Annotated in this window: 106 protein-coding genes and 1 tRNA gene (2 of these 107 running past the window's edge); 57 read left to right on the top strand and 50 right to left on the bottom strand. The window is 57.8% G+C overall.

The annotated features are described in order from the left end of the window. Positions 1-283 carry the 5' portion of a DUF2059 domain-containing protein gene (locus tag ACWFTY_RS00795; RefSeq protein WP_447525506.1) on the bottom strand. It extends 407 nt beyond the left edge of the window, so the window shows 283 of its 690 coding nt (coding positions 1-283); its start codon is at positions 281-283; the stop codon falls past the left edge of the window. 19 nt (positions 284-302) lie between these two features. Next, positions 303-1757: an NAD(P)-dependent oxidoreductase gene (locus ACWFTY_RS00790; protein WP_447525505.1), complete on the bottom strand. Its 1455-nt coding sequence runs from the start codon at positions 1755-1757 to the stop codon at positions 303-305. A gap of 268 nt (positions 1758-2025) precedes the next feature. On the opposite strand from ACWFTY_RS00790, the gene ACWFTY_RS00785 reads away from it, so the two are divergent. Then, positions 2026-2820: an undecaprenyl-diphosphate phosphatase gene (locus ACWFTY_RS00785; protein ID WP_447525504.1), complete on the top strand. Its 795-nt coding sequence runs from the start codon at positions 2026-2028 to the stop codon at positions 2818-2820. A 22-nt stretch (positions 2821-2842) separates the two neighbouring features. On the opposite strand, the gene ACWFTY_RS00780 is transcribed toward ACWFTY_RS00785, so the two are convergent. Continuing rightward, positions 2843-3784: a complex I NDUFA9 subunit family protein gene (locus tag ACWFTY_RS00780; RefSeq protein ID WP_447525503.1), complete on the bottom strand. Its 942-nt coding sequence runs from the start codon at positions 3782-3784 to the stop codon at positions 2843-2845. 240 nt (positions 3785-4024) lie between these two features. Between ACWFTY_RS00780 and ACWFTY_RS00775 the strand changes: the two genes are divergently transcribed. The 4 genes from ACWFTY_RS00775 (at position 4025) to ACWFTY_RS00760 (ending at position 10468) form a co-directional block, all read left to right on the top strand. Next, positions 4025-4111: transfer RNA gene (locus ACWFTY_RS00775), tRNA-Leu, on the top strand. Positions 4112-4650: 539 nt separating this feature from the next. Beyond that, on the top strand, positions 4651-5847 hold the full coding sequence (locus ACWFTY_RS00770) for an efflux RND transporter periplasmic adaptor subunit (protein ID WP_447525502.1): 1197 nt from the start codon (positions 4651-4653) through the stop codon (positions 5845-5847). A 2-nt stretch (positions 5848-5849) separates the two neighbouring features. After that, a complete protein-coding gene (locus ACWFTY_RS00765) occupies positions 5850-9026 on the top strand; it encodes an efflux RND transporter permease subunit (RefSeq protein WP_447525501.1) in 3177 nt (1058 codons plus the stop codon). Continuing rightward, positions 9023-10468, top strand: a complete 1446-nt coding sequence (locus tag ACWFTY_RS00760; protein WP_447525500.1) for an efflux transporter outer membrane subunit — start codon at positions 9023-9025, stop codon at positions 10466-10468. The genes ACWFTY_RS00765 and ACWFTY_RS00760 overlap by 4 nt, the downstream gene beginning before the upstream one ends. 35 nt (positions 10469-10503) lie before the next feature. Here ACWFTY_RS00760 and ACWFTY_RS00755 read toward each other — a convergent pair whose 3' ends face one another. Then, entirely contained in the window at positions 10504-10956 is a 453-nt protein-coding gene (locus ACWFTY_RS00755; protein ID WP_447525499.1) for a hypothetical protein, read from the bottom strand. A gap of 2 nt (positions 10957-10958) precedes the next feature. On the opposite strand from ACWFTY_RS00755, the gene ACWFTY_RS00750 reads away from it, so the two are divergent. Next, positions 10959-11606 carry a response regulator gene (locus tag ACWFTY_RS00750; RefSeq protein ID WP_447525498.1) on the top strand — a complete coding sequence of 216 codons (648 nt, stop codon included), beginning with the start codon at positions 10959-10961 and terminating at the stop codon, positions 11604-11606. A gap of 74 nt (positions 11607-11680) precedes the next feature. Here the strand turns inward: ACWFTY_RS00750 and ACWFTY_RS00745 are convergent, their stop codons facing one another. Genes ACWFTY_RS00745 through ACWFTY_RS00735 form a run of 3 tightly spaced genes read right to left on the bottom strand, consistent with a single transcriptional unit; the run spans position 11681 to position 14613 of the window. After that, a complete protein-coding gene (locus tag ACWFTY_RS00745) occupies positions 11681-12502 on the bottom strand; it encodes an SAM-dependent methyltransferase (RefSeq protein WP_447525497.1) in 822 nt (273 codons plus the stop codon). A 3-nt stretch (positions 12503-12505) separates the two neighbouring features. Next, complete coding sequence (locus tag ACWFTY_RS00740; RefSeq protein WP_447525496.1) at positions 12506-13816, bottom strand: NAD(P)-binding protein; 1311 nt, start codon at positions 13814-13816, stop codon at positions 12506-12508. Further along, positions 13816-14613 (bottom strand): thioesterase family protein, encoded by a 798-nt coding sequence (locus ACWFTY_RS00735; RefSeq protein ID WP_447525495.1) that lies wholly within the window; start codon positions 14611-14613, stop codon positions 13816-13818. Before ACWFTY_RS00735 ends, ACWFTY_RS00740 begins: the two co-directional genes overlap by 1 nt. 123 nt (positions 14614-14736) lie before the next feature. On the opposite strand from ACWFTY_RS00735, the gene ACWFTY_RS00730 reads away from it, so the two are divergent. Beyond that, positions 14737-15036, top strand: coding sequence for an integration host factor subunit alpha (locus ACWFTY_RS00730; RefSeq protein WP_100093482.1), 300 nt, complete (start codon positions 14737-14739; stop codon positions 15034-15036). A gap of 28 nt (positions 15037-15064) precedes the next feature. Beyond that, positions 15065-15451: a MerR family transcriptional regulator gene (locus ACWFTY_RS00725; protein WP_447525494.1), complete on the top strand. Its 387-nt coding sequence runs from the start codon at positions 15065-15067 to the stop codon at positions 15449-15451. A gap of 27 nt (positions 15452-15478) precedes the next feature. Here ACWFTY_RS00725 and ACWFTY_RS00720 read toward each other — a convergent pair whose 3' ends face one another. From ACWFTY_RS00720 to ACWFTY_RS00710, 3 genes are read right to left on the bottom strand one after another with little or no spacing between them, the layout of a single operon-like run. Continuing rightward, positions 15479-16021, bottom strand: coding sequence for a SixA phosphatase family protein (locus ACWFTY_RS00720; protein WP_447525493.1), 543 nt, complete (start codon positions 16019-16021; stop codon positions 15479-15481). Then, positions 16018-18753 (bottom strand): ATP-dependent DNA helicase, encoded by a 2736-nt coding sequence (locus ACWFTY_RS00715; RefSeq protein ID WP_447525492.1) that lies wholly within the window; start codon positions 18751-18753, stop codon positions 16018-16020. The genes ACWFTY_RS00720 and ACWFTY_RS00715 overlap by 4 nt, the downstream gene beginning before the upstream one ends. Continuing rightward, the gene (locus ACWFTY_RS00710) at positions 18754-19323 is read right to left on the bottom strand and encodes an NnrU family protein (protein WP_447525491.1); all 570 of its coding nucleotides are present in this window, start codon (positions 19321-19323) and stop codon (positions 18754-18756) included. It abuts the gene before it with no gap. Between the two features lie 86 nt (positions 19324-19409). Between ACWFTY_RS00710 and ACWFTY_RS00705 the strand changes: the two genes are divergently transcribed. From ACWFTY_RS00705 to ACWFTY_RS00695, 3 genes are read left to right on the top strand one after another with little or no spacing between them, the layout of a single operon-like run. After that, positions 19410-20993 (top strand): lysine--tRNA ligase, encoded by a 1584-nt coding sequence (locus ACWFTY_RS00705; protein WP_447525490.1) that lies wholly within the window; start codon positions 19410-19412, stop codon positions 20991-20993. Continuing rightward, on the top strand, positions 20993-21472 hold the full coding sequence (locus tag ACWFTY_RS00700; RefSeq protein ID WP_447525489.1) for an asparaginase domain-containing protein: 480 nt from the start codon (positions 20993-20995) through the stop codon (positions 21470-21472). Before ACWFTY_RS00705 ends, ACWFTY_RS00700 begins: the two co-directional genes overlap by 1 nt. A 41-nt stretch (positions 21473-21513) precedes the next feature. Continuing rightward, on the top strand, positions 21514-22056 hold the full coding sequence (locus ACWFTY_RS00695; RefSeq protein ID WP_447525488.1) for a DUF1003 domain-containing protein: 543 nt from the start codon (positions 21514-21516) through the stop codon (positions 22054-22056). Here ACWFTY_RS00695 and ACWFTY_RS00690 read toward each other — a convergent pair. The 11 genes from ACWFTY_RS00690 to aroQ all read right to left on the bottom strand — a co-directional run bounded on the left by ACWFTY_RS00690 (position 22028) and on the right by aroQ (position 35995). Next, positions 22028-22828: a YeeE/YedE thiosulfate transporter family protein gene (locus ACWFTY_RS00690; RefSeq protein WP_447525487.1), complete on the bottom strand. Its 801-nt coding sequence runs from the start codon at positions 22826-22828 to the stop codon at positions 22028-22030. The genes ACWFTY_RS00695 and ACWFTY_RS00690 overlap by 29 nt on opposite strands. A 179-nt stretch (positions 22829-23007) precedes the next feature. After that, positions 23008-24069 (bottom strand): fatty acid desaturase family protein, encoded by a 1062-nt coding sequence (locus ACWFTY_RS00685; protein ID WP_447525486.1) that lies wholly within the window; start codon positions 24067-24069, stop codon positions 23008-23010. Positions 24070-24364: 295 nt separating this feature from the next. Next, entirely contained in the window at positions 24365-25522 is a 1158-nt protein-coding gene (argE, locus tag ACWFTY_RS00680) for an acetylornithine deacetylase (RefSeq protein WP_447525485.1), read from the bottom strand. Positions 25523-25956: 434 nt separating this feature from the next. After that, positions 25957-27789: a DUF885 domain-containing protein gene (locus tag ACWFTY_RS00675; protein ID WP_447525484.1), complete on the bottom strand. Its 1833-nt coding sequence runs from the start codon at positions 27787-27789 to the stop codon at positions 25957-25959. Between the two features lie 133 nt (positions 27790-27922). Further along, positions 27923-28561, bottom strand: coding sequence for a prolyl hydroxylase family protein (locus ACWFTY_RS00670; RefSeq protein ID WP_447525483.1), 639 nt, complete (start codon positions 28559-28561; stop codon positions 27923-27925). Positions 28562-28624: 63 nt separating this feature from the next. Then, positions 28625-29905 (bottom strand): amidohydrolase family protein, encoded by a 1281-nt coding sequence (locus ACWFTY_RS00665; protein WP_447525482.1) that lies wholly within the window; start codon positions 29903-29905, stop codon positions 28625-28627. Positions 29906-30045: 140 nt separating this feature from the next. Beyond that, positions 30046-32253 (bottom strand): EAL domain-containing protein, encoded by a 2208-nt coding sequence (locus ACWFTY_RS00660; RefSeq protein WP_447525481.1) that lies wholly within the window; start codon positions 32251-32253, stop codon positions 30046-30048. A gap of 217 nt (positions 32254-32470) precedes the next feature. Further along, positions 32471-33409 carry an RcnB family protein gene (locus ACWFTY_RS00655; RefSeq protein WP_447525480.1) on the bottom strand — a complete coding sequence of 313 codons (939 nt, stop codon included), beginning with the start codon at positions 33407-33409 and terminating at the stop codon, positions 32471-32473. A 291-nt stretch (positions 33410-33700) separates the two neighbouring features. Continuing rightward, positions 33701-35056 carry an acetyl-CoA carboxylase biotin carboxylase subunit gene (gene accC / locus ACWFTY_RS00650; RefSeq protein ID WP_447525479.1) on the bottom strand — a complete coding sequence of 452 codons (1356 nt, stop codon included), beginning with the start codon at positions 35054-35056 and terminating at the stop codon, positions 33701-33703. Positions 35057-35066: 10 nt separating this feature from the next. Continuing rightward, a complete protein-coding gene (gene accB / locus ACWFTY_RS00645; RefSeq protein ID WP_447525478.1) occupies positions 35067-35537 on the bottom strand; it encodes an acetyl-CoA carboxylase biotin carboxyl carrier protein in 471 nt (156 codons plus the stop codon). Between the two features lie 20 nt (positions 35538-35557). Continuing rightward, a complete protein-coding gene (gene aroQ / locus ACWFTY_RS00640; RefSeq protein WP_447525477.1) occupies positions 35558-35995 on the bottom strand; it encodes a type II 3-dehydroquinate dehydratase in 438 nt (145 codons plus the stop codon). Between the two features lie 84 nt (positions 35996-36079). Between aroQ and thiS the strand changes: the two genes are divergently transcribed. From thiS to ACWFTY_RS00605, 7 genes are all read left to right on the top strand, one after another. Continuing rightward, positions 36080-37075 (top strand): sulfur carrier protein ThiS, encoded by a 996-nt coding sequence (gene thiS, locus ACWFTY_RS00635; RefSeq protein WP_447525476.1) that lies wholly within the window; start codon positions 36080-36082, stop codon positions 37073-37075. 322 nt (positions 37076-37397) lie between these two features. Then, positions 37398-37751, top strand: a complete 354-nt coding sequence (locus tag ACWFTY_RS00630; RefSeq protein ID WP_447525475.1) for a UrcA family protein — start codon at positions 37398-37400, stop codon at positions 37749-37751. Between the two features lie 374 nt (positions 37752-38125). Beyond that, positions 38126-38476, top strand: a complete 351-nt coding sequence (gene sciP / locus ACWFTY_RS00625; protein ID WP_447525474.1) for a CtrA inhibitor SciP — start codon at positions 38126-38128, stop codon at positions 38474-38476. Positions 38477-38492: 16 nt separating this feature from the next. Further along, positions 38493-39623, top strand: a complete 1131-nt coding sequence (locus ACWFTY_RS00620; RefSeq protein WP_447525473.1) for an EAL domain-containing protein — start codon at positions 38493-38495, stop codon at positions 39621-39623. 167 nt (positions 39624-39790) lie between these two features. Next, positions 39791-41332, top strand: a complete 1542-nt coding sequence (locus ACWFTY_RS00615; RefSeq protein ID WP_447525472.1) for a WS/DGAT/MGAT family O-acyltransferase — start codon at positions 39791-39793, stop codon at positions 41330-41332. 75 nt (positions 41333-41407) lie between these two features. Further along, positions 41408-42322, top strand: coding sequence for an SDR family NAD(P)-dependent oxidoreductase (locus ACWFTY_RS00610; protein ID WP_447525471.1), 915 nt, complete (start codon positions 41408-41410; stop codon positions 42320-42322). 25 nt (positions 42323-42347) lie between these two features. Then, on the top strand, positions 42348-42806 hold the full coding sequence (locus ACWFTY_RS00605) for a MaoC family dehydratase (protein ID WP_447525470.1): 459 nt from the start codon (positions 42348-42350) through the stop codon (positions 42804-42806). An 81-nt stretch (positions 42807-42887) separates the two neighbouring features. Here ACWFTY_RS00605 and ACWFTY_RS00600 read toward each other — a convergent pair whose 3' ends face one another. Continuing rightward, positions 42888-43922: a rod shape-determining protein gene (locus ACWFTY_RS00600; RefSeq protein ID WP_447525469.1), complete on the bottom strand. Its 1035-nt coding sequence runs from the start codon at positions 43920-43922 to the stop codon at positions 42888-42890. A 272-nt stretch (positions 43923-44194) separates the two neighbouring features. Between ACWFTY_RS00600 and ACWFTY_RS00595 the strand changes: the two genes are divergently transcribed. The 5 genes from ACWFTY_RS00595 (at position 44195) to ACWFTY_RS00575 (ending at position 47143) form a co-directional block, all read left to right on the top strand. After that, on the top strand, positions 44195-44770 hold the full coding sequence (locus ACWFTY_RS00595; RefSeq protein WP_447525468.1) for a hypothetical protein: 576 nt from the start codon (positions 44195-44197) through the stop codon (positions 44768-44770). Then, positions 44767-45270, top strand: a complete 504-nt coding sequence (locus tag ACWFTY_RS00590) for an RNA polymerase sigma factor (RefSeq protein ID WP_447525467.1) — start codon at positions 44767-44769, stop codon at positions 45268-45270. The genes ACWFTY_RS00595 and ACWFTY_RS00590 overlap by 4 nt, the downstream gene beginning before the upstream one ends. Continuing rightward, positions 45267-45833 (top strand): hypothetical protein, encoded by a 567-nt coding sequence (locus ACWFTY_RS00585; RefSeq protein WP_447525466.1) that lies wholly within the window; start codon positions 45267-45269, stop codon positions 45831-45833. Before ACWFTY_RS00590 ends, ACWFTY_RS00585 begins: the two co-directional genes overlap by 4 nt. Before the next feature lie 41 nt (positions 45834-45874). Further along, the gene (locus ACWFTY_RS00580; RefSeq protein ID WP_447525465.1) at positions 45875-46051 is read left to right on the top strand and encodes a hypothetical protein; all 177 of its coding nucleotides are present in this window, start codon (positions 45875-45877) and stop codon (positions 46049-46051) included. A 273-nt stretch (positions 46052-46324) separates the two neighbouring features. Further along, on the top strand, positions 46325-47143 hold the full coding sequence (locus tag ACWFTY_RS00575; protein WP_447525464.1) for a universal stress protein: 819 nt from the start codon (positions 46325-46327) through the stop codon (positions 47141-47143). A 9-nt stretch (positions 47144-47152) separates the two neighbouring features. Here the strand turns inward: ACWFTY_RS00575 and ACWFTY_RS00570 are convergent, their stop codons facing one another. The 3 genes from ACWFTY_RS00570 to ACWFTY_RS00560 all read right to left on the bottom strand — a co-directional run bounded on the left by ACWFTY_RS00570 (position 47153) and on the right by ACWFTY_RS00560 (position 51248). After that, on the bottom strand, positions 47153-47968 hold the full coding sequence (locus ACWFTY_RS00570) for a DUF2189 domain-containing protein (RefSeq protein ID WP_447525463.1): 816 nt from the start codon (positions 47966-47968) through the stop codon (positions 47153-47155). Positions 47969-48078: 110 nt separating this feature from the next. Next, positions 48079-48843, bottom strand: coding sequence for an SDR family NAD(P)-dependent oxidoreductase (locus ACWFTY_RS00565; protein ID WP_447525462.1), 765 nt, complete (start codon positions 48841-48843; stop codon positions 48079-48081). Between the two features lie 176 nt (positions 48844-49019). Then, entirely contained in the window at positions 49020-51248 is a 2229-nt protein-coding gene (locus ACWFTY_RS00560; protein ID WP_447525461.1) for a molybdopterin-containing oxidoreductase family protein, read from the bottom strand. Between the two features lie 147 nt (positions 51249-51395). On the opposite strand from ACWFTY_RS00560, the gene ACWFTY_RS00555 reads away from it, so the two are divergent. From ACWFTY_RS00555 to ACWFTY_RS00535, 5 genes are all read left to right on the top strand, one after another. Beyond that, positions 51396-52610: an acyl-CoA dehydrogenase family protein gene (locus ACWFTY_RS00555; protein ID WP_447525460.1), complete on the top strand. Its 1215-nt coding sequence runs from the start codon at positions 51396-51398 to the stop codon at positions 52608-52610. Between the two features lie 121 nt (positions 52611-52731). Continuing rightward, complete coding sequence (locus tag ACWFTY_RS00550; protein ID WP_447525459.1) at positions 52732-53856, top strand: acyl-CoA dehydrogenase family protein; 1125 nt, start codon at positions 52732-52734, stop codon at positions 53854-53856. A gap of 127 nt (positions 53857-53983) precedes the next feature. Next, complete coding sequence (locus ACWFTY_RS00545) at positions 53984-54742, top strand: crotonase/enoyl-CoA hydratase family protein (RefSeq protein WP_447525458.1); 759 nt, start codon at positions 53984-53986, stop codon at positions 54740-54742. A gap of 8 nt (positions 54743-54750) precedes the next feature. Next, positions 54751-55728 (top strand): alpha/beta fold hydrolase, encoded by a 978-nt coding sequence (locus tag ACWFTY_RS00540; RefSeq protein ID WP_447525457.1) that lies wholly within the window; start codon positions 54751-54753, stop codon positions 55726-55728. 151 nt (positions 55729-55879) lie between these two features. Continuing rightward, the gene (locus ACWFTY_RS00535) at positions 55880-56329 is read left to right on the top strand and encodes an RcnB family protein (RefSeq protein WP_447525456.1); all 450 of its coding nucleotides are present in this window, start codon (positions 55880-55882) and stop codon (positions 56327-56329) included. A gap of 123 nt (positions 56330-56452) precedes the next feature. On the opposite strand, the gene ACWFTY_RS00530 is transcribed toward ACWFTY_RS00535, so the two are convergent. The 6 genes from ACWFTY_RS00530 to ACWFTY_RS00505 all read right to left on the bottom strand — a co-directional run bounded on the left by ACWFTY_RS00530 (position 56453) and on the right by ACWFTY_RS00505 (position 63549). Further along, positions 56453-57133: a PspA/IM30 family protein gene (locus ACWFTY_RS00530; RefSeq protein ID WP_447525455.1), complete on the bottom strand. Its 681-nt coding sequence runs from the start codon at positions 57131-57133 to the stop codon at positions 56453-56455. Between the two features lie 81 nt (positions 57134-57214). Beyond that, on the bottom strand, positions 57215-58192 hold the full coding sequence (locus ACWFTY_RS00525) for an NAD(P)H-dependent flavin oxidoreductase (protein ID WP_447525454.1): 978 nt from the start codon (positions 58190-58192) through the stop codon (positions 57215-57217). A gap of 70 nt (positions 58193-58262) precedes the next feature. Continuing rightward, the gene (locus ACWFTY_RS00520; protein WP_447525453.1) at positions 58263-59291 is read right to left on the bottom strand and encodes an acyl-CoA dehydrogenase family protein; all 1029 of its coding nucleotides are present in this window, start codon (positions 59289-59291) and stop codon (positions 58263-58265) included. A 118-nt stretch (positions 59292-59409) separates the two neighbouring features. After that, a complete protein-coding gene (locus tag ACWFTY_RS00515) occupies positions 59410-60564 on the bottom strand; it encodes an acyl-CoA dehydrogenase family protein (RefSeq protein ID WP_447525452.1) in 1155 nt (384 codons plus the stop codon). Positions 60565-60671: 107 nt separating this feature from the next. After that, positions 60672-62633: an alkyl/aryl-sulfatase gene (locus tag ACWFTY_RS00510; RefSeq protein ID WP_447525451.1), complete on the bottom strand. Its 1962-nt coding sequence runs from the start codon at positions 62631-62633 to the stop codon at positions 60672-60674. Positions 62634-62751: 118 nt separating this feature from the next. Beyond that, complete coding sequence (locus ACWFTY_RS00505) at positions 62752-63549, bottom strand: enoyl-CoA hydratase-related protein (protein ID WP_447525450.1); 798 nt, start codon at positions 63547-63549, stop codon at positions 62752-62754. 103 nt (positions 63550-63652) lie between these two features. Between ACWFTY_RS00505 and gspH the strand changes: the two genes are divergently transcribed. The 12 genes from gspH (at position 63653) to ACWFTY_RS00445 (ending at position 74682) form a co-directional block, all read left to right on the top strand. Then, positions 63653-64132 (top strand): type II secretion system minor pseudopilin GspH, encoded by a 480-nt coding sequence (gene gspH / locus ACWFTY_RS00500; protein WP_447525449.1) that lies wholly within the window; start codon positions 63653-63655, stop codon positions 64130-64132. After that, entirely contained in the window at positions 64129-64542 is a 414-nt protein-coding gene (gene gspI / locus ACWFTY_RS00495; RefSeq protein WP_447525448.1) for a type II secretion system minor pseudopilin GspI, read from the top strand. Before gspH ends, gspI begins: the two co-directional genes overlap by 4 nt. Positions 64543-64632: 90 nt before the next feature. Beyond that, complete coding sequence (locus ACWFTY_RS00490; protein ID WP_447525447.1) at positions 64633-65382, top strand: 6-phosphogluconolactonase; 750 nt, start codon at positions 64633-64635, stop codon at positions 65380-65382. Positions 65383-65475: 93 nt separating this feature from the next. After that, on the top strand, positions 65476-67044 hold the full coding sequence (locus ACWFTY_RS00485) for an acyl-CoA synthetase (protein WP_447525446.1): 1569 nt from the start codon (positions 65476-65478) through the stop codon (positions 67042-67044). Beyond that, the gene (locus ACWFTY_RS00480; RefSeq protein ID WP_447525445.1) at positions 67044-68342 is read left to right on the top strand and encodes a cytochrome P450; all 1299 of its coding nucleotides are present in this window, start codon (positions 67044-67046) and stop codon (positions 68340-68342) included. Before ACWFTY_RS00485 ends, ACWFTY_RS00480 begins: the two co-directional genes overlap by 1 nt. 75 nt (positions 68343-68417) lie before the next feature. Then, positions 68418-69848 (top strand): aldehyde dehydrogenase family protein, encoded by a 1431-nt coding sequence (locus ACWFTY_RS00475; RefSeq protein WP_447525444.1) that lies wholly within the window; start codon positions 68418-68420, stop codon positions 69846-69848. Between the two features lie 133 nt (positions 69849-69981). Beyond that, positions 69982-71154 carry an acetyl-CoA C-acetyltransferase gene (locus ACWFTY_RS00470; RefSeq protein WP_447525443.1) on the top strand — a complete coding sequence of 391 codons (1173 nt, stop codon included), beginning with the start codon at positions 69982-69984 and terminating at the stop codon, positions 71152-71154. 62 nt (positions 71155-71216) lie between these two features. Then, positions 71217-71999 carry an SDR family NAD(P)-dependent oxidoreductase gene (locus ACWFTY_RS00465; protein WP_447525442.1) on the top strand — a complete coding sequence of 261 codons (783 nt, stop codon included), beginning with the start codon at positions 71217-71219 and terminating at the stop codon, positions 71997-71999. A gap of 62 nt (positions 72000-72061) precedes the next feature. Continuing rightward, entirely contained in the window at positions 72062-72934 is an 873-nt protein-coding gene (locus ACWFTY_RS00460; protein ID WP_447525441.1) for a crotonase/enoyl-CoA hydratase family protein, read from the top strand. A 36-nt stretch (positions 72935-72970) separates the two neighbouring features. After that, on the top strand, positions 72971-73600 hold the full coding sequence (locus ACWFTY_RS00455; protein ID WP_447525440.1) for a TetR family transcriptional regulator: 630 nt from the start codon (positions 72971-72973) through the stop codon (positions 73598-73600). Positions 73601-73626: 26 nt separating this feature from the next. Further along, positions 73627-73968 (top strand): hypothetical protein, encoded by a 342-nt coding sequence (locus ACWFTY_RS00450; protein ID WP_447525439.1) that lies wholly within the window; start codon positions 73627-73629, stop codon positions 73966-73968. Positions 73969-73983: 15 nt separating this feature from the next. Beyond that, positions 73984-74682 (top strand): hypothetical protein, encoded by a 699-nt coding sequence (locus ACWFTY_RS00445; protein WP_447525438.1) that lies wholly within the window; start codon positions 73984-73986, stop codon positions 74680-74682. 6 nt (positions 74683-74688) lie between these two features. On the opposite strand, the gene yghU is transcribed toward ACWFTY_RS00445, so the two are convergent. The 5 genes from yghU to ACWFTY_RS00420 form a co-directional block, all read right to left on the bottom strand. Next, on the bottom strand, positions 74689-75579 hold the full coding sequence (yghU, locus tag ACWFTY_RS00440; protein ID WP_447525437.1) for a glutathione-dependent disulfide-bond oxidoreductase: 891 nt from the start codon (positions 75577-75579) through the stop codon (positions 74689-74691). A 115-nt stretch (positions 75580-75694) separates the two neighbouring features. Continuing rightward, positions 75695-76009 carry a DUF1330 domain-containing protein gene (locus ACWFTY_RS00435; protein ID WP_447525436.1) on the bottom strand — a complete coding sequence of 105 codons (315 nt, stop codon included), beginning with the start codon at positions 76007-76009 and terminating at the stop codon, positions 75695-75697. Between the two features lie 10 nt (positions 76010-76019). After that, on the bottom strand, positions 76020-77216 hold the full coding sequence (locus tag ACWFTY_RS00430) for an acyl-CoA dehydrogenase family protein (RefSeq protein ID WP_447525435.1): 1197 nt from the start codon (positions 77214-77216) through the stop codon (positions 76020-76022). A gap of 43 nt (positions 77217-77259) precedes the next feature. Then, a complete protein-coding gene (locus ACWFTY_RS00425; protein ID WP_447525434.1) occupies positions 77260-78372 on the bottom strand; it encodes an acyl-CoA dehydrogenase family protein in 1113 nt (370 codons plus the stop codon). Between the two features lie 29 nt (positions 78373-78401). Further along, on the bottom strand, positions 78402-79613 hold the full coding sequence (locus ACWFTY_RS00420) for a CaiB/BaiF CoA transferase family protein (RefSeq protein ID WP_447525433.1): 1212 nt from the start codon (positions 79611-79613) through the stop codon (positions 78402-78404). A 92-nt stretch (positions 79614-79705) separates the two neighbouring features. Between ACWFTY_RS00420 and ACWFTY_RS00415 the strand changes: the two genes are divergently transcribed. After that, positions 79706-81229, top strand: coding sequence for a hypothetical protein (locus ACWFTY_RS00415; RefSeq protein ID WP_447525432.1), 1524 nt, complete (start codon positions 79706-79708; stop codon positions 81227-81229). On the opposite strand, the gene ACWFTY_RS00410 is transcribed toward ACWFTY_RS00415, so the two are convergent. Then, positions 81219-82253: a PLP-dependent cysteine synthase family protein gene (locus ACWFTY_RS00410; protein ID WP_447525431.1), complete on the bottom strand. Its 1035-nt coding sequence runs from the start codon at positions 82251-82253 to the stop codon at positions 81219-81221. The two genes, ACWFTY_RS00415 and ACWFTY_RS00410, sit on opposite strands and share 11 nt — an antisense overlap. 107 nt (positions 82254-82360) lie before the next feature. On the opposite strand from ACWFTY_RS00410, the gene ACWFTY_RS00405 reads away from it, so the two are divergent. Continuing rightward, complete coding sequence (locus ACWFTY_RS00405) at positions 82361-82831, top strand: Lrp/AsnC family transcriptional regulator (protein WP_447525430.1); 471 nt, start codon at positions 82361-82363, stop codon at positions 82829-82831. A gap of 198 nt (positions 82832-83029) precedes the next feature. Then, positions 83030-84037: an SEL1-like repeat protein gene (locus tag ACWFTY_RS00400; protein ID WP_447525429.1), complete on the top strand. Its 1008-nt coding sequence runs from the start codon at positions 83030-83032 to the stop codon at positions 84035-84037. A gap of 161 nt (positions 84038-84198) precedes the next feature. Here ACWFTY_RS00400 and ACWFTY_RS00395 read toward each other — a convergent pair whose 3' ends face one another. From ACWFTY_RS00395 to hppD, 3 genes are all read right to left on the bottom strand, one after another. Next, complete coding sequence (locus ACWFTY_RS00395; protein ID WP_447525428.1) at positions 84199-85209, bottom strand: fumarylacetoacetate hydrolase family protein; 1011 nt, start codon at positions 85207-85209, stop codon at positions 84199-84201. Between the two features lie 128 nt (positions 85210-85337). Further along, complete coding sequence (locus tag ACWFTY_RS00390) at positions 85338-85886, bottom strand: VOC family protein (RefSeq protein ID WP_447525427.1); 549 nt, start codon at positions 85884-85886, stop codon at positions 85338-85340. Further along, entirely contained in the window at positions 85886-86986 is a 1101-nt protein-coding gene (gene hppD, locus ACWFTY_RS00385) for a 4-hydroxyphenylpyruvate dioxygenase (RefSeq protein WP_447525426.1), read from the bottom strand. The genes ACWFTY_RS00390 and hppD overlap by 1 nt, the downstream gene beginning before the upstream one ends. Positions 86987-87129: 143 nt before the next feature. Between hppD and ACWFTY_RS00380 the strand changes: the two genes are divergently transcribed. Both ACWFTY_RS00380 and ACWFTY_RS00375 read left to right on the top strand, forming a co-directional pair. Then, positions 87130-88389 (top strand): ACS family MFS transporter, encoded by a 1260-nt coding sequence (locus tag ACWFTY_RS00380; protein ID WP_447525425.1) that lies wholly within the window; start codon positions 87130-87132, stop codon positions 88387-88389. A 179-nt stretch (positions 88390-88568) separates the two neighbouring features. Then, on the top strand, positions 88569-90485 hold the full coding sequence (locus tag ACWFTY_RS00375) for a putative bifunctional diguanylate cyclase/phosphodiesterase (protein ID WP_447525424.1): 1917 nt from the start codon (positions 88569-88571) through the stop codon (positions 90483-90485). Between the two features lie 35 nt (positions 90486-90520). On the opposite strand, the gene ACWFTY_RS00370 is transcribed toward ACWFTY_RS00375, so the two are convergent. From ACWFTY_RS00370 to ACWFTY_RS00360, 3 genes are read right to left on the bottom strand one after another with little or no spacing between them, the layout of a single operon-like run. Beyond that, positions 90521-94213, bottom strand: a complete 3693-nt coding sequence (locus tag ACWFTY_RS00370) for an error-prone DNA polymerase (RefSeq protein WP_447525423.1) — start codon at positions 94211-94213, stop codon at positions 90521-90523. Next, positions 94213-95718: a Y-family DNA polymerase gene (locus ACWFTY_RS00365; RefSeq protein ID WP_447526925.1), complete on the bottom strand. Its 1506-nt coding sequence runs from the start codon at positions 95716-95718 to the stop codon at positions 94213-94215. The genes ACWFTY_RS00370 and ACWFTY_RS00365 overlap by 1 nt, the downstream gene beginning before the upstream one ends. Next, positions 95657-96586, bottom strand: coding sequence for an ImuA family protein (locus ACWFTY_RS00360; protein WP_447525422.1), 930 nt, complete (start codon positions 96584-96586; stop codon positions 95657-95659). The genes ACWFTY_RS00365 and ACWFTY_RS00360 overlap by 62 nt, the downstream gene beginning before the upstream one ends. Positions 96587-96723: 137 nt before the next feature. On the opposite strand from ACWFTY_RS00360, the gene ACWFTY_RS00355 reads away from it, so the two are divergent. Further along, positions 96724-97515: a class I SAM-dependent methyltransferase gene (locus ACWFTY_RS00355; protein WP_447525421.1), complete on the top strand. Its 792-nt coding sequence runs from the start codon at positions 96724-96726 to the stop codon at positions 97513-97515. Between the two features lie 122 nt (positions 97516-97637). Continuing rightward, positions 97638-98414 (top strand): ion transporter, encoded by a 777-nt coding sequence (locus tag ACWFTY_RS00350; RefSeq protein WP_447525420.1) that lies wholly within the window; start codon positions 97638-97640, stop codon positions 98412-98414. Between the two features lie 61 nt (positions 98415-98475). Here ACWFTY_RS00350 and ACWFTY_RS00345 read toward each other — a convergent pair whose 3' ends face one another. Further along, the gene (locus tag ACWFTY_RS00345) at positions 98476-98601 is read right to left on the bottom strand and encodes a hypothetical protein (protein ID WP_447525419.1); all 126 of its coding nucleotides are present in this window, start codon (positions 98599-98601) and stop codon (positions 98476-98478) included. A 32-nt stretch (positions 98602-98633) separates the two neighbouring features. Further along, entirely contained in the window at positions 98634-99128 is a 495-nt protein-coding gene (locus ACWFTY_RS00340; protein WP_447525418.1) for a Dps family protein, read from the bottom strand. A 249-nt stretch (positions 99129-99377) separates the two neighbouring features. Here ACWFTY_RS00340 and ACWFTY_RS00335 point away from each other — a divergent pair, with 249 nt between their 5' ends. Both ACWFTY_RS00335 and ACWFTY_RS00330 read left to right on the top strand, forming a co-directional pair. Continuing rightward, complete coding sequence (locus ACWFTY_RS00335) at positions 99378-99944, top strand: type 1 glutamine amidotransferase domain-containing protein (RefSeq protein WP_447525417.1); 567 nt, start codon at positions 99378-99380, stop codon at positions 99942-99944. A gap of 189 nt (positions 99945-100133) precedes the next feature. Beyond that, positions 100134-100655, top strand: coding sequence for a hypothetical protein (locus ACWFTY_RS00330; RefSeq protein WP_447525416.1), 522 nt, complete (start codon positions 100134-100136; stop codon positions 100653-100655). A 51-nt stretch (positions 100656-100706) separates the two neighbouring features. Here the strand turns inward: ACWFTY_RS00330 and ribH are convergent, their stop codons facing one another. Both ribH and ribB read right to left on the bottom strand, forming a co-directional pair. After that, positions 100707-101129 (bottom strand): 6,7-dimethyl-8-ribityllumazine synthase, encoded by a 423-nt coding sequence (gene ribH / locus ACWFTY_RS00325; RefSeq protein ID WP_447526924.1) that lies wholly within the window; start codon positions 101127-101129, stop codon positions 100707-100709. 94 nt (positions 101130-101223) lie between these two features. After that, positions 101224-102528: a 3,4-dihydroxy-2-butanone-4-phosphate synthase gene (gene ribB / locus ACWFTY_RS00320; RefSeq protein WP_447525415.1), complete on the bottom strand. Its 1305-nt coding sequence runs from the start codon at positions 102526-102528 to the stop codon at positions 101224-101226. 654 nt (positions 102529-103182) lie between these two features. On the opposite strand from ribB, the gene ACWFTY_RS00315 reads away from it, so the two are divergent. Both ACWFTY_RS00315 and ACWFTY_RS00310 read left to right on the top strand, forming a co-directional pair. Next, on the top strand, positions 103183-104184 hold the full coding sequence (locus ACWFTY_RS00315) for a ligase-associated DNA damage response exonuclease (RefSeq protein ID WP_447525414.1): 1002 nt from the start codon (positions 103183-103185) through the stop codon (positions 104182-104184). Beyond that, the gene (locus ACWFTY_RS00310) at positions 104184-105755 is read left to right on the top strand and encodes a cisplatin damage response ATP-dependent DNA ligase (RefSeq protein WP_447525413.1); all 1572 of its coding nucleotides are present in this window, start codon (positions 104184-104186) and stop codon (positions 105753-105755) included. Before ACWFTY_RS00315 ends, ACWFTY_RS00310 begins: the two co-directional genes overlap by 1 nt. Positions 105756-105786: 31 nt before the next feature. Here ACWFTY_RS00310 and ACWFTY_RS00305 read toward each other — a convergent pair whose 3' ends face one another. Together ACWFTY_RS00305 and ACWFTY_RS00300 are read right to left on the bottom strand one after the other, a co-directional pair. Then, complete coding sequence (locus ACWFTY_RS00305) at positions 105787-106335, bottom strand: cytochrome b (RefSeq protein WP_447525412.1); 549 nt, start codon at positions 106333-106335, stop codon at positions 105787-105789. A gap of 282 nt (positions 106336-106617) precedes the next feature. Next, complete coding sequence (locus tag ACWFTY_RS00300; protein ID WP_447525411.1) at positions 106618-107490, bottom strand: alpha/beta fold hydrolase; 873 nt, start codon at positions 107488-107490, stop codon at positions 106618-106620. A gap of 179 nt (positions 107491-107669) precedes the next feature. Between ACWFTY_RS00300 and ACWFTY_RS00295 the strand changes: the two genes are divergently transcribed. From ACWFTY_RS00295 to ACWFTY_RS00270, 6 genes are all read left to right on the top strand, one after another. Continuing rightward, positions 107670-107999 (top strand): ArsR/SmtB family transcription factor, encoded by a 330-nt coding sequence (locus ACWFTY_RS00295; RefSeq protein WP_447525410.1) that lies wholly within the window; start codon positions 107670-107672, stop codon positions 107997-107999. Beyond that, the gene (locus tag ACWFTY_RS00290) at positions 107996-108451 is read left to right on the top strand and encodes an ArsI/CadI family heavy metal resistance metalloenzyme (RefSeq protein ID WP_447525409.1); all 456 of its coding nucleotides are present in this window, start codon (positions 107996-107998) and stop codon (positions 108449-108451) included. Before ACWFTY_RS00295 ends, ACWFTY_RS00290 begins: the two co-directional genes overlap by 4 nt. Next, the gene (locus tag ACWFTY_RS00285) at positions 108448-108954 is read left to right on the top strand and encodes an arsenate reductase ArsC (protein ID WP_447525408.1); all 507 of its coding nucleotides are present in this window, start codon (positions 108448-108450) and stop codon (positions 108952-108954) included. Before ACWFTY_RS00290 ends, ACWFTY_RS00285 begins: the two co-directional genes overlap by 4 nt. Before the next feature lie 3 nt (positions 108955-108957). Further along, positions 108958-110025 (top strand): ACR3 family arsenite efflux transporter, encoded by a 1068-nt coding sequence (gene arsB / locus ACWFTY_RS00280; protein ID WP_447525407.1) that lies wholly within the window; start codon positions 108958-108960, stop codon positions 110023-110025. Between the two features lie 230 nt (positions 110026-110255). After that, complete coding sequence (locus ACWFTY_RS00275; RefSeq protein ID WP_447525406.1) at positions 110256-110651, top strand: hypothetical protein; 396 nt, start codon at positions 110256-110258, stop codon at positions 110649-110651. 3 nt (positions 110652-110654) lie between these two features. Next, positions 110655-111524, top strand: coding sequence for a FecR domain-containing protein (locus ACWFTY_RS00270; protein WP_447525405.1), 870 nt, complete (start codon positions 110655-110657; stop codon positions 111522-111524). A 21-nt stretch (positions 111525-111545) separates the two neighbouring features. On the opposite strand, the gene ACWFTY_RS00265 is transcribed toward ACWFTY_RS00270, so the two are convergent. Then, a protein-coding gene (locus tag ACWFTY_RS00265; RefSeq protein ID WP_447525404.1) for a CHASE2 domain-containing protein crosses the window boundary here: on the bottom strand, positions 111546-113604 show its 3' portion. Its footprint extends 209 nt past the window's final position; only the last 2059 of its 2268 coding nucleotides appear in the window; its start codon lies beyond the right edge, outside the window; its stop codon occupies positions 111546-111548.

The raw sequence follows: 113604 nt of genomic DNA, 5'->3' as shown, positions 1-113604 counted from the left end.
CCGCATCGTCAACGCCATAGCCTTTCATGGTCTCTGCCATCGGACGTTCGAAACTCTGGCTGATGATGCTGTCCATCATCTGATCCATCGTGCCCTTCATCATCCGCTCATAGGTGCCGAGCGGGAACAGATAGTCGATCGTGACCTCGGCAGCGGCGAGGCGGGCGGGATCGACAGCGACTTGTTCAATGTCGCTTGCTGTGCTGGTTGTATCTTGCGCCGCTGCGGGAACGCTCGCGACAAGCGCCAGAGTGGCCGCAAATGTTGAAAATAATAGCTTCATGATAATGCTCCGTTTGCGGCTATGCCGCAACCTTTTCGGCCAATTTCTTCTCCCGCAAAAAGCGGTGCATATGTTCGGTCACATCGCGACCATCGCGGATGCCCCAGACGACCAGGCTGGCGCCGCGGACAATGTCACCGGCGGCGAACACGCCGTCCAGATTGGTCATCATCGACTTGTGATCGACGCGCAGCGTGCCCCAGCGGGTGACCGACAGGTCCGGCGAACCAAACAGGCCGGGCAAGTCCTCCGCATCAAAACCGAGCGCCTTGATCACCAGATCGGCGTCGATGGTGAAATCGCTATCCGGCTCGACTTCGGGGGAACGACGACCGCTGGCATCGGGCGCGCCGAGCCGCATTCTGGTCGTTCTGACCGCCGTTACATGATCCGTGCCCTCGATTGCTTTCGGGGCAGACAACCAGACAAATTCGACGCCTTCTTCCTCGGCATTGCGCACTTCATTCTGCGAACCGGGCATATTGGCGCGGTCGCGGCGATAGAGGCATTTGACCGATTTCGCGCCTTGCCGGATGGATGTCCGCACGCAATCCATCGCGGTGTCACCGCCGCCGATGACGACGACATTCCTGCCCTCGGCGTTGAATCGGCCATTTTCAAAATCGGGGACATCGTCGCCGAAACTCTTGCGGTTGGAAGCGATCAGGAAATCGAGCGCTTCCTCGACGCCCGGTGCGCCGACGCCCGGCATCTGGATTTCGCGGGCCTTGTAGACGCCGGTCGCGATCAGGATCGCGTCGTGCTTGTCGCGCAATTCTTCCAGTGTCGCATCTCTGCCGACCTCGAAACTTTCGTGGAACTGGATGCCGCCATCCTTCAGCCGCTGGACCCGCCGCATGATCACATGCTTTTCCAGCTTGAAACCCGGTATGCCGTAGGTCAGCAATCCGCCGGCGCGGTCGTGGCGGTCATAGACATGCACGTCGTAACCGGCGACGCGCAGATATTCGGCGGCGGTCAGGCCGGCAGGTCCGGCACCGATGATGCCGACCGACTGGCCTTGCGGGCGACCCGGCTGCAGCGGTTCTACCCAGCCTTCTTCCCAGGCGGTGTCGGTGATATATTTCTCCACCGCGCCAATGGTGACCGCGCCATGGCCGGAAAATTCGATCACGCAATTGCCTTCGCACAACCGGTCCTGCGGACAGATGCGGCCACAGATTTCCGGCATGGTCGAGGTCAGGTTCGACATTTCATAGGCTTCGCGCAAACGGCCTTCGGCGGTCAGGCGGAGCCAGTCGGGGATATGATTGTGCAGGGGACAGTGGACCGAACAGTAAGGCACACCGCATTGCGAGCAACGCGCAGCCTGTTCGGCGGCTTTATCTGTCGCGTACCGGTCTGCAATTTCCTGAAAGTCTTCCGCACGCAGATCGGGGTCGCGTTTTTCGGGATAGGCCTGGCCCTCCTCGACAAATTTCAGCATTTCCAATTTCTGCGGGCTTTTTGCCATGCCGGATACTCGTTTTCCTAATATGTGATGGTTACCAACGACCCTGCCGGGCGGGTATGGCCAGCTAAATAACCAAAAAACCGGCGGGAGTCACGTGAAATCTCCGATATAGGTCAGTAATAATGTCCTATTAGTGATTTCTAAATGCAGTAGGCTCCGCCAGATTGTCGTTGTAGCAAGAACTAGTAATTTATCGGACCTATATTTTCCTCACGACAACCACAAATTGAAAAGCTATTGAGCGCAAAACCATATTACGGGCTGTCCAATGACCTTCATTCAAATGCTGCTCCTCGCTATTGTGCAGGGCGTTACCGAATTTCTCCCGATATCCTCATCCGGTCATCTGATCCTGTTGCCGGTATTCACCGGCTATGCCGACCAGGGCCCGATGATCGACATTGCCGTGCATGTCGGTTCGCTGCTCGCGATCATCACCTATTTTTTCAGGGATGTCTGGTCGCTGGGTAAAGGCGGTCTCGCCACGATCGGAATCGGCCAGGCGCCAGCCGAAAAGCGGTTGTTCTGGTGGATCATCATCGGCACGATTCCCGCCGTCATTGTTGGTCTGTTCCTGAAGACCGGCGGCTATCTTGACGGATTCCGCAGCACGACTTTGGTCGCCGTCAACCTGATCGTCTACGGCATCCTGCTCGGCATCGCCGACCGTTTCGGGCGGCAGGTCAAATCCTTCGAAGACCTGACGCTGAAAGACGGTATCATTGTCGGCCTGGCCCAGGCGATGGCGCTGATCCCCGGCACCAGCCGTTCCGGCGTGACCATGACCGCGGCCCGCTTCCTCGGCTATACACGGGTAGAGGCGGCGCGCTTTTCCTTCCTGCTGTCGATACCGGCGGTGGCCGGTGCCGGCGTGCTGATCATTCCCGATCTGATGGGCGCGAGCAGTGCATTGCTAAAGGAAGCGCTGATCACCGGCGTGCTCACCTTTGTCGCCGCGCTGGCGACGATGACCTTCCTGATGCGCTTTTTGCGCAAGGCATCGATGATGGTATTTGTCGTCTACCGCGTCGCGATGGGCATCGCGCTGCTGGCGCTTTTCTAGTCCTGCCTCTGTCTGGCCGCGCCTAGATTGCCTTGGCACGCGCGCCAAAGCGGCCGTGGGCGGTATATTTTTCCATCCAGCCGCTGGCGACCGCTGCGAGCGGGGTCGGCGCTACGCCGAACGAGTCCAGTCCCTTGGCGCCCGGTGCAACGACATTGTCTTTCTGCAGCATCTTATACTGGTCCGATGTTATCGGCGAGGCGGGCAGCATCGCCAATATGCGGGCGCCAATATCCGGCACATCAATGAAGGTCCGTTCGCGCCCGGTCATCTTTGCAATCCGCCGGTTGAGATCGCCCATGCTGATCACTTCCGGCCCGCCCAGCTCATAGGTCTGTCCGGCATAAAGTTCCGGGTGGCTCAGCGCCTCCGCCGCAACATCGGCAACATCGCCGACAAATACCGGCTGGAATTTGGTCGCGCTGCCGATTACCGGCACCACTGGCAACATCGCAATCATCGCGGCAAAGCGATTGATGAACTGGTCTTCCCGGCCAAAGACAATCGAGGGCCGGATGATGATCGCATCGGGAAAGGCTTTCAGAACCGCCTGTTCGCCCTCGCCTTTGCTCCGGCCATAGCGCGATGGGGAGGCGCTGTCCGCGCCGATCGCCGAGAGGTGCAGCAAAGTGCGGCAGCCCGCCTTGCTGGCAGCCTCCGCAACATTGCGCGCGCCCTCGACATGGACCGCTTCGAAATTGCCGTTCAATATGCCAACAAGATTGATCACCCCGTCGCAGCCTTGAACCGCGCGGGCAACGCTATCCGCCTTGGTCACGTCCGCGCTGACAAATTGTGTCTGCCCGAGATTGCCGAGCGGCTTGATATGCATGGCATTCTTGATGTTACGCTCGGCAATGCGCAGCCGCGCACCGCGCTCGAGCAGCGCCTGCGCCACATAGCGGCCCAGAAAACCGCCTCCGCCAAATATGCAAATCAATTGTCCGTCGAGATCCATGTCCATCTTCCACTCGTGCCTAGGTTTCTATCTTGCCTCTGCCTCAGCCGGGCGGGTGAAGCAACATCCGATTCCCTGCACAGTCTAGCATAATTCAGGCTCTGTCGCTGCGGGTTCGCCATATGCCGCTGACTGCCGACCCGTGATGAGGCGATTTAGCCGATATGAATCATTGACAGCAGAGCCACCAAGCGGCTAATCGCCCGCCTCTGTCAGGTGGTATCGAGACGATTACCGCCTGCATGGGCCCAGATGGCGGAATTGGTAGACGCGCATGCTTCAGGTGCATGTATTCGCAAGGATGTGGAGGTTCGAGTCCTCTTCTGGGCACCATTAGACAGTTTCTCCATTACCGCTATTGGTTCCAAAAACCCCGTAAAAATGCTAAATATGGCGATCAGCTGATTGCGCTTGTTCGCGCGCGTTGACTGACAATCATAATCTTCTGAGGGCCTTTCTGCATATTTTCGCAGTTTTCTGCGGGATCGGAAATTCAATGGCTCTGACTGATACCGCAATCCGACCCGTCTGAGGACAGGAGAGCGGGCATTGTCGACTATATTATGTCCCTGCAATCCTATAGCTGATGCCCCGAGATGGCTCTCACGGTCGAAGAAATAGGGGCGTTCAGACCTTCTGCTAGACCGCTCAGGAAGGCAGATGGGCAAGGACTTTACCCCCTCCCGCCGGCGCTCCGGCAGGGCAGTATCCGCGGCACCGGTTGCCGCAGCAAAGATTTTGCCACAGCGGACAAATTATATCTATGTTGCGTTGCAGCATAGATAAAGTTACCTGACCGGCTAGAAAAGACCCCTATCATATAACAGTTCACTGGATCTCCTCCCGCCATGATTCCTGCAAGCCATGACAAAATGCCCTTCTCTATGAAATCCGTCATCGGGCTGATGTCGTTGCTTCTGGTCGTCGCTTGTGGCGAGCCAGCGCCTCAGGCGCCAGCGCCTAAAACTGTCTCGGTAGCTGTCCCGCTGCAGCGGGAGGTTGTGGACTGGGACGAGTTTATCGGCCGGTTTGAAGCCATGCAGGATGTCGAAATCATGCCGCAGGTCTCCGGTACGATCGAGCGCATCGCGTTTCGCGAAGGTGTCGAGGTGCAGAAGGGGCAATTGCTGTTCGTGATAGACCAGCGGACTTTCCGCAATGCGGTTGCGCAGGCGCAGGCGCAAATCAACCAGAATGAAGCGAGTGTGGCCAATGCCCGCACGGAAATGGAGCGGGCGCGGGAGCTGCTTGCCTTCGAGGCGGTGAGTAAGGAAGAATATGAACAAAAACAGGCGGCCTATCGCACCGCGGTTGCCGCGCGCAGTGGTGCTGCCGCGCAGCTGAAGGAAGCAAAATTGCAGCTTTCCTATACGATGGTCCGTTCGCCGATAACCGGCCGGATTTCCGACAAGCGGGTTGCGCTGGGCGATACAGTAGTCGCCGGCCAGACGCTTCTGACCCGGGTCGGAACCGTCAATCCGATATATTTCAGCTTTGAAGGCGCGGAAAGTTTCTATCTGAAATATATCCGGCAGGATCAACGCGGTGAGCGCCGCTCTTCGCGCTATGCGCAGAACCCGGTTGAAATTCAGCTCGCGGATGACAGCGGCTACCAGTGGCGCGGTCGTATGACCTTTGTCGATAATGCCATCGATCCGGATTCAGGGACAATCCGGGCGCATGCCGAAGTGCAAAATCCGGACGGGTTTCTGGTCCCGGGAATGTTCGGACGAGCCCGTTTGCTCGGCTCCGGGACCTATGAGGCCCTGCTTGTGCCCGATGAATCGATTGTCGCCGACCAGACCCGCAAACTGCTCTACGTTATCGGGAAAGACGGCAAGGTTGCGCAGCGCGTCGTCGAGACCGGGCCGCTGGTCGAAGGCTTGCGCGTGATCCGGGACGGCATCGCGCCGACCGAGAGAATCGTGCTCGACGGGCTGGCCGGATTGCGACCGGGAACCGAGGTAAAAGCCAAGCTTATCGAAATGAAGCCACGGTCTGAAAATACAGCCCCGGTATCGATCCCGGCAAAAGCACCACCGCCAACCGATGCCAAGCCGGTGGCATAATAATGAAATTCTCCCATTTTTTTATCGATCGGCCGATCTTTGCCGCGGTGCTGTCGATCCTGATCGTGATCTTCGGTATCGTTGCCTATCCAAGCCTGCCGGTCGCGCAATATCCGGAAATCGCGCCACCGACGGTCATCGTTAGCGCTACTTTTCCGGGCGCGACTTCGGAAACCCTCGCTGAAACGGTCGCCGCTCCGCTGGAAGAATCGATCAACGGAGTAGAGGACATGATCTATATGTCGTCCTCTTCCACCGGTGACGGCAATGTGTCGATCACCGTGACCTTTGCGCAAGGGGTGGATGTCGATCAGGCACAGGTTCTCGTCCAGAACAGGGTTTCAACCGCTGAACCGCGGCTCCCGACCGAAGTCCGCCAAATCGGTGTGACGGTACTCAAGAACTCGCCGGACATATTGTTGGTATCAACCTTCTATTCCAGCGATGGATCGCTGACGCAGCAATATGTTTCCAACTATGTCAAATTGCAGGTCATTGACCGTCTGTTGCGCATTCCCGGTGTCGGCGGGGTCCGGCAATTCGGCGGGCGTGATTATAATATGCGTGTGTGGATCGACCCTGACCGGGCCGCAGCCCGCAATCTGACCGTTGACGAGATTACCAGCTCCGTCGGCGCGCAAAATGCCCAGGTATCGGCCGGTTCGATAGGCCAGCCACCGTTTAACGAAGGCGGCACCGCTTTCCAGCTGAACATTCAGACCGAAGGACGGCTTACCACCCCGGAGCAATTCGGCGCGATCATCGTCAAACGCGATGACGAAGGCCGTCTTACCCGGCTGCGCGACGTCGCACGGATCGAGCTGGGAGCCCAGGATTACAGCATCAATGCCTATCTGAAAGGCCAGCCGACGACTGCTGTCGGGATTACCCAGTTGCCGGGGTCCAATGCGCTGGCAACCGCAGAAGCGGTCAAAGCGGAACTGGCGCGGGTATCCGATAGCTTCCCTCCGGGCATGGCCTATGAAATTCCGTATAATCCGACGGAATATATCGAAGCTTCCATCGAAGCGGTGCAAAGTACATTGATCGAGGCAATCATTCTGGTGGCCATCGTCGTTCTGCTGTTCCTGCAAAGCTGGAGAGCGGCGATCATTCCGATCATCGCAATTCCGGTATCGCTGATCGGGTCGCTGGCGATGCTGGCCGCCTTCGGCTTTTCTCTCAACAATCTGTCGCTTTTCGGCATGGTCCTGGCGATCGGCATCGTAGTGGATGACGCGATTGTCGTGGTCGAGAATGTCGAGCGTCTGATGGACGAACAGGGCCTGAGCCCGCTGGCCGCCGCGCACGAAACCATGCGTGAAGTGTCGGGCGCGCTGATTGCCATCGCACTGGTTCTCGCCGGCGTTTTCATTCCCACCGCATTTATTCCGGGTCTTTCCGGTCAGTTTTATCAGCAATTTGCGCTGACAATCGTAAGCGCAACGATCATTTCCGCATTTGTCTCCCTGACATTGTCTCCTGCTATTGCGGCGCTGCTGTTGAAGCCGAAGCAAGACACCGACGTGCGGGACGGATGGCGCGGCTACCCCGCTCGTTTTGCCAGAGGATTTAATAGCGGATTTGACAAATTATCGGAACGCTATGGCCGGCTGACCGGACGCGCTGTCCGTATGCTGCTGATCGTTTCGGTAGTGTATGCCTTGCTGATTGGCATGACGGCCTGGCGTTTTACCGAAACACCCACCGGATTCATTCCGGCTCAGGATCAGGGCTATCTGATTGGTATCGTCCAAATGCCGCCCGGCGCTTCGTTGCAGCGCACCGATGAAATTCTCTCCGAGGCGCAAAAAATTGCGCTGGAGAACACGGCCGTCAAGGCGACTATCGCGATGGCCGGGCTGGACGGAGCAACCTTCAGTGTGGCTCCCAATGCCGCAACCATGTTCATTCCCTTGAAAGACCATGATCAGCGCGCCGATTCAGACACTATTGCCAATGAATTGCGCGGCGTCCTGTCATCAATCACCGCCGGCAATATACTGATCGTTCCGCCGCCACCGGTGCGAGGCATTGGAACCGGTGGTGGCTGGAAAATGATTGTCGAAGATCGCAGCGGCGCTGGACTGAAAGCGCTGCAGGACGTCACCATGAAAATGATGGCGGCGGCCAATGCGGAAGAAGGATTATCCTCTGCCTTCACCACATTCAACACCAACACCCCCCGGCTGTTTGCCGATATTGACCGGGAAAGGGCGGAGCAAATGGGCGTGCCGGTCGAGAATATATTCTCGACTTTGGGCACCTATCTTGGTTCGACCTATATCAACGATTTCAATTATCTTGGCCGTACTTTTCGCGTGACGGCCCAGGCCGATGCCGCCCACCGCGACCAGATCAGCGATGTCGGCAGGCTGAAAACCCGGTCTGCCGCGGGCAATATGGTGCCGCTCGATGCAGTCATGACGCTGAAGAATGACAGCGGCGCTTACCGGGTTGTGCGTTACAATCTTTATCCATCGGCAGAATTGCAGGGTGATACCGTCAGCGGATTCTCCAGCGGGCAATCGCTCGAAACGATGGAAAGACTGGCGACTGAAATTATGCCGCAGGGCTTTAACTACGAGTGGACGGAACTGGCCTTCCAGCAACAGCAGGCGGGCAATACGGCCACGCTGATATTCGGCCTGGCCGTTATCTTCATTTTCCTGCTGCTGGCGGCGCAATATGAAAGTCTTGTTCTCCCGCTTGCGGTCATTCTGATCGTCCCGATGTGTCTGCTGGCAGCCATCCTGGGCATCAATTTAATGGGACTGGACAATAATATACTGACCCAGATCGGGCTGGTTGTCTTGATCGGTCTGGCTGCCAAAAATGCCATCCTGATTGTGGAATTTGCGAAACAGAATGAAGATGCGGGAATGGAATTGCTGGAAGCGGCCCGCAAGGCGGCAGCGCAACGTTTGCGGCCGATCTTGATGACCTCCTTTGCATTCATTCTCGGGGTGCTGCCATTGGTTGTCGGCTCAGGACCAGGAGCGGAAATGCGCCAGGCTTTGGGTGTGGCGGTATTTTTCGGCATGATTGGCGTAACGATTTTCGGCCTGTTGTTCACGCCCAGCTTTTACGTCATCGCCCGCAAGCTGGGTGACAGGTTATCACGCACAAAGGCTGATCCCGACCGGCAATCCAAATCCGCCACGGAGATCGCAGAGTGATAAGAAAAATTGGCATAGCGCTTTCGATTGCCGGCTTGTCTGCCTGCACAGTCGGGCCGGATTACCGGCCGCCGGCGGCGTTGTCAGATGGCTCTGCCACGCTGATCGAAACCGGAAATAGTCCCGATATTACCGTCGCCGAACTGCCGGAGAAATGGTGGCGGTTATTTGATGACCCCGTGCTCGACAGACTGGTCGACAAAGCTCTGCGCAACAATATCGACTTGCGCATCGCGGCTGCCAATTTGCAGAGATCGCGCGCCTTGCTCGCGGAAACCGGTGCAGGACGCCTGCCAGTGACGACGGGCAGCTCGTCGGCGACGCGCAACCGGACGGCTGCCTCCAGCACTTCGGCGGGCAGTTCGGGGCCGGTGACATATGACTATTTCTCGGTCGGCTTCGATGCTTCTTATGAAGTCGATCTGTTCGGCGGTGTCAGCCGGTCGATCGAGGCTGCCCGATCCGATTCGCAGACCGCAGAGGCCGCGCTCGATGCTGCCCGTGTTGCGATCGCCGCCGAAACCGCGCGGACCTATATGCTGGTCTGCTCTTTCGCGGTTCAGGCGCGGGTTGCCAGAGAAACGGCGGAGCTGCAGGAAAAAACCCAGGATCTTACGCAGCGGCTGCTGCAGGGCGGTCGCGCCAATCGCCGGGACGTTGACAGCGCCACCTTGCTGCTGGAACAGACACGCGCGCAAATACCCGCATTCGAGGCGGAGCGCCGCGCATCCTTATACGCGCTTGCCGTATTGACCGGTGATCCTCCAGCCCAGGCCGACAGTGAGGCCGCTGCCTGCGACGCCTTGCCAAAGACCAGTACGGCAATTCCGGTCGGCGACGGCCGTACATTGCTTGCCCGCCGTCCTGATATCCGGGCGGCAGAACGGCAACTGGCCGGTGATGTCGCTCGTATCGGCGTGGCGACCGCGCAGCTTTACCCCTCGATCAGCTTGCTGGGCGGCATATCGCTTGGTGCGAACGGGACAGGTGATTTGGGCAAGTCCGATTCCATTGGCTATTCCATCGGACCGCTGATCAGCTGGAATTTCCCGTTCAACAACGCCGCCCGTGCAAAGGTGCGACAATCCGAAGCCGTTGCTGACGGAGCGCTGGCCGAGTTTGACAAGGTCATTCTGACCGCGCTTCAGGAAACCGAACAGGCCCTGGCCCGCCTGGACGGGGCAATCGCCCGCGAACGCTCGCTCGACAAGGCTGTGGCGGCGAGCGAAAGCGCCGCCCATATCTCCCGCTTGCGCTATGATTATGGCGCGGACAATCTGTTCCAGCTCCTGGATTCTGAAAAGGACAGGGCATCCGCGCGCGCCGCAGCGGCCGCGGCCGGTGCAGACCGTCTTGCCGCTCAAATCAGTCTGTTCAAAGCGCTGGGTGGAGGATGGCAAAATGCGCCGGACATTCAGGTGAAGCAGGTTGCAAGGGATTAGCGGCAGAAACTTAACGGTTGATATCACCGGATTCTTCATTCGATCTCCCGGTAAATAGCATTGCAAATCTCGTCTGCAGAAGCCCCGATCCGCTGGAACCATCCGACTTCGGGTCTGATAATGCCTGATACTTTTATCCCTGCTGCGGAAAAGCTGAACATCATCAACGAGATTGGCGAGTGGGTGCTGATCGAGGCAATCAAGCGCATAGCAAAATGGTCGGAGGACGGCATTCCGATCAAGATTTCCATCAATGTATCGCCAAAATCCTGCCCAAAAATCGCATCAGTCCGAGAAAGCTGGTCGCCAGTATCGGGGCTTTTGATGACAAAATCGATCAGGAAACGACCGACAAGGGCGCAGACAAGTCTCCTTCGATTTTGACCACAGGAATTGAAAGCAGGCCTTGATGATGCAGAATAAACATCCAGTCGAACCAGCCGTTGTAAAAATCCTTGTCGACGACGACGTGGAAGCGAACCGCGCACTTTTGTGCCGCCGGCTGGGCAAGGCGGGCTTTGTCGCCGCTGCCGTCGACAGCGGTATGGCGGCGCTTCGATCCATTGAGGAAGCAATACGCGATATCGTCTTGCTGGATTATATGATGCCGATGATGGACGGCGTCGAGGTGCTAAAACAGCTGCGCGATATGGATGCAACCAAATCGCTGCCGGTCATCATGGTCACCGCCCGTACGGAAGGGGAAGCGGTCGTCGAGGCTTTGTCGGCCGGAGCGGATGACTATGTCACCAAGCCGATCGATTTCGAAGTGCTCTGCGCGCGGATGGCATCGCAATTGAGCAAGAAGCGGGATGCAGTCGAAATTCGGCGAACCAATAATGTTCTCGACGAGCGCGTGATTATCCGCAGCATGGCGCTGGCCGATATCCAAAACGAGCTGCAGGACGAGATTGCCAGGCGGCGCAGTCTGGAAGAGAAGCTGGCCGGTTTGACAGATAGCGGCCTGCATGTTGTCGGCCCAGATGATCATTCCGACCTGGCCGGAATTTTGACCGAGATAGATGGCCTGGTTTCAAGCATCTTCACGGTTGCTTCCGAAGGCCGGCAAGTCAATCTCGCGACCCTGCTAAATCTCAAGGAAAAAGTATCAGAGGCGCTCCGCAATGTCGGCGCGTAGTTGAACAATCGGCCTATGGGCGAGCCAAGGGTGGGTCTGAAAAAGGCGCTGCAATATTGCCTGTAACGATCCGCTCATCTGCCGGTTTTTGTGGCGCTGATCAGGCAATAGCGCAAAATAGACCGGCGATGGGCCCATTGGAGAAACCGACCGGTCACTGCATATTTGAGCGGTCCTGACCCCCCAAGCTTTCCGCTTCCCCGAAATGTCCGGATGAAGCGTGCGAAGCCAGGCATGACATGCTCGCTGATATCGACGATCCGGACTTCTCCGAAACCGGCTTCCTGTAACTGGCTGAGATACAGGTCGCGGCGCACGATATTGGCCTCTGCGATATGCGAGCGTTTCAGCATCCAGCGCAGCAGCCGATGCGTGAAGGAACCTGTCCGGTGCTGATCCGATAACATGAAGTCGGTCAGCGCGAGCCGGCCGGCCGGCGCGAGATTCTTGTGCGCCAGCGCAATAAACGCCACCCGATCGGGAAAATGATAGGCGCAATCCAGCGCCAAGACATGGCTGGGCTTGTTCCTATCGAGCGTGGCACGCCAGACTTCGGGATCGTTGATATCACCCTGTACGATAGCCGTCGCGGCCGCCGAAAATCCGGCTTTTGCCAGCTTAGTCCTGGCATAGGCGGTCTGAATGCGGGACAGGTTTGCGCCTCGGACCCGAGCGACCCGAAAATGCTCCAGCCAGAGCAGCAACTGGTCGCCGCAACCGAAGCCGGCATCGAAAACCACCGACTGGCGGTCCAGCCCGGCCTGTTCTCCCAGCAACAGTGCGATCGCGCGGCAAGCGTCCGAATATTCCGTCTCGCTTTGCCAATATCCGAGATTGCCCCAGGACTGGCCTTCGCGATTGAGCGCCAGTTCTGCGAGATCGTGAAATTCGGCCATCGCTCAGGCTGCCGCCGGAGCGCTGGCTTTCCACGGTATGGCAGCGCCCAGATGTTCCGCCACCAAAACCGAAGAATCGACTGCAGCTTCGAGCAGGGGAATTCTTTCCGCCATATAGGAGCCGCATAGCCATAGTCTGTTGGCGGGCTGATCCTGGCTTTCGCGCAGTGCGATGACGGCCTTGCGGCTGTCCCGGGTCACCGTTGGTCGGGTGAAATTAACTCTGGCCAGTTCGCGATTGGGGGCGATTCTGCGCATCGGGTTCCAGGTCTGGAAAATGGTTTCCTGACCGGACAGGCGGGCAATCGCCTTGGTCAGATCAACCGATACTTCGGCGCGGCTGGAATCACGCGGGACATGATAGCTGACCGGGGACAGACCCTTTGTTGGTGCCGGCAGGATTTCCTGATCGGTGTGCACGCTCATGGTCGATCGTTCGAACGGGATGCGATTGAGCAAAGCCTGGCGGTCGTCAAATCCGGATAGCATCGCTGCGGCTTGATGGGCCTGGGCGGCGATCACGACCTGGTCAAAATGCTGAACCGCGCCTGCTTGCGTTACCACCCGAAGCTGCTGCCCGTCCGGTTCAATCACAGCGACGGGACTGTTCGTTCGCAACTCGACATCGACCAGCATACGCGGTACGATATCATCGACGCCCTTTGCCGCGCTCATGATCCCTATTTTGTGCACGCCGCATGTGAGATATTCGAGCATAAGATCGGCCGGATAATCGCGCACCGCCTGGTAGTCGCAGGTGCAGGTCACCGACATCATCGGTAGCAGGACAGTATCGATAAATTCGCGGCCCGCTCCGGACTGCTGCAAATATTCGCCGAAGGAGATGTCGGCCAGATCGGTTCGGGCGATATCCCGTTTCGCCCGGGAAAAAAACCGTTTGCTCTGCAGACCGATGGCCCAGGCCGCAGGGCTCAGCCAGTTGCGCCCCTTCAAATGGGAAAATCGCGCCATGCCAAAACGGACGTTTCCATAGTGCAGGATGACATGGCCCGCCTCGTCGGAAAATATGCCGCTATGGTCGCTGGTCAGTATCTCGACGCCGATATGGTCGTAAAGCGCCAGCAGATTGTCATAATAGCCGTGGCAGAATATCCGCAGCGGGATGTCGATCCGGCGGGTGATGCCGTTGCTGACATAATCAACGCTATGCGCGCCCAGGCCGGCCCGCGCCTGGCTTTCAAAAACTGTGACCTGATACTTGTCTTTCAGCAAATAGGCGGCAGACAGACCGGCAATACCTGTGCCGATAACGGCGAGACTGGGTTTGGTTCGCTGGTCCGCACTCAATCCCATCAGGCGTAATAAGCCACGCTTTGCATCGCGGTCGCCATCAGTTCGCGGCGGCTGTTCCAGATGCTCATATATTGGCTGCTCGCGCCATGATCGGCATGGTGGGTGTGAGAATCGATCAGCCACCAGCCATCTTGCGTCGTTAGCGCTTCGGCAATGATATTGACCTGCCAGTTCATCGAACTGACCATCGCATTCTTGTCGAGCAAACCCATGACCGAGGGCGGCAGGCTGTCGCACATGCAGAGTATTTCCGCGACGGGATCGAGACCGGCGCGCTGTTTCAGCCGCATCCAGCGGGTCAGACGGTTGGTCTTGGTGCTGGTGTCGATCCGCTTGCCGACATATTCCATATTGGAGGTGAAAAACTGCGGGGGGCCGCTGTGCAGGTCCTCGCCGTCAGGAAGCGCCGGGAAATCGGGCTCGACAATATCGGACGTCTTCACTTCGGTCGGACGGGGCGCTGCGAAGATAAAATTGCAGTGCAGTCCAAGACCCTTGTCGCCAAAAATCTCCGATTGCACGAAAGCGGTGCTCTTGCCGCGGCGCAGCATGGCGGTCTCCGCGGTCAATGTCCCGAATAGCGGTCCGGTGAAGGCAATTTGCGCCGAGCGGAGCGGCGGCAGGTCAGCTTCGATATGGCTGGCGGCCTGATAGGCAAGCGCGCCGGAGAGGCCGCCAAAGGCGGTGCGTCCCTGGGTCCAGCTTTGCGGCAAAGCGACCGGATGGTCGGGGCCACCGGGTCCGCATTGATCAAGCAGTTCGGAAAGGGCGACGGTCTGGGTTTGTTTATCGGTCATCTTTTCCGCTTATCGGGCTAATCGGCTGAAATCCACTGGTAAGTTTGCTGCCGACATTTACATAAGCGGCTATTTGATTTATAGCTTTGGTGAATTTTCAATCTCTTAGTGAAAGCTATTGTGATGAGCTATACCAACACCCTGACCCGCGCCGATCTTGCCGATACCATGAATCGGCAGGTTGGCCTCTCTCGTGCCGATAGCGCAGTCATGGTGGAGTCGATATTGGACCATATGATCGAGGCGCTGGTCGATGGCGAGAATGTCAAGATTTCGGGGTTCGGAACCTTCGTATTGCGCGACAAGGGAGAGCGCACCGGTCGCAATCCCAAGACGGGCGTCGAAGTGCCGATCGCGCCGCGCCGGGTCTTGACCTTCCGCGCCAGCCAAACGATGCGTGACAGGATAATCGCCGCAGGTTAATGGACCCGGCGAACCGGGGGAGTAGAGTATGACCAAGGAACAAGGCGCTTTCCGCACGATCGGTGAACTGTCCAAAGAACTGGGCATCAAGCCCCATATATTGCGCTACTGGGAAGACCAGTTTGCGATACTGACCCCTCTTAAGCGGGCTGGTTCGCGGCGCCATTATCGCCCCGAAGATGTCGAGATTGTCAAAACGATCAACCGTCTGCTCAACGAAGAAGGCTATACAATCAAGGGCGCCCGCAAATTTCTGACCTCGCGGCGCAGGGGGCCTGAAATGTTCGAGGATGCGCCGCAAATGGCCGCCGCTGTACTGCCGCTGGCGATAAATACGCATGAAGATAACGGCCTGATTCTGGCGGAACTGAAATCGATCCGCAACCAGATGTCGCACGCGCTTAACCAAGCTTAGTCCTTTGGTGGGCCCTGAAAACCGCGCTTAGTCGTAATTTGGTCCCAGTTCCGGATCGAGGTCTCGCGGCCGGGTGAACCGGTCGAGCGTGCCGCATTTTTCGGTAATGTCGGCCCAGCTATCGATGGCGAGCGTCATTTCGGCCAGTGTGGCCGTCGGATATTTTGTTTCCACCTCGTCGCGGGCCGGCGAGGTTCCGTCATCGGGGACCAGATCGAAAATCAGGTCTTCCAGTCCCGGATTGTGACCGACCATCAGGACATGGTCTGCATCGGCACTGGCGCCGCGCAATACATCGAGCAGAGTGGCGGAAGAGGCGAGATAGATTTTGCGATCCCATGTCGGCTCCATTGCCTGACCACTGGCTTCCTCGACATTTTCCAGTGTCTCGATCACCCGCACGGCGGGCGAGGCGAGAATCTGATCGAAGGTCAGTCCGTTGCGCTGGATGAAACGGCCCATCACCGCAGCAGCGCGTTTACCCTTCTTGTTGAGCGGGCGGTCGAAATCGCGGTCAACCGGATCGTCCCAGCTGGATTTGGCATGGCGCAGGAGTGTGAGTTTTTTCATTGCCGATTGTCATGCATCAAACTTGTTTCAGTTGGAAGACCGGATTGCGGCATTTCCGATTTTGCCTTGCGGATCGCGGCCAGCGCCTGTTCCAGCGGCATGCGTTCGACCGGCGTTCCTTCGGGAAAGGCGCTGAGCAGGCGCGAGGGGAAAGCGGAGGACAGGATGACAAAATGACCGTGGTCATCAGCGCGGCGGATAATCCGGCCAAAGGCCTGTGCCAGTCGTGCGCGAATGATCCGGTCGTCATAGGCGGTGCCGCCACCGGCCAGCCGCCGGGCGCGATGAAGAATATTCGGGCGCGGCCAGGGCACCGACTCCATCACCACCAGCCGCAGACTCTGGCCAGGCACATCGACCCCGTCGCGCAGGGCATCGGTGCCGAGCAGGCTGGCTTTGGGGTCGTCGCGAAAAATATCGACCAAAGTGCCGGTATCGATCGGGTCGACATGCTGGGCGTAGATCGGCAATCCGCTTTGCGCCATCCGGTCGGCGATGCGGGCATAGACCGTGCGCAGACGCCTGATCGCGGTAAACAGGCCGAGCGTGCCGCCGCCCGATGCTTCGATCAACTGGGCATAGGCACCGGCCAGCCCCGCCATATCGCCGCGCTTCACGTCGGTGACGATGATGACCTTGGCCTGGTTGGGATAATCAAACGGACTGGCGACTTCGAATTCCTGGGGAGCATGGGCAAGATGTACCGCGCCGCTGCGTGCCCGCGCGGTCTCCCAGCCACCGCCACCTTTCAATGTCGCGGAGGTAATCATCACGCCATGGGCCGGTTTGGTCACGACTTCGGTGACCGGGATGGTCGGATCGAGCCAGTGCCGGCAGATGCCGACATCATATTCCCGGCCTTCATAGCGGTCAATCATCAGCCAGTCGACGAAATCGGGATCGGCCGGACCACCAATTCGCGACAGTAAAGAAAGCCAGCCCGACAAGGTATCGCGGCGCCAGCCCAGGCTCGACAAGGCGCCTTCCATCCGTGCCCGCGCTGGCGCGTCCATCCAGTCGGGACCTTCCTCGATCAGATGCTCGATCCGCTGGCCCAGTCGCACCAGAGGTTTCAGCAGGGCATCCATCGCGGTTGCGGCATTGGCGACGGCATCGATCATCGGCCCTTCGACATCGGTCAGTTCGGTTTCCAGCCCATAGCCGGCATCGGCGCTCTGGCTTTCATCGCGCGCGAAAACCATCGCGCGCACTTCGTGGAGCAACGCCTCGATCGGGCCAGAGGGTTCGCCTTCGCCGATCCGCTGGAGCCAGCCATCGCCGGGCAGCGCTTCGGCGGCATGGCGGGCGCTTTCAATCGCGCGGCCGCCTTCTTCGTCATAGGATGCGAGATCGGCGAGGCGCGCGGCGAGTCCGCGACGGCGGCCCCGGTTTTTCGTTTCCGGTCCGATCACCCAGCGTCTTATCTCGATCGTTTCCTGCCCCGACAGTCGCGCGGCAAACATCGAATCGGCGGCATCGAACAGATGATGGCCTTCGTCAAAGATCAGCCTCGTCGGCGGGTTCTGTTGTTCGCGTCCGCGGGCAGCGTTGACCATCACCAGCGCGTGATTGGCGATGACGATATCGGCCTGCTGGCTGGCGCGCGCGGCTTTCTCGATGAAGCATTTGCGATAATGCGGGCAGCCGGCATAGACGCATTCACCGCGCCGGTCGGTCAGCGCCGTGGCGCCATTGCGGCGGAACAGGGTGGTCAGCCATCCGGGCAGATCGCCGCCGACCATATCGCCATCCTTGCTATAGGCCGCCCAACGCGCGACCAGATGGGCAAGGATCGCCGCTCTTCCCGCAAAACCGCCCTGCAGTGCGTCTTCGAGATTGAGCAGGCAGAGATAATTTTCCCGTCCCTTGCGGACGACGACTTTCTTGCGGAATGTTTCTTCGTCCGGATAGATACGGCGAGTTTCCCGGTCGAGCTGGCGCTGCAGCGCCTTGGTGAAGGTTGAAATCCACACCGCACCGCCGGCTTGCCGCGACCACAGAGATGCGGGCGCCAGATAGCCGAGTGTCTTGCCAATCCCGGTGCCGGCTTCCGCCAGCAGCATATTGGGTGCGCCCTTGATTTTGCGCGGATTGAAAATCTGGGTCACCGCGGCAGCATAGTTTTTCTGGCCCTGACGTTCTTCCGAACCTTCGCCGGTCAGAGCGTCGAGTGTGGCCAGCGTCTCCTGCTTGTCCACGGTGATTGATCTGGGAGCAGGGCGCGGCGCCTCTTCCTCCCATTCGTCCAGTTTGGAGAATAGCCAGCGTTCAGCCTGCGCGGGTTTTTCAAGCTGTTTCCCCACTTCCTGGGCCCAGGGCCAGCGCAGCCGGTAGAGAGCCTGCGCGCTGCTCCATGCGCCCTCGCGTTCTTTCCAATAAGGTGCTTTCAATCCTTCCAGCAACAGAGTCGCTGCTTGCCGGTAGAGAGCGGCTATATCGGCCTCCTGATCCGGCGGGGTCAGGCCGAGTGTTTTGGCAAGGCCAGCCGGCGTCGGGACGATGAACTGCGCCGGATGGATGAAGGCGAACAACTCCAGCAGATCGAGGCCGGACAGATCGGGATAGCCGAGCCTTTGTCCCAAAAGCGGAGCGTTGAGCAGGATATGCGGCGTTTCCGCGACCCGGCCAATCGCTTCGCCCTTGCCAATCGCACGGGTTTCGCCGTCGACCGAGCAAATCCAGATGCCGCTATGGCTGGCATGCAGCGCGGGATAGGGGAGTGGCGCGACCATTTAGCCGCCGACGACCGGTACGCCAGCGAACCACGGATGCAGAAACATCAGAATCGCATATAATATCACCGCAATCGCTACGCTCAACAGTTCGCGGCCAGCACTCGCGATCTTGACCGGCTTCACCCAGGCGCCCTCGTTGCGAGAGACGGTAACAATCGAGATCAGCGCCCACAGGCCGAGTCCGCCGAAAAGCACCAGTGACTTGTTGTCGCCATTGGCCAGCAGATGACCGGCCGCCCAGATCAGGACGCCGGTCAGCATCGGATGACGAATCCATTGCCGTATCCGTGACGCGCCTTGCGCCGCGCCGATCAGCAGTATCGCCACGAACATCAGCGCCATATTCGCGTGGCGGCCCCATGTTGGCGGGTCATAGACAAATTCTGCGTTGGTCGAGCGCCAGCCGAAAATCATCAAGGCCAGCGCAACCAGCAGCAACAGGGCAACCAGCCCCTTATGCGGCCCTTCTCCGATAGCACCCTGGATTGAGGCGCGCAGTCCCGGCGTCACCGACTTCATCAAATGTACCAGGCTCCACAGCAGAACCCCCGTGATCAGCATTTCCATGTTCAATCTCCCGCTTTTGTTGCGTTCTACCTTGCCATATAGGCTAAGGCTACTATTTGCGCAGCATTGACTGAGAAGGACAAATTGTGACCGATTATCGTGAAGCAGCAGAGAATTCCAAAGCGTGGCCTTTCGAGGAAGCCCGCAAGCTGCTCAAACGCTATCGCGGCGAGCGCGGAGCGCCTGCGCCAAAGCCGGGTGGCGAACCGATGCTGTTCGAAACCGGCTATGGTCCCTCGGGCCTGCCGCACATCGGCACATTCAACGAAGTGTTGCGCACCACGATGGTCCGCCATGCCTATGAAACGCTGACCGGCAATCCGACCCGACTGATCGCTTTCAGTGACGATATGGACGGTTTTCGCAAGGTGCCGACCAATGTCCCCAATCAGGATATGCTGGCCGAACATCTGCACAAGCCGCTGACGCAAGTCCCGGATCCGTTTGAAAAATTCGAGAGTTTCGCCGCGCATAATAATGCGATGCTGCGGGATTTTCTCGATCAATTCGGCTTTGATTACGAATTCATCTCCTCGACCGAGCAATATCAGAGCGGTGCGTTTGACGAGACGCTGAAGCTCGTTCTCGCCCGCAACCAGCAGATACTGGACATCATGCTGCCGACCCTGGGCAAGGAGCGGCAGGCGACTTATTCGCCTATATTGCCGATCAGTCCGAAAACCGGTCACGTGTTGCAGGTGCCTGTCGAGATCGTTGATGCCGAAGCCGGGACCGTCCGCTTTGAAGACGATGGCGAGATGATCGAGCATAATATCCTCTCCGGCGGCGCCAAACTGCAGTGGAAAGTCGACTGGGCGATGCGCTGGACTGCGCTCGGTGTCGACTATGAAATGTACGGCAAGGATCTCACCGACAGCGGCGTGCAGTCGGGCAAGATCGCCAAGGTGCTGGGGGCGCGCAAGCCCGAGGGGCTGATCTACGAAATGTTCCTCGACGAAAAGGGCGAGAAGATTTCCAAGTCGAAGGGCAATGGCCTCAGCCTCGACGACTGGCTGCGCTATGGCTCCGAGAACAGCCTGGCCTTTTATATCTTCCGCGAACCGAAATCAGCCAAGCAGTTGCATATGGGCGTCATTCCCAAGGCGGTCGACGAATATTTCCAGTCTCGCGCCTTATGGCATGAGCAGACACCGGAAAAGCGGCTCGGCAACGCGGTCCATCATGTCCACAATGGCGATGTGCCGACGGACACGATCCCGGTTACTTTCGGGCTGCTGCTCAACCTTGTTGGTGTGATGGGCGATGCGGATCGCGAACAGATCTGGGGCTATTTGCGGCAATATGCGCCGGACGCGACATCGGAGAAATATCCGGATCTCGACGAATTGATCGGCAACGCGATGGCTTATCACAAGGATTTCATCGCTCCGACTTTGCAGCGACGCAAACCGGAAGGCGTCGAAGTGGCGGCGCTGGAACGACTTGACAGTGAACTGGGCGCATTGCCCGACGATGCGGCGGCTGAGGATATCCAGACGATCATCTATACCATCGGCAAAGAAGGCGGGTTTGAAAATCTCCGCGACTGGTTCAAGGCTCTGTACGAGACGTTGCTCGGTTCTTCGCAGGGCCCGCGCATGGGTAGCTTCATAGCCCTTTATGGCGTGGAGAATACCCGCAAGCTGATTGGTCAGGCGCTGGCTTTGTAATGATCGACATTTTCACCACTGGCGGCACGATCGACAAGGTCTATTTCGATGCGCTGTCCGAATATCAGATTGGCGCGACAGCGCTGCCCGATATGCTGCAGGAGAATAACGTCTTTGTCGCGCACCGGGTGACTCAGCTGATGCGCAAGGACAGCCTCGAGCTGACTGATGCAGACCGGGCGGCGATCCATGACGCGGTTGCGGCCAGCGATGCCGACAAGATACTCGTGACTCATGGTACCGATACGATGGTCGAAACGGCGCGCGTGCTTTCCGATATTGCCGGCAAGACGATAGTGCTGACCGGCGCGATGCAACCGGCGTCGCTTCGGATCAGCGATGCCCAGTTCAACGTCGGCTTTGCCCTCGCCGCGACCCAGACCTTGCCCCACGGCGTCTATATCGCGATGAACGGCGAGGTTTTCGATCCGGCAAAAACGCACAAGGATCGCTCTGCGCACAGGTTCGTCAGTGAATAGGATCATTTTCGGCATTTAGTTACGGCAACGGGGAGTTTGAGATGGCAAAGCGTACGGTCGAACAACTCAGCGAGCAATTGCTCAATAAGCCGCTGGCGGAACTATCCCCGGAAGAACGGGGCGTGCTGGAAGCGATTGTGTCACGCGAGATTGTCGCCGACGATGCCGGCATATTGGCGGACGAGCAGACCAGCTTCGGTGAACGTCTGTCGGATCGTGTTGCTGCCGTTGGCGGTTCCTGGGGTTTCATCATCGCCTTTGCCATTGTGTTGTTCGGTTGGATGCTGTTGAATTCGAAGATATTGGGCCGTTTCGATGCGGCCTTCGATCCCTATCCCTTCATCTTCCTCAATCTGATGCTGTCGACGCTGGCCGCGATTCAGGCGCCGATCATCATGATGAGTCAGAACCGGGCCTCCAACAAAGACCGGATCGCAGCTGCGCATGATTATGAAGTCAATCTGCGCGCTGAACTGGACATCATCCGCCTGCACGAGAAAGTCGACCTGCTGATGCTGGAGAAGATCACCAGCCTTCAATCCGATCTCAACGAGATCAAGGCGGCGGTGAAATCGGGCGGTTGAACATTCTCCCGATCAGCATCACGACCGCGATCGTTGCAATCATCGTCAGATAGGCGACTAGCCCGTATAAGGTCAGGCCGGGGATCGTCCACATCAGCAGGACATCGTTTCCACCCGGCACTGCACTGGCACCAATGCCCATCAGGAAGCCGCCAGCCAGATTAGCCAATGCCAGTTTCCAGCCGCCCCATTCCGGTTTGAAACGGTCCTTGAGCCAGTTCGAGAGAATCGCGCCGGCGAAGAGCGCGATAACGGCTAGCTCGACGGTCTTGCCGGCCGAGAGGCCCTGGCCTTGCAGGAAACCGTTGAGCAGGGCGGTGTAAGCCCATTCGGGACGGGTGCCATAGATGGTTGCTGCGCAGATACCGATGACGATAAGCGCCAAAAAGGCTTTGTTCCTTCTGACCAGCACCAGCCACAGACTGACCATCGCTATCATAGCGAAAATCGCCAATGCAATTTGTTTGGCCCGGCTCTCCTCGATCGTTGTGCGTGGTAGAAACTCCGTCGGGCCAAGCAGTTCGAGACTGAACTTTCCCGCCAGCGACAAGGCGAGACACAATCCGACGAAGGTCAGTATATAGCCGAACTTGCCGGTCCCGATCTGGCCGACGCTTCCGACAAAGCAGCCGCGATTGATGATAGCACCCAAGCCCATCAGCGCCGCACCGACAAATATTTTGCCGCTTAGCGGAATGTCGAGTGGCAAATGGGCCTGGCCGGTCCATTCCACCAGCACGATCAGTACGATCGCCGCTGACGAGAAGACCAAACAGCCAATCCGTCTTGCCCTGGTTAATCCAGCGACCGGTTGCCGCGACCGTGCAGGTCGCTGCCCGGCCAAGGGCGAATCCCAGAATGAAAGCCAGCGCAATGATATAATTTGAGACCACTATCCTGTTTACCCCATCAGTGCGTTTTCACAACGCCGCAAAAGCGGGATGGACAGGCCTAGGCCGGAACCGGCCGCGTCACAGTCCGCAACACTTCGCCATAGCTGTTCGCAATCGTCATCCGCGGACCATAGCCCTTGGCGATCAGCAGATCATGCGCCTTGGACAGATTATAGCAGGGCACACCCATGAACAGATGATGCTCGCTATGATAATTGACCCAGTAAGGCGCCAGCGTCATCCGCATCAGCATATTGGCCATGGTTGTCCGCGCGTGGCTGAAGGGATCGTCGCCGCCAGTGGTGGTGCAGGCATGTTCGGCGATATTGCGGATGCGCAGGATCAGCTGGAACGTGGTCGCCAGCGCGACCAGCCAGATCAGGAAGGGAATGATGCCCAGTGTCGCTAGGCTGACCAGCAGCACGACAAGCTGGATCAGCAGGAAGCGTCCGACGGTCCGTGTTGTTCGTTTCGCGCCTTCGAGATCAACCACCGGAGCGGCCACGCCGGCAGCGCCATTGCGGTTAAGCGGGGTGCCCGCCGATGTGTCGCGCTTGGCCGATGGGGTGGTGTCGCTTGCACCTGACAGCATGGCCTTCAGGCCTTTCCAGGCCACCGCGAACTGGTTGCTGCGCTGCTTGAAGAAGGTCTGTCCGGTCAGGTCGCGGATGACCTTGCGTTTCATGCTGGCCGGTGTGGTCGGGAAAGCCGCTGACAGGCCGAGATCGGGGTCTTCGCTCTGCTGGGTGTAGCGGTGATGGGTCAGATGATAGGCGCGATAGCTGTGCAGATCGCTGCCGGTCGCCGAGCCGGTCAGCCACTGGCCGGCGAAATTGTTGATCTTGCGCTTCGGGTGGAGCAGACCGTGGGCGCCTTCGTGCATTAGGATCGACAGGCCCAATTGCCTCCCGCCGACCAGCAAGATGGCGAAGGGGGTCGCAATCAGACCGGCGAGCCAGTGCCATTGCCACAATAAAGCTGTGCCGCCGGTGACCAGCGCCACCATCAGCCAGGCATGGAGAGTTAGCCAAAGGCCGTGCCAACGCGAAACGCTGGTCAGCGCCTTCCACTCGTCGCGAGCGAAAATCTCATTGGGTTTGGCAGCCTTTACTGCGGGCATGATACGATCCTTCTTTCCCCCAATATAGCTGTTTTCTGCGGATTTTACAAATGTTGGCGATGCCGTAGCGTTATCCCGGCGTGGCGGCATTCCCGTTCGTACTGAGCCTGTCGAAGGGCGAGTGCACGCAGCAGGACAGGCTTTTCCTGGTGGAAATCCTCTCCGGCACGGGGAGGGGGGCCATGCGCAGCGTGATGGAGGGGGCTCCCGTCTGAACGCAGCGCCTCGGCCAGAACCCCTCCGTCAGCTGTTCCGGCTGCCACCTTCCCGTAAGCGGGGAGGATTTGTTGCTCTATCAGGCCAGTGCCTCGGCCAACCTCTCCATGAAATCCGCGCCCCGTTCAAACTGCTCGACCGCCAAATATTCGTTCGGCTGGTGCGCCTGTTCGATCGAACCGGGACCGCAGATCACGGTGGCAAAGCCGGCCTGCTGGAATTGTCCGGCCTCGGCGGCATAAGAGACCACGCCGGACGGACCATTGTCGCCGGTCAGGCGGCGGACAAAGGCTTCGGCTTCCGCCGAACCGGCCGGTGTCATCGGTGGCGCGTTGGACAGACGGGTGACGGTGACGCCCGCTTCGGGAAAGGCTCCGCGCATTTCACCATCGAGCGCAGCGACCTTGGCCTTGAACGGTGCGAGTATGGCCTCCGGATCGACACTCGGCGGGCAGCGCAGGTCGAAGACAAAGTGCGCGCGCCGAGCGAGGATATTGGGCGCAGTGCCGCCCTGCATCTTGCCGATGGTCAGCGTCGCATGCGGCGGGATGAATGGAGAGGCAGGGTCCGCATTCTCCCAGAGCCCGCGCGCCAGTTCGGCCAGATCGTGCATCAGCTCGACCGCGACCATATTGGCGGACAGGCCGAGATGCGTGAGGCTGGAGTGCGCTTCGTGACCCAGCACTTCGACCTCGTGCACCGTGATGCCCTTGTGTCCGGTAATAACCTTCATCATCGTCGGCTCGCCGATAATCGCCAGCGCCGGTTTCGGCAGTTTTGCCGCCATTTCCTCGATCATCGCCGGCGCACCGAGGCAGCCGATTTCCTCGTCATAGCTGAAGGCCAGATGCACCGGCTTCGCACCCGTTTTGAACAGGGGCACAGCGGCCAGTGCCAGCGCGATAAAACCCTTCATGTCGCAGGTCCCGCGCCCGTGGAGCAGACCGTCCCGTTCGGTCACCGTCCACGGATTGCTTTGCCAGTCCTGCCCGTCGACCGGCACGACATCGCTATGTCCGGAGAGAATGATCCCGCCTTCGACCGCTGGCCCAACGCTCGCATAGAGATTGGCCTTGGAGGCATCTTCATTGACAACGCGGGTTGATGAGACGCCGTGCTGATCCAGATAATCCTCGACCCACGCGATCAGCTGCAAATTGCTGTTCCGCGACGTGGTGTCGAAAGCGATGAGCCTGGCGAGAATATCACGGGCGGCAGTGGCGAGATTGTCTGTCATAAAACATCCGCTGTACAGAAGATCAGGGTCACACGGGTCACACCCCCTAAAGGAGAAAAAGATTTGGGCGCGAAAGGCGCCGAAAATCGAGGGTTTTGTCGGGAGATTCGGGGTTGTCCATAGAGGGGTGATTATCACAAATATCGTGATGTAGGACAGGGAATTTTATCTAACCCCTCCTCTTTAGAGGAGGGGTTGGGGTGGTGTGGTGCGACGGCATCGCTCGCTATGACGGAAAGCAGTCCCCTTCTCCCGTGCGGGAGAAGGATACGACGCCTTATCGTTTTAGCGATTAGGCAAAGTTGGATGAGGGGGTTCTGTCGTTAATGGAGCACGCAACACTAAGATCGCACACCCTCATCCAGCTGCGACTAAGCAGCACGCTGCCAAGTCTGCGCGTCCTTCTCCCGCACGGGGGAAGGTGCAGCAAAAACCTACGCCTGTGACTTGATCCAGTCGCGGATTTTGCTTTCCAGCACGGTCATCGGCAGTGCGCCGGTGTTGAGCACCTGATCGTGGAATTCGCGCGGGTCGAACTTGTCGCCGAGCGCGTCCTGGGCTTCTTTCTTCAGACGCTGGATGGTCAGCGCGCCGATCTTGTAGGCCAAGGCTTGCGAGGGAATCGCGATATAGCGTTCGACTTCGGCAGTGGCGTCGGTTTCGCCCATGCTGCTGTTGTCGAGCATATATTTGATCGCCTTTTCGCGGCTCCAGCCCTTGCTGTGCAGACCGGTGTCGACGACCAGACGCATCGCGCGGAGCATCTCGTCGTCGAGATGGCCGAAGCGCTGATAGGGATCATTATACAGACCCATCGGGAAGCCGAGCTTCTCGGAATAGAGCGCCCAGCCTTCGACGAAGGCGGTGTTGCCGCCAAAGCGCATGAAGTTCGGCAGCTCGGTATTCTCCTGGGCCAGCGAAATCTGGAAGTGATGGCCTGGCGCGCCTTCGTGCAGATAGAGCGTGGTGATGCCCGAGGTGTTGCGCGACGGCAGGTCATAGGCGTTAAAATAGAAGACACCGGGACGGGAGCCGTCGGGCGTGCCGCTCTGGTAGGAACCGCCGGCCTGGAATTTCTCCACCGATTCGTCATAGGGGCGAATTTCCAGCGGTGATTTCGGCAGGACCTTGAACTGTTCGCCGATTTTCGCGTCGACCTTCTTGCCCATGTCATAATAGGCCTGGGTCAGCGCTTCGCGGCTTTCCGGGTGGAATTGATCGTCGGTGCGCAGGAATTCGAAAAATTCGGAGAGCGTACCGTCAAAGCCGACCTCGGCCTTGATCGCTTCCATTTCGGTCTTGATCCGCGTGACTTCGCTGAGGCCGAGATTGTGGATATAATCGGCCTTGAGCGGCAGGGTTGTGGTGTTTTCGATCATGTTTTCATAAAGAAGCGCGCCGCCCTTCATCTGTGACAGGCCGACTTCGTTGCGGGCAACGGGTAGATATTCATTCTTCAGGAAATCATGCATGCGCTGATAGCTTGCGAAAATATCGTTGGTGGCCGCGGCATATTCCTTGGTCAGCCGCTTTTTGTCGGCGTCGCTGAAATCATCAGGAAAATTCCTGGTTGGTGCCATGAACGGGCTGTCTTCGAGGCCCAGACCGATCTGGGTGGCAAGCTGTTCGATCACATTGGTGATGGTCAGCTTGGTTTCGACCACACCGCTTTCCATGCCTTCGCGGAAACGGCCGATCGAGCGGTCGCCGATGATGATGAACTGCTTGTGGCGTTTCAGATTGTCTTCGTAGTTTTTGACCGTCTTGAACGGCGCCGCGCCCTTGCCGGAAGCAAAGTCGGGATAGAATGTGTGGAAGCCGCTGAAATGATTGACCGGGCGAACCACGGTCAGGGCCATGATTTCATCGGAATAGCCCTTGAGCGCCTGCTCCTTGTCGCGCTTGAACACGTCATAGGCGATTTTATCGGTGGCGCTCAGCTTGCTGCGGTCCAGTTTCATCAGGGCCGCCAGTTCGGCCGCCTCGGCTGCTTTCTCTTTCGCGAAATATTCGTCGCTGATATAATCGCCAAGCTGGTCGGCATAACTTTCATCACCGCGGAACAGCGCGCCGATCGGATTGCGCTTCAGGCTTTCCGCGTCGCTCTTGGCGAACAGGGCCTTCATCTTCTGGCCCTCGGTCATCTTTGCTTCTTCGTGATGCTCCATTGCTGCTGCGCTGGTCGCGGCAAGCGGCTGGGCGATCGCGAGGCTGCCGGTCGCGAGCAGGCTGGTGCCGAGAAGAAGGGCGAGCGATTTCTTGATCATTTCATGTTCCTATTCAAAAACTGTTATGGCCAGCTAACACGCTAAAGTATCACCCGCAACGACTTCGCTTGATCCTGGATGTCGTTGGTCGAAACCGGTCGGCGGTTGATCGGAGAACAAGCCCTTCCCAAGGTCAGGCCTTGCGCCACTGGTTGAGCCGGAACCATTTGGTGATGATATATTTGGTGCCCTCCTCGACCGGCGTTCCGGCGTGCAGCGTGTTGATATTGGGCGTCCCGTCGAGCTTCATATTGTTCCAGATCAGCAGCATGCCGCGGCGCGGCTCGACCTCATATTCAAGCTGCGGGAAAGCGGTCGCTCCACCCTTTTCCGGCTCGTTGAGATAGGCCATTGCGGTCCAGCTGCGCTGGCCGCCATTGGGGCCTTCATATTGCCAATAGGACTCGCTCTGGTGGAAATAGTCGTGATGATCCTTGAACTGCTGGCCCGGCTGGTAGCGCTGGCCCTGGAGGATCTCGCTATGCGTTTGCGGCAGACCCATCAGGTCGCAGATCGACTTGTCGATGCGCCGGATATCGGGGTCGGCGGGATTGACATTGCAGCTGTAGCTGGTGCGATAGCCCTCGCGCTCGGTGCCCTTGTAGAGCGTCGAAGGCTGGCTGTCGCTGTCGATCATCCCGATCAGCAGGTCGCAGTCGGCGTCGCTGAGAAAATTCTGGTGCACGTAGAGCTGTACATGCGGGCTTTCCAGCCACTGCACCCGAGGATGGGCATTCAACGTGTCGGTGACGCGCCGGCCGACCTCGGCCATCCGCCGCGGGCTGGCATATGTTTCTGTCTGCTTTTTTGAAAAGACCCTGGCCATGGTCGCAGCCTAGTCGATGACGCGGCCGCGGACCATCACCCAGTCAACCTTTTCCAGCGCGCGGACATCGTCCAGCGGATTGCCGTCGAAGGCTATCAGGTCGGCGGAATAGCCGACCGCGATCCGGCCGATCTCATTTTCCATATTCAGCGTTTTCGCGGCGATCGTGGTGGCAGTGGCGACGGCTTCGCGCGGTGTCAGGCCGGCGTCGACCATCAGCTGCAGTTCCTCGGCATTGCGGCCATGATTATAGACGCCGGCATCGGTGCCAAAGCCGATCGGGACGCCCAGTTTCTTCGCCAGAGTCACTGCCTTGCCGACTCGGCCCATGGTCATGCGGATCTTCTCCTCGACCACCGGCGTATAAATGCCCTTGCCGAGCCGTTCGCTGACGCCCTTGAACGCCATCAGCGTCGGCACCAGCACGCTGCCATTGGCCTTCATCGCCTTGAGTGCGGCCTCGTCGGCAAAGGTACCATGGTCGATGGTGTCGATGCCGGCTCGCGCCGCTGCCTCGATGCCGCGCGCGCCATGGGCATGGGCCATGACTTTCAGGCCGAGCGAATGGGCGGTGTCGGCGATGGACTGCATTTCCTCGCTGGTAAATTGCGCATCCAGCCCGCGTCCCTGCTGCGACAATACGCCGCCGGTGGCGGTGATCTTGATAATATCGGAGCCGGCCCGCGAAGCCTTGCGGACCTTGGCTGCGCATTCGACCGCGCCGGTGCAGCTATAGCCGCTGGTCAGCAGGTCGTTCACATCCTCGGTAAAGCCCGACACATCGCCATGGCCACCGACGATCGCCAGTGGGGGGCCGGCGGCGATGATCCGCGGGCCGGCTATGATGCCCTCGGCGGTGCCGCGGCGCAGCGAGAAGGCGCTATATTGCGAAGAGCCCGCTTCGCGCACGGTGGTGAAACCGGCTTTCGCCGTGATCAGAGCATTTTTGGCACCGACAACCACGCCCCATTCGGCCGGCTCGGTCGTTTCTTTCCAGAAATCGCCACCCGGATCACCGGTGAGATGGACGTGAAGATCGATCATGCCGGGCATCACGGTCTTGTCGGAAAGGTCGATGACTTGTGTTACAGCGCTGGCCGCAGGAGGCGTTCCGCGGTGGATTTCGGCAATCTTGCCATCGCGGACAATTATGGTCGCGGGCCCGCTCGGTGATGAAGCAGCGTCGGTCAGCAAATTGCCGACGCGAATGATCTGGTCCTGCGCGCTGGCCGATCCGGGCAGCACTGCCATTGCCAGAGTTGATATCATCAGGCTGAGCGTGCGTATCATCCGGTTTCTCCTGTCAATTCTGGACACTTCTGCTTGGTGGCGAGCGATGTTGCAACAGGAAATGAAGCTGCGTTGGCCGGAAGTTACGCTCTGGCCCCCTTCCGTGTATCCCGACGGTCAGGGCGATGGTCCTGTGCCGATCAGAAACCTCCAATTGCCACTTGCATGAATTCGGGCTTTCCGGACAGGGAGGAAGCGTCCACGGTCAGAGGATAATTTCCCGGTGGCAAGGCTGCGAGCGGCATGCCAGCAGCGCACAGATCATAAGGCGAGACGCGGTGGCGCGTGCACAAGCCGCCTGCACCGTCGCTAACCAACGGTGTTTCAAACTCTGTAGCCACGGTCGACTCATCGGACCGTGTCACGGTAGAAACAACCAATTGTCCTTCGCCGAGATCGAGTACCAGCTTCGTACCCAATGGCACGCCGAGCAATCCTTCAAACATAGCTCCGGACTGAGAGAGATCGCGCATGACCACTTCATATCGATGATCTTCATGAATGGCGCCGATCCTCCGGAACACCGTGCGCCTGTCAGGCCGGTATAATTCCGGCCCGTCGGGTTCAATCCGGAATTCTCCGCTACCCAGTTTGTCTTCTATTTCCTGCGGCTTGAGGGCCTTGGAATAAATCCATCCCTGAATATAGCGCGCTCCCTGGGAACAAACGAGGCCGAACTGGTCAAAGGCTTCGACACCTTCAACGGTGGTCTCCATTCCCAGCGCTTCGGACAGTCCGATAATGGCAGCGATGATCTTGGCGCTGTTCTTGTCCTTTTGCGTGCAGGAATCGACAAAACTCTTGTCGACCTTGATCTTGTCAAATGGCGCCGAGCGAAGATAGCTAAGCGAAGAATAGCCGGTACCGAAATCGTCCAGCGCCAGTCGCACGCCCAGTTGCTTCAGGATTTTGAAGGTGGTGTCGATGGTATCGCTGTCTCCCATGAAGACACTTTCCGTCAGTTCGAGTTCAAGCCGTTTCGGGTCGAGACCGCTTGTCGCAAGAGCATTCATGACGATTTCGGGGAAGCCGCTATTGGCAAATTGAACGGCCGATACATTGACCGCGACCCAGACGGATTTTGGCCAAAGCAGCGCATCCTGACAGGCACGGCGGAGCGCCCATTCACCCAGTTGGTTGATCAGATTCAACTCTTCGGCGATCGGTATGAAGACGGCTGGACTAACCTCTCCCCATTCCGGATGGACCCATCGCATCAGCGCTTCAAATCCGACCACCATATGATCGTCCGTGCGAACCACCGGCTGATAGTGAAGTTCGACCTGGTCATTGACGAGCGCATCGCGCAAGTCTTCGACCAGAATGCGCCTCTCTTCTTCGTCATTCTTCAGTTCGGCGGAAAAGAAACGGAACTGTCCACGGCCCGAATTTTTGGCGGCGTACAAGGCGAGATCAGAGCTGCGGACCAGGCCATCTTTCTCGATGCCGTCATAGGGCGCAATGGCGATGCCAATCGAGGTGCCGATTGTCGCGATTTTTTCGTCTATCGGATAGGGCTGGGAAATGATCTTCACGATTTTATCGGCTATCTCTCCAAGCTTCCCGCGATCGTCCAGATCGGGCAGGATGATCTGAAATTCGTCCCCGCCCAAGCGACCGATTTCACCGCTTTCGCCGATAATAGAGCGCAATCGTTTGGCAACCTGCTTGAGCAGTTCATCACCTGCAGGATGCCCCATTGTGTCATTGACCTGCTTGAAGCGGTCCAGATCGAGCATCATGATCGCGCAACTGCGGTTGGCGGCTTTGAAAGCGCCGAGCAGGCCGTTGAGCCGGTTATCCATGCGGTGGCGGTTGGCAAGCCCGGTCAGTGAATCAAATTCAGCCATGCGCGAATCTTCCAGCTTGCGCTGATATTCGAGACTCACATCCTTGGCATTGCCGCGATAGCCCTGGAACACCCCTTCATCATCATATTTCGGATGCCCGGAAAGCATCCACCATGTCGGACGATCTCTTTCGCCGAGCGTTCCGGGGATCCGGTGGACTACCAGATCATTGATTTTGCTGCGCTTGCTAAGATGGAATTTGAACGGACGGTCGGATTTTTCATCCGGATTGTCGGGATCGTTTTTAAACAGGGAAACCAAGGGAATTCCGAGCAATTCATCGAGCGGTCTATGCAAATTTTTTGCTGCTTTTTCCGACAAATATATCAGGTTACCCTGTGCGTCCGTTGCCCACAGCCAGTTTATTCCCGCTTGCTCGAAATCATCCAGTATTTCAAGCCGCCGGGCAGAGGCATCAGGCTTGCAGCCAAGATCGGATTCCGGCTCCAATTCTTTGGCCGACTCATTCGACAATACCCGGAAGAAATTTTTTATCACATTTGACCCTGCTAATATCTCCCGTCTCGATGGCGCAAAAGGATTAATTTGACCTCAAGAAACGCGCGCAAGGGGGTAAAAATCCGAGCATGGACGAAAAGTACCGATTTTTGCGTCTAAAGCGCAAGGCCGAGCAGGACGAGTGGTGTCTGCGGGTCTAGCACCAGAAAGCCCGCTGCCTTTTCGGGCAGCGGGTGTTCCAGTCGATAAATCTGTCTTACCAGAAGAAGTCGTAGATCACGTCGATGACTTCGCCGCTATAGGTATCGACCAGCAGGACATCGTCATAATAGCGGATCCAGCGGGTGCCGGCATAAGCGGTCGGGAGACGATAGCGCCAGGGGTCGTTGATCCAGTAGCGCGATCCGTAAAAGGACGTGCCCAGAAATACGCCGATGTTCCAGCGCCGGTAGCTATGCGAGCGATAGGGCGAATAATACCGGCCCAGCCGGTAATAGCTGCGGTTGGCCTGGCGATAGCGCTGCCAGTCATAGCGCCGGTCCTGCCGCCAGCTGCGGTTCCAGTTGCGATTGTTGCGGTTATAATTGCGGTTGTTTGTGGCCTGGCGGTTATCCCGGTAGCGCCGGTCGATCTTGCCATCCCGGTTACGGTCTACCCGCCGGTCGACGCGGTTGTTGTTATTGCGATCATAGCGCCGGTCGATCTGGCCGTCGCGATTGCGATCATAGCGCCTGTCGACCCGGCCGTCGCGGTTCGTGTCGCCGCGTCGCGCAGCGCGTTGCTGCGCCGTGCGCCGGTTCTGGGTTTCTGGCCGGCTGGCAGCGCGCTGCCGGTCGGCCCGCCGCTCCCGCTGGGTTGCGAGATTAACGTTGCGATCGGCAGAGCGTTCGGTGCGGGTCGCTCTCTGGGTTTCGCGGGCTTGCCGGCTAATCGTCGCCTCTCCGCGATTGTCTCGCGCTTGTGACCGTCGCTGTCCTCGGTCGCCCGTCCGGTTGGTCTGGCGATTGGTTCGATTGGCGCGGCGTTCGCTGCGGCCTTCGCGCTGCAGGGCGACTGCGCCGGTCAGGTCGACCTTGGTCAATCCGGGGGCCAGTCCGGGCGCACTATTGAGACTGGGTGCAATCTCGGCGGCGGATGCCGCGGCGGGCGTCAACATCGTGGCCGCCATCAGGCCTGTGACTATAAATATACGCATGGCTTACTCCTGTTGCTGGCGACTCCATTTGCCGCATCTGTGCAACAGGTGATAGTTTATTAACCCTGTCGGAGTCCTGAACTGACTTGTTATGTTCAGGAAAGGTGGAAGTTATCTGAACATTTATGTTCATCTAACTTCCACCCCGGACTTGATCCGGGGTCCATCACGGGCCCTATGAGCGATTTGTTTTTCTGATCGGCTTGCTGACGTACGAGCGGTGCGAACCAACGCTACCGCGTTTGATGGAAGTTCAGGAGATGGACCCCCGCCTGCGCGGGGGCACTTGGCCTAATCCTTCAGATTATCCTTCTCCAGCCACTCTTCCAGCCATTTGATCGTATATTCGCCCGACTGGAATTCCTTGTCATGGACCAGTTTCTGGTGGAGCGGAATGGTGGTCTGGACGCCTTCGATGACAAATTCGTCCAGCGCGCGGGCCAGCCGCATCATGCAACCGTCGCGGGTGCGGCCATAGACAATCAGCTTGGCGATCATGCTGTCATAATAAGGCGGGATCGAATAGCCGGCATAGAGACCGCTATCGACGCGGACATGCATGCCGCCGGGCGCATGGTAGCTGGTGACCTTGCCGGGCGAGGGGGCCCATGTCTTCGGATTTTCGGCGTTGATCCGGCATTCAATAGCGTGGCCGCTAAATACCAGATCCTCCTGTTTGACCGAAAGATCACGACCGTCGGCGATGCGGATCTGTTCACGGACCAGATCAACCCCGGTAATCATCTCGGTGACCGGATGCTCGACCTGCAGGCGGGTGTTCATTTCGATGAAATAGAATTCGTTGTTTTCGTAGAGAAATTCGATGGTGCCGGCGCCGCGATATTGCATGCCCTTCATCGCGTCGACGCAGACCTTGCCCATTTTCTCGCGCTGCTCGGCGCTGATCACCGGAGAAGGCGCTTCTTCGAGCACTTTCTGGTGACGGCGCTGCAGCGAACAATCCCGCTCGCCGAGGTGAATGGCGTTGCCACGGCCATCGCCGAACACCTGAAACTCGATATGGCGCGGATCGCCGAGATATTTTTCGATATAGACGGTGGCGTCACCAAAAGCGGCTTTGGCTTCGGTACCAGCCTGTTTCATCTGGGTTTCGAGTTCGGCTTCGCTGTTGACCACTTTCATGCCGCGTCCACCGCCGCCGGAAGAGGCTTTGATGATCACCGGATAGCCGACTTGCTTCGCGACCTGCTTGGCTTCCGCGATCTCGCTGACGGCGCCATCCGAACCGGGGACCAAGGGAATGCCCAGATCGCCGGCTGTTTTCTTGGCGGCAACCTTGTCGCCCATGATTTTGATATGTTCCGGCTTGGGGCCGATCCACTTGATGCCGTGCGCTTCGACGACTTCGGCGAAATGCGCGTTTTCCGAAAGAAAGCCATAGCCGGGATGGATCGCATCGGCGCCGCTGATTTCGGCGGCGGAGATAATCGCCGGGATCGACAGATAGCTGTCGGCTGCCGGTGGCGGCCCGATGCAGACCGCTTGATCGGCGAGCCGCACATGCATGGCGTCGGCGTCCGCGGTGCTGTGGACGGCGACAGTTTCGATGCCAAGTTCTTTGGCCGCGCGCAGAATCCGGAGAGCGATTTCTCCGCGATTGGCAATCAGGATTTTTTCAATGGTCACGCTGCGGGCCTCAAGCGATCACAACGAGAGGCTGGTCGAATTCTATCGGCTGGCCATTTTCGACCAGGATCGCCTTGACCGTACCGGCTGTTTCGGAGGTGATCGGGTTCATAACCTTCATCGCTTCGACGATCAGCAAAGTATCGCCCACCGCAACTTTGTCACCGACAGAGATGAAATTGGCGGCGCCCGGTTCGGCTGCGAGATAGGCGGTGCCGACCATCGGCGATTTTTGCGCACCGGCGTGATCATCGACCGGAGCGGCTTCTGGAGCCGGAGCAGCTGCTGCGGGGGCAGGGGCTGGTGCGGAAGCGACAGGCGCGGATATATAGGTTCCACCGCCGCGCGCGACCTTGATCTTGCGGTCGCCATCCTCGACTTCAATCTCGGTCAGGCCGGCTTTTTCGAGTATCGCGGCGAGATCGCGGACCAGTTTGATGTCGACATTCATGCCTTCACCCGTTTCTTTCTTTGCAGACATATTTCGTCCTTATAACGTCGTTAAAATTTGCTGGCAGCGTCCAGCGCCAATAGATAGCCGAAAGCACCAAAGCCGCAAATGCTCCCTTTTGCAACCGGTGCAATGAAACTCTTGTGGCGATATTCCTCGCGTGCGGCGGGATTTGAAATATGCACTTCGATAACCGGCGTGTTGATCGCCTTGATCGCGTCGAACAGCGCAAGCGATGTATGGGTCAGTGCGCCGGCGTTGAGGATCACCGCATGTGCGTCTTCCGCGGAGGCTTCGTGCAACCAGTCGATCAGATGGCCCTCATGGTTGCTCTGCCGAATGTCGACATCGAAGCCGAGCGTCTGCGCATGGTCTTCAATCTGTCCTGCAATTTCGTCGAGCGTTTCCGAACCGTAAATTTCGGGTTCGCGCATGCCGAGCAGGTTGAGATTGGGCCCGTTCAATACAAAGATGGTCTTGGCCGCCAAGATATTGGTCCTTCCCAAAGGCTTTTGGTTGCGACTGGAGCGACCTCTTTATATGGCTCGTTTTTGAAAAGCGAGATCAAAGACATGAAAGTTACCGAAATGGCTGAAATTCAGATCAAGTTGAATGGCGATGAGCACAAGATTGCTGCTGGCGGCTCGATCGCCGATCTGGTGCGTTCGCTTGATCTCGATCCGGCGAAGGTGGCGGTCGAGCGCAATCGTCTGATCGAGACGCGATCGACGCTGGAAGATGTCATGGTCGAGCAGGGCGACGAACTGGAAATCGTGCATTTCGTCGGCGGCGGTTCCGGTGACGACAGCTGGACGGTGGCGGAACGGACGTTCAACTCCCGGCTGATCGTCGGCACCGGCAAATATAAGGACTTTGCCGAAAACGCAGCTGCAGTAGAAGCCTCCGGTGCCGAGATTGTCACCGTGGCTGTCCGCCGCGTCAATGTCATGGACCGTAACCAGCCGGTGCTGATGGACTTTATTGATCCGAAGAAAATTACCTATCTGCCGAACACCGCCGGCTGTTTTAATGCCGAAGACGCGATCCGCACCTTGCGGCTGGCGCGTGAAGCCGGCGGCTGGGATCTGGTCAAGCTGGAGGTGCTCGGCGAGGCGAAGACATTATATCCCAACATGCGCGAAACGCTCGAGGCGACCGAAGTGCTGGCCAAGGAAGGTTTCAAGCCGATGGTCTATTGCGTCGACGATCCGATCGGGGCGAAGCAGCTGGAAGATGCGGGCGCGGTGGCGATCATGCCGCTCGGCGCGCCGATTGGTTCAGGGCTCGGTATCCAGAATCGGGTGACGATCCGGCTGATCGTTGAAGGCGCCAATGTGCCGGTGCTGGTGGATGCAGGTGTCGGGACTGCCAGCGATGCGGCGGTTGCAATGGAACTGGGCTGTGACGGCGTGCTGATGAATACGGCGATTGCCGAAGCAAAAGAACCGATCCGGATGGCGCGGGCAATGCGTCTCGCGGTCGAGGCCGGGCGCGAAGCCTATCTGGCTGGCCGGATGGGCCGAAGAATGTATGCCGACCCGTCGAGTCCACTCTCCGGACTGATTTAGTGTCTTAATACAGCACGATTCGGTGTCATCTGTAACCATTTGATTCGTAACAGAAGTTACCTGTCGGTACATTTGTCGATCAGCGATTGTCGTTGGTCGAAGCCGTCTGCCGTTTGCCGATCAAAATGGCGGTTTATCGAACGCGGGATGCTCGCCCGCCCTTGCTCAGCTACCTAGGAATGCGAGGCGGGAGCATAACCCTAAGTCTCTCCAGACAGCCCTTCCCCGGCACGATGGATATACCGCTCCCGACCTCACCCCCAACGGGCTGCGCCGGCCCCTTTTTCCGGCAACGCCCTAAAAAATTTTGAGGAGTGAGAAAATGTCGAATATTATCTTTACCAAGTCCCTTTGTGCCGCTGCCGCAATCGCCGTTACCGCAACAGGCTTTGCCGCCAGCGCCAATGCTCAGGGACGGATCGCCCGGACCGCCACGGTCGAATATGCCGATCTGGATCTGACCAGCCAAGATGGTCAATCGACCTTGCAGGGTCGTCTGAGGGGCGCTGTTCGCGAGGTTTGCGGTAGCGTTGACTCGAAAAATCTGACCGATGTGCTGGATCATGGCGCCTGCATGGCAGAGGCCAAGAACTCGGCCCAGCGTGCCAGCGTGACGCTTATGGCTGCGGCAAAATCGGGCAAGCCTGTCAAAACCGCGATGGTGATCAGCAACTAAAGCAGGATTCCAAGAGCCGCGAATCCCCAACAAGCGGCCACAATTTGGCCAAACCAGCCTTCAAAAGCTCCGGTGTCCCTTACACCGGGGCTTCTTTTATGGGTGAGGCTTTCTTTACTTATTAAACAAATGAAATGCATTTCATGTATTTATTGTAAAGTAATACTTAGATTGTGTAAATTAATTGAATATAATAAGCCAATAAACGCAAATATAAATGTGCTGCGCAAGTATTTCTAACGTATTAACCATATATCATAACCTTATGGCAATGTTTTTCCGCCCATATGTAAATGATTGTAACACAAGGTGCTGGTCAAATAGCGCCTTTGTGGGATGAATCAGCGGGGTCGCCGCATCGTCTGGGAGGTACTATGGAAATTGATCGGCAGAGGAAACCGGAGAAAGTAATCGGTCCTTTCGGTGAAGCCCTTAGCCTTAATGATTTGCCGAAAAGCAAAACGACCAGATGGGTGATGAGGCGAAAAGCCGAAGTGGTTGCCGCCGTGACCGGCGGTTTGCTCACTCTTGAAGAAGCGTGCGATCGCTATGATCTGTCACTCGAAGAATTTCTCTCTTGGCAGGAATCCATCGACAAGTCCGGTCTACCGGGGCTGCGGATCAGCTATCTTTCCAAATATCGTACAGAAGGCCGGGCCAAGCAGGAACAGCTCGAGCAGACAGGGTCGCAATCACCTCGAGATCCGATAACGGATCTTTACTAACTGAAAGACCCAAATCATGTCCAACAAGCGAGTCCTCGTCATTGACGAAGAGAGCGCGTTTACGCGTTTTTTGCAGGATGACCTCGAGCAGCGAGAAATATCCGTAGCCTGTATCTATTCTCCCGGAGATGAGAACGGTGCAACAGCCTTTGCTCCCAATGTCATCGTCGCCGACAAAAAAATGCTCTCCCAGAGCAATGCCAGCCTGTTGCGCAAATTGCCGCTCGTTTTGATGACCGGAACAGACTCGCAATGGGACCACGGCAGCGAAGCATCGATAACGGCGGCCAATTCCCAAATCGTTGCGACAATACCGAAACCGTTCGAACCCAATATGCTGGCCGAACTGATCGATCGATATGCGGAAGACAGCCAGAAGATCAATCTGGATTCGGAATATATCGAAGCGCTGATTGCCAGCGACAGATTGCTCGACAATCTTGTCGTGGAATTCCAGTCCAAACATGCTTTGGATGATGGACGCATCGTCGGCTATGAAGCCTTGTCGCGTCTGAAAACGAGGCGTGCGATCAGCCCGGCGACGATTTTTTCCGCCGCGACGGAAATTTCTCTCGAGATAGATGCAACAATGAATGTCATCGATCAGGTGATGAAACTGGCAAGCTCGCTACGCCGATCCCGGAAAATCATCCCTGTCTCCTTCAACTGCAGCGCGATATTGCTCACCCAGTCCGATTTCGTCGATGCGCTTTTTGCCCAATTGCACAAGTCGCCGAATCTGGGCGGGTCGGTGATCATGGAAATCACCGAGGAGAATCGGGTTGCCAATATCAAGGTCGTTTCCGAAATCTGCCAGATGCTGTCCCAATATGGGCTGAGGGTATCGATAGACGATTATGGGACCGGTCACAGCAATCTCGACCGGATCGCCGAAATCCCCTTTGCCGAATTGAAACTGGACAAGGAAATTTTCTGGGCCTTTTGCAACGACCGCGTGCCGATCACGGTTCTGGGCTCGATCATTGATTTTTGCCATATGCGCGGGGCTTCGACGGTGGTCGAAGGCATTGAAACGTCTTTTCATCTTGAAAAAGCGCGGCTGCTTGGCGCCGATCAGGGGCAGGGCTTCTATTGGGGGCGCGCGGTTCCGCCGCAATATCTGGTCAAGGACTGGAGCGGCTTTTGATCGCCGGGTCCCGCGATGGCTAAAGTACTGGCATGATGTTTCCGGTGTTCTGTGGCAGGTCTCTCCGGACGGTCCGGGCCGCCTAAATCGGCATCGATTTACAGATTCGCATATCAAACATATTTGCACTATGCTGGCTGTCATCTGAGCGGCTTTAAGGAATTACAATGAAACAGCTAAGCGCACTGGATGCGATGTTTGCCTATACTGAAACCGCGAACACGCCGATGCATATCGGACAGTTGCTGATCTATGATCCCTCGACAGCCCCCGGCGGCAAAGTCGGTTTCAAGGATATATTGCGCTATATCGAAGGGCGTCTCGATGGCGCGCGGATATTCCGGCAGAAGCTGGTGCGGGTGCCGCTCGATCTCGATCATCCCTACTGGGTCGATGATGCCAATTTCGATCTCGAATTTCACGTCCGCCATATCGCTTTGCCCAAGCCCGGCGATTGGCGGCAATTGTGCATCCAGGCGGCGCGCATCTACGCCCGGCCGATGGACATGAACAAGCCGCTCTGGGAATATACGGTTATCGAGGGCCTCGATAACGTCGAGGGCGTGCCGAAGGGCAGCTTCGCCGTCTTGCACAAGATGCACCATGCCGCGATCGACGGCCAGTCAGGGCTGCAGATGACTCTGGCGCTGCACGATCTCGATGCCGAGATGAAACCGCGCACATTTGACATGCAGTTCGAGCCGGAGAAAGATCCGAACCCGATCGCTCTGCTGGCCAAGGCGCAGTTCAACAATATTGCCAATCCAGTGCGCGGGCTGCAGAATCTGCAAAAACTGATCCCGATGCCGAAACGGCTGTTCGACGTGCAGCGCGAATTTCGTCAGCGCGATGATGCGAAAGGCTCTATTCCCAAGACACGCTTCAACAAGAAGCTGAGCCCGCACCGGGTTTTTGACGGGCGGGAATTTGCCCTGTCCGACATCAAGAAAATCCGCGAGGCCTATCCCGGCGCGACGGTGAATGACGTGATGATCGCGGTGGTCAGCGGTTCGATGCGCGGCTATCTGGAAGCCAAGGATGACCTTCCTGACAAGACACTGAAAATCGGCGCGCCGGTTTCGGTGCGGACGGATGACGACAAGGATAGCGCCGGCAATCAGGTCACAATGATGCAGGTCGGCGTCGGTACCCATCTTGCCGATGCGGGTGACCGGCTGAAATTTATTATGGAAGAAACCCGCCGTTCGAAGGCGATGACCCAGGCAATGGGCGCCAAGACGCTGATGGAATTGTCCGGCGCAATGCCGGCAGGGCTGACCGCAGCCGGGACCAAGATGATGGTCCGCGCCGGTCTGGTCGAGCGGCTCAATCCGGCGGTGAATACGGTGGTCACCAACGTACCGGGGCCGATGGTGCCGATGTATTTTGCCGGTGCCGAACTGGTCAAAAGCTTCGGCATGGGAATTCTCGCCGAAGGACAGGGGCTTTTCCATGTCGTGACCAGCTATAATGGCAATGTCATCCTGACCTTTCTGGCGGATCGCAATATCATGCCCGATCCCGATTTCTATGCGACCTGTATCGCGCGCAGCTTTGCCGACCTGATGGCGGCAGCGGAAAAGCAGGCGGCATCGGACTCGAAGCAGGCCAAGGCCAAGAAATCCAAGCAGCCGAAAAAGCCGAAAAAGCGCGTTTCCTCTTCTGCCGCTACGGCAGGCAGGGCCCGGACGAAAACGACTGCAAAATAGCGGCCTTGCCGCTTGACTCGCCGGGGCTGATTGCGCATCGGTTTCGTTAATCATTCAATTAAAGAAGGACTCGCCATGAGCACTGTAGAATTTAACGACCGCGTCGCCATTGTCACCGGCGCCGGCGCCGGTCTGGGCCGCGAACATGCCAAGGAACTGGCGCGCCGCGGCGTGAAAGTTGTCGTCAACGATTTCGGCGGCGCGCGTGACGGTACCGGTGGTTCCGCTACCGTGGCCGAACAGGTTGTAGCAGAAATCGAAGCCGAAGGCGGCGAAGCCATGGCAGCCGGCTGCAGCGTCACCGATATGCCAGCGGTGGAAAAGATGGTCGCCGATGCGATTGCCAAATGGGGTCATGTCGACATTCTCGTCAACAACGCCGGCGTGCTGCGCGACAAGAGCTTCCACAAAATGACCATGGAAGATTTCAAGTTCGTCATGGACGTTCATGTCAACGGCAGCGCGAACTGCACCAAGGCGGTCTGGGATCACATGCGCGAACGTCAATATGGCCGTATCGTTATGACCACGTCCTCGACCGGCCTTTATGGCAATTTCGGTCAGGTCAATTATGGCGCAGCGAAACTCGCTCTGGTCGGCATGATGAACAGTCTGCACCAGGAAGGCGCCGGCAAGGGCATTCACACCAACTGCATCTCGCCCGTAGCCGCTACCCGCATGACCGAAGATATCATGCCCGAAGCAGCGTTGGCGGCTCTGGTGCCTGAAGCGGTGACCCCTGCTGTTGTCTATCTTTGCAGCGACGGCGCGCCATCGAAAACCATCCTGACGGCTGGTGCTGGCGGCTATGCTGCTGCTAAAATCTTCGAAACAGAAGGTATCTGGTTGCCGGTTGAAGACCGCAGTGCTGAATCCATTGCCGCCAATATCGACCAGATTCTGGACGAAACCGGTATGCAGGAATATGCCAATGGTGGCGGCCAGGGCGGCAAATTCTTCCGCCGGATGCAGGAAGTCATGAAGGGCTAAAAGACCCGCGAACAGGAGAAATAACATGCCAACGATCAAAGCAAGCGAACTTGAATCCTGGAAGGGCAAGGAAGTCGGTGTATCCGACTGGGTCCTGGTTGATCAGGACCGGATCAACAAATTCGCCGATTGCACCGAGGACCATCAGTTCATCCACATCGACGAGGAAAAAGCCAAGGCCACACCCTTTGGCGGCACCATCGCGCATGGCCTGCTGACGCTCTCGCTGCTGCCGAAACTGTCCTACGGCACGACGCTGGGCCTCGAAGGCACGGTCATGGGAATCAATTACGGCTTCGACAAAGTGCGCTTCCTCAACCCGGTTCGTGCCGGATCAAAAGTTCGCGCACGCCACACATTGGTTGATGCGGTTGAAAAGCAGCCGGGCCGCTGGTTGCTGACTTACAATGTTGTTGTCGAGATTGACGGCATTGAAACGCCGGCGCTGATCGCGACATCGCTGGTGATGATCGTGGTCGGCTAGGCCAACCGAACAATATAAGCGAAAAGGGCTCCGGACTGGTTCCGGGGCCCTTTTTCATGGGCGTGTTCCGTTCCGCCGGTGTCAGGCAGGGATCAGCACGCTATGCAGAAGCGGATCTTCCATCGCCCGGCCCGCACCATTGGCGACACAGGTCAGCGGGTCATCGGCGATCGTGACCGCCAGTCCGGTTTTCTCGGAGATAAATTCGTCAATCCGTCCCAATAATGCGCCGCCGCCGGTCAGGACAATGCCCTGTTCCATGATATCCGCCGCCAGTTCCGGCTTGCTATGCTCGAGTGCGTTGAGCACGGATTCGGCGATCTGGCCGACGGGTTCGGCGATAGCCTGGGCAATTTCGGCCTCGGAGACGGCAATTTTTTTCGGCATGCCGCTGACCAGGTCGCGGCCCTTGATATGCATGATCCGTCCCTCGCCGTCCGGGCTCATCGCGCTGGCGATGCCATGCTTGACCAGCTCCGTGGTGGATTCACCGATCGCCAGATTATGTTTGCGGCGGATATGGGAAGAGATGGCATCATCAATCTTGTCGCCGCCCATCCGTCCCGATGTGCTGTACGCCAGACCCTGCAAGGACAATATTGCGACCTCGGTCGTGCCGCCGCCAATATCGACCACCATCGCGCCAACCGGTTCGGTCACCGCGAGCCCGGCGCCAATCGCCGCGGCCATTGGTTCTTCGATGAAATATATGCCGGATGCACCGGCGTTTGAGGCCGCGTCGCGAAGCGCGCGAAGCTGCACATTGGTGGAGCCGGACGGGATGCAGACCACAATATCGAACCGCCGGAATATCCCGGTCTTCTTGCTGTGCACTTTGTGGATGAGATGATTGATCATCTGCTCCGCGACATCAAGATCAGCAATCACGCCGTCCTTGAGCGGCCGAATGACTTTGATATTGGCCGGCGTCTTGCCCATCATCAGCTTGGCATCGCTGCCGACTGCGCGAACCTTGGTCACGCCGTCATTGGTCTCGAGTGCAACCACGGACGGTTCGTCGAGCACGATGCCGCGATCCCGCGCATAGATAAGCGTATTGGCCGTGCCGAGATCGATCGCCAGGTCATGTGACCGGAGCTTGAAAAAATTTTTCATAAAATTGGAAATACTTCAACTAGAGCGGCCATATTGCCAATGTCATCCAGGCCATTGCATCTGGCGGAATATTATCGGTGACAGCGCGCCAATGAACTTGTGCTGTATAGTCATTCAACGCCAGCGGTCTGCCCATTCGTCAAATAGGTGCATAATTCAGTCGAACCGTTATGCCGCCAGCCGCTATGCGGAGCAGGAAATTTTCTTTGTAATGTTTTTGCGCGGCTGGCGACTGTCCCAATATCTACATTTTAAACAAGGATAGTTTGGCAATGATACGGATCATCTCAATTTACGCAGGCCTGTTTGTCGCGCTGACCTATGGCGATTATTGGACGACGGATTTCGCAATCACCAATGGACTGGCGGAGGAATTTAATCCGGCCGTGCGTGATGGCGCCACAGCCTATAAGGCCATGAATATGATATGGATCAATATTGCCTTTCTGCTCGGTACGTCCGGGATGCTATATTGGGCTATGAACAACAAAAGCCGGGTATCGGGTCACTATCTGAACCACCCGCTTCGCGCCTCGTTCAACTGGTTTTATCTGAACCCGTTTAGCGACAAAAATGTCGCAAAATCACCGCTCCACCTGCTGGCCTTCCCGCTTTGCTGCCTCTTCGCCAAGGCCTTTGCGATCACGAGCAATGCTTTGGGCATAATTTATGGCAGCGGCCTTGCCGAACCGCTTGTCGCGCTATTGAATCCCTATCTCGGCGGCACAATTCTGTATGTCGCGGTCACCGGCATAATCATCACGCCGTTCTGGATCTTGAGCCTTTACATAGCGGCTTCCGCTGTAAGAGGGAGCCATGACTTCAGAGCGGCAGCAGCTGTCATTTGAACCAAAAACGGGACTCCGAGCTTGTTGCGCTACTGAACGAATATGCTTCGTTTATCAGGAATAGTCTGCGGACTTATGAGCGGGATCAGTCCCGGCAGGAGGAATTATATCAGGAAGTAGCGATCGCCCTCTGGCGGGCGTTGCCGACTTTCCGCGGCGAGGCTTCGCACCGAACTTTGATCGCAAGAATAACCCATAATATCGGGGTGAGCCATATCCGCCGGAAGATGAGCAGACCGACGACCGACCTGCTGGAAGATATCCACATCAGCGATCACGATTCGCCTGAAAAAGAGGCGCAGCATCGGGATCAAAAGCGCGCATTGCTACGTGCGATTGGTGACTTGCCGCTAGGGCTGCAGCAATGCGTGACGCTGCACCTCGAAGATTTCAGCAATCGGGAAATTGGTGAAATCCTGGGCTTGTCCGAAGGTGCGGTTGCCGTGCGCCTGACCCGAGCACGCTCTGGCCTGTCAAAACTTATGGAGCAACAAAAATGACCATCGACATGGACGATCTCAAAACCGTCTGGCAGGAGGATGTTCAAAATGCTCCGGACCCGACGTCTATCGATGCTCTGGTAAAGCAAACCAGACGCCGCAACCGCATGACATGGTTGACGGTCGGCCTGGAGCTTCTGATGCTGTCCGGATTGCTCGCGATATTGGCATATTTGATCCTCACAGCGGATGACTGGCTGGTGGGCAGCCTTTGGAGCCTGAGTGCACTGGTTCTGATTGGCGTGCAAATATGGATGCTGAGGGCGCGCGACGGCCTCTGGCGTATCTCGGCAATACAGCCCATCCAGCATGCAAGATTTTGTGTTGCGCAGGCTGAGCTGAATTTGAGATTTGCAAAATTTTCCAGGATCGCAGCGCCTGTCGGGTTGATCGCCGGATATGGGGCCATGTCCTTCCACGGCGGGGCGGTTGTCACCGATATATTGCAGCTTGGGATCACTGCATTGGCGGTGGCAGCTTGCCTGCTTTTCTGTCATTTTTGGATTGGCCGACGGCAAGCAGAATTAGGTGCGGCCCGGGCTATCGAGCGAGAACTGGGTTAGCCAACACCGGTTTTTCATGTGCTACGAAGCATTCTGGATGGGTGCCAGGACCTATTCCGCTGCGACGCCGGATTAGAGATTCTGGCGTCTTCTCCCATTATCTGGAGAATAATCTGCCGTTCGGCGGCGTTAACCAGAGCGTCATGGGCAGCTATCACGGCCATTTCGGGTTCAAGGCTTTCTCCCACGAACGCGCTATATATATGCATCAGGGCTGATAGTGATGTCATGACGATCGGTGAGTGCGATCGGGCGGGCGTGAAAACAATGTCTGCTACTATGCTCCAAAAAAAGCAGCAGCATTTTCTATCGGAAATGCTGCTGCTTTTTTGATCGTCGGCTGTTAGCTTCAATACCGATTTTGATCTTATCCGTACAGATACTGATGTCGATCGGCTGAAGATCAGCTATTGTCATCGATCAACGGCTATACTCCATCGGCTTAGACGATGTTGATGGTCAGAGATTTGAACTTACAGGAGCTACATTCCATGCCCGTACCGACGAAAATTCTGGTTGCCACCGATCTGACAGCCAGGGCCGACCGGCCGTTCGCACGGGCGAAATTGCTCGCCGACATCTGGAATGCGGCGCGTACCCTGTTATTTGTGAGCAGCCCCAAGACAGAGGTTGATATTGCAAAAGTCGAGACGCTTCTGCTGCGCAACTATGGCGCTGATGCCGAAGGCTGCAATCTCGCGATAAATTACGGCAAGCCACCCCAGGTGATCGCCGAAACGGCGGAGCAGCTGGACAGTGACCTGATCATTGTCGGTGCCGCGCGGCATAATAATATTTCCGATTTTTTCCTCGGTACGGCGGTGGATCATCTGGTTCATCATGCTGAGGCTCCCGTGCTGATCGTGAAAGAGCGCCCGCGTGCCAACTATGGCCGGATCCTGGTAGCGACCGATTTTTCCGATTTTTCCGCCCATGCTCTTCGCACCGCGCTCGACTTTTTTCCCGACGCGAAAATCGAGCTCGTGCACGCTTATCATGTTGCTTACGAAGCCTGGCTGAAATCCGACGGCGTTGCGGATGAAATGCTGTCCGATGCGGACAAGGAATTGCAGGATTTCATGACCGGCCTGAACCTGTCGGAGAATGATGCGTCTCGGGTCACCGCCCATCTCGTCGAAGGCAATCTTCACCAGTCGGTGCATAATATGCTCGATAGCGGCGACTTTGATCTGCTGGTGCTGGGAACCCACGGTCGCGGTGGTTTTATCATGGCAACCATCGGCAGCCGCGCCAGCGAAATGATGGGCTGGTCCCCGGTCGATGTGCTGATGGTCAGAAAATCTGTCTAGGTCCCGACCCTAGACCAGCACTTGCTCACCAGCTTGCTGATGCTGTGCGCCGGACTCGCCGGTCAAGCGGCGATACAGGTGCCATGTTGCGTGGCCGAGCACCGGCAGCACGACGAGCAGCCCCAGGAAAAGCGGAAGCATGGCGACAAATAGCGTAACCGCAATCAATATCGCCCAGATCAGCAAGACAGATTTGTTCGATCGCACAGATGCGAGGCTGACAATGATCGCGGTAATAAAGTCTACGTTGCGATCGACCAGCATCGGCAGGCTGATGACCGTGATTGCATAAAAGGCCAGCGCCATCAGCGCGCCGACGATACCGCCGACCAGCAACATCATCAGCCCTGCGCTGGTGGCCAGCAGCGCGATAAATTCTGATCCGATGCCGGATTCTGCCAGAAAAATAGCGAATATGCCGTGCGCAACCATCAGCCAGAAGCCGAATGCGACGAACAGGATAACGCCCATGCTCAATATCTGCTCGTCGCCGCGCCCGCGCAATGCCCCGAGGATCGCGCGCCAGCTCATCGGTAGGCCGGCTTCGCGGCGGCGGCTCACTTCATATAGGCCGACGGCAACAAAAGGTGCGAGTAGCGGGAATCCGGCAGCGGCCGGGACCAGCCACGCGACTTCACCCCGGACGAACAGGGCAAAATAGATAAACATGCCCGCGCTCACGTAGATGGCTGCAAAAAATAGCCCGAAGGCCGGATAGGCCCTGAAATCACCCCAACCCGCTGCCAATGCGTCGCGAAGGTCGCTGACTTTGAGATCGCTGGCGACCGCTACCGGCGCGATCTGTGCCTGTTCACCTGTGCTCATGACATCTCCTCCCCATGGAAATATTCGGGGAGAATGCAGCAAATCCTTCGCGACATCAAGTTTCGGCAGGATAATGGTCTCTTCGCTTCAACAAATATCCTGCAAAATGCTCAGGGCTTACCGGCGATCCTGATGCACTGGCCCGTCACCCATTCCGAAGCGGGGGCACAGAGATAGAGCGTCAGCGCACCGATGTCCTGCGGCGTTCCCAGTCGTCCGGCCGGCAGGCCCAGTGTGTCCTCAAAGCCGATAAAATCCTCATCCTTCATATTCAGTGCCTTCTTGACCGTGTCGGTCGGGACGAAGCCGGGCAGAATGGCGTTGACGCGGGTCTTGGGGCCGAGTTCGTAGGCTAGCGTTTTGGTGAGCATCAGCACGCCAGCCTTGGCGGCGCTATAATGGCCGCTGCCGGGGAACGGCTCCTCTGCCGCGAGCGAGCTGGTGTTGACGATCCGGCTGCCCTCGCCAAAATGCTTGTAGGCGGCGCGAACGCCGTGAAAGACCGACGTGAGATTGGTCGCCAGCGTTTTGTCCCACTCGGCTTCATCCAGTTCGGTGAGCGGCGCGGACACCAGAGAACCGCCGGCATTGTTAACCCAGATGTCCAGCCTGCCAAATTCATCAACCGCCCGCTGGGCGAGCGCATCCATATCCTCAGCGCTGGTGACATCGGTAGCATGGGCAATCGCGCGGCCGCTGCTGTTGCTGGCGTTAATCTCGTCGGCGACCCGGCTGATCTCGTCCATGCTGCGCGAGGCGCAGACGATATTGCAGCCGGCATCGGCGAGCGTTTTGGCCATGCCTTCGCCAATGCCCCGGCCGGCGCCGGTGATCACGGCGACTTCGCCGGTGAGATCGAAAAGTGGATTGGTCATATTGGGTCTCCGGGATATTTCCTCTCCCATAGGGAGAGGCAAGTGAAACTTGCCAGCTCGTCTGGCTAGTGGAACTCGGTGAGGGGTTTTACCTTGACGGGGATAACCCCCCACCGATTGCGACTAAGCCCGTCGGCTAAGTCTTTGTTGCCTCTCCCTATGGGAGAGGATGAAAATTACTCCGCCGGTTCCAGTTCCACCTGCTTCGCTCTTACCCGAATGGGAATGGCGCTCATCAGCGGAATGCCGGTGCGCTTGTCAAAGTCGCGGTCGTTATAGGACAGCCGCCCGGTGTTGCCGCCGGCGCCGAGCGGATCTTCCTTCTCGTCGGGATTCGTGCCCCAGCTATGCGGTGTGGAAACGCAACCTGCGCGCACCGTCTTGTCGGCCTTGGCAACGCAGCTGATGAAGGCGCGTGCCGATTCCAGTTCGACCGGCTGATCCTCGGATAGTCCCAATGCTTCCATATCGGCTGGATTCATGAAGGCGGGGTGGTGCGGCACGCGTTTGCGCTGCACCGGATCCTCGTGCCAATTGCTGTTGTGGATCGCGGTCATTCGCCGACCAATCATCCGGAACGGGAAGTCGCCATCCTCGACCGGTTCCCCCAGCTTGGCGGCATATTCCGCCAATTCTTCCATCATCGCGCTGTTGCCGACTGAAAGCTTGCCTTCCCAGCCAGCGGGCTTGGGTTGCACGAGCAGCGCCTGCGCTTGGACGATCTTGCCCTTTTGCACCTCTTCGTCCTCGTATAGCGCGGCGATATCCGCCGGACAGCCGTTGAGCGATGCGCTCCATGCGCTGATTGGATCGGGCGTTTCACCGGGCGGAAAGGCGGTAGCTTTATCGTCCCGCTCATCGGGGTGAGCGAGCAGCGCCCAGGACTTGACCTTGATCGTCTTGTCCATTTCCGACGCCAGTGCGTGGATAAACTGATATTCCTCGCACAGATCGGAACCTTCCGGGGAGTCCATGATCGGCAGGCTGGCCTGCGCGTAATTATTTTCAAAGCCCCAGCCGGCACCAAAGCCGCCATAGATTTCCGGCGCGGCGCTATTGCCGTGCACTTCATAATGCAGCTTGGGCGCGATCACATAATCGGCCAGCTCAGCGGTTTTCGACATGCGCGGATCGATACAGACCAGCAGATCGAGCGCTTTCATCGCCTCGAAGGTCTTCAACTGATCGGGCCAGGCGAGCATCGGATTGCCGCCGAGAACGATCAGCGCTTTCACCTGCTTGTCGCCGGGGGTCAGTATCTCGTCGGGCAGAGCCGAGGTCGGCATGCCGGAAATGCTCTGCTCAAGATCGCGGCTGTGCAATTTGCGTCCGAAACCCCATGCCGGCATCGGGCCGGGAGTGGCGGCGATCGGTGGCGCAGGCTTGGTGAACACGCCGGTCCGCCGGTTCAGGTCGCCTTCGCGCAGCCAGTGACCCATGATCGAGGTCAGCGCGAGGTTGAGATATTCTGTGATATTGCCGCCGCCCGACATGTTGGTGCCGGTGCCACCGCTGATGCTGGCCTTTTTCCAACTGCCGTACATCCGCGCCGCGCGCACGATCTCCTCTGCCGCCACGCCCGCACGGTCGGCGGCTGGTCCGGCGTCGAACGGTTGCACGGCTTTTTTGAGGGCCTCGAAACCTTCGACATCGCCAGCGACGAAATCCTTGTCGTACAATTCTTCGTTGATCACCACCTTGGCAATCGCGCCGAGCAGGATCGGATCCTGGCCGGGGCGGCACTGGAGATGGATATCGGCCTGCTTTGCGCTGTCGGTGACGCGCGGGTCGATCACGATCAGCTGCATACCGCGCTTCTTCGCGTCGTGCAGCTTTTTCGCCGGGTTCATGCCCAGGCCGCCGTTCATCGACACCACGGGATTGGTCCCGATCAGCATCAGCCCGTCCCAGTCACCGACCCGCGGTGCACCGGCCAGCCACGGCCCGATCAGGGCGCGGGCAATGCCCTTGCCCGGCTGGTCGATGGTGACGCTGTCATAGACCGAAGTCGAGCCGATCGATTCCATCAGCGCCAGCATGAAGGCATGGGCGTTGACATTATTATAGCCGAAGGTGCCAACATAGGAGGCGACCGCATCGGGGCCATGTTCATCGACGATCCGCTCGAGCCGCGCGGCAATATCGCGGGCGGCATCGCGCCAGTGCACCGCCTGCTTCTCTCCGTGCTTCATACCGGTATAGCTGGTCAGCAGCCGCGTATCGAAACTGTGGTAATTGGCAAGCTGCCGGCCCTTGATGCAGCTATAGCCTTCGAATTCCGGATTATCTTTGTCACCATGGGTCTTGACCGGCACGCCGTCCTCGAAATCGACAATGAGTCCGCAATGGGCGTGGCAGGCCCGGCACATGACATGTTTCTGTCCGGTAAAAGTTTCGCTGACCATATTTCTCTCCACAGTCGAATTTAGCAGTGTCCGGCCATTGCTTTTTGCAATTTAATCGTTCAATTAACCTGCCAGTGATTAAAGCAATATCGTAGGCATTAGGACCGAACCACTGGCCCTATTGATAAGAAATCTGGAGCAGGACCCATGGCCGACAAACCAAGCGCAGCGGAATTAAAGGAATATGGCGAACAGGCGGATGCCTGGTTCAAGGAAAATACGGTGCGCGATCCCGGCTTCATGCTGCCGCTCACCTTCATGGAAGTCTCGACTGATCAGCAGTTCGATTTTCTCCGCGACTGGCAGCGCAAAGTCTATGAAGCGGGCTATCTCGGTGCCAGCTGGCCGGAGGAATATGGCGGCGGCGGTCTGCACAGCGAATTTCAGCGCACCGCGACCCGGATGATGAAGAAGCATGATGCACCTATCATGCTCAACGCGATCGGCAACGGCTGGGCCGGCCCGCTGATTCTCGATCTCGGGAGCGAAGAGCAGAAGCAGAAATATATCAAGCCGATGCTGAGCGCAGAGGATATCTGGTGTCAGGGCTTTTCCGAACCGGAAAATGGATCGGATCTGGGCAACGCGCAGCTGAAGGCTGTGAAAGACGGGGACGATTATGTCCTGAACGGTTCGAAAATATGGACCTCGCTCGGCGACCGCGCGAAATATATGATCCTGCTCGCACGCACTGATTTTGATGCGCCTAACAAATATGCAGGCCTCAGCTTCTTCCTCAATCCGATGAAGATCGACGGCATCACCACCAGCCGGATCAAGAAGCTGACTGGCGAATATGGCTTCGTCCAGACCTTCTTTACCGATGCCCGTATTTCCGGAGACTGCCTGTTCGGTGGCGAAGGCAATGGCTGGTCGATGGCGATGAAGACGCTGGAATATGAGCGCGGCACCAAGGTCAAACCGGTCGGCGGTTTCTTCGTCAAGGAACTGGACGTCATGGAGATTGTCGAGCTGGCGAAAAATTCGGTTCGCAACGGCAAGCCCCTGCTCGACGATCCGGTGATGCGCGACAAGATGACGCAATATATGATCGATATCCAGGCGCTGAATCTGAACAACACCCGCCGCCGGATGCCGCAATTGATGCAGGACAAGCCGATGGGACTGCCGTTGATGAACAAACTGGCGCGCACCGAACTGATCCGCGAGCTCACCGAATTCTCGCTGGCGTTTCAGGGCACCAAGGCCGGCTATTATGTTGGCGATGAAAATGCAGTCGACGACGGCTATTGGCATCGCAGCTATCTCAACAGTTTCTCGGCCACGATTGGCGGGGGGACTTCGGAGATTCAGCGCAATATCGTCGCGGAGCATGCTCTGGGATTGCCGAAGACGAGATAGAATTTGGAGCCTGGCACGCCGTTCGTCCTAAGCCTGTCGAAGGACATTTTTCGACGAGAGCTGTGGTTCGACAGGCTCACCACGAACGGTCTAGTGGCTAATTTGGGAATTGAGGAAATATATGGATAATCTAGGCACAATCGGGACAACCGAAGAGCAGATTGAACTGATGGATGTGGCGACCAATTTCTGCCGCGACAAAAGTCCGGTAGACAAGGTCCGGGCGCTGATCGATGACGAACTTGGCTATGATCCCGGCATCTGGAAAGAAATTGGTGAACTGGGTTGGCTCGCGATCGCGATACCGGAAGCGCATGACGGGGTTGGCCTGTCGATGGCCGAAGTCGTGCCGATTGCCGAGCAAATGGGCCGCAATCTGATGAGTACGCCCTTTGGTTCGACGACCCTCGCGGCGCAGACCCTGCTTGCCGGTGGCAGCGAAGCGCAGCAGGCCGCATGGCTGCCGAAAATCGCGGCAGGCGCTGTGGCAACGCTCGCACTGCGCGAAGACAATGGCGACTGGGACCTGTCCAATATCGAAGCGACCGGTGTTGAGAGTGGTGGCACAGTGATCCTGTCCGGTAAGAAGCAGCTGGTCCTCTGGGCCGATAGCGCGGAACTGATCATCGCTTCGGTGATGATCGACGGCGCGGTCCGCTTTGCCCTGATCGAGCGCGCTGCATTGTCCCACAAGGCTTTGCGCCGCGAGACGGTGATCGACGAAACCGCACGCAGCTATGAAATCACGCTGGACGGCGTGACCGTGTCGTCTGATGCCCTGTTCGATGCAGGCCGGACCCGCGAGACGCTGGAGAAAATCGAGCTGGCCGCGGGCCTGATCCATGCGGCAGAAATGACCGGCGGGGCGCAGTCGGTAATCGACTATACGCTGGAATATCTCAAGACCCGCAAGCAGTTCGGCAAGATTATCGGCAGCTATCAGGCGCTTAAACACCCGACCGTCAATAACTATGTCGAATATGAAAAAGCGCGGACGCATCTCTATAGCGCGGCCCATAGCTGGGGCGAGCAGGGACGCGGCGAGGTTGCCGTGCGGATGGCAGCGGCCCAGTCCCATTCGAGCTATTCCACGTCTGCTGACCGGGCTATCCAGTTCCACGGCGGCTTTGGTTTTACCCATGACTGCGATGCGCAATTGCACCGGAGAAAAGCGATTTTGTCAGGTGCCTTGATCGGCGACGCGGCTTACCAACGGTCGAAACTGGCTAACCTGTTATTTGACTGAACATAGCCCGCGCAGCGGGATGAGAAGGAAATTTAGGCTCGCACAAAGATACAAAGTCACCAAGCCAATAGCACATCATTCTTAGTGCCTTCGTGTGTTCGTGCGAGATAATTTAAGGAGAAATAAAATGTCTGAAGTACTCACCGATATTCAGGACGGTTTCATCATCGTCACCATCAACCGGCCCGACGCCAAAAATGCGATGACCAAGGCCGCAGCCGAAGGCATTCGCGCGGCGATGGAGCAGCTCGACAATGACAACAGCCTCAACGCCGGTATCCTCACCGGCGCGGGTGGAACCTTCTGCTCCGGAATGGATCTGAAAGGCTTTTTGCGCGGCGAGACGCCATCGGTCAAAGGCTATGGCTTTGGCGGGATTACCGAGAAAGGCCCGGAAAAACCGCTGATCGCGGCGGTCGAGGGCTATGCGCTCGCCGGTGGTTTGGAACTGGCGCTGGCTTGCGACCTGTGCGTTGCCAACGTCAACGCGAAATTCGGCATTCCGGAAGCCAAGCGCAGTCTGGTTGCAGCGGCTGGCGGCGTTATCAAGCTGCAGCAGCTTGTCGGCAAACGGATAGCCATGGAATGGGCGCTGACCGGTGATTTCGTTACCGCCCATCGTGCCTATGAAGTCGGCTTCGTCAACCGCCTCACCGAAGGCGCCGCGATTGATGCGGCGATCGAACTGGCGACGACGGTAGCGGCCAACGGCCCGCTAGCGCTGAAGGCGACCAAGAAGATCATCAACGAAAGCTATGACTGGTCGAGTGAAGAAGCCTGGAAGAAGCAAGCTGAAATTACCGGCTCTGTCTTCACCTCAGCAGACGCGCGCGAAGGCTCAATGGCCTTTGCCGAGAAGCGCAAGCCAAATTGGCAGGGAAAGTAAGCAGTCAAATGGATAATGAGAAAACCAACGGCAGCCCGGACATCGTGGATATCTGGGCTGCCGATTGTCAGGTGCCGCAATGGTTCACCGAGGCTATGGCAGTGCCGCGCGAAGAAGCCTTTGTCGAAGTGGACGGAAGCAAAGTCCATTATTTCCGCTGGGGCAAGCGCGGCAAGCCGCCGCTGCTGATGACTCACGGCTTTCTGGCCCACGCTCGCTGCTTTGCCTTTATCGCGCCGTTTCTGGCGGAACATTATGATATTGTCGCTTATGATCTTGCCGGGATGGGCGAGAGTGAAATTCCTGCCGATTGCGATGGTGACCAGCGCGCCACAGCGATGGTTGGCGTGGCGGACGCGCTTGATCTGTTTTCCGGCCCGGTGAAGCCGAAGATTATCGCGCACAGCTTTGGGTCTGGCGTTGCCCTCACCGCCATGGAAATGGCGGGAGAGCGCTTTGGCGGTCTGATCATCTGCGATCTGATGATGATGCGGCCGGAGAAGCTGGCCGCCCATTTTAACGCCGGCGGTGGTCCGCCAGGTTCCGGCCGGTCGGACCGACCGAATAAAGTCTATCCCAATTACGAAAGCGCCCGTGGCCGTTTTGTCCTGTCGCCGCCGCAACCGGTGCAGGAACCGTTTCTGCTGGAATATATGGCCTATCATTCCTTGCGCCCAGTGCAGGACGGCGAGCAACAGGGCTGGTCGTGGAAATTTGATCCGATGGTGTTCCACCGCAATGAAAATGATATGGCGAAATGGGCGCACACGCCCCAACGCATCGTCGATTTGCCGCATCGGCTGGCGATCGTCTATGGCGAGAACAGCAAGCTTTTCGATGATGACAGTGCGGCCTATCTGCGCGAGTTGGGCGGTGATCATCTACCGATGATCGCAATACCCGAAGCAGAACATCATCTTATGCTCGATCAGCCACTGGCTTTGGTAACGGCGTTGCGGTCGGTATTGGCGCTCTGGCCCGAATAATGGCCCGCTAGCTGATTGCCAGATGAACCAAATCGGGTTTCTGCGACAATCTAGTACAAAATAGCTGGAATCTGACAAATGCCTGCGACAGCTTTCCCCTATTTCTGTTTGTGACGCCGCAGTTGGCGCCGGATAGAAAAAGGAATTGAATATGAAAAAGTTTCTGATGGCTTTGGCAGTGACGACAATGGCAGTGTCACCGGTCGTTACCGCGCAGGCTGAGGCCGCTCCGCGCAATACGGTCGAGAAATCAAATCACAAGACGGTCCAGAAAACGACCCAAAGGTCGAACAAAAAGACCGCATCAAACAAGCAGAACAAGCGCGTTGTCACCAGGACTGTCACGGTACAACGGGCATCTCCGGCACGCTACACCAGAACTTCGGTTGCCGTGAAGCAGAACCATAGAAACTGGGCCAAAGGCCAGCGTTTCGACCGGCGCTATGCGACCAATTACCGGGTGATCAACAATCCGCGTGATTACCGCCTCTCCAACGCGCCGCGTGGCTATCAATGGGTCCGGTCCGGCAATGATGCCGTCCTGATCGGCTTGACCAGCGGTATTATCGGAGCGGTCATCGGCAACGCGATTTCTCGCTGAACCGAATGATCAACCATTGAACAAAAGCCCCCGGAAGCAATTCCGGGGGCTTTTCTGTGCCTATAGGAGACCGGTATAAATGAAGCGTCTCCGGTCTGGAAATACCGGAAGCCGTTGGCCGGTCTATTTGCTTTTGTCGCCTTTGCCGCTTTTGGCTTTCATCGCTTCTTTCATCGCAGCCAGACGCTCTTCGACTTCGGAATGCCGCTGCATTTTTCCGATTTCTGCGGCATGTTTTGAAGTGCCATTAACACCCCCAGCCATTTCCATGGTCCGGTCAAAGGTCGCTTCGGCACGTTCCACTCTCCGGTCGACGCTTCGGTCGGATTCGGACTTGCCATCGCTGGCGGCGCTATTCTCGCTCATCATCTTTTCAAACGCGGCGAGTTCATCTTCCATGACGGCTTTGCGGGCGGTGAGTTCTTCCAGCAAAATATCGAGGCGGCTGGCATCTGTCTTGGCAGATGCTTCCAGATTCTTGAAATGCTTGACCTTAGCTTCAAATTCCATCTGCTGCATGATCGCGGCTTCGGCCAGATCCTCGCGGCCTTTTTCCAGAGTGAACTGGACTTTCCCCAACCATTCTTCGGCGCGCTGTGCCGATAATTTCTGCTGGCCGACGGCCTGGCTCTGACGATCTATAGTATCCTCATGTTCGCTGCGGACCTTGTCCATCGCCCGGTCAACCTCGCGAATGGCTTCCCGCATCAGGCTGGTGCCGCTGGCCCGTTCTGCCTGATCGAGTGCCGATTCAATCCCCGCCGAAACAACGCGTTTTGCCCGCATGTAAAATGGTTCTGCCATGTTTCGGATGCTCCAGCTTCAGTTAAAGACCCAGAGGTAAATGAAATTGGCCAATAGTCAATCAACAGCAAAACGGATGTTTTAGCCCGCCATGAACCCTTTGAGCCGCTGATTGATGATCTGGTCCGCTTCGGCCATGATCCGGTCGATCAGTTCCTGACAGGTCGGGATATCGTTGATCAGGCCGGCAACCATACCGCAGCTCCATGCGCCGGCATCCATCGTGCCTTCTTTCATGATTTTCGGATAGACGCCTGCGACTTGCTCGATAACGTCGGAAAATTGCAGGTCGGCGCCTTTTTCCTTCTCGATTTCGAGCAGCCGTTCGACTGCGGAATTGTTCAGCACGCGTTCGGTGTTGCGCAGGGGACGCATGACAAGACGGGTATCCAGTTCGCTGGCGGCGACAATCGCGTCTTTCACATTCTGGTGCACCGGTGCTTCCTTGGTGGCGATGAAACGGGTGCCCATGTTCATGCCTTCTGCGCCCATGGCGAGGGAGGCGACAAGGCTGCGGCCATCGGCCTGACCGCCGGAGGATACGAACGGAATATCCAGTTCGTCGGCTGCGCGGGGCAGCAGGATCATGTTCGGAATATCATCCTCGCCAGGGTGGCCACCGCATTCAAAGCCATCGACAGACACCGCGTCACAGCCGATGCTCTGGGCTTTCAGCGCGTGGCGTACGGCGGTGCATTTGTGGATCACCTTGATGCCGGCGCCGTGCAGCGCGGGAAGCACCTGCACCGGATTGTTGCCAGCGGTTTCGACGACCTTGACGCCGCCTTCGATAATCGCCTTGACCATGCCTTCATAGTCGGGGGAGTTGACCACCGGAAGAAAGGTCAGATTCACGCCGAATGGCTTGTCGGTCATCTCGCGGCATTTGGCGATTTCATCGGCGAGGGCCGCAGCAGAAGGCTGGGTCAAAGCGGTAATGATGCCAAGCCCGCCAGCATTGGACACAGCGGCGGCCAGTTCCGCAAATCCCACATAATGCATGCCGCCCTGGATGATCGGATGTTCGATGCCGAAAAGCTCAGTGATGCGTGTTTTCATGGGATGTGCTCCTGTCATTGGAAGGATTGGAAGCATGTCTGCTCCATCCGGGATTCATTTAATCGGACGATTAACTAGCAATCCATTTGCCCGTTGTCACGCCTTTCCAGATTTGATCGGGTGACGTTAGGGCAAGCTCCTCACCCAGTTGCTTCGACCAGTGAAATTCGTTACCAAGCGCATCGCGCCAAGCCCAGAGTCGCCTGGTATAATGGTGCAGATCATATTCCTGCGTATAGCCCATCGCGCCATGGACCTGATGGAAAGGCACGGTGACGGCTTCGACGCTATGGCCGATCTGGACTTTTGCAATCACCGCTTCGTGCCAGGCCTGTTCCGGATCATCGGTATGGCGAGCAATCGCGCTGGCAGCCTGTGTGGCGGCCATGGTCGCGGCGGCGCATTCGGATGCGGCCACGGCCAGTTGCTGCTGGATCGCCTGGAATTTCGACAGGGGCCGGCCGAATTGTTCGCGTTGGGTGACATATTCGATCGAAAGATTGAGTGCCGTCTCCATCGCAGCTGCCATTTGCACGGCGCGGACCGTCAGGATCAGTGCTTCCACCGCCCGGCGGGAAAGATCGGTCTTGGCTGACTGTTCCACGACATGACCGGAGAATATGAACTGCGTCATACCGTCTGGCGACAGCGATTCTTCCGGCGAGCGAACAGCTTCCCGGTTATCGAACAGCGAAATTTCGTGATGCGCCTCGTCGAACAGGACAATCTTGTCGGCGTGCATGCCAAAGGGAATGTCGGCGCTGGGCGTGTGGCCGCTAAGCGCGAAACTGGCGCTGCCGTCGGCGGGGGCCAGTCCGGCCCGGTCGAGCATCCAGTTGGCGATCAGCGTCTCGGCGAAAGGCACTGGCGATGCCGCCTGCGCCGAAGCCCAGATCGCACCGAATGTCTCGTCATAATCCGCGCCAAAGCCGCCATTGGCTTCGCTGACCCACGCCAGCGGCAGGCCATTTTCGGTCAGCGCGTCCCACAGTGCCTGCGGATATTTCCCGGCTTCGGCTTCGTGCGGGACTTCCCGTGCGCACAGGTCGGTGTAAATCTTTGTGGCCGTTTCGGCGACCATGCCTTCGGTGTTGATCATGATAAAAGGGCGCCTTGAATAGAGCCGTTCGCACTGAGCTTGTCGAAGTGCGGCTGTTGCCGGTGGTGGTGCTTCGACAGGCTCAGGACGAACGATATGATATGCATGATGTCTGACATCAGCGTAATCCCAATTGCCGTGCGGTGATCCCGCGCATCACTTCGGTGGTCCCGCCGCGCAAGGTATTGGGCGGAGAGCGGAGGACGCCGATATTCATGATCCGCCGCATGTCCGGGCTCCAGTCCTCGGCGGGCAAATCGGTGAGCATTGCGCGAACCTGCTGGGTCAGGTCATTTTCCAGCCGGTTGCCGAGATCCTTGACCAGCGCCGCCTCGGTCTCGGGCGACACGCCCTGGCTGAGCAGATTGGCAATGCCCCAGGACATGCCTTTCAGCGTGCGCAGGCTGGCAATCAGTTTGCCGAGACGGGCATGGCTGTCCGAGCCCATTTTGCCGCCAAGTTGGTATAGCGCGGTTTCCAGCGTGATATAGCTGGACAGGAAGCGTTCCGGACCGGACCGTTCCATCGCCAGTTCGCCTGTCACCTGTTGCCAGCCGCCGCCTTCTTCGCCGAGCAGACAATCGTCCGGTACGACGACATCCTCGAAATAGACTTCGTTGAAATGGGCGTCGCCGGACAGGTCGACGATCGGTTTGACGGTGACACCGGGCAGGCTGAGGTCAATCATGATCTGCGACAGGCCGACGTGGCGGTTGCGGCCGTCGGCGGGCGAGGTGCGTAGCAGGGCGACCATATAATGCGATATCTGGGCGCCGGAGGACCAGATTTTCTGGCCGTTGATCTTCCAGCCGTCGGCGACCTTTTCGGCCTTGGTTTTGACATTGGCGAGATCGGACCCGGCCCCGGGTTCACTCAGGCCGATGGCGAAATAGCATTCGCCGGCGGCGATGCGGGGCAATATGTCCAGCTTCTGCTCTTCGGTGCCATGGGCCAGCAACATCGGCGCATGTTGTCGGTCAGCAATCCAGTGAGCCCCGACTGGCGCGCCGGACCGCAAGGTTTCTTCGGTGACAATATAGCGTTCTAGTGCGCTCTTGTCGTGGCCGCCATATTGGCTCGACCAGGTCAGGCCGATCCAGCCGCGTTTGCCCATTTTCTTCGAGAATTCCGGATCGGCAGAGGCCATCCAGCATTCGGGTTCGGGCTGGAAATTGCCTGCTTCGCGCTCTTCTTTCAGAAACGCCTGCAATTCGCCGCGCAACTCTTCCAGAGCCGGATCGGGCTGGACGACGGGGAAGTTAAATCGTTGCATGTCTTCGGCCTCTGTTGCTGTCTCCGTTCGTGCTGAGCTTGTCGAAGCATCTTGGCAAGCGTCCTTCGACAGGCTCAGGACAAACGGGTTTGGGTTGCCCTCGTCTTTTACGGTGTGACAATATCAAACTGCTGTTCCACTTCGTCAAGCGCGCCGAACATGGCGGCCATCAAGGCGGCATTGCCGCTGACGAGCATTTCCCTGTTCTGGATCAGTTCCATCGCATTGGCCTCGCGCATAAGCAATTTTGTGAACAGGGCGCGGCTGATCGTGATCTGGGTATCCGATCCATCGGCAGTGGCAGCATAATCTTCCTTGCGCGGGAACATCACGCTTTTGCCGAGATCGATGCTGACCGCCTCTTTCCGGTCGGGGAACCAGAAGCGGACGATGCCGCCATCGCCTTGCATCTTGGCCGGATTGAAGCGGGTGGCCATGGCGTCGAACAGGTCGACCGCCGGGATGCCGCTGAGGACCTTGGCATTGGCCGTGCTGATCGAGTTCTTGACGATATTGCCTTCGCGAAGCTCCTTGGCGCCGACCAGATAGATATTCCGCCACGTACCCGCTTCGGCCTGGAAACCTAGTTGCTCGTAGGTGGAGGCCAGCCATTTCTTGGCTGCTTCATCGGCTGGATCGGCGAAGACCAGATGGTTGAACACGGTCGCGGCCCAGCGATAGTCACCGGCTTCGAAAGCTTTCTCGCCAACAGTCAGTGCCTTTTTCGCGCCGCCCATAGCCGCGACATATTTTTTCGAGGCTTCGACCGGCGGCAGTTCGTGATAATGGGCCGGAACTGCGTCCCACCAGCCGAAATAGCGTTGATAGACCGCTTTGCTATTATGGTTGAGCGTTCCGTAATAATCGCGCACGCCAAAGTCGGTCTTGGCGAAGTCCGGCTCGCCAATATTTTCGGCAATCTCGTGCATGGTCGCACCCTGATTGGCCTGCCGCATCGTCTGGTCGTGAACATAACGATAGATGCCGCGCTGGTTCTTCAGGGCAGTCTGCACATTGTCGCTGCCCCAAGTCGGCCAGTGATGCGAAGCCAGCATGACATCCGATTTTGTACCATATCTGGCGAGCATGGCGTCGATAACCTTGCTCCATTTCAGCGTATCGCGCACCAGTGCACCGCGCGGCGTCAGGACATTATGAAAGGTTCGGGTGGCAACTTCGGCGGTGTGCAGCGCATTAAACTGGGGCAGGTAGAACACCAGCTCGGCTGGCGCTTCGGTTTCGCCGGCATCCATGAAGTCGAAGCTGATGCCGTCGACCGTCAAGGTCTCGCCATCCTTGCTGATCGATCTGGTCGGTGGCACCAAGGCGACATTGCCGCTCGATAATTTCTGGCCGAGTCCGCCGCCGACATGGCCGCTTTTGCCAACCGGCAGGGCGGTACCGAATTGAAACTGCACCCGCCGGTTCATCGCGGTTCCGGCAATCACGCTTTCGCCGATCGACTCCGCCAGAAATTCATGCGGTGCGATGACCTGTATCTTGCCCGACTGGATGTCTTCAGGCGAAGCGATACCGGACACGCCGCCGAAATGGTCGCCATGGCTATGGGTGAAGATGACTGCAACGACCGGCCGGTCGCCCAGCGTCTTGTTGGCGAGCGCGAGGCCGGCTTTCGACGGTGCCGCGGTGGTCAGTGGATCGATGATGATCCAGCCGGTCTTGCCGGCGATTAATGTCATTTGCGCCAGATCATAGCCGCGAATCTGGTAGATGCCGGGCACGACCTCGAACAGACCATGGATGCTGTTCAGCTTGCCCTGCCGCCAGAGCGAGGGATTGACCGTATCGGGCGCATCCCCCTGCATGAAATCGAACTGGCGCGAATCCCAGGCGACGGAACCGTCCTCGTTGAGGATCTTGTCCCCGGCAATCTTGGCGAGGAAGCCGCGATTGGCGTTTTCGAAATCCGTCTGGTCGGCAATCGGGAGCTCTGCCGCGACTTCGGCATTGGCGGCTCTGGTCGCTTCGGTCGCGATGCCTTGCGGAGGAGCCGCCATTATTGGTGCAGCCGATAGCAAGGCTATCGTCAAAATAGCGGTCTTGTTCATATTTTCTCTCCTTCTGGTACCCCTGCGCAGGCAGGGGTCCATCTCCCGAAACTTCCTATAGGCACGACTGGGAGATAGACTCCCGCTTTCGCGGGAGAATAATCTCTCTTGTCTGCAATCACGCCCCCTTGAACACGGGCTTTCTTTTCTCGAGTATCGCATCAATCGCTTCGCGGTGATCATCCAGTTGCTGCAACACGCCCTGGAAAAGGGCTGCCTGATCGAGATTTTCCTTCAGCGTTACGCTCTGCGCGGTGCGGACCAGTTCCTTGGTCTTGCGAATTGCCAGCGGTGGCAGGCCGACGACCATTTCGGCCAGTTCATAGGCCCGCTCCAGCAACTTGTCGTTCGCTACCACTTCCGACACCAAGCCATAGTCCAGCGCCTTGGCGGCGTTGATGAATTCGCCGGTGAACAGCATCTGGTTGGCCTTCGCCTGTCCGATGATCCGCGGCAACAGCCAGGCGCCGCCGTCGCCCGGAATTATCCCGACGCGCAGAAAGCTCTCGGCGAAAATCGCGTCTTCGCCGGCGATGCGAATGTCGCACATGGTGGTGAGGTCATTGCCCGCGCCGATCGCATGGCCGTTGACTGCAGCGATCACCGGAACGGAAATTTGCGAGAAAGCCAGTGGAATGCGCTGGATGCCGGTCTTGTACCAATTCTCGATTTCCAGCGGCGTCATATTCTGCTCGGCGGTCATCGCCTTGATCTCGTGCAGATTGCCGCCGGAGGAGAAGCTCTTGCCGTTGGCGGCGAGCACAACGCAGCTGACCCCTGCATCCTCGTCGGCCTTATTGATCGCGTCAACGAGGGCCTCGCACAAATCTTTCGACAGCGCGTTGCGCGTTTCCGGCTTGTTCAGCGTGATTGTAACGATGCGGTCATTTTTCTCGTAGAGGACGACGTCAGTCATTGAATATTTCCTTGCCCTGCGTTTCTTTTCTTATGCCGCTGTCATTGCAGGGGTTCATGGATTCTGCAAGACTCGCTCCGCTCAACTCGCTAAATGAACGATAATGATCCGACAGAAAACCCCAATTGCCAGCCAGAATAGCGCTGGTTTCACGCTGGTGGAATTGATGGTCGTGCTGCTGATCATCGGACTGATGGCCTCGGTCGTCGTCTTTTCATTTCCCAGTGGGAGCAGTGCTCTCGAAGAAGATGCCCAGCGCTTTGCCGCGCGCACGGCGGCGTTGCGCGACAATGCTATATTGCAGTCGCGGCCGATGGCGGTGCAGGTCACGCCCTCCGGCTATAGTTTTCTCGAACGTCGCAAGGGCAGCTGGTCGGTGATCGAGGACAAACCGTTTGTGTCGACCAACTGGTCCAGCGGCGTCAGCGCGGCCACCGGCGAGACCGGACCGATGATGATCAGTTTTGAAAGCACGGGGCTGCCCAGCGAGCAGGCTGAGCTTGTCTTGCAGGGCGATGAGCAAAGCCGCCGCGTCCTGATCGCTCCGATGGGCGATGTAAAACTGGCAGGGGCGGCGCCATGAAAATCATGAAAAAATCTGGCGAGCGCGGCTTCACTCTGATCGAAATGCTGGTTGCCCTGTCGGTGTTCAGTCTTGCAGCTCTCGCCCTGATCCGGCTGCAGGCTTTTACCACGCATAATGCGGCCGAACTGGAACTGCGCGTGGTCGCGCAGTCGGTGGTGCGTAACCGGGCGGTCGAGATACTGACAGATCCGCGCCCGCCATCGCTCGGCCAGCAGAGCGGTTCGGTCGAAAATGGCGGCTGGCAATGGCAATGGGCGCAGGATGCCAAGCTGACCGAAGACCAGAGCTTCATCCAGGTCGACATCAGCGCGCGCGAAGCAGGCAGCGGTGCGCCGGCTTCGCTCACCATATTGCGGCCATCGGGGTTGTTGCTCGAGGAGCCGCTGGCCGCGCCACCTGCAAACTAGCCAAGCATCGGGAAAATTCTCATGTTTGACCTTTGTTTCGACCGGAACACGGGTTAGAAGCGCGAGAAAATCAGGCTGACGGACAGAAAAATGAGCAAACTCGAAGATGCATTAGAAGATTTCGACATGGATGATATTCCGGAAGAGGAAGAGTCCATGCTGGAATGGTGGGATTTTGATGACCGCGACGAGATGGTCGAGGCGGTCGCCGGTGATATCCAGTTCATCATCGAGAGCGCTCTCGACGCGCGCGGTGATGCGCTTCTGGCGCTGCCCGCCAGCGAGGAAGCCATGCCGATACTCGAGGCCCTGGCGGAAAAGCCGATCAAATGGAAATATGTCACGATCATCCCGACCGATGATTTGCTGGTGCCGCTCGATGATCCGCGCAGCCATGCGAAGAAGCTGGCGAGTCTGTTTCTGACTCGCGGCGCACGGGTGCTGCCATTGGCGCCGGATCATGAGGACTATCATATGGCTGGTGCGGCTGCCGATGCGCGGCTGCGGGACACGAAATGGCCTGCGGATCTGGTCTGGCTTGGCATGGGTGACGGCGGCAGCACCGCCGGGATCATGGAAAGCGCGGATATGGAAGAGGCGCTTGACGGCCCGCCGGAAAAACTGGTGGTTGGCTTGCTCCCCGATGATGGTGACACGCCGCTTGTCACGCTTACCAAGGCAGCGATTTGTGAAGCGCGCACCGTGATAGTCCTGCTCAAGGGCGCCGCCAACCAGACCGTGCTCGAATCCGAAATCGAACAAGGCGCGACCAGCATGGCGCCGATCGGCCGGGTGTTTGCCGATCTGGCCGTCCCGGTGGATATTTATGTAGAGAATTAAGGGTTATCATTGTTTTCTATCGTCAGCCGGTGTGACTATCGATTGATTTAACTGCACGATTAAACCATGGTGTTGCAATTGCGAATCGGCATAATGTCTGATCGGTCAATTGGAGAGCGCCAACCTATGCATCCCTATCTGCACGCCCAGGAAAATCCCGACAAGCCGGCCGTCATCATGGCCGGGTCCGGCGAAGTCATCACTTATGGTGAACTCGACAAGCGCTCCAACCAGATAGCCCAGTTTTATCGGTCCCGCGGTCTGCAGATCGGCGATACGGTAGCGATCTGCATGGAAAACCATCCGCAATTCTTCCCCGTGACATGGGGCTCGCAGCGCTCCGGCCTGATCCAGGTCGCCATTTCCAGCCGCCTGACCGCCGATGAGGTCAGCTATATTCTGAAGGATTCCGGCGCGAAGATGCTGATCGGTTCGAAGCAGATGCTGCCGGTTCTCGATCAGGTAAAAGCTCTCAACCCCGAAATAAGCCAGCTGGTGTTCGGTGCCGAAGACGATCGGAACATGGAGGCGGCGCTCGAATCAATGCCCGTCACAGCGATCGCCGACGAGCGCGCCGGCATCGACATGCTCTATTCGTCAGGGACCACCGGCACGCCCAAGGGTATAAGGCTGCCGCTGCCGGAGGATGAAAATATTGCCGGGCGCAACGCCCTTGGCGCGCTGGCCGAGATGATTTTCGGCCTGCACAAGGATTGCGTCTATCTGTCTCCCGCGCCGCTCTATCATGCGGCTCCGTTGCGCTGGAACCTTGCGGTGCAGGCGATGGGTGGCACAAGTGTTGTCATGGAAAAATTCGATCCGGAACAGGCTTTGCGGCTGATTGAAAAATATCGCTGCGATGCCGGGCAGTTTGTCCCGACCCATTTTGTCCGGATGCTGAAATTGCCGGAGGAAATTCGCGCCAAATATGATGTGTCCTCGATCAAGAGCGCGATTCATGCTGCTGCCCCGGTACCGGTTCCGATCAAGGAAGCGATGATCAAATGGTGGGGGCCGGTACTCAACGAATATTATGCCGGCACCGAAGGCAACGGCTTTGTCTTCTGCAACAGCGAAGGCTGGCTGGCGCATAAGGGGTCGGTCGGACAGCCGATCAATTGCGTGGTCCATATTTGCGACGAACATGGTGAGGAAGTACCGATCGGCGAAGAAGGCCAGATCTATTTCGAAGGCGGTGCAAAGTTTGAATATCATAATGATCCGGAGAAAACCGAAGGCGCAACCCATGCCCGTGGCTGGACCTCGCTCGGTGATGTCGGAAAGCTTGACGAGGACGGCTTTCTCTATCTGACCGATCGCAAGAGTTTCATGATCATTTCGGGTGGCGTGAATATCTACCCTCAGGAAATCGAAAATCTGCTGGTCAGCCATCATAAGGTTGCGGATGCCGCCGTCATCGGTGCGCCGGACGAGGATATGGGCGAGCGAGTCGTCGCCATCGTGCAGCCGATGGATATGGCAGACGCAGGAGAGGAACTTGCTCAGGAGCTTGAAGCCTATCTCCGGCAGTCGCTCTCCGGCGTTAAAATTCCGCGGCAGATCGACTTCCGTCCTGAACTGCCGCGCCATGCTACCGGCAAGCTTTACAAGCGTCTGTTGCGGGACGAATATTGGAGCAAGCAGCAAAGCGGGACAGTCTGATGGCAACGCAAGCAGAAGCCATTTTGACCGGCGCGGATGCGCAGGCGATTATCGATCCCGCCAATTATGTCGACTGGGATGGATTGCTCGACCGGTTTGACAAGCTCCGTAACGAAACACCCGTTGTGCGCGTGGTCAATGACGAGATCCACGATCCCTTCTGGCTGGTCACAAGCTATGATGATGTCATGCGGATCAGCAAGGATAACAAGCTGTTCCTCAACAGTCCGCGCAGCACCACGTTCAGCGACAAGAACAGTGGCGCTTTTGTCAAATCGATCACCGGCGGCGATCCCAATCTGGTCCGTTCGCTGGTCGCTCTCGATGCGCCCACCCACCCGAAATATCGTCGGCTGACGCAAGACTGGTTCATGCCGAAAAATCTCGGCAAGATGGAAGACGAGATTAGAGCGCTCGCCAAAGCCACGGTCGACCGGCTGGTCGACGCAGGCGGCGAGGCGGATTTTGTGCCTTTGGTGTCTGCGCCTTATCCGCTCCACGTGGTGATGCAGATTTTGGGCGTACCGGAAGCGGACGAGCAGCGGATGCTGTTCCTAACCCAGCAGATGTTCGGCGGGCAGGATGAAGATCTCAACAAATCCGGCATGGCAAATATGACGCCGGAGCAGATCATGCAGCTGGTGGTCGGTGCTGTCGCCGACTTCGAAGCTTATTTTGCCAAGCTTACAGCAGAAAAACGCGCGAATCCCACCGACGATGTGGCAAGCGTGATCGCGAACGCAAAAGTCGACGGCGAGCATCTCAGCGACCGCGATATGGCGGGCTATTATATCATCCTGGCCGCCGCCGGTCATGACACGACCTCGGCCTCGACTGCCGGGGCGATGATGGCGCTGGCTCAGGATCCCGAACAATTCGCCCGTCTGAAAGCCGACCGCGATCTGTTGCCCGGGATTGTCGAGGAAGCGATCCGCTGGACGACTCCGGTACAGCATTTCATGCGCACCGCTGCCGAAGATACCGAACTGGGCGGACAGAAGATCGCCAAGGATGACTGGTTGATGATCAGCTATATCGCCGCCAATCACGACGAAAGCGTGTTTCCCGATCCGCGCAAATTTGACGCGAGCCGCTCACCGAACCGCCATATAGCGTTCGGGGCGGGATCGCATCAATGCCTCGGGCTGCACATGGCAAGGATGGAAATGAAGATTTTGTTCAACGAGCTGCTCGACCGGATCGATACGCTCGAACTGGCCGGCGAACCGGTGCGCGCCAAATCGACTTTTGTCGGCGGGCTCAAGACCCTGCCGATACGCTATAGTCTATCAAAATGAATGACGCGTGCGGCCTTGTAATGCAGTATAAGTGACTCAAATAGAACGGAACGGCAGACCCCAAAGGAGAGCGAGATGGTTACCCAATATAAGAATTTGATCAACGGCGAGATGGTAGGCACGACGGACATGCTTGACGTCGTCAATCCGGCCAATGAAGAAGTGATCGGCCAAGTGCCCGCCTGCGGCGAAGCCGAACTCAATCAGGCGGTCGCCGCAGCCCGCGCTGCATTCAAGACGTGGTCGAAGAAGCCGATCGACGAACGCCGCAAGGTGGTTCAGGCGATTGCTGCCGTGATCAACGAAAATAATGATGAATTGTTCCGTTTGCTGACGGCTGAGCAGGGCAAGCCGCACGCACAGGCGCAGGGCGAAATCATGGGCGCTGCCTATATGGCGGGTTCGCAGGCGACGCTGGATCTGGAAGACGAGATTAACGAGGATAGCGACGAGCGTCTGAGCCGCACCCGCCGCGTGCCGGTTGGTGTCGTTGCCGGTATCGTGCCTTGGAACTTCCCGGTGATGATGGCGGTGCAGAAAATCGCCCCGGCTCTGTTGTCCGGTTGCACGATCGTGCTGAAACCTTCGCCGTTCACGCCATTGACCACTTTGCGCCTTGCTGAACTGATCAAGGATGTCGCCCCTCCGGGTGTCGTCAATATCATCACTGGTGAAGATAGTCTGGGGCCGTTGATGACCTCGCACCCCGACATCGACAAGATCACCTTCACCGGATCGACCGCGACCGGCAAGAAGATCATGGAAGGCGCATCCAAGGATCTCAAGCGGATCACGCTGGAACTGGGCGGCAATGACGCCTCGATCGTTCTGCCCGACGCCAATGTCGAAAAGGTTGCCGAGCAATTGTTCTGGTCGAGCTTCACCAATGCTGGCCAAATCTGTGTCGCTGCGAAACGTATCTATATCCACGAAGATATTTATGACGAGCTGAGCGCGGCAATTGCGGAATTCGCCAAGAATGTGAAAGTCGGCGACGGCGCGCAACAGGGCACTGCGGTTGGTCCGATCCAGAACAAGAAGCAATATGAGCGGGTGCTGGAACTAATCCAGGACGCCAAGGATAATGACTATAAATTCCTTGTTGGCGGAGATGCACAGGACGACAGTATCCCCGGCTATTATGTCCCGATCACGATCCTCGACAACCCGCCGGAAAATGCGCGGATTGTTGCCGAAGAGCAATTCGGTCCGGTCATGCCGCTGATGAAATTCAGCACCACGGAAGAAGCCATCGCCCGCGCCAATGACAGTGAATATGGTCTGGCCGGTGCGGTCTGGACAGCCAATCCCGATGAAGGCGTTCGTGTTGCCGAGCAGCTTGAAACCGGTACCGTCTGGGTCAATGAATTCCTACACCTTTCTCCGTTCGCGCCATTTGGCGGACATAAGCAGTCCGGCTTCGGCGCCGAATATGGCAAGGAAGGCCTGCTCGAATTCACCTATCCGCAGGTAATCACGGTGAAGAAAGACAATGTGCCTGCCTGATCGGGCGGACATGGATTCGAAAAAGCCGATTATCACTATTGTGATGATCGGCTTTTTCATTTGACGGTAGCGCTGGTGCGGTTTAACCGTTCAGTTAAATTCTCGACTCTCAACCAATCAAAGGAATAAGATTATGGCAGAAGCCTATATTGTTGACGCGGTTCGTACCGCTGGTGGCCGTCGCGGCGGTCGTTTGGCCGGTGTTCACCCTGTAGATCTGGGCGCTGCCACGCTTAATGCCATTGCCGACCGCAATGATTTTGATACCAGTGCTATCGAAGACGTGATCACCGGCTGCGTCATGCAGGGCGGCGAGCAGAGTGGCGATGTTGGCCGCAACGCGGTTCTCGCATCCAACCTGCCCGACAGCATTCCTTCGGTTTCGATCGATCGCCAGTGCGGCTCTTCGCAACAGGCCATTCAATTTGCGGCACAGGGCGTTATGTCCGGTACCCAGGATATGGTTCTGGCGCACGGCATCGAAAGCATGACCCGCGTACCAATGGGTTCGACCTTTAAATTGTTCAAGGACGCCGGCCTTGGAACCAATATGTCGGAAGGGCTTCAGGCAGCCTATCCTGGCATTCAGTTCAGCCAGTTCATGGGCGCTGAAATGATGGTCAAGAAGCACGGCTTCACCCGTGATGATCTTGATCAGTTCGCTCTGGAAAGCCACCACAAGGCGATCAAGGCCGTCGAATCCGGTGCTTTTGATAAAGAAATCATCGCGATCGAGATCGAAACCGCTGAAGGCAAAGAACAGCATAAGGTCGACGAAGGCATTCGCTTCGACGCTACCAAGGAAAGCATCGGCGCTGTGAAGCTGCTGCAGGAAGGCGGCGCAATCACTGCTGCCAATGCCAGCCAGATTTGCGACGGATCGAGCGCGGTTCTGGTCTGTTCCGAACAGGCGCTGAAAGACCATGGCCTGACCCCGCGCGCCCGGATCGTGAATATGACCGTAACCGCCGGTGACCCGGTGATCATGCTCGAAGAACCACTGTTCGCGACCGATCGCGCTCTGCAGCGCGCCGGCATGAACATTGGCGATATCGATCTTTACGAAGTAAACGAAGCCTTCGCTCCTGTTCCGCTCGCATGGCTCAAGCATGTCGGTGCGGATCGCAGCAAGCTCAACGTCAACGGCGGCGCAATCGCTCTGGGCCACCCGCTCGGCGCATCGGGCAGCAAATTGATGGCAACCTTGCTCAATGCTATGGAAGCTCGCGGATCGAAATATGGTCTGCAAACGATGTGCGAAGGCGGTGGCCAAGCGAACGTCACGATCATCGAGCGCCTCGGTTAATGGATATTATCGTCATCCTGAACCGGGTTCAGGATGACGACCGATAGAAGAAAGAGAAGATTATGGAACTCAATAGCAACACTTCAGCCGTCATTACCGGTGGCGCTTCCGGCCTCGGCGCGGCTACCGCCCGCCGTCTTGCTGCCAAAGGCGTCAAGGTCGCCTTGTTCGACCTCAATGAAGAAAAAGGCGAAGCGCTGGCGGCCGAACTCGGCGGCGTTTTCTGCAAGGTCAACGTCACCGAAGACGACAGTGTCGACGCCGGCTTTGAAAAAGCACGCGCCGCCAACGGTCAGGAACGCATTCTTGTAAACTGCGCTGGTATCGGCAACGCGATCAAGACCGTCAGCCGCTCCAAGGAAGACGGATCGATCAAGCATTTTCCGATGGATGCCTTCAATTTTGTCATTCAGGTGAACCTGGTCGGCACCTTCCGCTGCATCGCCAAATCGGCGGCCGGCATGCTGACGCTTGATCCGCTCGCCGACGGCGATCGTGGAGCAATGGTCAATACCGCATCGGTGGCAGCCGAAGACGGCCAGATCGGCCAGGCAGCCTATTCCGCGTCCAAGGGCGGCGTTGTCGGCATGACCTTGCCGATCGCGCGCGACCTTTCCCGCGAAGGCATTCGCCTCAACACCATATTGCCCGGCATATTCGATACCCCGCTGCTCGCCGGTGCGCCGCAAAATGTGCGCGATGCGCTTGGTGCCATGGTGCCGCATCCGCCGCGGCTGGGTCAGCCGGATGAATATGCCGCGCTCGCCATGTGCATGATCGAGACGCAATATTTCAACGGCGAGGATGTCCGTCTCGATGGCGCCATCCGGATGGCACCGCGCTAGACTGAGAAAATAAGGGGGCTGCGAGAAACTCGCGGCCCTTTTTGTATCTGATGGAGAAGTTCATGACCGACTATACGCAGATCCTCTATGACGTCGCCGACAATATCGCGACGATCACGATCAACCGGCCGGAAAAGATGAACGCCTTCACCGGAACGATGATCAGGGAAATGACCGACGCCTTCGATCGGATCGACGCCGATGACGACGTGCGGGCGGTGGTGGTTACCGGAGCCGGCGACCGCGCCTTTTGTGCCGGTGCCGATCTGACTCCGGAAGATGGCAAGAAACCTTTTGCCAGCGAAGAGCCGGTAGAGGATTATTCCGATCCCCGCGTCCGCGACGGCGGCGGCCTGCTGATCCTGCGTATCTATCAGTGCCTGAAACCGGTGATCGGTGCCATTAACGGCGTTGCCGTCGGCGTCGGCGCGACCATGTTGTTACCGATGGATATGCGGCTAGCCAGCGAGACCGCGCGCTTCGGCTTTGTCTTCGCCCGGCGCGGGATTGCGCCCGATGGGGCGGCCAGCTGGTTCCTGCCCAATCTGGTCGGGCGAGCACAGGCGCTGGAATGGTGCCTGACCGGTCGCGTTTTTGACGCCGAAGAAGCGCTTAAGGGCGGTCTTGTCCGGTCGCTGCATAAACCGGAAGACCTGCTGCCTGCCGCTTATGCATTGGCGCGCGAGATTGTCGACAATACGGCGCCTGTATCGATCGCCGTCACCCGGCAGATGCTGTGGCAATTGCCCGCCGCCGAACACCCGATGGAAGCGCATAAAGTCGACAGCCGGATCATCTATAACCGGGCGAAATCAGCCGACGCAAAAGAGGGTATCACAAGCTTTCTGGAGAAGCGCAGTCCCAACTATCCGGATAAAGTGTCGAGCGACTTGCCAGACAGCTTTCCATGGTGGGAAGAACCTGTTTATAAGTGACAGATTAGTGACATAGTGCGTCAAAGGGGAAGACGAATGCCAGCCGATAAAATGGGGGCCAAGGAGAGTGAAGCAGGGGCGCGGGACAAGCTGATCGAAACCGCGAGCCAGATCATGCGCAAAGGCGACACGATCGATATCTCCTTCAGCGAACTATCTGTTCTGTCCGGTCTCAACAGCGCGTTGGTCAAATATTATTTCGGTAACAAGGATGGCCTGCTCGAGGCGATTCTCGAGCGTGATATGGATAATATCCTGGTCCAGGTCGGCTTGCTGATCAAAAAGGACTGGCCGCCGGAAGACAAGCTGCGCCACCATATCGGCGCGGTGATCGATACCTATTATGAATTTCCGTATCTCAACCGCTTGACCATGCGGTTGATCCGGGAACTGCCACCAGAAGGTGCGCGCAAAATTGCCGACAAATATCTGAAACCGCTTTCCGGAGCCTATAAGATATTTATTGGCGAAGGCATCAAGTCGGGTGTGTTCCGTGATGTTGATCCCGATCTCTTTTATTCTGCCGTCACTGGCGCGGCCGATCGTTTCTTTACCGGCAAGCTGGTCTGGAAATATTGCTATGGCCGCGAAGATTTCGACGAGCGGATGCGCGACGCTTATCGCGAGCAGACGGTCGATTTGATCATGGCGGGGATATTGAAGTAATAATCACTCGAACGGGGGACGATCGCATGACCAAGGCTGTTGGACTATTCGGACTGGCTTTATCACTCGCGATCGCTTCGCCGGCGCTCGCCCATGGCAGCAAAGCGGCGGAATCCGACGGGCACGGTCCGGTGATGAGCCCGGATCAAATCTATAAAGCGTTCGGCTGGGATTTTGACAAGGCCGGGATCAAGACCGAGAAAGTGGCCGAAGGCCTCTATGTCCTGTTCGGGCTGGGCGGCAATATCGCGGTTTCGGTCGGCAAGGACGGCACCCTGATTGTCGATGACCAGTTCCCGCAGCTGATGCCCAAGATCAAAGCCGCCTTAAAAGAAATTGGCAGCGAAGACGTCGATTCCGTAGCTTGATTTTTTTGATTTCTAATGAATAATCGGGACTCTTCGAATCTTGCCAAGAAACTTGAGGCTATTACGAAAAGAAAATTCGGTAGCCTAGATCTAGAATTTGTTTCTCCTGACCAAGCAGCTGCACTCAGAAAGCAAAAACTTTTGAACGCTGATGACATGGCGGCGCTCGCGGGTTTTTGGCTGGACCAAGGTCTGGATAGCGGCTCCTCCGAACTAGCGGTGCTGGCACTGGATAAACCATCTGAACTGAGTGATGCTGGGCTTATATTTGATGCCGCATTAAGAGAGCTGGGTGTCCGTTTCCCTAATGCCGAGACATCGCTTCTGAAATCCGTCCACATCTACTTGGATGCGATAGTCAACAATCGGATATCTCCAATGGCTGGTATGGCTGCGCTAGATGATTTGCATCGCGACCACTATGATAGTGGTGGTCGGCCTCTCTCTGAGGCGCTTGTTTGTCACCCCAACCGGAACGTTGATGACCCGACAAGATATGCTGGTCAGGAGTTAGGTCTGGAATACCTGTTCACATGGTATCGGGAATTTCAGGATTCTCAAGATATGGGTGGGTCAACCTGGTACTATAACGAATTGCCCTTTGAGCAGCAGCTAGCGAAATTTGATGAAGAACTGGTCGCTGAAGCAAAGATACTCCTTGAGCACCTTAATACCGTCCATCCTGATATCATTGGATCAACTGAACTTCCTTAGAATCGCTTACTCCGCCGCTTCACCTTCCGGTTCCAGCTTGTCCTGCGTGCGTAGTTCGAAATCGCTGGCGTCATGGCGTTCACGTAGCTGGCCTTCGAGCTCACCCCAGGCGCGGTTGACCATCTTGCCGCGTTGTACGGCAGGCCGCTCGCCGATCATATCGGTCCAGCGGTTCATATTCTTGTAGGACGCGGTGTCGAGAAATTCCGAGGCTTCATAGACGACATTCTTGACCAGCGCGCCATACCAGGGCCAGATCGCCATATCGGCGATGCTATATTCGTCGCCAGCCATATATTCATTGTCGGCGAGATGGCGGTCGAGCACGTCGAGTTGGCGTTTCACCTCCATGGCAAAGCGGTCGATGCAATATTCGATCTTCACTGGCGCATAGGCGTAGAAATGGCCAAAGCCGCCGCCGAGATAAGGCGCGCTGCCCATTTGCCAGAACAGCCAGTTCAGCGCTTCGGTGCGCTTGTTGTGATCTTTGGGGAGGAATGCGCCGAATTTCTCGGCAAGATAGAGCAGCATCGAGCCGGATTCGAACAGACGAGTCGGCGTGTCGGTGCTGTGATCCATCAGCGCCGGGATCTTGCTATTCGGATTGATATCGACAAAGCCGCTGCCGAACTGGTCACCTTCGCCGATATTGATGAAATAGGCGTCATATTCCGCGCCCTTGTGACCCAGTGCGAGCAGCTCCTCGAGCATCACGGTGACCTTCACGCCATTGGGCGTCGCCATCGAATAGAGCTGCAGCGGATGCTCGCCGACCGGCAGTTCCACGTCCTTGGTCGGACCGGCAATCGGGCGGTTGATATTGGCAAAGCGGCCGCCATTGGCTTTGTCCCATTTCCAGACTTTCGGTGGCGTGTAATCGGGCAGATTGTCGGTCATGGGATCATTCCTTTTTGGATTGGCCGTTGTTGCTTTGGACAAGCGGTAGCATTTGCAACCGAACCGATCACGCAAGTTTTTCTGCGTCCGCTCCAAGCGGATTTATGACCGCCGCCTAATTGCGCGGCGGAATGCTGTGCACCATGGTCAGGAATTGCAGTGTTGTTCCGGCGCGGCGATGTTCGGACAGGGCCTGATAATCCGGATCATTATACCAGGCCGTGGCGGCTGCCTCGTCCGGGAATTTGAACATCACCACCCGGCCTTCGGGGGGCACCGCGCCTTCGAAGGTGACGCTGCCGTCATCATAAGTGATGAACTCCCCGCCATGTTTTTTCAGAATCGGGAAAAATCCCTTTTCATATTCACGATATTTCGCCGCGTCCTGCACGGTGAAATTGGCGACGACATGGACGGGTTGTTCGGTCATCATCTGGTTCCTAGTTCATTTCCGCGAAGGTTTTGTCCTTGTCGACCCGCACATCCTGCGGCAGACCAAGGACCCGCTCGGCGATGATATTCTTCAGGATTTCATCGGTGCCGCCGGCGATACGCAGACCGGGCGCCCACATGAAGCTTTCCTGGAATATCGCATCGGAGGGCGCCTCGTCCTTGTCGGCAATGATGCCGAAATGGTCCTGCATCTCGATCGCGCTGTTGCAGATATCCTGCAGATGGTTGGCGTTGATGATCTTGCCGATGGCATTTTCCGGACCCGGCGTTTCGCCACGCGACAGGGCGGTCTGGGTGCGGAATTTGGTCAGCTTGTAACCCTGCGCCGCGACATACCAGTCGGCCAGTTTTGCACGGAAGGCCTGATCGGACAATGTGCCGGCGGACCGCGCATAATCCATGATTTCCTTCCAGTCGGGACCCGGTGAACCACCAACCGCGAGCCGCTCGTTCATCAATGTCACCAGCGCGACTTTCCAGCCCATCCCGGGCTCGCCGAGCCGGTCGCTGTCGGGAATGCGGACGTCGGTGAAATAGACTTCGTTAAACTCGCTGCCGCCCGACGCCTGATGGATCGGCCGGACATCGACGCCCTTTTGCTTCATGTCGACAATGAACATGGTCAGGCCCTTGTGCTTGGGCACATTGGGATCGGTGCGGACCAAAAGTATACCATAATCGGAATAATGCGCACCGGAAGTCCACACTTTCTGTCCATTTATGACCCATTCGTCACCATCTTTGACCGCTTTTGTCTTGAGACCGGCAACGTCCGACCCGGCTGCCGGTTCGGAGAAAAGCTGGCACCAGACTTCTTCGCCCATCAGCGCTTTCTGGACATAGCGTTTCTTATGCTCGTCCGATCCGAAGGCAATGACGGTCGGGACGCACATGCCAAGACCGATCGCAAAGGGACCGGTCGGCGCGTCGAATTTGGCTTCTTCCTGTCCCCAGATTACCTGCTGCATCACGGTACCGCCGCGACCGCCCATTTCCTTGGGCCAGGTGATTTGCGCAAAGCTGCCTTCCGCCTTGGTCTTCTGCCAGGCCTTGGCGCGGGCAAGAAAATCCTCGCGGCCACCGGAGCGCAGGGCACCCGGCGTTTTGGCCTTTAGATGTTGCGAGAGAAATGCATGCGCCTCGGCGCGAAATTCTGCTTCTTCTGGTGTGTCGTTGAAATCCATATTCTATTCCTTCACTTTTTTGACCCACGCATGGGCCCAAGATTCAGTCATTTTTCGCTTCGAGCGCACTGACCAGCTTCTCTTTCCAGACCGGAGGGCTGCCCGCCTGGACGGCAAGCAATTTGGCGCGACGGTAAAAGAGGTGGCAGTCCACCTCCCAGGTGAAGCCCATGCCGCCGTGGGTCTGGATATTTTCCTTCGAGGCAAACCAGAAAGCTTCCGATGCCGCGACCCGTGCCGCGGCTGCTGCTTCGGGCAGTTCCGCTGCGTTGCTCGATAAAGCCCAAGCGCCATAATAAGCGTTGGAGCGCGCGACTTCATTCTTCACATACATGTCGGCCAGCTTGTGCTTTATAGCCTGATTGCCACCAATGGCGCGGCCGAATGCGACCCGTTCCTTGGCATAGGCGTTGGCCATCTCGAGACAGCGTGATGCGCCGCCCAATTGTTCAAAGGCGATCAGCACCGCTGCGCGGTCGTTGATCTGGTCGAGCAGCGCCATGCCATTGCTCGCTTCGCCGAGCAATTCCGCCGCTGCGCCGTCAAAGCTGATCGTTGCATGGCTACGTGTGGGTTCGAGCGTCTTGATCGGTGTCCGTGATACGCCGCTCTGGTTGAGATCGACAATCACCAGGCTCTCGCCACTGCCGTCTTTCACCAGCACAATTGCATGGGTGGCAATGTCGCCATCGGTTACCGGGATTTTCTTGCCCGAGATCGTGCCGTCCTTCAGCCGCGTTGCAATATTGCCGGCCTTGATTTCGCCCGGCCCTTCGCTGATCGCGATACAGCCGACCAGGTTGCCGTCGGCCACTTTCGGCAGCAACGCCAGTTTCTGTTCTTCGCTACCCGCCAGCTTCAGCGCTTCGGCAAAGAAATAGGCTGATGATCCAAACGGAACCGGTGCCAGAACGCGGCCCAGTTCTTCCGCAATCACGCAAAGCTCGAGCATGCCGAGGCCAAGCCCGCCATATTCTTCGGGAATGGCTGCACCGAGCCAGCCCATTTCGACAATCTGTTTCCAGACGCCTTCATTGTGGCTCTTGCTGTCATCATCCAGCACTTCGCGGACTTGCGCGGTGGTGCACTGGGCTTCCAGAAATTTGCGCGCTTCATCGCGGAGAAATTTCTGGTCGTCGGAAAAATCAAAATTCATGGTTCAAACCTCGTCCTGTTTTATCATTATCATTCGTCGTTGGCGGGCATACCAAGCGCGCCGCGTATTTCGTCATTGTCCGCGCCCAGAGTCGGTGGGTCGGCATAGATATTTGCCGGGCTGGCGGAATAATGGACGGGGTGCGTGATCGTCCGATATTTGCCGATTTTCTCGCCTTCGCGTTCCTGCCAGAAACCCACTTGCTGCAAATGGGGATCGGTCAGCACATCCTCCATTCTATTATAGCGCATCGCCGGAATATTATGCTCGTCGAGTAGCGGCAGCCATTCTTCGGTGGTCTTGGTCGCGGCAATTTCCTCGATCAGGGCATAGAGGGCCGTGATGTTCTTGGTGCGTTGCGAATAGTCGGCAAAGCGTGGTTCATCAAAGACGCCGGGCTTGCCGCCGAGTTCGAAAAACTTCCGCCACTGCGCATCATTATAAGGCACCAGGCCGATATAGCCGTCCTTGGTCGGATAGGGTTTGCGGTTCTTGTTGATCGAGCGGGTATAGGCAAGCTTGCCATTGCCGGGGATGAAGGTCTCGCCCCAGAGATTTTCGACCATGTTGAACCAGGTAAAGGCCTCGAACATCGGCACCTGGACAAATTGTCCTTCGCCGGTCTTTTCCTTGTGGTACATTGCCGCGAGCGTGGCGTTGACCGCGAACAGGCCGATGGTCTTGTCGGCGACCAGCGACGGCATGTAGAGGGGGCGCCCGCTGTCGCCGCGCATTTCGAACAGGCTGGCAAAGCCGGATGCACACTGGATGAGGTCGTCATAGGCCTGGCGTTTCTCATATTCGCCACCCTGACCGAAACCGGCGCAATGGACATAGACGATGCCGGGGTTGATTGCCTTGATGCTTTCATAGTCCAAACCGAGGCGTTCCATGCCGGCCAGCCGGACATTGTGGAAAAATACGTCGGCATGTTTCAGCAGTTCAAGGATCACCGCCTTGTCATTATCGTTCTTGCCGTTGAGCGTGATCGATTTCTTGTTGCGGTTGAGCGAGGTGAATATCGGGCCAAGGTCGCCGGTCGGATTGTCACCGGCATGGCGCATCATGTCGCCGCCAAACTTGCCCTCGCCATTTTCGATCTTGATGACGTCCGCGCCCATGTCGGCAAAATTGAGAGTGGCGAAAGGACCAAGGACGACGGTAGACATGTCGACGATTTTCAAACCCTTCAGGGGTCCTGTTGGTTCCGTGTCCCATTTCAGCTCTGGCCATCCGCTCATTCACTAGTCCTCAAATTATTAGGTGCATTGATTACCCCGTCTGTTATCATGTTTAATCGATTGATGAACTGTTTATTTTGAGGGAATTACCATTGGCTTTGGCAGACAAGAAGGCGCCGGTCCTGATCGGCGTTGGCGAAACAAGCGGGCGGAAACTGAAAGAATCGCAGGGGCTTGAATGGCCCTCGACGGTTGATCTTGCGTCAGCGGCGGTCAAGCAGGCGCTTGCCGATAGCGGCGCAGCCAAAAAGCTCGCGGCGTCCATTGACTGCCTGCTGTCGATTCGACTGTTTCATGATAGCGGCCTGCCGCATGACTTCGGTTCGCCGGAGAATCATCCGGAAGCGGTCGCCACGGCCTCCGGCCTCAACCCCGCGCACCTGCTCTATGGTGATGTCGGTGGCCAGAGCCCGCAGAAGCATCTCAACAAGCTGGCCTGTCAGGTTCACGCCGGTGAATATAAAGCGGTGGTTCTGTCCAGCGCAGAGAATATGGGCACCGTCAAACGGGCGCGGCGCAGCGGTCACAAGCTGGACTGGAATCAGCCGGCGACCCGCGATATGACCGACCTGATCACGACCGAAGACAAGATGCTCACCGCCTATGAATGGCGGCAGGGCATTATCAATATGCCGATGGCTTACGGGATTGTCGAAAATGCCCGGCGCGCGCGGCTCGGCATGGATCGCGACAGCTATGCGCAGAGCATGGCCGAACTGTGGTCAGCCTTTTCCAGCGTCTCGCTGACCCGCGAACATGCGCAATTCGCGCGGCAATGGACGGCGGAGGAATTGCTGGCCGATGACCATGGCAATTACCGGCTCAACGATCCCTTCCGCCGCTGGATGGTGGCGCAGGATGCGGTCGAACTGGGCGCGGCGGTGATATTGACCACGGCCGGCCATGCTGCCGAACTCGGCATATCCGAAGACAAGATGACCTATCTGCACAGCGGTGCCGACGCGAGCGTGCCGTTGATGAGCCTGCAGGACGATCTGTCGGTTTCGCCGGCGATGCAGGTGGCTTTCCCCAAGGCGCTGGAACTGGCGGAAGTGGAAGCCGGGGATCTCGGGCCGATTGATATTTACAGCTGTTTCCCGGTGGCGGTCTCGCTGGCGATGGACGCGCTCGGTTCGCCGGACCGGTCGCTGGCTTCCTATACGCTGACCGGTGGGCTCAGCTTCTTTGGCGGTCCCGGCAACAGCTACAGCGCGCACGGTATGGTCGCTCTGGTCCAGGCATTGCGCAAGGATGGCAGCAAGCCCGGCATGATCTCCGCCAATGGCGGGGTGATCAACAAGGAATCTGTGGGTATTTACGCGGCACAGCCGGTCGCTGGCGGCTGGTCACCGGACCGGATCGCAGAACCGGTGCGGATTTCGAAGCCGGACCATGTCAAAGCTGACCATTATTTCAACGGCAAGGCAGTGATCAAAAGCTATGCCATGCCTTATGGCAAGGCCAGCCGCGGCGCGGCCAGTGTCTGGCTGGAAGACGAGCAGGGCCTGCCCGCGATCGGCGTGCTGCCTGATGCGCCGGAAGATACGGACCTGATCGGTCTCGCGGTCGATGTGGTCACCGCTGACGAGCGCAATATCGCGACGCTCAGCGGATAGTCTGCATATCCAGCAATTCGATTTTCGGGGTTAGATAACAATCCCGGCAGGGTTCTGCCTTCGCCAGATCGGTGGACAGATATTTGCTGTTGCTGTCGGCGAAGATTGTCGCGACGGCCTTGCCGGTTCCGTCGCTGGCGAGTGGTTGCTGTAGTGCCACGCGGATCGCGGCGACCAGATTGATGCCGCTGGAAATGCCGACGCCGAGGCCGAATTGCCGTATCAGCCGCTGCGCCATCAGGATCGCGTCACCGTCATGCACGCCAATCACATTGTCCAACTCGGACAGGTTGAGGATGGCGGGGATGAATTCATCCGAAAGGCCCTGCACCCGGTGCTGGCCGCATTTATGGCCGACCGAAAGGGTGGGTGATTCGATCGGCTCGACCGGATGCACGGCAATGTTCGGGTCGCGGCCTTTGAGATAGCGCCCCATGCCCATCACCGTTCCGCCGGTGCCGACGCCAGCGACAAAGCCGCCCAGCTCTCCGCCGTCAGCGGTCACCTGCTGCCAGAGCTCGGGCCCCGTTCCTTCGGCATGTTCGCCTGCGTTGACCGGGTTGGAAAACTGGCGCGGCATATAGGCGCCCTGCGCGCCCAGTTTCTCGGCAGCGGCCAGGCAACCGAGAAAGCCGCCTTCTTCGCGTGAGATCAGTCGGACATCTGCGCCATAGACAGCGAGCAGCGTCCGCCGTTCGGCGCTGACCCAGTCGGGCATGAAAATGGTGACGGGATGGCCAAGCGCACAACCGATAGCGGCAAAGGATATGCCGCTATTGCCGCTGGTCGCCTCGACAATCGTCTGGCCGGGCAGCAGATCGCCGCGCTGCATCGCATCCTGCAAGATCGCCAGCGCCATCCGGTCCTTGATGCTGCCGGAGAGGTTATACATTTCCGCCTTGGCGTAGACGGTGACATCCTGTCCCTCGCAGCGCGCCAGAATCTTGATCACCGGCGTGTTGCCGATCAGAGCCGAGAGCGACTGCAACTTGTCTTCGCGTTCCCGGCCTACAAAATCCAGCATTGTAACATCCCCTGTCATCATCTGTCTTCACATATGAAGCCAGCCGTGCGGGAAATCCTTGTCATTTATTGGTAGTATCGCGAGATTTATGTGATAATAATCTACTTATGGCCAAAGAAATAAAAAATATTGATGAAAATGACCGGAATATTCTGAAAGCCTTGCAGCGCGATGCCAGCCTGTCGCTGGAAAATCTCGCGGCGCAGCTCAGCCTTTCGACCAATGCCTGCTGGCGGCGGATCAAGCGGATGGAGGCGGACGGGATCATCGCCCGCCGGGTGGCGATCGTCGACCCGGAAGCGGTCGGCCTGTCGATGACCGTGTTCGTCGCCGTCCGCACCAGTGATCATAGCGACAAATGGCTGGAGAAATTCGCCGCCGCCGCCTCTTCGATCGAAGAGGTGGTCGAATTCTACCGGATGGCGGGAGAGGTCGACTATATGCTCAAACTGCTGGTCCGCGATGTCGCCGACTATGACCGGGTGTACAAGAAACTGATCAAGGCGGTGCCTTTGTCCGATGTGTCGGCGAGCTTCGCGATGGAGCGGATCAAATATGAGACGGCGGTGCCGGTTTGAGGATGCGTGCACATTGTTTCGAGGGCGAAGCTGTCGTCAAATTAAATTCCGACTTCGAAATGTTGCTGACTTTTTGCACGACAAAACATAATCGAGATTAGGCCATGCCTTCGAATGTTTGTCAGAACCGGCTACCAATTGAAAAGACTTTAAAATCGTCTATTCTGGCCCGACTTTGAACACAAAAAAGGGACCCGCATGCAAAAAGTAATATTGATGGTCGCGTTGTTTTTCGCATGTATTCCAAATGTTGTACATGCGGAGCTCAAACAGAGTTTGGTATCTGAAGCGGAAAACGGCGATTCCACCGCACAAGTCAATCTCGGCAACCTACATTACGAAGGCACCGAGGTACCGCAGAACTTCTCCGAGGCCCTCAAGTGGTTTGAACTTGCTGCCCATCAAGGGAGTGCCGCAGGTCAACTTAGCCTCGGCAGGATGTATGAATTCGGACACGGCGTGCCGCAGAATCATGCCGAAGCGGTTAAATTGTATGAACTGGCAGCCGGTCAGGGCGATGCCACAGGTCAAGTCAGCCTAGGCGTTATGCATACTGAAGGAAAAGGCGTCCCGCAAAACCAGGTCGAGGCGGTTAAATGGTTTAGGCTGGCCGCGGATCAGGGGGATGCGAGAGGCCAGTACAACCTCGGGTTGAGTTTTTATCATGGCCATGGTTTGGCGCAAGATCATGCCGCAGCGGTTAGATGGTTTCGGTTGGCCGCTGATCAAGAAAGCGCGATGGCCCAATTTAATCTGGGTATGACATATTATCATGGCCATGGCGTGCCACAAAACTATACCGAAGCATTCAAATGGATTCAGCTGGCTGCCGACCAGGGTCATATCGGTGGTCAAAACAATCTTGGTCATATGTATGATGAAGGCAAGGGTGTGCCACAAGATTACATCGAAGCCGCCAAATGGTACAGGATTGCCGCCGACCAAGGAAGTGTGCCCGGCCAACTTGGACTGGCCTGGTTGTACCTTCAAGGCCAGGGTGTGCCGCAAGACTACGACGAAGTGTTCAAATTGTATAGCTTGGCCGCCAATCAGGGAGATGCCACCGCGCAATATAATCTTGGTTATATGTATGACAACGGCGAGGGCGTATCAAAAGACCCGGTCCTGGCGATCAAATGGTATCGTGAGGCTGCGAGCCAAGGGTATGAGAAAGCCCGTAGCAGGATTGAGGTATTGAACAATTAGTTATACGGTCTGAAAATGGGGTGGAACTGTGTGAAAGCGCTATCGGGCAACGCTGATATCGCTTACCAATTGGCTTCCCTTCCTAATTTACTTATCGTCATCGCCAACGATTGTGGCAATTGTCAGCTTTTAGGATATAGCGGACACCAAAACCAAGCCCATCAAACCGCCACAACATCCTGCCGGATCGCGCCAAAGATCGAATGCCCATCCGCATCCAGCATCTGGATTTTGACCGTATCGCCAGCGCTCATGAATGGCGTCTTGGCTTCGCCGGTGTTGATGGTCTCGATCATCCGGATTTCGGCGATGCAGCTGTAGCCGAGGCCGCCTTCACTGACAGGCTTGCCGGGATCGCCGTCGGGGCCCTGGTTGGAGACTGTGCCGGAGCCGATGATGGTGCCGGCGCATAGAGGGCGCGTCTTGGCGGCATGGGCGACCAGATCGGCGAGGCTGAAGGTGGCGTCGACACCGGCATTGGCGCGGCCAAAGGGTTTGCGGTTATAGTCGACCTGCAGCGGCAGATGGATGACCGAGCCCTTCCACGCATCGCCCAGTTCGTCGGGTGTGACGCAGACCGGGGAGAAAGCGGATGGCGGTTTCGACTGGAAAAAGCCGAAGCCCTTGGCCAACTCGCCCGGGATCAGTCCGCGCAGGGACACATCGTTGCACAGCATGACCAGCTTGATATGGTCGGCGGCTTCCTCGCTGCTGACGCCCGGCGGGACATCGTCGGTGATGACCGCGATTTCGCCTTCCATGTCGCAGCCCCATTTGGGATCGCCGAGCGGGATATCGTCGCGCGGTCCGAGGAAAGCATCGCTGCCGCCCTGATACATCAGGGGATCGCTGTAGAAACTCTCCGGCACTTCCGCGCCGCGCGCTTTGCGGACCAGTTCGACGTGATTGATATAGGCGCTGCCGTCGGCCCATTGATAGGCGCGGGGCAGGGGGGATTCGGCGAGCCGCTCGTGGAAACGCTCGCAGGGCACGGTTTCATGCTCGACATCACGGTAGAGCGCTTCCAGTTTTGGCGCGCATTGCTCCCAGTCGTCGAGCGCCGCCTGCAGGGTCGGGGCAATATTGCTCGCTTCGCAGCAGCGAGTGAGGTCTTTCGAGACCACGACAAGGCGGCCGTCACGGGTGTCATTTTTCAGGGTAGCGAGTTTCATGTGCGTTCCTTCATCCTGCTCCGTTCCCCCGCGAAGGCGGGGGCCCATCTCCTGCCTGTGCCTCTAGTCGCACCTTCAGGAGATGGACTCCTGCCTACGCAGGAGCACGCTATTGTTCAATGTGAAAACTAATGCTCGTCGCGCGCTTTCTCGTGCAGCCATGCGGCATGATGTGGTGCCTTCTTGGTGCGGCTCCATTCCTCGAGCATATCGGGAGCGACGCGGCGCAATTCGGTCATTTCCTCTTCCGTCCCGATATCGCAGGCGAGCTCCAGCCTATGACCGTTGGGATCGAAGAAATAGATCGACTTGAAAATCCCGTGATGCGTCGGGCCGAGCACCTCGAGTCCTTCGGCTTCGGCATTGGCCTTTGCCGCCATCAGGTCGTCGAGCGAATTCACCTTGAAGGCGATATGCTGGACCCAGGCCGGGGTATTCTGGTCGCGGTCCATCTCCTTCTGCTCGGGCAGCTCGAAAAAGGCGAGGATATTGCCGCCGCCAGCGTCGAGGAAGATATGCATATAGGGATCATATTCGCCGGTCGACGGGACTTCATTCTCGGCAAAGGCGAGCTGGAATTCCATGCCCATCACCTTCTGGTAGAAATCGACCGTCTGTTTCGCGTCCTTGCAGCGATAGGCGACATGGTGGATGCCGTTGATCTTTGGTGCGGCCATTATACCGGCTCCTCTACGTTGAGCACCCCGCGCGATACCTGGTCGCGTTCGATGCTTTCGAACAGGGCCTTGAAATTGCCCTCGCCAAAGCCATCATCGCCCTTTCTCTGAATGAATTCAAAGAAAACCGGTCCGACTTGTGCTTCGGCAAAAATCTGCAGCAACAGACGGGGTTCGCCGCCTTCGGTCGTGCCGTCGAGCAAAATGCCGCGGGTCTGCAGCGCATTCACATCTTCGCCATGGCCGGGCAGGCGGCCATCAAGCATTTCATAATAGCTGTTCGGTGGCGCGGTCATGAAGGGGACGCCGAGTTTTTTGAGCCGATCCCAGCAGGCAATGAGGTCGTCGCAGATCAAGGCGATATGCTGGATGCCTTCGCCGTTGAATTCGCGTAGAAATTCCTCGATCTGGCCCTTGCCGCCTTCGCCTTCCTCGTTGAGCGGGATGCGGATCTTGCCGTCGGGCGCGGTCAGCGCTTTTGAAGTGAGTCCAGTATATTCGCCCTTGATGTCGAAGAAACGGATCTCGCGGAAGTTGAACAATGTCTCGTAATAGTCTGCCCAATATTTCATCCGGCCGCCGTAGACATTGTGGGTCAGGTGATCGATGATCTGGAAGCCGGCCCCAACGGGATTGCGGTCCACGCCCGGCAGATATTCAAAGTCGATATCATAGATCGACAGATTTTCGCCGCGTTCACCGCCGTCATAGCGGTCGACGAGATAGAGAATCGCGCCGCCGATGCCGCGGATCGCCGGGATATGCAATTCCATCGGTCCGGTTTCGACATGCACCGGCTCGGCGCCTTTTTCGAGCAGATAGGCATAGGCCTTGCGCGCATCCTTAACGCGGAAAGCCATGCCGCAGGCCGACGGGCCATGTTCGCGGGCAAAATACCAGGCGGCCGATTTGGGCTCGTAATTGATGATCAGGTTGATTCCGCCCTGCCGCCAGAGATGCACGTCTTTACTGCGGTGCTGGGCGATCTCGGTAAAGCCCATGACTGCGAACACCGGTTCGAGCACGCCGCGCTCGGGCGCGCAAAATTCGACAAATTCAAAGCCGTCCAGGCCCACGGGATTTTCAAACAGATCAGCCACAAAATTTCCTTGAGATAGAATGTGCAAATACACAGTATAGTTTCAAATGATACTATAGGGGATTTGCACCAGATATGCAAGACAATAGCCGCCCACCAGATCCATATAAATAGGATTAGGGGGCATTATCGGGGAGGATGCATATGCAAAAACGCCATCAACTGGCACTCATGGCGTTTCTGGCCATTTTCATCTGCTATATGGACCGGGTCGCGATCTCGGTCGCCATCATCCCTATGGTCGAAACCTACAGCTGGGATCTGTCGACGCAGGGGCTGGTGCTGTCGAGCTTCTTCATCGGCTATTTGCTGACCCAGGTTGTCGGCGGAAAGCTTGCCGATCGTTATGGCGGCAAGGTCGTTCTCGGCTTTGGCGTGCTGATCTGGTCGCTGTTCACCTTGGTCGCTCCTCCGGCTGCGGCACTGGGCATTGCGGTTCTGATCGTCGCCCGGATATTGATGGGCATGGGCGAAGCGGTGACCTTCCCGGCCATTTATGCGCTCTATGCCCGCTGGGTCCCGGTCAGGGAACGGTCGCGATCAGCCGGTTTCTCGAATAGCGGCATTCCGCTGGGGACCGTGTTTGCGTTGCTGGCGACACCGGTGATTGTTGCCAGCTGGGGCTGGGAATGGGTATTCTATTTATTTGGCGGCATCGGTTTCATCTGGTGCGCGGTGTGGTATTTTCTCATTGCATCGAGTCCGCGCCTGCAACCCGGCATCAGCCAGGCAGAGCTGGATCTGATCGCCGCCGACACGATTGCCGATACGCCCGCAGGTGCCACGCCGTGGCGCGCGCTGATGACCAATATGCCGGTCTGGGCCGTCATCGTCGCCCATTTTTGCAATAACTGGTGGTTCTATGTCCTGCTCGCCTGGCTGCCGACTTTTGTCACCAAAGGGCTGGGCGTCGACTATGCCTCGGTGGGCTATTTTGCGATGATGCCGCATATTGCCTTGTTCATCTGCATCAACCTGTCCGGGGTCGTTGCCGACAAGCTGATCGGCAGCGGGATGACCATCACCCGGGTACGCAAGCTGATGATGCTGATCGGCTTCGGCAGCAGCATCATCGCGCTTCTGCTGGTCGGGCAGGCCGAGGATGCGGTCACCGCGATCACCATCATGACCATCGGCAGTGCTCTGGGCGCGTTTGCGGTCAGCGGCTTTTTCGTCAACCATATGGATATTGCACCCGAACATGCCGGCACGCTGATGGGGATCACCAATACCGCCGGCACCATTCCCGGCATCGTTGGCGTGCTGGTCAGCGGCTGGATATTGGACGTCACCGGATCATGGGCGCTGGTGTTTCAGGTGGCGGCGGCCGTGGCGGCCTTTGGCCTGATCTTCTATCTCGTCTTCGGCAGCGGGGAACGCCAGTTCGAGACAGTTCCCGCTTAGCGGAAATCCCGCATCTGCGGTTCATTCCGGTGACCGATATTGTGCCGATTTTATCCGACGCGCTTCGAAAGGCGACGGACGGCTGAATAATCGTAGAAACGGCCGACATTAACTATTGGAACATAATGACGTAAATACAGATTATTAACTTAAGTTGGATATGCTTACCGCTGGAAAATATGACCATTGCATCCATCTCGAGCAGTCCGGATATTACTCCGTTCATAGCCAAAATTTACCGCCCGATGATCCGGGGGTATTTCGGGGTTGCTGCCGTCTATTATGCTGTGATGACGCTGATGCATTTCGGCGTGCACAGTGGAACAGATCTGCTGGCTATTGTCGCTGCCTCGACTGTCGCCAGCATCGTTCTCGCATTTTTCTGGTATGGCCTGCGCAAGCCTCATGCGTTCCCAAATCTTCATATAGTCACGACAATTGCCAATTTGTTCATCTTGGCAAATGTCATGATCGCGATGGAAATCAAATTTGCCCAGACAGATCTGGTCTATTTCATCATCATGGTCATGGTCTTCGCACTGGCCTGCAGCAGTATGAAGCAGGCGTTGGTCTCGATAGCCGCTGTGGTTGCCGGACTATTCTACACATTGTCGAAAAATGCCCCCGAGCTTTTGATCAACTATGCTTTCGTCACATCCGCTGCGGCAATGACGGCAATTGCCATCACCTTTTTCCTGCGCCGGGCGATCGGTCGCACCGCTTTGGCGAGATATGAAGCGGAAAACAGGCTGGAAGAAGCGGAGAAGCTCAGCGAGGAAATGCGTCATCTGTCGCTTTCGGACAGCCTGACCGGCTTGCCGAACCGCCGTGCCTTCTTCGAAACCTTCGAGAAGAGCAAGGATGATAAAGGCGCGGGCTTTGCCACCTGGCTTGTCTTGCTCGATCTGGACGGATTCAAGGCTGTGAATGACGGTTACGGCCATTTGATCGGTGACGAGCTGCTGAAAGCTGTCGCAACCCGCATGCAGGACTATTGCGGGGCCAAGGCGCATCTTAGCCGTATGGGGGGTGACGAATTCAACATCATCCTTCCCAACAGCGCGGAACCGTGCATTGTTGAAGCCTGGTGCCGGGGTCTGTTGGAATATGTCGCCCGGGTATATTTGATCGAGGATCGTCTGGTCCAGATTTCTGCTTCGATCGGCTGTCACCAGATTGACCCGGCGGAAGGCGACGCCCAGCTTATCCGGGATGCCGACTACGCATTGTTGCACGCAAAAAAGCATGGCAAAAACAGAGTGGTCGTCTTCTGCGATGACCATGCCGAAGTTGCAGCAGAACGCTTCAGGATCGAACAGGCGCTGCGTGTTGCCGATTTCGATACCGAAATCGAACTGCTATTCCAGCCGCAATTTGATCTGGGGCAAAACAGGATTGTCCGGGCGGAAGCGCTTGCCCGATGGAATAGTCCGGTCATTGGCGATATCATGCCCACCCGGTTCATCGAGGTTGCCGAGGAAAGCGGTCTGATTGCCAATATCACGCTCTCGGTGCTGAAACAGGCGATTGCTGCCCTCAAAAAGTGGAAAGACCCGATTCCGCTCTCGATAAACCTCTCCGGTCATGACCTTATTTCCGATCCGATCATTGCCCGGATTATCGCGCAGGTCGAAGCCAGCGGACTGGACCCGGCCTTGCTTGAATTCGAGGTCACCGAAACGGCGATGATGGCGGATACGCACAAGGCAAGCAGCAATATGCTGCGCCTGGCTGCACTTGGTCATCCGCTGGCGCTCGACGATTTCGGCACCGGCTATTCCAATTTCAGCTATTTGCGGACGCTTCCGATCAGCAAGCTGAAGGTCGACCGGTCTTTCATGAAGGATGTGGCGGATCCGATGACCGAGAAGATCCTCCATTCGCTGGTGGGAATGGCCAGAACGCTTGGCGTTGATTGCCTCCTGGAAGGGGTTGAGAATGAAATCCAGCTGGTCATCGCGAAACGGGTCGGAACGCATATGGTGCAGGGCTATCTGTTCGGCATGCCGATGACCGCGGTGGAATTGCTTTCCTATATCGAAGAACAAGGCGCGGTGGCAGAAGAACCCGTCGAGCTTGGCGCCGTTAACGGGTGATCCACTCGCGGGGATAAGAGCCTGTTTCTCCTAGTTTAATGAAAATCACGCGACTTCGGTAATATCCTGACATTGCGGGGATGGCCGTGGCGCGGATATGCGGGTCGTGGTTCTGCCGGATGATCTTCTTCCCGGGCCGCCCACCGGTCTTCGTTGCGATAGACCGGCCGCTTGACCTCGTCGGCACGGGACATCGGCATATCCGGCCGGTCACGATCACTTATATCGTCCAGCATGAACGTATAATCCTCTACCCGTGTGGTCATCAGATGGGTGACGCCCTCGGCGCTCCGCTGGACTTCTCCGGTGGCGAGCATCAGCCGGGCGGCCATCACCGGACGGCGCATTTTCTCGAACCGGCTGGCCCAGAGCAGCAGATTGGCGACCCCGCTTTCATCCTCGAGCGTAATGAACACCGCATTGCCCTTGCCGGGCCGCTGGCGGATCAGCACGACGCCGGCGACTTTTGCCTGCGACCCGTTTTTCGCCCGCGCAAGTTCCGCGCAACTGAGCACGCCCATTGCTTTCAGCCGTTCGCGCAGAAATTCCATCGGATGGCCTTTGAGCGATAGTCGAACGCTTTGATAATCGGCGACGACATGTTCTCCCTTGGTCATGGCGGGCAGGTGGGCGTCTTGCTCCTGCCCCAGTTCCTTCGCCTGTGCGGCTTCGAACAGCGGCAATGTATTGACCGGAGTCCGGCGCACTTCCCACAGGGCCTGGCGGCGATCCAGCCCCAGCGAGCGGCAGGCATCGGCGTCGGCGAGCAGGCGCAGCGCGCGCGCGGGCAGGTTCGCTTTGTGGGCGAGTTCCTCGATCGTCCGGAACGGGCGCGCGGCGAGGATCTGTTCGGCCCAGGCTTCACGGAAACCGTCGATCTGGCGCAGGCCGATGCGGAGGGATATTTCTTCCCTGTGCGAAGCGCGGGGAGGGGGACCATCCGAAGGATGGTGGAGGGGCCGTCGCGAAGCAGCGCTCGCACCGCCGGCCCCTCCACCATCAGCCGCCGCTACGCTCTGGCTGACGGTCCCCCTCCCCGAAGCTGACGCTTCAGGGAGGAAATATTGCTCCACGCGATTATCCCACTCGCTATAATTTACATCCGGCGCTCGCACCTCCACCCCATGTTCCCGCGCGTCCCGGACAAGCTGCGCCGGTGCGTAAAATCCCATTGGTTGTGAATTGAGCAGCGCCGCCGCGAAGACCGCCGGGTGGTGGCATTTGATCCAGCTCGAGACATAGACCAGCCGGGCAAAGCTGATCGCGTGGCTTTCCGGAAAACCATAGCTGCCGAACCCCTGAATCTGCTTGTAGCAGCGCTCGGCGAAATCCCGGTCATAGCCCTTGACGGTCATCCCCTCGATCATCTTTGCCTCGAAATGATGGATCGTGCCGACATTGCGAAAGGTCGCCATCGCGCGGCGCAACCTGTTGGCATCGGCGGGCGAGAAATCGGCGGCGACGATCGCCAGCTTCATCGCCTGTTCCTGAAACAACGGTACGCCGAATGTCCGTCCGAGTACCGATTTCAGTTCATCCGGATCATGCGGCGGCTTTGGCGAGGGCAGGGTGACTTTCTCGACGCGAGATCGCCGCCGCAGATAGGGGTGAACCATATCGCCCTCGATCGGACCGGGGCGGACAATCGCCACCTGGATTACCAGATCATAAAATTCGCGCGGTTTTAGCCGCGGCAACATATTGATCTGGGCCCGGCTCTCGACCTGGAACACTCCAATACTGTCGCCCTTGCACAGCATGTCATAGGTCGCCGGATCTTCGTGGGGGATGTTCTGGAGGGTCCATTTTTCCTCCCCGAAGCGCAGCTTTGGGGAGGTGGCGCGCCGAAGGCGTGACGGAGGGGTGTCTGATCGAGGCGGTGGCCCCTCCACCGCGCTTCGCGCGGTCCCCCTCCCCGAAGCCAAGGCTTCAGGGAGGATGTTGATGCTCTCCAGCATATCAAACGCCTTGCGGATGCAGGTCAGCATGCCGAGCGCGAGAATATCGACCTTCATCAGGCCGAGCGTGTCGATATCATCCTTGTCCCACTCGATGAAGGTGCGGTCGTCCATCGCGGCATTGTGGATCGGGACGGTCTCGTCGAGCCGGTCCTGGGTCAGCACAAAGCCGCCGACATGCTGCGACAGGTGGCGGGGAAATTGCAATATCTGCTGCACCAGATCGCCGAGCCGCCGGATTCCAGGATTGTCGGGATCGAGGCCGGTTTCGGCAAAGCGTTTGTCGGGGTCCTTGCCACCATGGCTGCCCCAGACGGTGCTCGACAGACGGCTGGTAATATCTTCCGACAGGCCCAGCGCCTTGCCGACCTCGCGGATCGCGCTGCGCGAGCGATAATGGATCACGGTCGCGGCAATGCCCGCCCGGTGGCGGCCATAGCGCGCATAGATATACTGGATCACCTCCTCGCGCCGTTCATGTTCGAAATCGACATCGATATCTGGCGGCTCGCGGCGCTCTTCCGAAATGAAGCGCGAGAACAGCAGATCATGCTCCATCGGATCGGCCGAGGTGATGCCGAGCAGATAACAGACTGCGCTATTCGCCGCCGACCCGCGCCCCTGGCAGAGTATGCCCTGATCCTGGGCAAATTTGACGATGTCGTGGACAGTCAGGAAATAGGGCGCATATTCCATCTTCTCAATCAGCCGCAATTCCTCCTCGACCTTCGCCCGCAACCGTTCGGGAAGGGTCTCGCCATGCCGATCATGGGCGGCGCTCCATGTCAGATGCGCAAGCCAGCCCTGCGGCGTCCAGCCCTCGGGCACCGGTTCTTCAGGATAATGATAGCTGAGTTCGTCGAGCGTGAAATCGACCAGTTCGGGCAGCTTTTGCGTCTCCGCCAGCGCCTCCGGGTAGTCCCGGAACAGGCGCGCCATTTCTGCCGGCGGTTTGAGAAACCGTTCGGCATTGGCGGCGAGCAATTTTCCCGCTTTGTCGATTGTGGTCTTCTCGGCAATGCAGGTCAGGATGTCGTGCAGCGGGCGCTGTTCGGGTGTCGCATAGAGCGGGTTGTTGGTGGCGATGAGCGGGATGCCGGTCGCTTGGGAAAGATTGTGCAGTCTGGCGAGATGGCGCTTGTCCGGGCCGGAGCGGGGCATGGCGGCGCCCAGCCAGATATGGGGGGTGTGAGAGAGGAGGTGCCCAAATATTTCCTCCCCGCGCGCAGCGGGGGGAGGGGGACCGTCCGAAGGATGGTGGAGGGGCACCCTTAATGTAGCAATCCCGTCACCGGCCCCTCCACCATCAGCCGCCGCTTCGCTCTGGCTGACGGTCCCCCTCCCCAAAGCTGACGCTTCAGGGAGGATGATTAGCGCCCAATCTTCACTGCACCATTCCAGCAAATCCGCCTCATAAAGAAAACAATCCCCCTTCTCCGCCCGCAAATTCCCGGTCGAGAGAAGTCGTGTCAGCCGCCCCCAGCCGCGCCGGCCCAGCGGATAGACAATCACCTCCGGCATATCATCGGCAAAGACCAGTCGCGATCCGACGATCAGCTTGAAATCCGGTAGCGCCAGCCCTTCTTCGGCCGCATCCTCATGCGCCCGACGCAGTGCCGCATGCGCGCGGACCACCCCGGCAACGCTGTTGCGGTCGGCGATGCCAATCCCGGTCATGCCCAGCGCCATCGCCTGCATCACCATATCGGCGGGGGAAGAGGCTCCGTGCAGGAAACTATAATGGGTGGAGGCCGCCAGTTCGGCAAACATTACGCAAACAGCCCATGCACATACCAGTCCGGGTTCGCTTTCTCCTCGCCATAAAGCCCGTGGCGAAACAACCAGTAGCGCCGGCCGCGGGCATCCTCGACGCGGTAATAGTCGCGGGTCAGGCCGCCGTTTCCGGGCTGCTGTCCGTCCTTGCGCTGCCACCATTCCGACGCGATGCGCTCGGGGCCTTCATAGCGGATCACCTGATGGCTCTTGCGTCGCCAGGTGAAGCGATAGGGCGGGCCGTCCGGGACCTCGGCAATCACTTGCACGCGCTGGGGTGGGTCGAACATATGCAAGGGACGCATCGGCGGATTGTCGGGAGACAGTCTCTGCCATTGCACGGGCGGCGGAGCATTGAGCGCGGGCAGTGCGAGCAGGCCCTGTTCGGGGATATGGCTGTCGGCGGGAACAAACTTTTGTACCCGGTCGCGACCCAGTCTTGTGCTGAGCTGGCTGACCAGAGCGACTTCGTCACCTTGGCGATCCTCGCCGCCTTCGAGTCTTAATTGTTGCGGTGCCAGCACGTCCGAAGCGACGATGCTCAGCCGGATCAAATCATAGCCGAAGCCCGGATTGAGTTCGTCATTGAGCGCCTCGATCCGTTCGCGCAGCAGGCGTTTGAAAAGAGCTGCATCGCGGGTCGGCGCGCCGGTTTCCAGACCGAGCCGCGCGACATCGCCATCGCAGCGGAACAGCATCATCCGGATCATCCGCGCGCCCTGACCGCGCTCGTTTAGCCGTTCGGAGGCCTCGACAAACAGCTCCGACAGGCAGGTCAGCGCGCCATCAATATGGGTCAGCGGCTCGGCAAAGCGGCGTTCGGTGACGACATTGCCAATCCGGCGCAGCGGATCGATCGGGCGGTCTTCGAGTCCCAGAATCCGGTCCAGCCGCACCGTCAGTTCCATCCCGAACCGTGCTGCCAGATTGGCGCGGGGCCGCTCGGCCAGATCGCCGATATGATAAAGCCCGGCCCGTTCCAGCGCCTGATGGATCTTGGCGTCCATGGCCAGCGCCGCTACCGGTAGCTGTGCTTCCGCGCCTTCCTTCAGGCCATGTCGCGCCAGCGCCAGCGCCGCATCGGCGGTTCCGGCCAAGGCCCATTGGCTGCTGTAACCCGAAGCGTCGAGCCGGTCCTCGGCATCCTGCGCAAGCCTTTCCTCATCGCCGTGGAGATGCGCCGCGCCGGTAATATCGAGGATCAGCGCATAAAGCGGTTCGACCGCCACCATCGGTGTGTAACGTTCGCAGGCTTCGGCCAGCCGCGACAGCAAGTCCGCGTCGGCCAGCGGCTGATGGTCAAAGGCGAGCAGATCCGGCACCCGCGCCCGCGCGTCGGCGAGCTTCATGCCTGGGCCGAGACCCAGAGATACGGCCTGCCGGTCCGCCGCCATGATCACCATCGCGCCGCGTATCTTTTCGGTCAGCGCAAAGGGATGGTCAGGCGGCCCGTGTGCCCTGATGATCCGCTCGGACGGCAGCCAGGGCAGGAACAGCGCCAAGGTCCGGCGTTCTCTGTTCTCCTGGCTGTTCGCTCTGTTGCTCGCGGAAGATTTGTTCGTCACGGTTCCACTCCAGTCGGGCGCTCAGCCCGTAAAGACCGCTGCGGTGGCGCAGCAGGGTGATATCGAAAGCGCCATGGCCCGGAGCATTGGCGTCCAGCGCGAAGGAAGGTGCAGCAGTCACTGACCAGCGACTGAAGGCAGCGGTCGGCAAAGGATTGTCCGGATCGCTGCCGGAGCGCAGGCACAGACCGAGCACGCCGGACTTTTGCGCCGACAGCGACAGGCGGCGGGTAGCGGTCAGGTCGAGACCCTTGGGCTTCTTGCCCGCCAATTCGATGATTACCGCTGCCATGGCCGAAGATCGCACGCCGTCGGCGGCTGCGCGCAGCGCCGCGATGCTATCCGGCGCATCGACATGGATGATGCTGTCCGGATCAACGCCCAGTTCCGCCAGCCCTGGCGGGTAGAGTCGGCCCTGCCGTCTGGCTTCCCCGCTTTCGCTGATCCACAATATCGGTCGTCCATCCTGACCCAAAATTTGACAACGCTGCGCCATCAGCAGCGCCATCGCCGCTGTGCTGGTCCGGTCATCCTTGCTCGCCGCGTGCAGCTCATGCAGCGCCGCGCGCGGCAGGCCATCGACCCCGGCATTGCCGCGCAAGGCCGCGTCGATCCGGTCGACGCCGAAGCTGAAATGTGACGGAGTGCCGTCATCCTCCGCTGTCCTCACGCCAGACGCCGCCAGTATCTTGGCGAGACGCGCCCGCAAGACAGAGGGCTTTGCTGGTGTAGCCGGAGGCACAGCAGAAGGGGTGTCCGGTGGAAGCCCGAAAGCCCCGTCCGAATCCGAATCGATATTGTTCATGATTTGTTCTAAAATATAGAACGGACGAATTTGGTCAAGCCTGTTCGCAATTTTCGGGGCAAGAGAGGCGAGGCCTGTCGCATAATGGTTGACCAAATTCCGGGGTTGATGAACATTGTCCGGAGAGGAGAGCCGCCATGAAAACAACATTGCTCAAATTATCGGTCATTTGTCTTGTAACCACTGCCCTTGCGCCCTTGCCGCTATTGGCCAAGCATCATGAAGCTGGTGAAAGGACAGCCATTGACGTTGCCATCACCAAGGCTGCGCTGACCGCTGCAGCAGGCCGGTCGGATCAAGACAAGGCCCGCGATGCCAGCCGCAAACCCGCAGAAGTACTGTCCTTTCTTGGCCTGGAAACAGGCGATGTCGTGCTCGACCTGATCGCTTCTGGCGGCTGGTACAGCGTCGCGGCGGCGATTGCGACCGGACCGGAAGGCAAGGTCTATGCGCAGAACCCGGCGGCAGCGCTGCAGTTGCGAGACGGCGCTTATGAAACGGAAATAACCGCGCGCCTGGCAGCAAATAACCTGCCTCAGATCGAACGTCTCAACAGCGAGATCGCCGAACTCGGCGTGCCGGATGGCAGTATCGATGTTGCGATTACCGCGCTCAATTTCCACGATGTCTACAATGGTTTCGGTGCCCCGGCAGCGATCGGGATGCTGCTGGCGCTGAAGGCGAAGCTTAAGCCGGGCGGGGTGCTCGGCGTGATCGATCATGCCGGCGATCCCGATGGCGACAACGAAGCCTATCACCGGATTGATCCGGCCCTGGCGGTCGCAGCGGCGGAAGCCGCCGGGTTCACGGTGGAACGCAATGACGAATTGCTCGCCGGAACAGACGATGATCATATGACAAATGTCTTCGATCCGGCCACGCGCGGCAAAACCGACCGGTTCATACTGAAGCTGGTGAAGCCCGAATAGCCAAGCCTGACAGTCGGCAATATTCTATCGCTGGCAACGCAAAGCTTGTCTTGATTGGCGGCCGCTGCGCGACCAAATGATCCCGGGTTGCAAATAGCAGCATTTGTCAATGAGGATAGCTTGTGATCGAAAGACTTCGGATATTGATTGAATCATCGCGTTTTCAGAATGCGATCATGGCGGTGATTGTCATTAATGCAATCGTCATCGGGATGGAGACATCGCCTTTGCTGACGGAGCGGTTCGGGGTTTTCCTGAGCGCAATAGACGCTATCGCGATCGGGATTTTCGTTGTTGAAATCCTGCTCAAGCTATTTGTCTACCGGACGCGTTTTTTCAAGAACGGCTGGAATATCTTCGATTTTGTGATTGTCGCGGTGGCGTTGCTGCCTACGGGAGGAAGTCTCTCGGTCCTGCGCGCGCTCAGGATATTGCGTGCCCTGCGGCTAATCTCGGCGATGCCCAAAATGCGTAAGGTGGTGCAGGGGCTGTTTGCGGCAATCCCCTCGATGGGAACGGTGATTATTTTGCTCGGCCTGGTTTTCTATATCGCAGCGGTGATGGCGACAAAGCTGTTCGGCGGAGCCTTTCCCGAATGGTTCGGGTCCATCGGCTCCTCGCTCTATTCGCTGTTCCAGATCATGACGCTGGAAAGCTGGTCGATGGGTATCGTCCGCCCGATCATGGAAGTCTATCCCTGGGCCTGGGCGTTTTTCGTGCCCTTCGTGCTGGTCACCAGTTTTGTCGTGCTGAACCTGTTTATTGCGATCATCGTCAATGCGATGCACGAGGAAGCGGACGAGGAGCAAGCGGCCCAGAGGGATGAGATACTGGCAGAAATTCAGGCGCTCCGGCAGGAAATGAGGGCAATGGCAACCAGTCGATCGTCTAGCCAATAAAAAAGCCCGCTCCTGCATGATGCAGGAGCGGGCAAGTCGCACTTGCAAACTTGAAAGTAGATCAGAAAAATCCCGTCACAGCGGCTAGCGCGACGATCGCAAATACGGTCGATACGCCCAGCACGATGATCATGTGGCGGGTGGTGAAGCCCTGGCGGGCGCTGGTCTTGTCCAATTGTTTTTTCATAGATTCTTCCTGAATTTAATGGCGAAGGCGGACTACATGCTGGCCGACAGCATCCACGACGATTCTTCCAGCACTCCGATCCGCGCAGTCAGCAGATCCGCCGTAAAAACATCGTCGGCCTCTTCCGCAGTTTTGACAAATTCCCGCATCTGGTCGGCCACGGTGAGCGTATCCTCCGACAGCTGCTTGAGCATGGATTCGACGTCGCCATATTTCACCTGGTCCTTGATCGCGCTATTCTCGATATAGGTGGACAGTCCGACCGGCGTCTTCGCGCCGAGAGCCCGGATCCTTTCGGCAATTTCGTCGATCGAGGCGGCCAGATCCTCATATTGGGCTTCTGTCAGCTTGTGGACACCGTGAAATTGCGGGCCGGTCACGTTCCAGTGGACCGCCTGGGTCTTCTGATAAAGCACATAGGTAGAGGCCAGAGCTTCGCCCAGCTTCTCGGCCATCGTGGCGCGGTCCGCTTTTTTGATATCGCTTTTCATCTCGCGGAGTTCTGCTGATTTGATTGTTGCCGTCATAATAAAGTCTTCCTTTCATTCTGGTGCGCTCGACGAACTGGCGGAGCGCGGTTCCTGACAATGATTACGTCTCGACCTTCATTTGGTTCCGTTTAAGCTGTGGAAAAATCCGGACAAAAAAGGGTGCCTATAGATAATGAAGGCCAGCGGGCCGCCAGAAAACGCAGGGGCCAGCTTCCGGAAAAAGCGGAACCAATCCGCTTCCCGCCGCGTAGACTTTTCATGACCCCCAACGAAAGGACGACAGAAATGACGAACATTTCAAACGCAAAAATAGCAATCCTCGCCACCGACGGTTTTGAAAAATCGGAGCTTTTCGAACCAAGAAAGCAGCTCATTGACGCCGGAGCAGATATCACCATCGTGTCGCTGGAATCCGGTTCGATCAAAAGCTGGGACGAAAAAGACTGGGGTGAGAGCATCGCAGTCGACATGACCGTGGACCAGGCCAAGGAAAGCGATTTTGAAGCACTTGTATTGCCCGGCGGGCAGATGAACCCGGACATCTTGCGGGTAGAGGGCAAGGTAATTGATTTTGTGACGGCCTTTTTCAACGCCGGCAAACCGATCGCCGCCATTTGTCACGCGCCATGGCTGCTGATCGAGGCGGATCTGGTGCAGGGCCGCAAGGTTACCGGCTATCCCTCGATCAAGACCGACCTGATCAACGCCGGTGCGCAATATGAAGATAGCGAAGTGGTGGTCGACAATGGCCTGATTACGTCACGCAATCCCGGCGATCTCGACGCATTCAGCGCCAAGATTATCGAAGAGCTCCGGGAAGGCCTGCATAAACGCACCCAGAAAGCGGCCTGATTGGTACGGGGATTGACGAAGGGGCTGGCTCTTCCGTAGTCGGCCTCTCGGGACCGATGACGGCATAATTGTCTTTCATCCTGCCCATGCGTCGACTCGCCTCAATCGCCTTAACAAAACTGGCTATCGTTTTTTAGCCAGCTTGCTGTACGAAAAAATGCCATTTTTAGTAATTCCAAGGAGTACAATATGAAGAATTTTCTGACACTCGTGACTGGCGCTGCGCTTCTCGCGGCTACCCCGGCCTTGGCGCAGGATGCCGCTCCGGCTGTCGAAGTCGAGGCCGGCATGAAGGTTTTCGGCCCCAATGGCGGTGAAGTCGGTACGGTAGAGTCCGTTGCCGGTGGTGCCGTGGTTCTCGATACCGGCAATAACAAGGCTGCGCTCTCGCCTGAGGCTTTTGCCAAGGCAGAAAATGGCCTGTCGATCACGATGACAAAGGCTGATCTGGATAGCGCCGTCGAAAAAGCGGCTGCGGATGCCAAAGCACAATTGCTGGCCGGTCTGACCCCTGGCACCGAAGTTAAATCCGTAACCGGAGCTGCGGTGATTGGCACTATTGAGGCAAAAGACGCCGAATATGTGACCGTTGATCATGACGGCCAAGCAGTGAAACTGCCCGTCGCGGCCTTCATGACCCAAGCCGATGGCGGCGTCACCATCACGATGACCGAAGACGAATTCAAGGCCGCAATTGCTGGCACCCAATAACGCCTTATATTATAGAGACAGCGGGCACGAGTGATCGTGCCCGCTGTCATTTCAGGCGGTAAACTTCATTCCCAATTCGTACATTGCGATAGCCGCCTGCGCCGCTTCGCCGCCCTTGTTCTTGCGGCTCTTGTCCGCCCTGGCCAGCGCCTGTTCTTCATTTTCCACCGTGATAATTCCGTTGCCGATGGCTGCGCCGTCCATGGTCAGCGCCATGATGCCGCGCGCGCTTTCACCCGCCACGATCTCGAAATGATAAGTCTCGCCGCGGATCACCACGCCGATCGCGACAAAGCCATCATATAGGTCGCTGTCGATCGCCATGGATATGGCGGCCGGAATTTCCAGCGCGCCGGGTACCGTGATGACCTCATGTTCATGACCGGCCGCCTTCAGCGCATCGGTTGCGCCTTCGATCAGCATGTCGTTCAAATTGTCGTAAAAACGCGCTTCGACGATCAGGAATTTTGCCATTTTATTCTCTCTCAATTTCGTCATCCTGAACTTGCTTCAGGATCTGGTGGATGTTCGATGGAGGTCCTGAAATAAATTCAGGATGACGAGCCGGTCAGGCTTTCTCCAGTTCCTTGCTATCCTCGGCGGGTACTGCCCGCTGTCCGACAATCCGCAAGCCGAAGGCGTCGAGCCCGACCATATCATGGCTGGTATTGGTCAGCAGTTCCATATCATGGACGCCCAGTTCGCTGAGGATTTGCGCGCCAACGCCATAGTCGCGCAACTGGTCCATCGCCGGCGGCTTGCCGCCACCCAGGCTGCGGACCTGCCGCGAATATAGGTCGGGTACGCGCGGGCTGATGAAAACGATGATGCCAGCCCCTTCCTCGCCGATGATCTTCATCGATTCCTGCAGCATATTGGCGCGGCCGGTGTCCTGCCCGAACAGGTCGGGGAAGATCGTGGTCGCATGCATCCGTACCAGAGTCGGCTTGTCGGGATCGACATGGCCTTTCTGCAGGACGATCTGCTCGCTCTCGGTTGCGCTGTTATAGAAAGTGATCGCATTCCATTCGCCGCCCCAGCGGCTGGTGAAGCGCGCTTCTTCCCGGCGCTCGGTCAGATGGTCGTGGCGCAGGCGATAGGCAATCAGATCGCGGATCGTGCCGATTTTCATGCCATGATGCTGGGCAAATTCGATCAGATCATCGAGCCGCGCCATCTCGCCATCGTCTTTCATGATTTCGCAGATCACGCCAGCCGGGTTGAGGCCTGCAAGCCGGGAAACATCGACCGCTGCTTCGGTATGGCCGGCACGAACCAGCACGCCGCCATTGCGCGCCTGCAAGGGAAAGATATGGCCGGGGGTGACAATCTCGTCCTTGCCCTTGGTCCGGTCGATCGCAACTGCCACAGTGCGCGCGCGGTCGGCGGCGCTGATTCCGGTGGTGACACCGTCGCGTGCCTCGATCGAGGTGGTGAAGGCGGTTTCATAAGCGCCGCGGTTGTTGGCGCTCATCATGTCGAGGCCCAGTTCCTCGACCCGGTCCCGCGTCATCGCCAGGCAGATCAGCCCGCGGCCATATTTGGCCATGAAATTGACCGCATCGGGGGTCGCCATCTGCGCCGGAATGATCAGATCGCCTTCATTCTCCCGGTCCTCGTCATCGACCAGAATATACATCCGCCCGTTGCGCGCTTCGTTGATGATTTCTTCCGGCGTCGCCATCACGCCGCTGGCGCCGCGCGCCAGATAGGTTTCCAGCTTGCCCAGCGTTTCCGCCGTCGGGTTCCAGTCATCCTGCCCTAGGCTGCGCAGGCTATTGGCATGCAGGCCAGCGGCGCGCGCTAGTCCCGCGCGGGTTTCCTTGCCGGATTCGATCAGTTCGATCAGTTGCTCGATCAGGATTTTGCTCATGGACTCGCCTTTGTGATGTGATGATGCGAATCGATTATCACATTGTAATGTGATTGGTCTAGGGGAAAGATCACATTGTGGTCACATAGTGTGATGCGGGGCGCGAAATAATCTTTCAAACTTTACACACTTTACAGGGTTATGGAATTGAAAATTCGGGGGTTGATAAAAGCGGCGCATGGGCTGGTTTTGGGACGGATATGAGGGTGTTTTGTTCATAGTCGCGTTTTAGCATTGGCGGGGTGATGTAGGAAAGAAGGGCCTGCGGACGAAGAAGCAGAATGTTCGCACCCCGACTTCGAATAGCACTATCGTCATTGCGAGCGCAGCGAAGCAATCCAGAGCGGCGTGCACGGCCCTATATTGCCGCGTCGCTCTGCTCCTCGCAATGACGGGGCTCTTCGCTTCAGGAGGAACGCCAATTTTAGCCCCTCCTTTTAAAAGGAGGGGTTGGGGTGGTTTCTCTCGTGTGGGAATGGTCTTTTCGGCTCCAATTCTTTTATGTCGGCACCTTCGTTGTTCGCTGGCGCGAGCGATGCTTGCGCATCGCCACCACCCCTTAATCCCCTCCTCTGAAGAGGAGGGGCTGATAGACGCACCACTTGCCCCTTCCCCTTGACCGGAACCTTTCCTCGCTCGATACGCTATTAGGCCATGGCAAAAGCGAAACACTGGATCGAGCCGCATCCGCAGGGCATTTACGTGCGGCCTGCCGACGTCTGGATCGATCCGTCCGTGCCCAAAGAAAACGCCGTAGTCACCCACGGCCATGCCGATCATGCGCGCGGCGGGCATGGCGATGTCTGGGCGACGCCGGAGACGCTGGCGATCATGGGCTTGCGCTATGGGACGGAGGCGGGGACGCCGATTGCTTATGGCGAGGGCTTCGAACGCGGCGGGGTGCGGTTCAGCCTGCATTCGGCGGGTCATGTGCTGGGCTCGGCGCAGGTGTTGATGGAATATCAGGGCGAGCGGGTGGTCGTCACCGGCGATTATAAACGCCGCCCCGATCCGACCTGCGAGCCGTTCGAACTGGTGCCGTGCGATATTTTCATTACCGAGGCGACCTTCGGCTTGCCGGTGTTCCAGCATCCGCCAATCGCGGGCGAAATCGCCAAGATTTTCGCGCGGCTGGAAGCCGAGCCGGACAGCAGCATTCTCGTCGGGGCCTATGCGCTCGGCAAGGCGCAGCGGGTGATTGCCGAGTTGCGCCGGGCGGGCTGGGACAAGCCGATCTATCTGCACGGCGCGCAGGTCCGGATGTGCGAGCTTTATGAAGAACTTGGCGTCTCGCTGGGTGAATTGCGGCTGGTGATGGACACGCCGAAGGAGGAAATGCGCGGCCAGATCATTATCGCTCCGCCCTCCGCGCTGACCGACAAATGGAGCCGCCGGCTGCCCAATCCGGTGACCGCCATGGCGTCCGGCTGGATGCGGGTGCGGGGGCGGGCGCGGCAACGCGGGGTCGAGATTCCTTTGGTCATCTCCGATCATGCCGACTGGGATGAATTGACCGAAACCATCCGCGAACTGGCACCAAAGGAAACCTGGATCACCCATGGCAGCGAAGACGGCCTGCTGCGCTGGTGCGAACTGCACCAGATCAAGGCGCGGGCGCTGGCGATGGTCGGGCGCGAAGAAGGGGATGACGGCTGATGCGCCGCTTTGCCGCCCTGATCGACAGCCTGATCTACACCAGATCGCGCAACGCCAAGCTGGCGGCAATTGCCGCCTATTTGCGCGAAACGCCCGATCCCGATCGCGGCTGGGCGCTGGCGGCCTTGACCGACAGCATCGACTTTCCGGCGGTCAAGTCCGCCACCATCCGCAATCTGGCCGGAACCCGGATTGATCCCGAACTGTTCCGCCTGTCGCGCCATCATGTTGGCGATACTGCCGAGACCGTGGCGCTGGTCTGGCCGGAAGCGGAGGGGCGGGAACAGAGCGACCCGACTATCGACGAAGTGGTGCAATCGCTGTCCGCCGCCAATCGTGCGACCGCTCCCGACATTGTCGCTTCCTTGCTCGACAGCCTGGATAGCAACAGTCGCTATGCTCTGCTCAAACTGGCGGTCGGCGGGATGCGGGTTGGAGTATCAGCGCGGCTGGCGAAAACTGCTTTCGCGCAGGCCTTTGATGTAGCGCTCGATGATGTCGAGGAGCTCTGGCACGCGCTCGATCCGCCTTATGAAGCTCTGTTTCAATGGGCGGAGCAGGGCGGTGAACGTCCGGATCTTTCTGCCACACCCTTTTTCCGGCCGTTCATGCTGTCACACCCGTTCGAGGGCGACAGTCTCGATCTCGACCAATATGCGGTCGAGTGGAAATGGGACGGCATTCGCGTGCAGGCCGTGCGTCTCGGCGGCGAGACTCGGCTCTATAGCCGCGGAGGCGATGATATCAGCGCGTCCTTCCCCGATATTGTCGAGGCGTTTGATCGCGACGGCGTGATTGACGGCGAACTGCTGGTGCGGGGCACCGATCAGGGCGGCGAGGCGGCGAGTTTCAATGCGCTGCAGAAACGACTCGGTCGCAAGACCGTCTCGAAGAAAATGCGGCAGGAATTTCCCGCCTTTGTCCGGGTCTATGATCTGCTGATGGACGGTAAAGACGATTTGCGCCTGTCTCCCTGGCACGAGCGGCGCCAGCGGCTCGAAAGATTCGTACCGAAACTCAATGCTGACCATTTCGATCTGTCGGCGGTGGTCGATGTCGATGATTTCGCCGCGCTGGAAGTCATGCGCGCCGGTGCCCGCGATGCGGCGATTGAGGGCGTCATGCTGAAACGCCGCGATAGCCCCTATCTGGCCGGTCGGGTCACCGGTCACTGGTATAAATGGAAGCGCGACCCGCTGAACGCCGACTGCGTGATGATGTACGCCCAGCGCGGCAGCGGACGGCGCGCGTCCTTCTATTCCGATTATACATTCGGCTGCTGGACCGAGGATGGCGAGTTGCTGCCGGTCGGCAAGGCCTATTCCGGTTTCACCGACGAAGAACTGAAATGGCTCGACCGTTTCGTCCGCCAGAATACGGTGGGCCGCTTCGGGCCGGTCCGCGAGGTGACGAAATCGCTGGTGTTGGAAGTCGCGTTTGACTCGATCCACGAAAGCGGCCGCCACAAATCCGGCCTCGCCATGCGCTTCCCGAGGATCCACCGCATCCGCAAGGACAAGCCGGCAGAGGAAGCCGACCGGATTGTGACGCTTCAGGGGATGATCTCGTGAGCGTCAAGTCAGGCGGCAATTGTCGTCGCGCCTAACGCTTTCCGGGCAACATCCGACGGAGTGTGTTGTCCTTGACCACATAGTGATGGAACAGTGCTGCGAAGGCATGGAGGCCGATCAGATAATATCCGACCGTACCGAAAGTTTCGTGCCATTCCTTGATCTGCGACGACAAGGCCTTGTCCGGCCCGGCCAGTGGAAATAGCTCAAGCCCGAAAAAGGGAATCGATTTATCGGCGGTACTGAGGATCAGCCAGCCGGCTACCGGCATCGCCAGCATGAACGTATAAAGCGCCAGATGTGTGCCTTTGGCGACCAGCATCTGCCAGGCGGGCGGCTCAGGCTTGATCGGCGGTTTGGTCGTGAGAAACCGCGCGATGATCCGGATAATTACGAGCAGCAGCACTGACAGGCCCAGCATGAAATGCCAGCTTTTCAACCCTTCGCGGAAATCGCTGCCTTTGGGATAATTTTCGCGCAACAGGATGCAGCTATAGACTGCCGTGATTAGCAGCAGCATTGCCCAGTGGAGGAAAATGGAAAAGGCCGAATAGCGTGCGGGGGTTGCGGTTGCATTCATATGAGGCCTCTTTTCGTGCGCGATTAAACAGGAAGCGGGTCATTTGATGCTGTCACGCGTCCGACCGGTCAATCATTTTCAAGCTTCCTGCCGCCGGAATGCTGTGGAACCGGCGATGATGATATGGCTCGATCGCAAGAAATGCCAGTGCGTTTGACCTACGAACTTCTTATGGTGAGTGCTTGTAACATCGGTCATGGACGAACGAAACGCAGGGAATATACCTAAGCGGTGATCCGGCCGGGGTTTTCTATTTATCAAAGCAGGGCCATCCGCTCAGATTTAAAGGAACTCGTTCAGCGTCTCCACAAACAGCTTGAACTGGTCATGGTGTAGCCAGTGACCGGCCTGCTGGAATTCCTTCACCGTCACATTGTCGCCGAAATATTTCATCCGGCCGTCTTTCTCCGGATTGCTCGCCCAGCTGTCGGCGCCATAATGGAGTTGGGTCGGGCAGCTGATATTGCTCCACAGCTCGTGAATGGCATCCTGTGACAGGTCGATACTATCCCAGTGCTGGACATAGGGATCGAACTTCCAAGAATAGGAGCCATCCTCGTTGCGGATCACCGCGTGGGTGGTGAGGTGGCGGGCCTGTTCGTCGGAAAGATGCTGGTTGGCATCCTGCATCCGGTGCAGGGCATCTTCAAAAGTCGGATAGCGTTTCACCTGACGGCCGGCGGCCTTGCGCTTTTCCTCGATGCTGTTGCGGATGCGCTGAAGCTGGCCGACTTTCTCGCGTTCAGCGAGTAATTCGGGGCTCGGGCCAAGCCCTTCGATCGCCACCAGCTTGCGCACCGTATCGGGATAGAGGCCGGTGTAGCGCAGTGCGATATTGCCGCCCATGCTATGCGCGACAATAGTGACTGGCGAAAGGTCGAGCTGGTGGATCAGCTGGGCCAGATCGGTGACCATCGCCATATTGGCATAATTGCCGTCGGTGCTCCACTGGCTGTCGCCATGGCCGCGGACATCGGGGCAGATGATATGCCAGTCGTCGCGCAAAGCCTGAGCGGTCCAGTCCCAGTTGCGGCAGTGATCCTTGCCGCCGTGCAGCAGGATCAGCGGTGGCTTGTCCTCATTGCCCCAGTCGGCATAATGGAGCTTGAGCCGCTGGGAGAAATAGCTGTGCGAAGCGGGGCCGTTCAGGGTCATCGATATTTCCATCGCGTAAGGGAGATTTGATTCCCGTCTCTAAAGAGGGCAGCGGGGTTCGACAAGCGTCTGTCAAAGCGGCCGGCTACAATCATCATTTCCCGACGAAAAGCCGGAGCAGGAAGCGGTGATCCGATTCCCGCTTTACAAACCATCCATATATCTACATATACAGATATATGGATTCGATTAAAGCAATAGAGGCGCTCGGCGCGCTCGCGCAAAATACCCGGCTGGATGTGTTTAGGCTGCTGGTGCGTCACGAACCGACGGGCCTGCCGGCGGGGGAGATAGCCAAGCGGCTGGACGTCCCGCAAAACACCATGTCTTCGCATTTGTCGATTCTGTCTCGCGCGGATCTTGTCTCTTCAAAGCGCGACAGCCGTCTGATAATTTATCGCGCCAATCTCGCGGTGATGAACGGCCTGATCGCTTTCCTGCTGGAAAATTGCTGTTCCGGTGAGGATTGCGCACCCATTACCAACCAGCTTGAAAGGCTCTGCCAATGAAACGGATGCACATTCATGTCGGCGTCGACAATCTCGACGCCTCGATCAAATTCTATTCGACGCTGTTTGACGCCGAGCCGACGGTGACAAAAGATGATTATGCCAAATGGATGCTCGATGATCCGCGCGTCAATTTTGCCATCTCGTCAGAAAATCATGCGAGCAAGGGCATCGAACATCTCGGCATCCAGGCCGAAAGCGAGGATGAGTTGCAGCAGGTCTTCACCCGTCTGCGCAAAGCCAATGCGCCGGTCCTGGAAGAGGGGCAGACCACCTGCTGCTACGCCCAGTCCGAGAAAAGCTGGATCGCTGATCCCGACGGGGTTGTGTGGGAAGCTTTTTACACCAACGGTGAATCCGTCATCTATGGCGATGAGCCCGAACTGTCGGCTGTTTCAAATAATGCGTCGGAAACCAGCTGCTGCGCTCCGTCAAAAGCAGCCATGTCATGAGCGAGCGGGTCTATAACGCGCTGTTTCTCTGCACCGGCAATTCTGCCCGGTCGATATTGGCGGAAGCGATATTGGAAAGCGAAGGCCATGGGCGTTTCAAAGCCTATAGCGCAGGCAGCAATCCGGCCGGCAAGGTTCATCCCTATTCGCTCGATCTGCTCAAGATAATGGGCCATCCAACCGAAGAGTTGCGCTCGAAAAACTGGGACGAGTTTTCAGGAGAAAATGCCCTCGAACTCGATTTTGTCTTTACCGTTTGCGACAATGCCGCTGGCGAGACCTGCCCGGTCTGGCCGGGACAGCCGATGACTGCCCATTGGGGCATCGCCGATCCTGCAGCGGTTACCGGTAGCGAGGCGGAAAAGCGCGCCGCCTTTACCGAAGCCTATCGCATGATGTTCAACCGGATCAGCCTGTTTCTGGCCTTGCCGCTGGAAAGTATCGATAGAATGAGTCTGCAGAACCGGCTCAAAGAAATTGGCGCAGAAAAAGCCGAGGTATAAAAAATGGCGACACAACCGCTTAATACCAATGATGATGCCGGACTGGGGCTGTTTGAAAAATGGCTTTCCGTCTGGGTCAGCGCCGCGATATTGCTAGGCTTGTTGATCGGCAATATCGCGCCCGATGCGGTCGTCATTCTCGCCCGGCTGGAATATGCCTCGGTCAATCTGGTGGTGGCGGTGCTGATCTGGGCGATGATCTACCCGATGATGGTCGGCGTCGATTTTGCCAGCCTCAAAAATATCGGCAAAAAGCCCAAGGGCCTGTTCATAACCATAATCGTCAACTGGCTGATCAAGCCGTTTACCATGGCGGCGCTGGCGGTATTGTTCTTCCAATATATATATTCGGGCCTGATTTCCCCCGATGATGCGCAGCAATATATCGCCGGCCTGATCCTGCTCGGCGCCGCGCCCTGCACGGCGATGGTCTTTGTCTGGTCGCAAATGACCAAAGGCGATCCCGCTTACACGCTGGTGCAGGTCTCGGTGAACGACATCATCATGATCTTTGCCTTCGCGCCAATTGTTGCCCTGTTGCTGGGCGTCACCGACATAGCGGTGCCGTGGGAAACCCTGCTGCTGTCGGTGCTGCTCTATGTCGTGATTCCGCTGGTAGCCGGCGCGTTGACTCGCCGGAGCTTGCTGGCCCGGTCAAGCGACGGGGAGGCGGCCATCACCGCATTTACCGGACGGGTCAAACCGCTTTCCGTGCTGGGACTGTTGGTCACGGTGGTGCTGCTATTCGCATTCCAGGCGCAGACCATTGTGACGCAGCCGTTGCTGATTGCGCTGATCGCGGTGCCGATCATCATCCAGAGCTATGGCATATTCTTCGTCACCTATGCCGCCGCATGGGCCTGGAAACTACCGCATAATGTTGCGGCTCCTTGCGCCCTTATCGGCACCTCCAATTTCTTTGAACTGGCCGTGGCCGTGGCTATTGGCGTGTTCGGACTGGGAAGCGGCGCGGCGCTCGCGACTGTGGTCGGTGTGTTGGTGGAAGTGCCGGTGATGCTTTCGCTGGTCGCCTTTGCCAACCGGACCCGGCCCAAATTCGTCCAATCCTAGAATATAATATTTGCGCAGGCACGTCCGGACATACCGTGTCTGGCAGAGCAAGCTCTTTCGTTAAGAACGCGATTTCGCATTATCAATAAAACACGGGCGCAATTTGTGAAAACGAACTTCCGTCTTCGGGGGGCCGCATCTGAGCTCAGTTTTCCAGCACTAGGCTTTTCTAGGCCAAGATGGCCGCGGGTGATGATAGCAAACCATTGGGATCTATGCTATAAATCCGGATGAAACAGGAGAAGCTGGCTTTGCAACACGAATATATCAAGGGCTTGGCAGCTGCGATCTTCATCTTCGCACAGCCGGTCACCGCCGTTTATGCGGAAACAATTCCCGAACTGGATGCGATGGCGGAAGTCGCGGTCGACGAGGAGAAAGGCATAGCCTTTGCCCAGGAACAATCGGCGCGCGGTGAGTATCTCGAGGCGATTGCTACGCTCGAACGGGTATTGGCGCTCCACCCCAAATCGGACAGCGCGCGGCTGCTGCACGCGGTAAACCTGTGCAAGATTGACGATCAATTGGGCGGTGCTGTCGAAATCGGAAAATTGAAGCAAAAGAATTTTGCCCCGGAACTGTGGGCGGATGTCATGAAATTATGCCCGTTGGCGGACAAGGAATAGACCATGATATCCTTTCAATCCCTGTCGATCAAATCCGCCCTGCTGGCACCGGCCCTGCTATTCTTCGCCATGGCTCCGGCCGCCTCCGCGCCGGTCCAGGTCGGGATCGCCGCCACCGTTGTCGGTGATGTCCGGATGAGCAACGCGACGACCAAAAAGGCGGTCAAGATACCGCGCCGCCAGCGTCTGGCCTGGGGCGATCAGCTGACCACCAGGAAAAAGAGCAAGTTGCAGATATTGTTGCTCGATCGGTCCAGCCTGACCATCGGGTCCAACGCCCGGTTGACGATAGATCGCTTTGTTTATGATCCGGGCAAAGAACGCTCCCTCACCGCGACCGTCAGTAAGGGTGCTTTCCGCTTCATGTCCGGCCGCAAGTCCAAGAAATCTTCTGCCTCGGTCAGCAGTTCTGTCGGTACCATCGGTATCCGCGGAACCGCTCTCGATGGCGTGGTCGGAAAAGAGGCCGTCGCAATTGCGAAGAAGGAACCGTTTCTGGACGGCGTGAAGGGCGACAAGGATAGCGCTATGCTCGTAGTTCTGCGGGGACCGGGTGCTAATCGCAGCGGTGATCTGGACATCGGATTGGCAGAAGTCAGCGCTGCCGGGAAAACCGTGACGCTGGATCAACCGATCCTTGCGGCCTATATCCCCCGGCCGGGCGCGCAACCGATTGGTCCGTTCAAGCTCTCGGCAAGCGGCCTGTCGAAATTGCAGGATGCGCTCGCACCGGAAGTCGCCAGTGCCGGCAAAAGCGGCCTGCTGAAAGCGTTGATACCAGCCGCGATCATTGGCGTTGGTATCGGGCTTTTGTTGCCCGGCGGCGGCGCTGAAGAATGCACAAATTCGAATGCAGGCGGGCCCGCTTGCTAGGGTAAAGAGCCGGGTAAAGACTTATTTGCTGGTTGCTTCGAAGACACCGTCCCAGTCGGCATTGACCGGGCCTTTTGAGAGTTGCTCGAGCCGCTGGCGGTAAACCGCGACGAGCACGGAGAGACCAGCTTCATTGTACGCCGCTTCATGCTGATCCAGGATATCGCTGGCCCCGGCCCAATTCTGCGCCCGATAGAGGGTCAGAAATTCATCATGGCAGCTTTGAAGTATCCGGTAGGCCGGATCCCGGTTGAGCGTTTCGTCTCCGAGCAATGCGTAAACCGTATCCGACGCGTCGCGGCCCACGACCTTGACGCGGTCCAGTTCGAGCAAGGCAAAGCCGTCCAGTTGCGCGGCGAGCGCGCTACCAATCAGGATCTGCACGCCATATTGTTTGGTCAGTCCTTCAAAGCGGGACGCGATATTCACCGTGTCACCGATCAATGTGTAGGATAACCGCTGCTGCGATCCCATATTGCCGACGCAGCACAGACCGGCGTTCATGCCGATCCCGATTTTTACATCGGGCGGCCAGACCTGTCCCGGCTTTTGCGGCAGCTCCCGGTTGAGCCGCTCGAGACTGTTGACCATTTGCAGCGCCGCCCGCGCGCCGTTGCGGAACTGGTCCGGATCATCGAGCGGCGCGTTCCAGAAGGCGAGAATGGCGTCGCCGATAAATTTGTCGACCGTCGCCTTTCTCTCCAGCAATATATTGCACATCGGGGTCAGGAAGCCGGTGAGGAAGTTGATCACTTCCTTCGGATCATATTGTTCCGATATTCTGGAGAAGCCGCGGATGTCACAGAAAAGGACCGTCATCTCGCGCTCTTCACCGCCGAGTTGCAACCGTTCGGGATTGGCGGCAATCTGCCGGACCATCTCGGGCGAGAGATAGCGGTCAAAGGCGGTGTGGATATAGGCCCGTTGCTGTTCCTCCTGGCGGAAACTCAGTAGGGTTTGTACCGCGTAAACCAGTATCAACGTGATGATCGGCCATGTCGGATCGAGCAAATAGTGCAACCGGTCAAAGGCCAGCCAGCTACCGGCGGCAACCGCCACCGTCGCGACGGTTCCGATTGCGGCGCCGATCATGGCACCCGCGCCCGGCAGCAAAAGAGCGAGCCCGCCACCGAGCAAAAGGATCAGGAAAAATTCCATGCCCGGTGCCCAGTCGGGGCGGGTCAGAAACTCGCCGAGGATCATCTGTTCCGCTGCTTGGGCGTGGACGGTTACGCCCGGTTCATTCTCGTTCAGCGGGGTCGAGATCAGATCGCGCAATCCGGTGGCACTGGCTCCGATGAAGACAATCTGCCCTTCGACCGCGGCGCGTATTTCCTCTTCCGATATATCGTCGGACAGCAGCTTCCACGCCGGGATCGTGCGCTGCGGTGCCGGCTCGCTAAAGTGCATCCACAATTCGCCAGCGGCGGTGGTCGGTACTTCAAAATCCCCGACCCTCAGATTGACAATGGCTCCGGGCGCGCCAGCGGTCTCGCCGCTGCCATCGCTGGTCTTGACCAGAATCGATCCCGCCTGTTGCGCCACCCGCAAGGCTTCGAGCGATAGTGACGGCACCAGCTTGCCTTTGTGGAAAAACACCAGCGGCGCTCTGCGCAATATTCCGTCGGCGTCACCGACGATGCTCAGCGAACCCAGTCCGGCCGACGCCTGTTGCAGTTGTGGCAGCGATTGCACTGTGCCCTGATATTGTTCCACCTGCCCGCTGGGTGGCGAGCCGAGTACCGCCATGCCGGTCGGCAGTTCGATCGGATCACCACGGTCCTCGTGAAGCAGGAAAAATCCACCGACCACCGGTGCCAGAGCAAAGCTGTCGGCCAATATATCGTCATTGTCGGGCAGGTCGGAGAGCGAGCGCAGCAGATCTGCATTGCCCTCATCTTGCGGCAAGCGCGCGACAATCTGACGCGGCGACGTCCGGTCGGGTTCGGAAAAGACGATATCAAAGGCAATCGCCGCAGCGCCGGCGTCGGACAGTCTTTGCGTCAGCTTGGCGATCTCGGTCCGCGACCACGGCCATTGACCCAGCCGCTCGACCGATTCCTCGTCAATGTCGATAATC

Source organism: Parasphingorhabdus sp. NYA22, from assembly GCF_976973735.1.
Note: the sequence above shows the minus strand (reverse complement) of the source record. Positions and strands in the feature narration are given on the sequence as shown.

Excerpts from the sequence above, each read along its gene's own strand:
- ACWFTY_RS00410 (WP_447525431.1), bottom strand. The coding sequence starts at position 82,253 with ATGCTGGATTTTGTAGGCCGGGAACGCGAAGACAAGTTGCAGTCGCTC.
- ACWFTY_RS00380 (WP_447525425.1), top strand. The coding sequence starts at position 87,130 with ATGCAAAAACGCCATCAACTGGCACTCATGGCGTTTCTGGCCATTTTC.
- ACWFTY_RS00535 (WP_447525456.1), top strand. The coding sequence starts at position 55,880 with ATGAAAAAGTTTCTGATGGCTTTGGCAGTGACGACAATGGCAGTGTCA.
- ribH (WP_447526924.1), bottom strand. The coding sequence starts at position 101,129 with ATGGCAAAATTCCTGATCGTCGAAGCGCGTTTTTACGACAATTTGAAC.
- ACWFTY_RS00330 (WP_447525416.1), top strand. The coding sequence starts at position 100,134 with ATGAAGAATTTTCTGACACTCGTGACTGGCGCTGCGCTTCTCGCGGCT.
- argE (WP_447525485.1), bottom strand. The coding sequence starts at position 25,522 with ATGACAGACAATCTCGCCACTGCCGCCCGTGATATTCTCGCCAGGCTC.
- ACWFTY_RS00765 (WP_447525501.1), top strand. The coding sequence starts at position 5,850 with ATGAAATTCTCCCATTTTTTTATCGATCGGCCGATCTTTGCCGCGGTG.
- ACWFTY_RS00355 (WP_447525421.1), top strand. The coding sequence starts at position 96,724 with ATGAAAACAACATTGCTCAAATTATCGGTCATTTGTCTTGTAACCACT.
- ACWFTY_RS00460 (WP_447525441.1), top strand. The coding sequence starts at position 72,062 with ATGACCGACTATACGCAGATCCTCTATGACGTCGCCGACAATATCGCG.
- ACWFTY_RS00360 (WP_447525422.1), bottom strand. The coding sequence starts at position 96,586 with ATGAACAATATCGATTCGGATTCGGACGGGGCTTTCGGGCTTCCACCG.
- ACWFTY_RS00420 (WP_447525433.1), bottom strand. The coding sequence starts at position 79,613 with ATGAGCGGATGGCCAGAGCTGAAATGGGACACGGAACCAACAGGACCC.
- ACWFTY_RS00720 (WP_447525493.1), bottom strand. The coding sequence starts at position 16,021 with ATGAAAAAACTCACACTCCTGCGCCATGCCAAATCCAGCTGGGACGAT.
- gspI (WP_447525448.1), top strand. The coding sequence starts at position 64,129 with ATGAAAATCATGAAAAAATCTGGCGAGCGCGGCTTCACTCTGATCGAA.
- ACWFTY_RS00780 (WP_447525503.1), bottom strand. The coding sequence starts at position 3,784 with ATGGACATGGATCTCGACGGACAATTGATTTGCATATTTGGCGGAGGC.
- ACWFTY_RS00270 (WP_447525405.1), top strand. The coding sequence starts at position 110,655 with ATGATATCCTTTCAATCCCTGTCGATCAAATCCGCCCTGCTGGCACCG.
- ACWFTY_RS00665 (WP_447525482.1), bottom strand. The coding sequence starts at position 29,905 with ATGATACGCACGCTCAGCCTGATGATATCAACTCTGGCAATGGCAGTG.
- ACWFTY_RS00555 (WP_447525460.1), top strand. The coding sequence starts at position 51,396 with ATGGCCGACAAACCAAGCGCAGCGGAATTAAAGGAATATGGCGAACAG.
- ACWFTY_RS00290 (WP_447525409.1), top strand. The coding sequence starts at position 107,996 with ATGAAACGGATGCACATTCATGTCGGCGTCGACAATCTCGACGCCTCG.
- ACWFTY_RS00615 (WP_447525472.1), top strand. The coding sequence starts at position 39,791 with ATGAAACAGCTAAGCGCACTGGATGCGATGTTTGCCTATACTGAAACC.
- ACWFTY_RS00740 (WP_447525496.1), bottom strand. The coding sequence starts at position 13,816 with ATGGGATTGAGTGCGGACCAGCGAACCAAACCCAGTCTCGCCGTTATC.
- ACWFTY_RS00505 (WP_447525450.1), bottom strand. The coding sequence starts at position 63,549 with ATGACTGACGTCGTCCTCTACGAGAAAAATGACCGCATCGTTACAATC.
- ACWFTY_RS00275 (WP_447525406.1), top strand. The coding sequence starts at position 110,256 with ATGAAACAGGAGAAGCTGGCTTTGCAACACGAATATATCAAGGGCTTG.
- ACWFTY_RS00490 (WP_447525447.1), top strand. The coding sequence starts at position 64,633 with ATGAGCAAACTCGAAGATGCATTAGAAGATTTCGACATGGATGATATT.
- ACWFTY_RS00310 (WP_447525413.1), top strand. The coding sequence starts at position 104,184 with ATGCGCCGCTTTGCCGCCCTGATCGACAGCCTGATCTACACCAGATCG.
- arsB (WP_447525407.1), top strand. The coding sequence starts at position 108,958 with ATGGCGACACAACCGCTTAATACCAATGATGATGCCGGACTGGGGCTG.
- yghU (WP_447525437.1), bottom strand. The coding sequence starts at position 75,579 with ATGACCGACAATCTGCCCGATTACACGCCACCGAAAGTCTGGAAATGG.
- ACWFTY_RS00430 (WP_447525435.1), bottom strand. The coding sequence starts at position 77,216 with ATGGATTTCAACGACACACCAGAAGAAGCAGAATTTCGCGCCGAGGCG.
- ACWFTY_RS00715 (WP_447525492.1), bottom strand. The coding sequence starts at position 18,753 with ATGGTCGCGCCACTCCCCTATCCCGCGCTGCATGCCAGCCATAGCGGC.
- ACWFTY_RS00525 (WP_447525454.1), bottom strand. The coding sequence starts at position 58,192 with ATGAAAACACGCATCACTGAGCTTTTCGGCATCGAACATCCGATCATC.
- ACWFTY_RS00785 (WP_447525504.1), top strand. The coding sequence starts at position 2,026 with ATGACCTTCATTCAAATGCTGCTCCTCGCTATTGTGCAGGGCGTTACC.
- accB (WP_447525478.1), bottom strand. The coding sequence starts at position 35,537 with ATGTCTGCAAAGAAAGAAACGGGTGAAGGCATGAATGTCGACATCAAA.
- ACWFTY_RS00340 (WP_447525418.1), bottom strand. The coding sequence starts at position 99,128 with ATGACGGCAACAATCAAATCAGCAGAACTCCGCGAGATGAAAAGCGAT.
- ACWFTY_RS00480 (WP_447525445.1), top strand. The coding sequence starts at position 67,044 with ATGGCAACGCAAGCAGAAGCCATTTTGACCGGCGCGGATGCGCAGGCG.
- ACWFTY_RS00565 (WP_447525462.1), bottom strand. The coding sequence starts at position 48,843 with ATGACCAATCCACTTTTCGATCTCACCGGCGAAGTCGCCGTGATCACC.
- ACWFTY_RS00300 (WP_447525411.1), bottom strand. The coding sequence starts at position 107,490 with ATGACCCTGAACGGCCCCGCTTCGCACAGCTATTTCTCCCAGCGGCTC.
- gspH (WP_447525449.1), top strand. The coding sequence starts at position 63,653 with ATGATCCGACAGAAAACCCCAATTGCCAGCCAGAATAGCGCTGGTTTC.
- ACWFTY_RS00370 (WP_447525423.1), bottom strand. The coding sequence starts at position 94,213 with ATGTTTGCCGAACTGGCGGCCTCCACCCATTATAGTTTCCTGCACGGA.
- ACWFTY_RS00595 (WP_447525468.1), top strand. The coding sequence starts at position 44,195 with ATGATACGGATCATCTCAATTTACGCAGGCCTGTTTGTCGCGCTGACC.
- ribB (WP_447525415.1), bottom strand. The coding sequence starts at position 102,528 with ATGAGCAAAATCCTGATCGAGCAACTGATCGAACTGATCGAATCCGGC.
- thiS (WP_447525476.1), top strand. The coding sequence starts at position 36,080 with ATGAAAGTTACCGAAATGGCTGAAATTCAGATCAAGTTGAATGGCGAT.
- ACWFTY_RS00675 (WP_447525484.1), bottom strand. The coding sequence starts at position 27,789 with ATGATCAAGAAATCGCTCGCCCTTCTTCTCGGCACCAGCCTGCTCGCG.
- ACWFTY_RS00630 (WP_447525475.1), top strand. The coding sequence starts at position 37,398 with ATGTCGAATATTATCTTTACCAAGTCCCTTTGTGCCGCTGCCGCAATC.
- ACWFTY_RS00725 (WP_447525494.1), top strand. The coding sequence starts at position 15,065 with ATGACCAAGGAACAAGGCGCTTTCCGCACGATCGGTGAACTGTCCAAA.
- ACWFTY_RS00375 (WP_447525424.1), top strand. The coding sequence starts at position 88,569 with ATGACCATTGCATCCATCTCGAGCAGTCCGGATATTACTCCGTTCATA.
- ACWFTY_RS00790 (WP_447525505.1), bottom strand. The coding sequence starts at position 1,757 with ATGGCAAAAAGCCCGCAGAAATTGGAAATGCTGAAATTTGTCGAGGAG.
- ACWFTY_RS00685 (WP_447525486.1), bottom strand. The coding sequence starts at position 24,069 with ATGCCCGCAGTAAAGGCTGCCAAACCCAATGAGATTTTCGCTCGCGAC.
- ACWFTY_RS00435 (WP_447525436.1), bottom strand. The coding sequence starts at position 76,009 with ATGACCGAACAACCCGTCCATGTCGTCGCCAATTTCACCGTGCAGGAC.
- ACWFTY_RS00620 (WP_447525473.1), top strand. The coding sequence starts at position 38,493 with ATGTCCAACAAGCGAGTCCTCGTCATTGACGAAGAGAGCGCGTTTACG.
- ACWFTY_RS00735 (WP_447525495.1), bottom strand. The coding sequence starts at position 14,613 with ATGACCGATAAACAAACCCAGACCGTCGCCCTTTCCGAACTGCTTGAT.
- ACWFTY_RS00405 (WP_447525430.1), top strand. The coding sequence starts at position 82,361 with ATGGCCAAAGAAATAAAAAATATTGATGAAAATGACCGGAATATTCTG.
- ACWFTY_RS00510 (WP_447525451.1), bottom strand. The coding sequence starts at position 62,633 with ATGAACAAGACCGCTATTTTGACGATAGCCTTGCTATCGGCTGCACCA.
- ACWFTY_RS00610 (WP_447525471.1), top strand. The coding sequence starts at position 41,408 with ATGAGCACTGTAGAATTTAACGACCGCGTCGCCATTGTCACCGGCGCC.
- ACWFTY_RS00400 (WP_447525429.1), top strand. The coding sequence starts at position 83,030 with ATGCAAAAAGTAATATTGATGGTCGCGTTGTTTTTCGCATGTATTCCA.
- ACWFTY_RS00485 (WP_447525446.1), top strand. The coding sequence starts at position 65,476 with ATGTCTGATCGGTCAATTGGAGAGCGCCAACCTATGCATCCCTATCTG.
- ACWFTY_RS00530 (WP_447525455.1), bottom strand. The coding sequence starts at position 57,133 with ATGGCAGAACCATTTTACATGCGGGCAAAACGCGTTGTTTCGGCGGGG.
- ACWFTY_RS00600 (WP_447525469.1), bottom strand. The coding sequence starts at position 43,922 with ATGAAAAATTTTTTCAAGCTCCGGTCACATGACCTGGCGATCGATCTC.
- ACWFTY_RS00560 (WP_447525461.1), bottom strand. The coding sequence starts at position 51,248 with ATGGTCAGCGAAACTTTTACCGGACAGAAACATGTCATGTGCCGGGCC.
- ACWFTY_RS00450 (WP_447525439.1), top strand. The coding sequence starts at position 73,627 with ATGACCAAGGCTGTTGGACTATTCGGACTGGCTTTATCACTCGCGATC.
- ACWFTY_RS00745 (WP_447525497.1), bottom strand. The coding sequence starts at position 12,502 with ATGGCCGAATTTCACGATCTCGCAGAACTGGCGCTCAATCGCGAAGGC.
- ACWFTY_RS00425 (WP_447525434.1), bottom strand. The coding sequence starts at position 78,372 with ATGAATTTTGATTTTTCCGACGACCAGAAATTTCTCCGCGATGAAGCG.
- ACWFTY_RS00475 (WP_447525444.1), top strand. The coding sequence starts at position 68,418 with ATGGTTACCCAATATAAGAATTTGATCAACGGCGAGATGGTAGGCACG.
- ACWFTY_RS00335 (WP_447525417.1), top strand. The coding sequence starts at position 99,378 with ATGACGAACATTTCAAACGCAAAAATAGCAATCCTCGCCACCGACGGT.
- ACWFTY_RS00770 (WP_447525502.1), top strand. The coding sequence starts at position 4,651 with ATGCCCTTCTCTATGAAATCCGTCATCGGGCTGATGTCGTTGCTTCTG.
- ACWFTY_RS00345 (WP_447525419.1), bottom strand. The coding sequence starts at position 98,601 with ATGAAAAAACAATTGGACAAGACCAGCGCCCGCCAGGGCTTCACCACC.
- ACWFTY_RS00315 (WP_447525414.1), top strand. The coding sequence starts at position 103,183 with ATGGCAAAAGCGAAACACTGGATCGAGCCGCATCCGCAGGGCATTTAC.
- ACWFTY_RS00285 (WP_447525408.1), top strand. The coding sequence starts at position 108,448 with ATGAGCGAGCGGGTCTATAACGCGCTGTTTCTCTGCACCGGCAATTCT.
- ACWFTY_RS00700 (WP_447525489.1), top strand. The coding sequence starts at position 20,993 with ATGATCGACATTTTCACCACTGGCGGCACGATCGACAAGGTCTATTTC.
- ACWFTY_RS00395 (WP_447525428.1), bottom strand. The coding sequence starts at position 85,209 with ATGAAACTCGCTACCCTGAAAAATGACACCCGTGACGGCCGCCTTGTC.
- ACWFTY_RS00455 (WP_447525440.1), top strand. The coding sequence starts at position 72,971 with ATGCCAGCCGATAAAATGGGGGCCAAGGAGAGTGAAGCAGGGGCGCGG.
- ACWFTY_RS00730 (WP_100093482.1), top strand. The coding sequence starts at position 14,737 with ATGAGCTATACCAACACCCTGACCCGCGCCGATCTTGCCGATACCATG.
- ACWFTY_RS00550 (WP_447525459.1), top strand. The coding sequence starts at position 52,732 with ATGGATAATCTAGGCACAATCGGGACAACCGAAGAGCAGATTGAACTG.
- ACWFTY_RS00585 (WP_447525466.1), top strand. The coding sequence starts at position 45,267 with ATGACCATCGACATGGACGATCTCAAAACCGTCTGGCAGGAGGATGTT.
- ACWFTY_RS00515 (WP_447525452.1), bottom strand. The coding sequence starts at position 60,564 with ATGCAACGATTTAACTTCCCCGTCGTCCAGCCCGATCCGGCTCTGGAA.
- ACWFTY_RS00695 (WP_447525488.1), top strand. The coding sequence starts at position 21,514 with ATGGCAAAGCGTACGGTCGAACAACTCAGCGAGCAATTGCTCAATAAG.
- ACWFTY_RS00520 (WP_447525453.1), bottom strand. The coding sequence starts at position 59,291 with ATGATCAACACCGAAGGCATGGTCGCCGAAACGGCCACAAAGATTTAC.
- ACWFTY_RS00570 (WP_447525463.1), bottom strand. The coding sequence starts at position 47,968 with ATGAGCACAGGTGAACAGGCACAGATCGCGCCGGTAGCGGTCGCCAGC.
- ACWFTY_RS00545 (WP_447525458.1), top strand. The coding sequence starts at position 53,984 with ATGTCTGAAGTACTCACCGATATTCAGGACGGTTTCATCATCGTCACC.
- ACWFTY_RS00670 (WP_447525483.1), bottom strand. The coding sequence starts at position 28,561 with ATGGCCGAGGTCGGCCGGCGCGTCACCGACACGTTGAATGCCCATCCT.
- ACWFTY_RS00655 (WP_447525480.1), bottom strand. The coding sequence starts at position 33,409 with ATGCGTATATTTATAGTCACAGGCCTGATGGCGGCCACGATGTTGACG.
- ACWFTY_RS00575 (WP_447525464.1), top strand. The coding sequence starts at position 46,325 with ATGCCCGTACCGACGAAAATTCTGGTTGCCACCGATCTGACAGCCAGG.
- ACWFTY_RS00540 (WP_447525457.1), top strand. The coding sequence starts at position 54,751 with ATGGATAATGAGAAAACCAACGGCAGCCCGGACATCGTGGATATCTGG.
- ACWFTY_RS00605 (WP_447525470.1), top strand. The coding sequence starts at position 42,348 with ATGCCAACGATCAAAGCAAGCGAACTTGAATCCTGGAAGGGCAAGGAA.
- ACWFTY_RS00470 (WP_447525443.1), top strand. The coding sequence starts at position 69,982 with ATGGCAGAAGCCTATATTGTTGACGCGGTTCGTACCGCTGGTGGCCGT.
- sciP (WP_447525474.1), top strand. The coding sequence starts at position 38,126 with ATGGAAATTGATCGGCAGAGGAAACCGGAGAAAGTAATCGGTCCTTTC.
- ACWFTY_RS00445 (WP_447525438.1), top strand. The coding sequence starts at position 73,984 with ATGAATAATCGGGACTCTTCGAATCTTGCCAAGAAACTTGAGGCTATT.
- ACWFTY_RS00710 (WP_447525491.1), bottom strand. The coding sequence starts at position 19,323 with ATGGAAATGCTGATCACGGGGGTTCTGCTGTGGAGCCTGGTACATTTG.
- ACWFTY_RS00465 (WP_447525442.1), top strand. The coding sequence starts at position 71,217 with ATGGAACTCAATAGCAACACTTCAGCCGTCATTACCGGTGGCGCTTCC.
- ACWFTY_RS00390 (WP_447525427.1), bottom strand. The coding sequence starts at position 85,886 with ATGGCCGCACCAAAGATCAACGGCATCCACCATGTCGCCTATCGCTGC.
- ACWFTY_RS00305 (WP_447525412.1), bottom strand. The coding sequence starts at position 106,335 with ATGAATGCAACCGCAACCCCCGCACGCTATTCGGCCTTTTCCATTTTC.
- ACWFTY_RS00295 (WP_447525410.1), top strand. The coding sequence starts at position 107,670 with ATGGATTCGATTAAAGCAATAGAGGCGCTCGGCGCGCTCGCGCAAAAT.